This window comes from Mycobacterium sp. IDUB_24, assembly GCF_055419385.1.
In genome coordinates this window covers 1-112,882 of the sequence record NZ_JBVAXO010000002.1, presented here as the reverse complement: position 1 = coordinate 112,882, position 112,882 = coordinate 1, and the positions used below count along the sequence as shown (strand labels likewise).

The following is a 112,882-nucleotide window of genomic DNA, read 5'->3' as shown; positions in this document are numbered from 1 at the left end:
CGCCGTCGCGCACCACACACGGCCAGTTGCGGGAGTTGCGTCGTGAACTCAACGCATTGGTGACCATCGCCCATCACCGCACCGGCAAGCCGCACGGTTGGATCCACAACGAGCTACGCCGCATCTGCGGTGGGCCTCCGGTGGCCGCCGCGACCACTGATCAATTGAAGGCGCGCATCGAAGCCGTGCGGGATCTGAAAGCCTGACGGCCGCCCCGCACAACAAAAAATCAGAGTCCCCGAAACTCCCCCGAGACCCAACTGGAACTTGTTACAGTCGGCCAATTGCGTTCTGTGGCAGCCAGAACAGTTGGGGGAGACACTATGCCGACGACGTCCGCTACCGCTGGAGGCGCCCGATTCATCGGGCGGGTGGGCACCCTCGCCGTTGCCCTGGGCATCGGGGTGGCGATGGCCAACGGGACGGCGATCGCTTCCGCCGAGACCGGCAGCTCGGACTCGTCGGGAACGCATTCAAAGGCGACCGACACCGCGAAAGCGGACCGCTCGAAACCGAAGAAAGGCCCCCGCAAACCGTCGTTGTCAGACCCGCAGAAGCTGTCCAACCGGGTCAGCGAGGTCGCCGCCAAGGTGGAGTCCGCGCTCGGCAGTGCGAAGATCGGCGAACGTCGATCGTCAGCCGCGTCGACTGACCGGAAACTGCTCGGCCAGGACGGCAAGGGCAGCAGAACAGTCGCCAAACCCGCAACAGCCGGCGAGGCCGTCGAGACCGCCGTCGGCAATGTGCGGCAGTCGGTGTCGCGGGCAATCGACCGGCAGGCCACGCTCGACAACCGGCCGCAGGCCGCTGCCGAGACCAACGCGACCGCGCCCCTGGAAACGCTGACGGTCGTCACCAAGAAGGTGGCGAAAGACGTTGTCGATCACCTGATTCCGGTGTCGGCGCTCCCCACGCAGGCTCCGGCGGCCCAGCCGATCCCGGAGATGGTGGCGGCGGTGACGCAGCGGCTCAAGCCGCGTCTCCCGGAATCGCCGGTGAGCCCGGTCCAGGATCTCGGCCTGGCGGCGCTGCTGAGCTGGTCACGCCGTGGGCAGGGGCTCGCCCCCATCGGACGCATCACCACACCGGAAGCGACGTCGCAGGTGACCGCCGAAGTGACGACGGCGGCAACGAGCACGCTGGCCACCGAGGACCAGCTTGAGGCCGAACAGCAGGTCGGCCAGATCGTCAACACACCAATCGTTCAGCTGGCCAAGGTGGTCCTGATGGCGGCCTGGTACGTCGAGGCGGCCAAGAACTTCGCGACCGTCGGTGGCCCCGACTTCACGAACCTCTCGCAGCTCAACGAGGCCGCGACCGAGTTCGCCAACCAATCGGCCACTGAGTTCCTGCTGCTGAATTCGAACGATCCGAAGCTGCTGCTTCAGGTCAACCCGCCGCACAGTTGGAACGGGCAGAACGCCGGCGGCACCCGGATCTGGTACGACAACCCCGACACCGTCTACCGCTTCACGGGTATCAATGGCGCCTCGACCTACGAGATCGAGGGCAAGGTCGCGGGGTATGACCCGGCCGACCCGAGTACCCACCCCACTTCTGCCAACACCAATTTCAGCGTGCTCACCGGAATCAACGGGGTCACCGCCGCCAATCTCAACGGCGAGGACCTGAGCATCAGGGACGACGGGACGTTCACCATCGTGGTGAGTCCCGACGCGGCGCCGGCCAACCCCGAACAAGGCATGAACTACATTCAGGCCCCGTCCAACTCGACCATCCTCGCCACCCGAAACACCTTGGGGGACTGGAATACCGAGACTCCCATGACGCTGACCATCGAGAAGACCGCCGGCCCGCCCAGCAGCCTGTTCAGCCAGATCGGCGGGTTTGCGATCCCGGTCATCGGTCAGACGGTGGTAGAGAATCCGGTTCTGATGAGCCTGGTGTCGATCATCCCGGCATTCGACAAGGCACCGCTACTGCTGTCGTCCACCGAGACCGCCCTGCTGATGCTGGTCACCGGAATCAACGGCGAGAACACCTATATGTCCGTGGCGACCGCCACCGGCCAGCCGAACACGCTGTCCCAGCCGCAGCACAACGCACAGTTCCTCTCCACGCAGTTACAGAGCGCCGGCTACTTCCAACTGAAGGACGACGAGGCGATGGTCATCACCGTCGATCCCGGTGATGCGGAGTACTTCGTGGTGCCGGTGACCAACGACTGGACCATCACCAACGACACGCGCAACCAGCAGACCAGTCTGAACAACAGCCAGGCCATCAAGAACGCGGACGGCACCTACACCATCGTGGTGTCCAAGAACGATCCCGGTGTGGCGAACTGGGTGTCCACCGGCGGCCTGAATCAGGGCACCATCTCCATGCGTTTCCAGGGCGTGGACCCGGATGCCACGAACATGCCGACGGTGACGACGCGAGTGGTGAAGGCGTCGGAGGTGCCGGACATCGTGAACGATCCGAACGATCCCAACTACAACCCCGAGCAACTCGACTACAACCGTGCCCAGCAGATCGCCGACCGTCAGGCCGGGTACGACCGCCGCTACACGGTCTAGCCGAGAGTTTGGGGACGCCGATTTCTACTTGAGGGTCGCGCTCGTCGAAAAGTACGACCCAGGTGTAGAAAACGGCATGTCTGGGACACCGAGAGGATTACAAGCCCAGCAACTCAGGCAAGTCGGCGACCGAGTCGATGACGTGGTTGGGTTGCATCGTGAATTCGTCTGCGGCCCACCGGTCCAACGTCGCCTGACGGAACTTTCCGGTGCGCACCAGCACCCCCGCCATCCCGACCACCTGGGCGGCCAGCACGTCGTTGTTGAGGTCGTCACCCACCATGTACATCTCCTCGGGGTCGACGCCGAGGCGGTTGGCTGCGGCCAAAAACCCTTCCGGGGCGGGCTTGCCGACGGCGGTGGCCTTGCGGCCCGAGGTCTCCTCCATGCCGGCCAGATACATGCCGGTGTCGACCCGCAGTCCGTCGGTGGTGTTCCAGGCGGTGCTGCGGTGCATCGCCACGACCGGCACACCCTGGGCCATCCAGTCGTACACCCAGCTGAGCGTGAGGTGGTTGTACTCGGGCCCGGCCCCGCCGAGCAGCACCACGTCGGGGGTTTCAGGTGCGGCAGGCCCGGTGAACTCACTCGAATACACAACATCGACGCCGGGCATGTCCTCACCGATCTGCCCGCTGTTGACCAGAAAACATCGGGCACCCGGATAGCGGTCACGGACATATTCGGCAGTCAGGGCCGCCGCGGTGATCACCTCGTCGGCCGCGACGTCCATGCCGGCCGCAGTCAGCAGGTCGGCGATCTGTGCGCGGGTGCGGGTGGTGGTGTTGGTCAGATAGGACCGGGCGATCTGCTGCTCGGCCAGTATCCGCAAAGTCTCCGCCGCACCGTCGATGGGCAGCCATGAGGTCACCAGCACGCCATCGATGTCGAACAGCACCCCACCGATAGCCATGCAGCGACAGTAAACGCCCGCGAATTCAGCGCAACTCGGGGCCCGCCACGCCGGCTGCCCACCCGTTATCGGCCACCCACGGCGAGGCGGCCGCCACCACGGACCAGGCCTGCGCCGCCGGGAGGTCGAGCACGGTATACCGCTTCTCCCCGGCGGCGGTCGCTGCGATCAGGGTGGCAACACCGGCGCGGCGCTGAAAGAACGTCTGCCGCACCGTCCATCCGATGATCCCGGCAGCGTCCAGGTGATCGCGCCGGCGCTCCAGACTGCCGGAGCGGGCAACCAGCCAGCCGTCGCGCACCAGATGTCCGAGAGATCTGGTGCGGTCCGCGGCCAGCAGTCCGGCGCACCCGACCGACAACACCCACAACACCCAGGCCCAGACCGGTACCCCGAGCACCAGCAACACCGCGGCCGCGAGCCCGGGCAGTGCCAAGGCGCGGGTCCAGCGTCGCCGCACCGCGGCCGGTCCGTGGGCGATCAGCGGTGCGTCGACGGCAGCGGGGTCGCCGATCAGCTCGGCCAGCACGGTCCTGGCGGTGCCTGCCGGGCACGGTGGCAGCAGCAGGGAGGCCTCGCCTTCACCACCGACGCCGGTCATCACCGCATCCAGGCGCGCACCGCCGAAGGCCCGCACCAGGAGGGGCTCGCGCAGAGTTCCGCCGCGCAGCCGCCGCATGTCGTAGGTGTGCTCGCGCAGCCGTAGCAGTCCGTGCTGCAGGTGAAGCACGTCGGAATCTCTACGCAGCACCAGATTTCCGTAGGTCAGCAAGGACCTCAGCACCGAGAGCACCACAGAAGCCACCAGCACCACCGCGACGCCGATCACCACGCTGATCAGGACGCCGAAATGTTCGGCCACCGCGACCCCGGACCGGGCCAGCTCCGAGTTCCGCAGCGCGGCACCCACTCCCGCTTGATAGATCACTCCTGCTGCGGCCGCGATCATGGCCAGGCCGGTGAAGCTCAGCGGGCTGTAGCGCAGCCAGGACGGCTGCCAGCGGGCCAGCTCGCGACCTGCCGGCGCGTCGGCGACCGGAACGGCGTCGGCCAGCAGGATTGCGCGCAGTCTCGGTACCTGCTCCGCCTCCACCGCGTCCAGGGCAAATTCGGTGTCACCCTTGGCCTCCTGACCGGTGCTGATCCGCAGCACGGTCAGCCCCAGCAGCCGGTGCAACAGCCGCGCATCGGTCGATACCGATCGAATCCGGTTGCGCGGCACCGACAACACCTTGCGTTGCAGCAGCCCCGTACGCAGTCGCACCTCGTCCGGCTCGATGCGGTAGCTGGTGGTGAACCACCGCGCCAGGCCCAAGGCGATGGTGAGCACAATCGCCGCGATCGTCCAACCCTGATTCCCGGTCGCCGAGCCCAGCACCACTGCGCCGATCAGCAACGGAATCTGTTGCAGCACTTCATGCACCGGGTGGACCAGCAGCATACGCGGACTGAGCCGCTGCCACTGCGGCTGGATGGCCGGCTCGGACGGGGCGCTCACGTGGCGTCCTGTTCGCCGATCGCCGCGATGTCGGTCAACTGCGCCACCACCCGCTCGGCCACATCGTCGTCGAGCGCCACGATCCGCACGGCCCCGGCCGAGGAGGCCGTCGTCACCGTCACGTTGGCCAGGCCGAACAGCCGATCCAGCGGGCCCCGGTAGGTGTCCACGGTCTGGACCCGCGAAATCGGCGCGATCCGCCGCTCCTGCACCAACCACCCCGTGCGGGTGTACACCGCCGGGGTGCCGGAGCCGACGTTGATGTCCCACCGGTGGACCCGGTAGCGCCACATCGGGACCACCCCGACAAAGAGCACCACACCGATGACCGTGACGATCGCGGCCACGCCGTGCACCCACAACATCCGCTGGTCGATCGCGAACCAGATCACCTGCGCCAGTATCAAAACCGCCCATGGGATGGCCGCGCTCAACGCCCACACCAGCGGCGCCTTACGGCTGGGCGGCTGCGCGGGATCGGTCAATCTCACTTGGCGAACACCGTCTTCCAGTCGTTCTTCATGTCGACGACGGTCCAGCCGTTCGGCCCGGCCTGCTGCAGTGCGGTGACCAATTTTCCGGAGGACGGCGGGTTGGCGTCGTAGGCGTATTCGCGCTCGGCGTCGGTGTGGTGGATCAGGACGCCGAGGCTGGGCCGCGGATTGTCGATCGTGGTGTACTCCAGCATCGCCTGGTCACCGTCGCTGTTGCCGACGGCCAGAATCGGCCTGCGCCCGATGAATTCGTGGATGCCCGACGGCTTGCCCGCCTTGTCGTCGACGAAGACGTAGTCGAGGGTCTTGACGAGCACAGGTTTACCGTCCCGCAGCTCGTATTTGGTGGTGCCGGTGGACCCGACCACCTGCTCGGGCGGGATTCCGTATACCCGCTGGGCGAACACCCGCATGAAATCGGCGCCGCCACCGGAAACGATGAAGGTACGGAAGCCGTTGTCCCGCAAGTAGGACAACAACTGCTGTTGCGGTTCGTAGGTCAGCTGATCGTAGGGTTTGTCGAATCGGGGATGGCGGGCGGTCGCCATCCAGTCGGTCACCCGTTGGTTGAACTCGTCGGTCGTCATCCCGGTATGGGTGAGCGCCAGGACGTGCAGCAGTCCTTCGTGCCGGTCGCCGGCGAGCAGGGTGGCCACGTCCCCTTTGAGCGCCGCCTGCACCATGGGATCGGCGGCCAGCGCCGGCTCTTGCGGCGTCCGGCGTTTGAGCTCGTCGATGACGAACGCCGCCTGGAACGGCAGCGGCGCTTCGGCCCACAACGTGCCGTCGTTGTCGAATACCGCGACGCGGTCTTCCGGCGCCACGTATTCGGGAGTGTCCGGGGTGGTCGCCCGTTTGACGAACTCGGTGATCGAGTTTTTCGCCGATGTGTCGTTCCACGCGGACAACGGATCTGGGGCAGTGTCATTCGAAGAGACGGCGTCCTTCGACGAACAGCCGGTCATGCACAGCAGAAGGCTCAGCAGGACCGCAACCAGGGTGCGCATGGTTCCCAGACTGCTATGGCGCCGGGGTGCCGTCCAGCACCGGTTTACCGAGCCGGATACTCGGCCGGTCGTCGCACTCCCTGATCGCAGCGGTGTGAGGTACGGCGGCGCCCCCGTAGAGTTCGAGCAATGAGCGCAAATTCCAAGTGGACCGAGGCCGATGTCCCCGATCAGTCCGGCCGGATCGCGATCGTCACCGGGTCCAACACCGGGTTGGGCTATGAGACCGCCCGTGTGCTTGCTGCCCGGGGCGCGCATGTCGTCGTCGCGGTACGCAATCTGGACAAGGGCCGTCAGGCCGTCGAGCGGATCACCGCCGCGGTGCCCAAGTCGGACCTCAAGCTGCAGCAGTTGGACGTGGGCTCGCTGGACTCGGTCCGTACCGCGGCCGACGAACTCAAGGCTGCCTATCCGCGGATAGATCTGCTGATCAACAACGCCGGGGTGATGTACCCGCCCAAGCAGACCACCGTCGACGGCTTCGAGCTGCAGTTCGGCACCAACCATCTGGGAGCGTTCGCACTGACCGGCCTGCTGCTGGAGCACCTGCTGCCGGTGGACGGCTCGCGCGTGGTCGCGGTCGCCAGTGTCGCGCACCGCATCCAGGCCGCCATCCATTTCGATGACCTGCAGTGGGAGCGCAGCTACAACCGTGTCGCCGCCTACGGCCAGTCCAAGCTGTCGAACCTGCTGTTCACCTACGAGTTGCAGCGCCGTCTGGCCGCCAAGAACGAGCCCACCATCGCGGTGGCCGCCCACCCCGGCCTGTCGAACACCGAACTCATGCGCCACATCCCGGGAACCGGCCTGCCCGGCTACAACCAGATCGCGGGCCTGTTCACCAACAGCCCGGCCAAGGGTGCGCTGGCCACGTTGCGGGCCGCCACCGCTCTCGATGTCCGTGGCGGCCAGTACTACGGCCCGTCCGGTTTCCGTGAGATGGTCGGCAATCCGAAGCTGGTGACCTCCAGCAAGCAGTCCCATGACGAAGAGCTGCAGCGCCGGCTCTGGACCGTGTCCGAGGAGCTCACCGGCGTCAGCTTCCCGGTGTGATCATGCGGACCGTCGACGAGCACCAGAAGGTGGTTGCCGGGCTGATCAAAGCCCGTGCACCACAAGAGCTTCCGCTGAACGACACTCTGGGTCTGATGTTGGCCGCCGATGTGGTTGCCCCGCTGTCACTGCCCGGCTTCGACAACTCCGCGATGGACGGCTACGCCGTTGTCGCCGACGATGTCGCCGCTGCCACCGAGGACGCCCCCGTTCGGTTGCCGGTGGCCGAGGACATCCCGGCCGGCCGCACCGACCCGCTGACGCTGCGGCCCGGGACCGCCCATCGCATCATGACCGGGGCGCCGCTGCCGGCGGGTGCCACCGGGGTGGTTCCGGTCGAGGCCACCGACGGCGCGACGGACACCGTGACGATCCGCGCGGCCGCTCGGGAGGGTCAGCACATCCGCCGCGCCGGCGAGGACGTCACCGCGGGCACCGCCGTACTGCGCGCCGGTCAGGTGATCACCCCGGCCGCGCTCGGGCTGGCCGCGGCGCTGGGGCTGGCCACGCTGCCCGTGTTACCGCCGCAGCGCGTCATGGTGATGTCCACCGGCACCGAGCTCGTGGCACCGGGCACCGAGCTGCAGCCGGGACAGATCTACGAGTCGAATGCGGTGATGCTGGCCGCCGCAGTCCGCGATGCCGGCGCTCAGGCCACCATCGCGCCGATGTCCGCGGACGACGTCGACGCCTTCCGCGCCGCGCTGGCCCAACACACCCGCTCCAACGACTCCGTAGATCTGATCATCACCACCGGCGGGGTCAGCGCGGGCGCCTACGAGGTGGTCAAAGACTCCCTGTCGGATCAGGTGGAGTTCGTCAAGGTCGCGATGCAGCCCGGCATGCCGCAGGGTGCGGGCACCGTGAACGGCGTGCCGATCATCACGCTGCCGGGCAACCCGGTCAGCGCGCTGGTTTCTTTCGAGGTGTTCGTCCGCTCGCCGCTGCGTGCCGCGATGGGCCATGCCGCGCCGGACCGGCCGCGGCGCACCGCGCAGCTGACCGAGGATCTGACGTCACCGCGCGGAAAACGGCAGTTCCGGCGGGGTGTGCTGACCGGGGACTCGGTCAGCAGCTACGGTCCGCCGGCCTCGCATCATCTGCGCTGGCTCGCTTCGGCGAACTGTCTGCTCGAGATCGCCGAGGACATCACCGAACTCTCGGCCGGGACGACGGTTCCCGTGTGGGACCTGACCTAGCAATTCCGACACCCCCCGCACGTAGAATCCTCCCGATGGCCAGACGCCCCGATCTCCAGCAGTCCGGACCAGAACGCCTTGTGGCGCTGGTGCGATCCAGTGTTCCGCCGATGCACTCGGCGGGATTACCGTTCGTCGGCGCCAGCCTCGCCGTGGCGGCCCTGGGCCGTAAGCACCGCTGGGTACGCCGGGCCGGCCTGCTGGCCGCCGGCGCGAACGCCGCGTTCTTCCGCCACCCGCCCCGGGTGGCGCCGACCCGGCCGGGCGTGGTGGTCGCCCCCGCCGACGGGCTGGTGTGCCTGATCGAGGATGTCGTCCCACCTGCCGAGTTGGGCTTGCCCGCCATTCCGCTCCCTCGGGTCAGCATCTTCCTGTCGGTGCTCGACGCGCACGTGCAGCGCGCCCCGATCGGCGGTGACGTGGTCGCCGTGCAGCACCGTCCCGGGCGTTTCCACTCGGCCGAACTCGAAGCCGCCAGTGAGGACAACGAACGCAACAGCGTCGTCATCCGCACCCCCGAGGGCACCGAGGTGATCGCGGTGCAGATCGCCGGTCTGATCGCCCGGCGCATCGTGTGCGACGCCCGTGTCGGCGACAAACTCGCCATCGGTGAGACCTACGGCCTGATCCGGTACGGCTCCCGGCTGGACACCTACCTTCCTGCTGGTTCGAAATTGCTTGTCACTCGGGGTCAGCGGACGCTGGCCGGAGAAACCGTCCTGGCGGAGTTGCCATGATCAAGCCGCGCATGAGGCCCCCGTCGTTGATCAAGGGCCGCATGAAGCCGCCGCCGTTCTCCGTGCGGATGCTGCCGAGTGCGATGACGGTGGCGGCCATCTGCCTGGGCCTGTCGGCGATCAAGATGGCGCTCGACAACCGGCCCACCGAGGCGATGGCGTTTCTGGCGGTCGCGGCGATCCTCGATGCGCTGGACGGCCGGGTGGCCCGGATGCTCAACGCCACCTCCAAGATGGGCGAGGAGATCGATTCGCTCGCCGATGCGGTGAATTTCGGTGTGGCACCGGCGCTCATCATCTACGGCACCATGCTTTCGCATTCGCGCATCGGGTGGATCGTGGTGCTGCTGTACGCGGTGTGCATCGTGTTGCGGCTCGCCCGCTTCAACGCGCTGCTCGACGTGGATCAGCCGGCGTACGAGAAGGAGTATTTCGTCGGCATGCCCGCCCCTGCGGGTGCCATCGGCGCGATCGGTCTACTGGCTGCCAAGATGCAGTTCGGCGAAGGTTGGTGGACCAGCGAGTGGGCGGTGTCGATCTGGATGATCGGCGTCTCGCTCCTGGTGGTCAGCCGGATCCCGATGCGCAAGATCCACACGTTCGCAGTTCCGCCGAACATGGTGGCGCCCTTGCTGGCCTTGGTCGCCATCGGGGTAGCGGCGTCGGTGTTCTACGGCTACATCGTGATCATGGTGATCATCGTGGCCTACGTGATCCACATCCCGTTCGCGATACGCACCAAGAAGTGGGTGGCCAGCCACCCCGAATCATGGGACGACAAGCCGCAGCAACGGCGCGCCGCCCGCCGTGCGATTCGGCGGGCCCAGCCGCACCGGCGGTCGATGGCACGACTGGGGCTGCGGAAGCCGGGGCGCTGACATGTCGCAGCTCGAGGCCGAGGAAGATCAACCGCTCGGGCATCTGCGCCTGACCGCACGGCTGAACACCGCCGCACTCGACTCACGTCGTGGGGTGGTTCGGCTGCATCCGGAGGCGATCGCCGCGCTCGGGATCCGCGAGTGGGACGCGGTGTCACTGACCGGATCCCGTACCACTGCGGCCGTCGTCGGCCTGGCCCCTGGCGGTACCCCGACCGGTACCGCCCTGCTCGATGACGTGACGTTGTCCAACGCCGGGGTGCGGGAGAACGCCATAGTGATCGTGTCGCCGGTGACGGTGTACGGCGCCCGGGCGGTCACGGTGACCGGGTCCAAGCTGGCGACCGATTCGATCTCGTCGGCGACGCTGCGCCAGGCGCTGCTGGGCAAGGTCATGACGGTCGGCGACACGGTGTCGTTGCTGCCCCGCGATCTGGGGCCGGGTACCTCGACGTCGGCGGCCACCGCGGCGCTGGGCTCGTCGGTGGGCATCACCTGGACCTCGGAACTGCTGACGGTGACCGGGGCCGATCCGGCCGGACCTGTGAGCATTCAACCGAATTCGGTGGTGTCGTGGGGGTCGGGCCTCGAGGGTGCCGGGCCGGGGCCGTCGGATTCCACCGGCGCGCACACGATCAGCCCCGCACGCGCCGAGCCTGCCGTCAGCTTCGACGATCTCAAGGGTTCCCATACCCAGGCCGGCAAGCTCACCGAATGGCTCAAGCTGTCACTCGATGAACCTCAGCTTCTCGAAACTCTGGGTGCCACACCGAATCTCGGCGTCCTGGTATCCGGCCCCGCCGGTGTGGGCAAGGCCACCATGGTGCGGACCGTGTGTGCCGAACGGAGGTTGGTGGAGCTCGACGGCCCGGAAGTGGGGGCACTGGCCGCCGATGACCGGTTCGGCCGGGTGTCCGACGCGGTCGCTACCGTGCGCGACGGCGGTGGGGTGCTGCTGATCTCCGATGTCGACGCGCTGCTGCCGGCCGCCGCCACCGACCGGGCTCCCGAGCCGGTCGCCGCCCTGATCATCGGTGAACTGCGTGAGGCCGTCGCCACCCGGGGCGTGGCGTTCGTCGCGACGTCGGCGGTGCCCATCGGGGTGGATCCCCGGCTGCGGGCACCGGATCTGTGCGACCGCGAGCTTGCCCTGACCCTGCCCGATGCCGCCACCCGCAAGGCACTGCTGGAGGTGCTGCTGCGTGGCGTTCCGTCCGCCGAGCTGAGCCTCGGCGAAATTGCCGACCGTACACCGGGTTTCGTGGTCGCCGATCTGGCCGCCCTGGTCCGTGAGGGCGCTCTGCGGGCAGCCTCGCGAGCCAGCGCCGAAGGCAACGAGCCGGTGCTGTGGCAGGAGGATCTGACCGGGGCGCTGACCGTGATCCGGCCGTTGTCGCGGTCCGCGTCCGAGGAGGTGTCGGTCGGCTCCGTCACGCTCGACGATGTCGGCGACATGGTCGAGACCAAACAGGCGCTCACCGAGGCGGTGTTGTGGCCGCTGCAGCATCCGGACACATTCCAGCGCCTCGGCGTGGAGCCCCCACGTGGTGTGCTGCTGTACGGTCCGCCCGGTTGTGGCAAGACCTTCGTGGTGCGGGCGTTGGCCAGCTCGGGGAAGCTCTCCGTGCACGCGGTCAAAGGTGCTGAGCTGATGGACAAATGGGTCGGTTCTTCGGAGAAGGCCGTGCGCGAACTGTTCGCGCGGGCCAGGGATTCGGCACCGTCACTGGTGTTTCTCGATGAGATCGATGCGCTGGCTCCGCGACGCGGGCAGAGCTTCGATTCCGGCGTGACCGACCGCGTGGTGGCCGCGTTGCTGACCGAACTCGACGGCATCGAGCCGATGCGCGACGTGGTGGTGCTGGGCGCGACCAACCGTCCCGACCTCATCGACCCCGCGCTGCTGCGGCCGGGCCGGTTGGAGCGGCTCGTGTTCGTCGAACCGCCCGATGCCGACGCACGTCGCGAAATCCTGCGTACCAGCGGCAAATCCATTCCCCTGGCCGCCGACGTCGATCTCGACGCCCTCGCCTCCGAGTTGGACGGCTACAGTGCGGCCGACTGTGTGGCGCTGCTGCGGGAGGCAGCCTTGACGGCGATGCGCCGGTCGATCGATGCGGCCGACGTCACCGCGGCCGATGTCGCCAAAGCCCGGGAGACCGTCCGGCCGTCGCTGGATGCATCCCAGGTGGCGTCCTTGCGGGAGTTCGCGGCCGGGCGCTGAGATTCTTCGGCTGATGCTGGGTTCCACGCCTGGCCGCCGGCCGGCCCGGCGGCCAGGAGCCACACCTGTCCCATCGACCACGGCTCCGAGGGCACTACTCGAGCTGCCCACCTGCGCGCGACAATCGAGCGACAATCGCCTCCTGAATCACCTCCGCAACACCGTTCCCACCACCGCTCGCCACATCCGGCCCTTGTACCACTGAGACCTCTGCCGCCCCATCCGTCCGGTGTCCAGCTACCAGCGACAACTGTCGCTGGTAGCTGGACAAGTCGAATTCCGTTGCGTACGAGGCGAATGGGGCGTCAGTGACCCGAGTAATGAATGGACTCGTGACCTGAGTTGTCACCGTGATGCATGTGGCGATTGTCGCTCGATTGTCGCTGACAGGCGGGCACCACGACACCACTCGCCGAGCCGGGCCTATTGAGGTGGCTATCGAGACTGCTTCGGCAGTGAGGCCCGGCTGCCCCTATGTTTCGGCGAGCGCCGCCATTCGGTCGATCGAGGCCTGCAGCTTGTCCGCAGTGGTCGCGCGGGCACGAACCAGCCGCTTCTCGTCGGTCAGCTGGGACCAGTCGTAGGTATGGGTGACCAGAGTTCGGTTGTCGCCCAACGGTTGCAACTCCCAGCGCCAGAGGTGGCCGGGTGGCTCCTTGCCGACCTCCGACGGCCGCCAGGCGATACGCCGGCCTTCTTCGAACTCCACGATGTGGTTCTCGCGGTCACCGCCCTGCTTGATCGTCAGGACGAACACGTCCCCGACCGCACGCACCCGCTGCCCGGACGCGGCCTGCGCCAGGTTCTCGTTGCCGTCCCAGCGGGGCTGTTGGGCCGGGTCGGCGATGAGCTCGAAGATGACCTCTGCCGGTGCGGAGATCTCACGACTGGCTGCGACCACCCGTGAGCCACTGGACTCAGAATCCATACGCCTGACCATACCCACAGATCGACGCTGAACCGATTCACTTCACGGTCAACAACTTCCGAATCGCGTCGGCCAGGTCTTCCTCCATCCAGGCCGGCAGGGCAGCATCGTTGGCGTGGCGTCGCACCATCGCATAGGGCAGATCGACGACGGCCCGCGACATGGCGTCCATCGTGCGGGCGTCGTCGGCGCCGTAGATACCGCGCGCCAACTCGCGCAACCGCTCGATGAGTGGCGTGTTCATCGCTGCCAGCGTCGCGGTGAACTCCGCATCGGGGGCGCCGTCGAGCAGGTCGCTGGGCCGGATGGTCAGCAGCAACCGGGCGTCGTCGGGAACGTCACGGGCGAAGACGACGGCAGCGACACCCATCGCCACCGCGGCCTCCACCGCGTCTCCCCCGGACGCCGCCATCGCGCGGGACTGAAACCGTTCCAGCGCCCGCAGCCAGGCCGCGGTCAGCACACCGTTTCGGTTACCGAACCGGTGATACAGCGTGCCCGCCGGCGCCCCGCTGACCTTGGCAATCGCCGCAACGCTTGCGGCCCTGGGCCCTTCGGCGAGCACCAACGCCCGGGTCGCATCCAAAATCGCGTCGGTTTCATGCTTCCGCGGAGGCGCCATGATCTAGTACAGTCCTTCTATATGGAACGTTTACCCTATATTGATGAGCATGCCATAACCCTCGATGCGGATGCGGCCACGACATGGGCCGCCGTCCTGCGCACGATGTGTAGCGATCCTGCCGAGCCGCGCGCCCCGTTCGGGTTCGCCATCGGCGAGTGCACGCCGCGTCAACGCCTGATCCTCAAGGGGCGTCATCCCTTCTCGATCTACAAGTGGGTCTTCGAGCTGGACGAGCTCGGTCCGCACTGCACCCAGGTGCGGTCACAAACCTGGGCAGCCTTCCCGGGCATCCACGGAAAGATCTACCGCACCCTGGTGATCGGCTCCGGAGCCCACGTGGTGGCGGTGCGCCATGCGCTCAAACGCATTGCGGGGCAACTGCGTCCGCGGCCAGGCGTCGCGGCGTGATCCTGAACTGGGGCGCGACCGAAGGCGAACGCGCCACCCCCCTTCCGTGCGACGCGCTGTCCCCCGGCGCCAAAGTCTCCGCGGACCGCGCGATCACCATCCACGCACCGCCTGCGACCGTGTTCGGCTGGCTGTGCCAGCTGCGCGTCGCGCCCTACAGCTACGACCTGCTGGACAATTTCGGTCGACGCAGTCCACGAACGCGTGACCCGGAACTGTCCCGCCTCGAAGTCGGCCAACGCTTCATGCAGATCTTCACCCTGCACTCGTTCGTCGACGACGAGCACGTGACGCTGCAATCCGGGAAGGTCACCGTCACCTACGCAGTTCGGGGCCACGCGGAAGGCAGCCGCCTGCACGTGCGGGTGCGCTTCGGCGGTCCGGCGATCACCGGCCGGGCGCTGGCACTGGGCGACGTGGTGATGATGCGTAAACAGCTGCTCACCTTGCGCGAGCTGGCCGAGCAGGAAGCCATCCGGCCAATATCTTGACGGTGACTAGTTACAGTGGCATAGTTCAACTTGTCACTGACTAGATTCACGGGAGTTGAGATGGCCGACACCGCCCTACACACCGTTGAAACAGCCCGGGCCGGCGACCGGGAGCGCGCACGGACCGCGAATGACCTCGGTCAGGCCCTCACCCAGGGCTACCTCACGATGCCCGAGTACGAAGATCGGTTGCAGTCCACGTTCCAGGCGCAGACCGCCGACCAACTGCACCGGCTCGTCGCCGACCTCCCCCTCAGCCGGCTACGACGTCACGATCCCCGACGTCACGCCGCCCAGCAGCGGGCCGCCCGGATGAGCGTCACGATCCACCTGGCCGCCTACCTTGCCGGCGCCCTGCTGATGCTCGGCATCTGGCTTGCCGTCGGACTCGGCGGTGGCGGCTGGTACTTCTGGCCGGTCTGGCCGATCATGGGCTGGGGCATCGGCGTTGCGTCACATGCCATTCCGGTATGGGCACACGCCCAGGCGCACTCCATCCCCGTCACGTAACGCGGTCAGCCGGCGGCCGACGTCCAGTGCGTGATAGCCGCACGCACCTCCGCCGCGTCCGGCAGCCGCTCACTGGCCCAGGCCACATAGCCGTCGGGCCGGATCAGCACCGCGTCGGGCAACTCGGGCCGATTGTCGATCGCCTGCACCACATCCGCGTCACCGACATCCACCGGAGCAGCGGTGACGAGTACGAACTTCTCGCCGCGCAAAAGCTCGTACAGCCTGGGCCCGCCACAGTTCACGTCGGCCATGCGGCGACCCACGAGCCAGTCTTCGTCCTTCGACCGCGGATACGCGATGCCGATGCCGCTGAGCCGCTCGGCCACAAAGCGTCGGGCGCGCGGAATGCGTAATACCGTCCCCAACACGAGCACGCGCAGCCGACGCGTCGCGGCCGAACTCAGGACGATCTGGTTGAACGTATCGGTCAACCGCAGCACCGCGGCACCCACTGGATGGCGCTCGCGTTCATAGCTGTCCAGCAGCCACGACGACGCATGCCCTCGCACCGCCAAAGCCAGCTTCCAGCCCAGATTGAACGCGTCGCCGAGCCCGGTGTTCATGCCCTGCCCGCCGAGCGGCGAATGCACATGCGCGGCGTCGCCCGCGAGGAACACGCGCCCCGAACGGTAGTGGCGGGCCTGGCGGCGCTCGCTGAGGAACCGCGAACTCCACCGCATCTCACTCATACCGAAGTCATCCCCCGCGATGCGTCGAAACGCCTCCCGCATCTCCTCCAACGTCACCGGTTCGTCCAGCGGCGCCCGTTCCCTCAGCCGGTCCCACGCGATGGCGCGGAACCAACCGTCGCCGAAAGGCACGAACAGCACCACCCCTTCCGTGCCGGTCCGGGCGAACAGCGTTTCCTCGGGAGGTGACGCCAACCGCACGTCGGCGAGCAGGATGTGCGTTTCGTACTGTTTGCCGGCGAAGTCGATCCCGACCAGTCGTCGGACCGTGCTGTGGGCCCCGTCGCAGCCGACCACATAGTCGGCGCTCAGGCTCTCCCCGCCCGCCAACTCCACGCTCACCCCGTCGCCATCCTGGCGCAGCCCCACCACCTGAGCACCGCGGCGCACCGTGACGCCCAACTGCGCCGCGCGCTCCTCCAGTACGTGTTCGGTGCCGCTCTGCGGAACGATCAGCACCATGCCGAACCGGGTCGGCAGCTCCCGCAGATCCAGCGTGGCTCCGCCGGGCGGTGCCACTTCGTGCACCTCGACTCCCCGGCTCAGCAACTCATCGACCAGTCCTCGGCCGTCGAGCAGTTCGAGCGTTCGCGCGTGCACCGCGAAGGCCCGGGTGATGTTGGGCGTCGAGTCCCGTTCATCGACCACCGTGACCGCCGCCCCGCCGAGCGCGAGCTCACAGGCCAGCATCAAACCCGTCGGCCCGGCGCCGACCACCAGAACACCTTTGGTTGCCAACAGATTCACCTCCGTAGCGCGTTGGTGACTCTGCAGGCTGATGGTAGCCACAACGGCCCACGTAGAATGCGGGAAAAGCCATAGCCACCCATGCCGATGCTCTTCGCGACAAGCGCTCATCGGTAGCCGACACCCCGACCCCAACCCGATCGGAGTGCCATGCTCGCCGTTCTGCTCGCCCACGCGGTCGCCACCGCGCTGGCGCCACTTCTGGTGGCCAGATGGGGACGGATGGCGTTCTATCCGCTGGCACTCGTCCCGTTGGGCTCGCTGGTTTGGGTGGCCCTGAACTGGCCTAACGCTGAGCGTGTCCCCACCCTGAACATCCCGTGGGTGGACGGGCTGTCGATGAACATCACGCTGCGCTTCGACTCCCTCGCGGCGATCATGAGCGTGCTGGTCCTAGCCATCGGGGCGCTGGTCCTGTTCTACTGCGGCGAGTACTTCCATCACCACGACGGAAAGATCGAGAAACGCCTGCCCAGCTTCGCGGCCGAGTTGGTGGCGTTCTCCGGCGCCATGTTCGGCCTGGTGATCAGCGACAACATGCTGGTTCTCTACATTTTCTGGGAAACCACGACGGTGCTGTCGTTCCTGCTGGTCGGCCACTACGCCGAGCGGGCCACCAGTCGGCGGGCCGCCACCCAGGCGCTGTTGGTGACCACGTTCGGCGGCCTGGCCATGCTGGTCGGCATCGTCGTGCTGGGCAACATGGCCGGCACCTACCTGCTGTCGGAGTTGATCGCGGCGCCGCCCGGCGGGACGGCCGCCGCGGTCGGGGTGGCGCTGATCCTCGTCGGCGCCCTGTCGAAATCGGCCATCGTGCCACTGCACTTCTGGTTGCCCGGTGCCATGGCCGCCCCCACCCCGGTGAGCGCCTATCTGCACGCCGCGGCCATGGTGAAGGCCGGGGTCTACCTGGTGGCCCGGATGACGCCCGGGTTTGCCGAAACGTCGTTCTGGCGTCCCATGGTGGTGGGCCTGGGGCTGCTGACCATGCTGCTGGCCGGCTGGCGTGCGGTCCGTGAATATGACCTGAAACTGATCCTGGCGTTCGGCACGGTGAGCCAGTTGGGTCTGATCACCGTGATGGTCGGCGCGGGTGGCAGCGACATGATGCTGGCCGGGCTGGCCATGCTGTGCGCGCACGCGATGTTCAAGGCGGCGTTGTTCATGGTGGTCGGCGTGATCGACCACGCCACCGGGACCCGCGACATCCGCCGGCTGGCCGGGCTGGGACGCCGCCACAGACCGTTGTTCGCCATCGCCATCGGGGCCACCGCGAGCATGGCGGCCCTGCCCCCGTTCTTCGGGTTCGTCGCCAAGGAAGCCGACTTGGAGACGGTGGCGCACAGCCCCGCTCTGGGCTCCGCCGCGCCATATGTGTTGGCCTGCATCGTGATCGGCTCGGTGTTCACCACCATCTACAGCCTCCGGTTCATGTGGGGCGCATTCGCCGCCAAGGGAGCGCCGGAACCCAGCACCCGGGTTGCCGAAATGCGCCGTCCCTCAGCCACTTTCCTGACCGCACCCGCGCTGCTCGCCATCGCCGGCCTGGTCTTCGGGTTGTGGCCCGCCGGAATGGACGCAGTGCTCGACGAGTACGCCAACACCATGCCGGGCGGCTCGGGCTACCACCTGGCACTGTGGCACGGGCTCGGCCTCCCGCTCCTGCTCTCGGTCATCGTGCTGGCCGTCGGTACCGCCGTGTTCTTCGGGCGGAACAGGTTGCCCCGGGCGCAGCTGACCTACCAACCGCTGGGCAACGCCGACCGCATTTACGACGCGACGATCCGTGGCCTGGACGTACTTTCGCTGCGGCTGACGGGGTCGACGCAGCGCGGTTCGCTGCCGGCCACGCAATCGGTGATCCTGTGCACGCTGGTGGGTTTGCCCGTCGCGACGCTGGTTCTCGGCCCTCGCGACCATCCGGATTTCGCGTTGTGGGACTCGCCGCTGGTCGTGGTGGTCGGGTTGCTGATGCTGGCCGCTGCGTTGGGCGCGATCGTGATGCGCAACCGTCTGGCCGCGGTGCTGCTCGTCGGTGTGACGGGCTACGGGTGCGGCGCGATCTTCGCCTTCCACGGCGCGCCCGATCTGGCGCTGACCCAATTCCTGGTCGAGACACTGGTTTTGGTGATCTTCGTGCTGGTGCTGCGGACACTGCCGGCCGAGGCCGATGCCGCCAACATCAACAGTCACCGAATTCCGCGGGCTCTGCTGGCCCTGGCGGTCGGCGCCGCCGTCACGTCTCTGGCGGTCTACGCGATGGCCGCCCGCACCGGGGCCGGTATCGCCGAGCTGTTGCCGGATGCCGCCTACTACCGCGGGCAGGGCGCCAACACCGTCAACGTGCTGCTGGTCGACATCCGGGCCTGGGACACGATGGGCGAGGTCATGGTGCTGCTCGTCGCCGCGACCGGCGTGGCTTCACTGGTGTTCCGGCACCGCCGGTTCGGCGCCGCCCCGCGGGTCAGTACGGCCGCCGGGCAGCCCGACATCGGACCGGTCGGCGCCTACACTCCGGCCATCGGCGATATCACCTGGCTTCGCGGTTCAGAAATGCGTGATCCGCGGTACCGGTCGCTGGTGCTGGAAGTGGCCACCAGGGTGATCTTCCCGCTCATCATGGTTTTGTCGGCCTACTTCTTCTTCGCCGGGCACAACACCCCCGGCGGCGGCTTCGCCGGCGGGCTCACCGCAGGGCTGGCGCTGGTGCTGCGATATCTGGCCGGCGGACGCTATGAGCTCGGCGAAACGCTTCCGTTGGATGCGGGCAAGATCCTGGGCACCGGGCTGGGGCTGTCGGCCGGGACGGCCGTCACCTCGATCCTGCTGGGCGCGCCCGCGCTGTCCTCGGCGGTGCTGCAGTTCGACATTCCGGTGTTCGGCCACGTGAAGCTGGTGACCGCGCTGTTCTTCGACCTCGGTGTGTATCTCATCGTGGTCGGCCTGGTGCTCGACGTGCTGCGCAGTCTCGGTGCACGGGTGGACGTGGAAACCGCCGCTGCCCCCGCAACCTCGAAGGCGGTGGCGCGATGACAACCGTCCTGATTCCGTTGATCCTCATCGGCGGACTGACCAGCGCCGGGGTGTACCTACTGCTCGAGCGCAACCTGACCCGAATGTTGTTGGGCCTGTTGCTCGTCGGCAATGCGGTCAACCTGCTGATCCTGACCGTCGGCGGGGCAGGCGGCAATCCGCCGATCCGCGGACGCACCAGCGACGGCGCCACCACCACGGCGGATCCGCTGGCACAGGGCATGATCTTGACGGCGATCGTCATCAGTATGGGCATCGCGGCCTTCGTCCTGGCGCTGGCGTACCGGTCCTACCGGTTGACCACGGTCGAAGAGGTCAGCAACGACCCCGAGGACACCCGCGTCTCGCAGCGGGCGGATGCGGAGGAAACACACGAGGAGATCCCCCAGATCGACACCCTCCGCGACACCGATGCGCCCGACGAGCTCGACGCGCTGCCCGGGTTCGAGGGTTCGAAATGACGGCCCAGGCGTTGATCCCGCTGCCGGTGCTGATCCCGGCACTGGCAGCGGCACTCACGCTCGTCGCCGGGCGTCGTCCGCAGTTGCAGCGGATCATCACGCAGGTCGCGTTGACGGCCGTGGTCGCGGTGTGCGCGGCGCTGCTCTACCTCGCCGACCGCGACGGCACCCTGGTGCTGCACGTCGGCGGTTGGGGGCAGACCGTGCCGGGCATGGGGCCGCTGGGCATCACTCTCGTGGTCGACCGGCTCTCGGCCCTGATGCTGGTGGTGTCGTCGATCGTGCTGCTGGCGGTGGTCGCCTACGCCATCGGGCAGGGTATCCGCGACGGCGACGAACGCCAGCCCGTGTCGATCTTCATGCCGACCTACCTGGTGCTCTCGGCCGGCGTCTGCACGGCGTTCCTGGCCGGCGACCTGTTCAACCTGTTCGTGGGTTTCGAGGTGCTGCTGTCCGCGAGCTTCGTGCTGCTGACCATCGGCGCCAGTGAGGAACGGGTCCGGGCCGGCATCTCGTATGTGATGGTGTCGATGGTGTCGTCGCTGATCTTCCTGATCGGCATCGCCCTGGTGTATGCCGCCACCGGCACGCTGAACCTGGCGGAGCTCGCCGTGCGCCTCGACGATGTGCCCGCCGGTACCCGCAACGCACTGTTCTCGGTGCTGCTGGTGGCGTTCGGCATCAAGGCGGCGGTGTTCCCGCTGTCGACGTGGCTGCCCGACTCGTACCCGACGGCGCCGGCGCCCGTGACCGCGGTGTTCGCCGGGTTGCTGACGAAAGTCGGTGTGTACGCGATCATCCGGGCCCATGCGTTGTTGTTCCCCGGCGGCAGCCTCGACGCGGTGCTACTGGTGGCCGGGCTGCTCACGATGGTCATCGGCATCCTGGGCGCCATCGCGCAGAGCGACATCAAGCGGTTGCTGTCGTTCACCTTGGTCAGCCACATCGGCTACATGGTGTTCGGTGTGGCGCTGGGCAACCAACTGGGCATGTCCGGTGCGATCTATTACGTCGCCCACCACATCGTCGTGCAGACCACGCTGTTCCTGGTGGTCGGACTGATCGAGCGGCAGGCCGGGGCATCCACCTTGAACCGGCTCGGCGGGCTGGCCGCGGCCAGCCCGGTTCTGGCGTTCGTGTTCGTCGTCCCCGCCCTCAATCTGGGTGGTATCCCGCCGTTCTCGGGCTTCATCGGGAAGGTGGCGCTGATGGAGGCAGGCGCCGAGAACGGGTCGGCGCTGGCGTGGACGCTGGTCGCCGGCGGCGTGGTCACCAGCCTGCTGACGCTGTACGTGGTGGCGCGGGTCTGGACGAAGGCGTTCTGGCGGGCGCGGGCCGACGCTCCCGAGGGGCACCTGGCCGGGGCGGCGCCCGCGGTGCTGCTCGACGACATCGAGGACATCGAGTTCGCCGACCGCGACAGCGTGGGACGGATGCCCGCGGGCATGCTGGTGCCGACGGCCGCATTGATCGCCGTGGGATTGGCGCTGACCGTCGCGGCCGCACCGATCTTCGCCTATACCGAACGCTCGGCGGCCGAGGTGCTCGACCGCGGGCAGTACGTCTCGGCGGTCCTGGGAGGTACGGCGCACCCATGAGCATGAGACACCTCGCGTTGCGCATCTGGCTGTTGTGCTTCCTGATGCTGGTCTGGGTTCTGTTGTGGGGCCATGTCACGGTCGCCAATGTGGCGAGCGGGCTGATCATTGCGGCGGTCATCATGGTGCTGCTGCCGTTGCCTTCGGTGCCCGTCGAAGGCAAGCTACATCCACTGTCGCTGTTGAAACTCGTTGTGCTGGTGGGCTATTACCTGGTGCTGTCGTCGTTCCAGGTGGCTTGGATGGCGATCCGGCCGGGCCCGCCGCCGTTGGTCGCCGTGCTGCGCGCGAACCTGCCCGCGCTGAAATCGGATCTGGTGCTGGCCCTGGCGGTCAACATCTTCAACCTGATCCCCGGATCGATCGTGCTGGAGATCGACCAGGCCCGCCGCATCCTCTACGTTCACCTCATCGACGTCGGCTCGGAGGCCACCGTGCAGCGGTTCTACCGTCAGGTCGAGCAGGTCCAGCGGTTGCTGGTCGCGGCCTTCGAGCGGGAGAGCGACTGGCGGCCGTCACCTGAACAGGAGGCGGGGCGCGCATGACCATTGTCTGGATCATTGCCGCAGTCATGTTGACCGCGGCCGCCACGATCACCATGTTCCGGGTGCTGGCCGGGCCGAGCACCCTGGACCGGCTGGTGTCCCTGGACACCCTGATCGCGGTGACGATGTGCGGTATCGGCACGTGGGCGGCGTTCAGTCTGGACACCACGGTCACCTACAGCCTGACGGCGCTGGCGTTGATCAGCTTCGTCGGCTCGGTGAGCGTCGCCCGGTTCCGCGTGCCCGACACCGACGATCGGCGGCCGGGCCTGCGGTCACGGCGGGAGCAACGATGAACATTCTCGACATCATCACCGCGGTGCTGATTCTGAGCGGGTCGACGCTGGCGTTGACCGCGGCGATCGGCGTGGTCCGATTTCCCGACACGTTGTCGCGCATGCACGCCGCCACCAAGCCGCAGGTACTAGGTCTGCTGCTGGTGCTGGCGGGTGCGGCGATCCGCCTGCGCGGGCACGCCGATATCGGCATGGTGATCCTCACCGGGTTGTTCACCTTGATCACCGCACCGGTGGTCGCCAACCGGGTCGGACAGCTGGCTTATCGCGAGCAGAACATCCGCGATGATCTGCTGACCCGCGACGAGATGGCCGAGTTCGGGGAGACTGGTGGCGATGGCCAGAACTGACGACGACAGCTGGGATATCACCGAGAGCGTGGGTGCCACCGCGCTCGGGGTGGCGATGGCCCGCGCCAACGAGACCGCGGCGGAATCCCCGTTGTTCACCGATCCGTATGCACGGATGTTTCTCGATGCCGCGGCCGCGCGGGGCTGGCGTCCGCCCACCGGCGCGATGGCCCAGCGGATCCGCGCCATCGGCAATTACGCCGCTTCGCGGACCAAATGGTTCGACGAGTTCTTTGTCGCCGCAGGCGCAGCCGGTATCCGTCAGGCGGTGATCCTGGCCGCCGGCCTGGATGCCCGTGCCTGGCGGTTGCCGTGGATCCACGACAGCGTGGTGTTCGAGATCGACCAGCCGCAGGTACTGCAGTTCAAGGAGAACGTCCTGGCTGCGCATCGGGCGACGCCGAAGGCCCTGCATGTCGCGGTCCCGGTCGATCTGCGTCAGGATTGGCCGAAGGCCTTGCAGGACGCGGGTTTCGACGCCACCCAGCCCACGGCATGGTCCGTCGAGGGGCTACTGCCCTACCTGCCCGCCGATGCACAGGACCTGCTGTTCGAGCGCATCACCGAACTTTCCGCGCGGGACAGCCGGATCGGGGTCGAGGCGTTCAGCGCCGGGTTCTTCTCCGAAGATCACCTGGCACGCCGCCGTGAGAGCATCGAGAAGATGCGCGCCGAGGCAGCCGAAGCCGGCGACGACATGCCCGATCCCGAGCAACTGTGGTTCATCGAGGACCGCGCCTACGTCCCCGATTGGCTCGGCGAACGCTGCTGGGATGTGTCGGCGCTACCTGCCGACGATCTGATGGCGCGCTACCACCGTTCGCTGCCCGCCGACACCACCGAGGGCACCATGGCCACCGAATTCGTCGAAGGCATTCTGACCGAGCCATATTCGCGGTGACGGGGCTTCGGCAGCCGGAGAATTGGAAGAACCGGACAGCCCTGATCGTCATGGCGTTCGTGATGATCGGCGGGATGGGTGTCTACTGCGTCGCCATCACGCTCAGCGCACTGGAGCGCGACGACGATGTCTACGCCACGGTCGCCGCCGGTTTCGCCGTCACCGTCTGGAGCCTGCTACTGGGCAGCACCCTCGGCTTCATCGGGACGACCAGGCTACGCGGGGTATCGACGGACGCCGGAACCACACTTCGGGCCAACCCCGCGGTGCAGTGGTTTGTGGGGATCACCGCGATCAGCTTCCTGTACACCTCGGTGCTCTACCTCGTCTGTGCGCAGGGGCGAGACGACCTGCCGTTCATGGACCCGAACAACCCGGGGGACGCCACCACGATCATGACAGTGCTCCTCATCGGCACGGTGATCGGTATCGTGTGGTTCCTCGTGAAGGGCCGAGCGGCAAGCCTGCGTCTCGGCCCGGACGGGGTCACCTATGTCGACGGCTCACGCTCACACAGTGAATCCTGGGACGGCATCATCGATATCACCGACGTCCCACCGCACCGCAACTCGCGCCGGCCGATCTGCCTCATCCGTAGGGACGATCGGCCGGTCGTCGTCGAAAACGCGAATATCTACGCGCCCGGCGGCGCGGCCCTGTATTGGATGGTGCGCCACTATTGGCGGCATCCGGAGCGCCGAATGGAACTAACCGACGGCCGCGCGCTGGAGCGGCTCGAAAGCGCAGACTTCGTTCCCGAATAGCGGTCGGCCATGGGGATGTGTCGGGTATGTCCGACGCCGGCCCCTGTGACGAGCGTGCAGCGTGTTGTCCGCGAAATTTGCAAATCTGGGTGAAAGCCTGCACGTTCGCCACAACAACCCGCACAGCACTTCTGAACCTGACCCGACGCGACGCGTCACACGGTGGCAAAGAAGCTCTGAAGCTCCTCGGCAATACGTTCGGGCACCATGGCGGTGGCGAAGTGGGACTGGTCAGACCAAACGACTCGCTCAGCGTGTGGGAGTACCGCCGCCAGGCGGTCCATTCCTTCCGGCAGAGGCGGCCAACTCAGGCCGCCCTGCATGAGCAACACCGGCACGGTGACGGCCGCCCACCGGTCGACGTCACGTCCGTCATGGGCCATCGCTTCCAGGTCTGCACCAGCAGACAGCGTGGTGATCCGGCCTGTTTCTTCGCTTTCGACGTCGAACGAGGCCGCCTCCACCAGTTCAGAAGGAACGCAGGCGACCTCGCGGGCGAAAAGCTCCAGCGCCTCCGGATAACGGGCTTCCGTGCACAGCCGCCGGTAGCGGCCCAGGACCGGCAACAGGTGCGCACCGGACAACAACAGGGGCGGCTCGAACAGCGCCAGGGAAGCGATGCGTCCGGAGTCGGCGACCGCGGCGTGAAGGGCGACTGTCGCCCCGAAGGATCCGCCGACGACGTGCGCGCCCGTTCCGGACGCATCGGTGACCGACCTCAGCACGCACTCCAGATCCGCGGCCTCCACCACGAAACTGTTGGGCGGCGTACCAACTGCGCTCGGTGGGTGGTTTCGGCGCGCATACCGCACGACCTGGTGACCGGTCAGGCGTCGACCGATGTCGGCCCAGGAATCCAGGCCGCCGTTGGACCCGTGCACGAAGACGACCGGAGCTCCGGTTCCTGTCGTCTCCAACGCCAGATCGGTGCCGTCCGAGGTTGTCAGCACAGAAGCCATACTCTGAGTATTACGCGGTCAGTCCGAGAGCTGGAACTCCACCATCGCGGTGACGGAATCCACGGCCTCGCTGAGCACCTCCACACGGGCGGCATCCGACGGCGCGGCCAACAGTGAATAGCGGTCGGCCTGCCCCATGGGTAGCCGAGCAGCCAAGGCGTACAAGCGGTTCCCCGGGTCGACGCCGGCGGATTCCACGATCTCGCGGCTGCGGATCGGCGTGCCACGGGCCTCACCGATCCGGTCGAGCAGCGCCACCATCCGGTCTTCGACGTCGCTGATGCGGGCGGTGTCCACCGGGTCGCCCGGTTCATCGGGCCAGAGTTCGATCTCGGCGCGGGGATACGGATCGTCGTCGAGCCAGCGCTGCACCCGAATTCGCTCACCCATCACACACAGCAGCCGGTATTTGCCGACCCCGATCTCCTGGCAGTCGACGATGTTGGCCAACGCCCCGACGTCGCACCGACGGTCACCGCCGCCCACCTCGCGACCGGCCGAGATCAGAACCACCCCGAAAGACGGTTCCGACATGGCCATACAGTCGTTCACCATGGCCACATAGCGCGGTTCGAAGATCCGCAGTGGCAGTTCCTGACCGGGCAGCATCGCCACTTCGAGGGGAAACATCGGTGAGACTGTCATGGGGTCAGAATCGTCCTCGCCTCCGGTTTGGTCAATGAGCACGAGCCGGTAGCCTCGGGTGATGCCACCATCAGCGGAGCTTGAGATAGCCCGCACGCTGCTCTCTGATCCTGGCTACACCGACCTCGACGCGGTCGACCGCCAGTTGATCGAACTGCTGCAGGCCGACGGCCGCCTTCCCTACGCAGAGTTGAGCCGTCGGGCAGGCATCACGGAAAAGACTGCGCGCCGCCGTGTTTCGCGATTGTTGGGCGAGGGGTACATGACCATCGCCGCCGTCACCGATCCGGCCGTCCTGGGGTTCGGCGCGCTGGGTCTGGCCATGCTGACCGTCGATGGATTGCGTACACCGGTCGAGCTCGCAGCGGAGCTCGCCCACTTGCCCGAAGCGGATTACGTGACGGCCACGACGGGTCCGTACGGAGTGGTACTGGAGCTGGTCTGCACCGACGCCCGGGAACTGCACGATGTGGCCTTCGGACGGATCGCGACGCTGCCGGGGGTGCGCTCGGTGGAGGTGCTCCCCTACCTGCGGCTGCACTATCAGCAGGCCCGGCTGTCCGGTGCGCTGACCGGAGGTGCGGTGCGGCCGCGTCCGCTCGATGACATCGACCGGGCGATCCTTGCCCGGCTCGCCGTCGACGGCCGTGCCGCTTTCCGCGACTTCGCTTCAGCGCTGGGCTTATCCGAGACCACGATCCGTTCGCGCTACGGCCGGATGGTGGATACGGGCGCGGCCCGGGTGATGTGCATCGCCAACCCGCTGCGCCTCGGCTATCGCCACAGCAGCTGGGTGGCGATCCGCACCGACGGCCGGGCCGGCGCGCAGAAGGTCGCCGAAGCGCTGACGCGCGTGGAGACGGTGTCGTATGTGGCGCTGACCGCGGGGCGTTGGGATGTCCTGGCCGAGGTGGTGACCGCCCGTGACGAGGATCTGCTCAACGTGCTCGACGAGAGCATCCGTGGACTCGACGGCGTCACCGCGATGCAGGCCTGGCCTTATATCTCAGTGCACTACAAGGCAATTCATCCCAGGGATGTCAGCCCGGCACCTTTTTGTTGATCGCATCGACCACGGTGGCATCCCGGTCGCCCAGAACGCACATGGCTCCGATGAACGACGTCCAGATGTACGGATTCTTCTTCATTCCCGCGTAGCCGTTCTTCACCAGTAGCTCGACCATGCCGAGCTGGCCGGCCTCGTCCATCGACGAGTACTCGCGACACGTGGTCGACATCCCGTTGGGCGGCGGGGTGCCGGCTTTTCCACTGGTCCCCGGAGGCGGGAAAGCCGGGGTCGACGGCGCCGCCGTACTACTGGGCCTGCGCTTGGTGGTCGTGGGAGTGGAGATCCCGGTCTGATCGGGATCGGCCATGGGCGTTCCGGCCGTGACGGTGCTGCAGCCCGAAAGGGCAAACCCCGCCACCACAATCCCCGCCACGATCCGCCGCATAACCCTCATCCTCACAGTTGGAGTTCGCTCACCAGGGCGTCAACCACTTCGCGCAGGTCGCCGTCATTCTCTTCGGCCACGCGACGCTGCCGTTGATAGGAGCCGCCGCCGCGGTAGATATCGGTCACCGAGGCGAGCTCGTCGGAGCATCCCAGCGACTTGGCAACCGGCTCAAGGTGATTCAGCAGTTCGTCGAGGTCTTCGGTGACCAGCCGCTCATTGCTGTCGGCGTCGAGGATGATCACCGCGTCCAGGCCGTAGCGGGCGGCACGCCACTTGTTCTCCTGCACATGCCACGGCGGCATGGTCGGCAACTGTTCACCCGCGTCGAGCCTGCGGTCGAGGTCGACGATCAGGCAGTGGGTCAGCGCGACCAGCGCGCCGAGCTCACGTACGTTCGACACGCCGTCGAAGATCCGCACCTCGATGGTGCCCAGATGCGGCGAGGGCCTGATGTCCCAACGAATCTCGTTGAGGTGGTCGATGATGCCGGTCTTCTTCTGATCGTGGACGAAGCCCTCGAACTCGGACCAGGCCTGGAACTGGAAGGGCAGGCCCGCTGTGGGCAGCTGCTGAAACATCATCGCGCGGTTGCTCGCGTATCCGGTGTCCTCGCCGTCCCAGAACGGTGAGGACGCCGAGAGCGCCAGCAGATGCGGGTACTGATTGAGCAATGAGGAGATGATCGGCATCACCTTGTGCGCCGACGAGATCCCGACGTGCACGTGCACACCCCAGATCAGCATCTGCCGGCCCCACCACTGGGTGCGCTTGATCAGCTCGGCGTACCGCGGCGCATCGGTCAGCTGTTGCGCCGACCATTTCGCGAACGGGTGGGTGCCCGCGCAGAACAACTCCATGCCGCGGTCGTGCACGATCTTGCGCACGGGGCCCAGAGTGGCGCGCAGGTCATCCATCGCCTCACCGGTGTTGTCACAGATTCCGGTGACAATCTCAATGGTGTTGCGCAGTAACTCCTTGTGCACGTGCGGGGTCTCACCGACTTCGGCGATCACCTCTGCGGCGCCGTTGCTCAGGTCACGAGTGTCGGCGTCGACGAGAGCGAACTCCCACTCGACACCGACGGTGGGCCGGGGCGACCCGGCGAAATCGATGCGGCTGTCAGCCTGCGCCGATAACACCGCACGCCACCCGGCTTCCGGCGTCGCCGGTGGCAATGGTCGCCTGATCGGGGCCGGGAGCGCCGCCGACGACCTGCTGGTACTTCTCCGGCGGAATGTTGGCGAAGTTGTCCGCCTTCTCGTGGATCATGATCGCGGTCTTGGTGCCGGCCAACAGATCCTCGGCGGTGAACGCGTCGGTGGTGGTCACCAGCTTGCCCGAGCCGTCTGCGCGGATCTGCAGCGAGCTCAGGTCACCGCTGGAGGGATGACCGCTGTGTCCGGACACCTGGAAATGGCCACCGGCGGAGTTGAAGTCACCGGGCGCACCGCCGGTGGGGGCCACCGAGTTGGCTTCGCACTTGCCGACGGAGTGGATGTGCAGACCGTGGAATCCCGGAGCCAGCTTGCCCGGGGTGGTGGTCTCGACGGTCACGGTCGCGAAGCCGTCCGCGAACTGGAAGTCGGCGGTTGCCACGGCCGTGCCGTCGGCGGTCTTGAGCTCTGCGGTCAAGGTCTCGCCGCCGGTGGTGCCCTGAGCACCGTGCCCGCTGCCGTGCTCACCGGGAGCGGCCGAGGGCGAAGGCGATCCAGTCCAGATCGCCGGGGTGGTACCGGGCGTGTCGGAGGGCACCTGACCGGGAGGGCTGCAGGCGCTCAGCGCAACAACAGGGGCAGCGAACAGGACGGCAACACTGACGGACTTCAGCATGCCCAAAGCCTAGCCGGTGACTACCACGATCACGCCCGGTGGTTGCTCGAGAAGTTCGGGGCGCCGGGGTTCGACGGGCGCCTGGATTGCCTTGCCCACGGCCTCGGCGGCTTCCTTCTCACCTGAAGTCTCACCGAAGAACACCGTGGTGCCGGCAACACCTTCAAGTGTCAGGTTGCCGGTGTCGGTGACATTCCAGTGCGCCTCACGCAGACGATTGGCGGTGGTCTCGGCGGCACCTGGGACATCGGAGATGTTGTACACCCGCACGTCGGCCTTGGCCTCGGGGGCGGGTTCGGCCTTTGCCGATGTCTTCGTGGTGGTCGTCGCGCTCGTGGTGGCCACGGACGACGACTGGTCCGAACTGTCGTCGTCGGAGCCGAGCGCCTGGAAACCGACCAGCAGGAACACGACCCCGAGGAACAACAGCACCATCACCATGGCGCGCACGGGCAGCCCGGAGGAGTCTCGCTGATTCATCGCCACCACTGTATCGAGCGAACGGCCCGATGCCTCACCGCGTGACCTTTAAGTGGTGATATCGAAGCCGAGTCGCCGCGCAGCACGTGCCTTCTGCCGGGTCGCGCGCATTCTCCGCAGCCGCTTGACCAGCATCGGGTCGGCGGCCAGCGCCTCGGGGCGGTCCACCAACGCGTTGAGCACCTGGTAGTACCGCGTGGCCGACATCGAGAAGAGCTCCTTGATCGCGTCTTCCTTGCTGCCGGCGTACTTCCACCACTGGCGTTCGAAGGCCAAAATATCGTGCTCGCGCCGGGTGAGCCCATCACCCAGGTCAGAGTCGTCCCCGGATTGCTCAGTCCGCGCCATGGCGCCGTCCATATTGCTCCCTGGACCCTTCCGACACGTGAGAAATAACATCGCTGTGGTTCGGCGATTATTCAACCACGGCTTGCTGGGTTGAGCTGACACATAAACCCGCGAGTCGGGTGAGAAGGATTGCCACCTTAAGCTTCACCCATGGCCGTCGTACCGATTTGCATCGTCGGAGATCCCGTTCTGCACACACCGACCGAGCCGGTGCCCGTCGGCCCGGACGGCTCGCTGCCCGCAGACCTGCCCGAGCTCATCAAGACCATGTTCGACACCATGGACGCCGCGAACGGCGTTGGCTTGGCGGCCAACCAGATCGGCGTGGCCAAGCGGTTGTTCGTCTACGACTGCGCCCCGACGCGCGGCCAGACCACGCGCCGCCGCGGGGTCGTCATCAACCCGGTACTCGAGACGTCCGAGGTTCCCGAGACGATGCCCGACCCCGACGACGACGAGGAAGGCTGCCTGTCCGTGCCGGGCGAGAATTTCCCGACCGGCCGGGCCGACTGGGCACGCGTCACGGGCCTGGATGCCGACGGTTCGCCGGTCACTCTCGAGGGCACTGACTTGTTTGCCCGGATGCTGCAGCACGAGACCGGACACCTCGACGGATTTCTCTATATCGACCGCCTCGTGGGCCGGCACGCGCGGGCCGCGAAGAAGACCGTCAAGCGCAACGGCTGGGGTGTTCCAGGGCTGTCCTGGACGCCGGGCGAGGTCCCCGACCCGTTCGGTCACTGAGGCCGCCGATGCCTGAATTACCCGCGCTCGGGTCGCGGGTCAGCCTGCGCTATCAGCTGCCCGTCGGGTCGGCCAAGCCACTCACCGACGTCATCGGGCACCTCGAACAGCTGGAGCCGACGGTGGTGATCCGCACCAAGGACGGCGAGATCGTCGACGTGGCGCCGGCCGACATCGTCAGCGTGCGCGAGTTGTCGCATGCCCCGGTGCGGGCCTCGGAGATCCGCGCGCTCGAGCATGCGGCGGCACTGGCGTGGCCGGGAGTCGAGCAGCACTGGCTGGGCGGCTGGCTGCTGCGCGCCGGCCACGGTGTCACCAGCCGCGCCAATTCGGCGATCCCGTTGGACATGTCGGCGCAGATCGCCGATCTTTCCGCGGTGCGCGACTGGTACCGGGAACGTGACCTGCCGGCCTGGCTGGCCCTGCCGGAGCGGCTGCTGCCGATACGTACCCCGGGGGTCAAGCCGACCCGGGTGATGGTGCGCCCGCTGGATTCCCGGTCCGGGCCCTCGCCGAGCGTCACGCTGGCGCAGCAACCGGACGCACAGTGGTTCCAGATCTACGAACGCGAGGTCCCCGCCGATGTCCTGACCGCCGTGGTCGACGGGCGGCTGACCTTCGCGTCGGTGCCCGGTTGCGCCGTCGGCCGGGGTGCGGTGACGAGCGCTCCGGATGGCGCGGCCTGGCTGGGCATCTCGTCGGTTCGGGTCTCCCCCTCCCATCGCCGGCAGGGCCACGCCCGGGCAGTGTGCGAGGCGCTCTTGACCTGGGGCGCCGAGGCGGGTGCCGGGCAGGCCTACGTCCAGGTGGAGGTCGACAACCACGCCGCCATCGCCTTGTACACGGCACTGGGTTTCCGGCTGCACCACCAAACCCGTTATGTCGCGGCCGACGATGTCCTCGGCTCACGCTGACCCGTAGTCTCTACCTCCATGCGCCTGGCCACCTGGAACGTCAACTCGATCCGAACCCGAGTGGACCGCGTCGTCGACTGGTTGGAGCGTGCCGACGTCGACGTGCTGGCGATGCAGGAAACCAAGTGCACCGACGCGCAGTTCCCGATGATGCCGTTCGCGGCGTTGGGCTACGAGGTGGCCCACGTCGGGCTCAACCAGTGGAACGGCGTGGCCATCGCGTCGCGGGTCGGCCTCGACGACATCGAGATCGGGTTTCCGGGCCAACCCACCTGGAGCAGCAAGCCCGAGGAGGAGGCCACCGCCGAGGCCCGCGCACTGGGGGCCACCTGCGGCGGGGTGCGGGTGTGGAGCCTGTATGTGCCCAACGGTCGCACGCTGGCCGACCCGCATTATGCCTACAAGCTGGATTGGCTTGCCGCCCTGCGGGATACCGCAGGCGGTTGGCTGAAGGAGGATCCGGAGCAGCCCATCGCGCTGGTTGGCGACTGGAACATCGCGCCCACCGACGAAGATGTCTGGGACATGGCGGCTTTTGACGGCCGCACCCATGTGTCCGAGCCCGAGCGGGCCGCCTTCCGTGCCATGAACGACGCCCAATTCACCGATGTGGTGCGGTCTTTCACGCCGGGGCCGGGGATCTACACCTACTGGGATTACACGCAGCTGGCGTTCCAGAAGCGTCGCGGTATGCGCATCGACTTCATCCTCGGCTCCCCCGGCCTGGCCGCACGCGTCACGCACGCCGAGATCGTGAAGGACGAACGCCGCCCCAAGAAGGGGACCACCGCGCCCAGCGATCATGCCCCGGTCGTGGTCGATCTCGGCTGACACTGTCGGCCGTCGCGGGGCGGTTACCATTGGCCCGACGGGAGGGGGCAGATGACGACCAGGTGGAGTGCGGTATCGAAATCGCCGACCCTGCCCGTGGGCCACGCGCCGGCCGCCGGCCTCACTGCCGCCGATCTGTTCACCCCGCCTGTAGAGCCGACGGTCACTCTCGACGAGAAGCTGCGCCGCGCCTATTTCTGGCTGATCAACAAGGCCGTCATCTCCCCGTTCTACGACGTCGAATTCGGTTCGGACACCACCGTCAACTACCCGCTCGGTGATGCGGGGGCGTCCTTGAGCCTGCCCAAACAAGCCGCCTATTCCTCCAATGTCCTTGTCCCGCTGCTGACTTTCGCTGTCGGTGGAAGGTGCCTGCTGATCGGCGGCCCGGGCCGCGGCAAGACCACCCTGGCGGTACTGATGGGGGTGCTGGCCGGGTCCACCCCCGCCGACGTGCGTCGCCATGTCCAGCAGGGCCAGCCGCAGTTGACCGTGGGTGATCTGGTCGGGATTCCGTTGCCGCGCGATCTGGTACAGGCCGGCAGCCTGGCCGAGATCACCATTGCGTGGAAGAGCTGGCTGACCGCACCGGTCAAGATCGTCGACGAGTACAACCGGATTCCCACCAAGACCCAGTCCGCGCTGCTGACCATGGTCGCCGAGGGCTACGTCGAAAGCCACGACCAGATGCACGTCACCGCACCCGAACACGGTGTGCAGAGCTGGTTTTTCACCGCCAACGACGACGGCGGTGGCGGCACCTTCCCGGTGATCCAGGCGCTGCGGGACCGCATCGACGTGACGGTGCAGGCTTTCGGGTTCAACAGTAGATTCCTCGATGAGCTGGTGAGCCGGGTGGAGGCCGGTGACCGCCCGGAGGACAACGTGCCCGCCGAGTTGGTGTTCGGTGCTGCCGAGCAGGCCGCGATGGTCGAGGCGATTCGTGGGATTCCGGTACCCACCGAGGTGCGCCGCCGGTTGGAGTTCTTCGTCAGCCACTTCGAGTTCGTCCAGCACGGCGGGCGCCGCTTCGAGTACCGGACCAAGGACGTGGTGGCTACTGCCGGTCTCGAGGTGGAGCAGATCATCGACGCCAATTCGGGCGCCGATCTGCAGGTCGATCTCGGCGCACAGACCGTCAACGGGGTGTCGGTGCGCTCCCTGCAGAACCTGGTGCTCTACGCCAAGGCGCTGGCCTGGTTCCGGGGCAACGACATCGTCACGCTCGACGACGTGCGGGCGATGGTTCCGTTTGCCTTGCGCGGCAAGCTGTTACCGAATACTGCCCATCCCCGATTCGACACCGGTGCGGACCGGGAGCTGGCGTCGGACCCGGCGAGCTGGCTGACCGACCTGTTCGACACCTCGTGCCGGGAGTTCGTCGCACTGGCGCGCGAGGGCGAGGATCCGGTGGCCGAACTGCTCGACGACTTCGGCCACGGCCTGGACGGCTTGGACGCGCTCGAGGTGTCGCGGCGCCTCACCACCATCGAGGCCCGCATCTCGTCGATCTCGGGCGTCGGCAAGATCTACGGGCGGGATTTCGATGATCTGGTCGCGTTGAAGTATCTCTACCAACGGTATTCGAACTATCTGCACTGGCTGGAGAGCGGCCGGTGATTGCCCGGGCGTATCACCAGGTCAACCTTGACCTGCCCGCGCCCGCCGACCTTCCGACGGTGCCCGGACTCGATCTGGTGCACTCGGCTGACAATGTGGCCCGCTTCGGCGGCGACCCACACCGTTACCGTCACGCGCTCAGCCGCATCTCGGCGCCGGCCGAAACAATGTTCAACGCGGCGGCGGTGGCTGCCTGGCGGTCCGGGGTGCTGGGGATCCGCGACGACGCGCTGTCCCGCTTGCAGCTGTTACCAATCGATCTCGCGGCCGCGGTGCTGGGGCTGCCGGTCGACGCGGTCGTACCTTTCACCGATGGGCAGGCGGTCGACCGGTTCTACTGGCCGTTGCGCCCGCCGGGTGAGTTGATCGCCCGGATCGGCGGCTTTACCGGCCTCGGCGGCAGGTGGGACCAGCCGCCCACCGATCCCACACCTCGTGGGTCGGGCGGCTGGACGGTGCACGTGGGTGCCCAGCGCTGGCAGATCGATGCCGACGTGTTCGGCCACGTGATCTCCGATGCGCCCGCGGCCGGTCCCCAGTCCGCCGGACCCGGCACGGCCCAACTGGTGGTGCGCCCCACTTCCTTCCTGGCCGAGATCTGGCCGAGATGACCGGACGGGCGCCCACCGACGCCGAGCTCATGGCTTGGCGGACCGCACTCGACCTGTGGGGTGTGCAGCTGCATCCGCCGAACATGGTGCGCGACAGTGCTACCGGTACGTTCGCCTGGTTCTCGTTCCCGCCGTCGATCTCGATCGACGTCGACGAGCTGGCGCGCCAGGGCGCTCAGCACCACCTGGTTAGCGTATTCGCCCACGAGATCGGCCATCACGTGCTGTCGCCGAGCACCCGCATCGTCTCGTTCAAGCTGCTGCAACAGATGGCCCGGGCGATCGTGGCCAGCGATCCGCGACGGGCCATCCCCGTCACGGCCACGGCCCGGCACCTGTCCAATCTGTGGTCGGATCTGCTGATCAACGACCGGGTGGTCCGCTTGCAGCGGAGGCTGCACCCAGGCGCCGAACCGGACATGATCACCTTGTGGCGCAGCCTGACCGCACGGGAACCCGTGTCGAACGCGGCCTGGTGGGTGCTGATGCGCGCCTACGAGCTGCTGTGGTCGTTGCCGTCGAACACGTTGTGCCCCAAAGATCCTCCCTCGGTGCCCCAGACCGTTCGAGATGAGGTGCAAGCTCGCCAGCATGTCGACCCGGCCACGCTCGACGTGTCGATGGTCCGCGAGGATCTGCAGGAGAAGGAGCGCGTCCACCGGGCCGCGGCCTTGCGGGTACGCGCGCTGCAGGACGAGCTGCTGCTGAGCCAGCCGGTGCAACCCGTCGCCGACGCCGAGTATGTGGCGCAGGCGATCCGCACCTTCGGGGCGGATCCGGTGGGCGGCGCCCTGACGTTCGGCATGGTGCTGGTGCCCTACCTGGTGCTGGAATCCATGATTGCCGACGGCACCGCGCTGCCCGGTGGCGGATGCGCCGAGCAGGGCGGCGCACCGGCCACCACAGCCGAGCTTGGCCAGGTGCTGGCCGATCCACGGCTCAATGAGCCTGCGGTGCACCCGGCGGCGGCCGCCGTCGGCGCCTCTCCACCGGGCCAGGCACCGGGTCAAAGTTACGGTGTGGCGCAGACATTGGACCTCTTCGCCGGGTCTGATCCCGGCGCCGTGATGCTGGCGTGGTACGAGGCGCAGGCCCGGCCGTGGATCCGCCCGCTCCTGCAGTCCGGCCGCGGCGTCGCCACGCACGGGATTCCCGGGCCATTGGAGACATGGGAGCTCGGCGACGATGTCGCCGAGCTGGACTGGCCCGCCACCCTCGCCGTGAATCCGGTGGTGGTGCCCGGGGTGACCACGCGTCGTCGCACCCAACTGCCCGACGATCCGGTGATCACCACCGAATCCGTCACCTTGGATCTCTACATCGACTCGTCCGGCTCGATGACGCGTCCCGAACGCGGCTCCCCGGCCGTGCTGGCCGGCATGATCCTCGTCCTGTCGGTACTCAAAGGCGGTGGGCGGGTTCGGGTCACGTCATGGTCGGGTCCGGGTCAGGTAGCCGGGGACAGCGTATACACGCGCGACCGATCGGAGATCATGCGCCAACTGACCACGTTCTTCGGCGGTAGCACCGTGTTTCCCCTCGACCTGCTGGCGCACCGATATGCGCCCGGCGACCACGGTTTTTCAGGCGGCCATGATGAGCTGCGCCACCTGGTGGTGTTGTCCGACGACGGCCTGATGTCGCTGTTCGGCGCCGGCCAGGAGGAGTACGCCGGAGTGGCGGCCGCGGTGCGGCGGCAACTCGACACCGCCACCCTGCTGGTGCAGAACCGGTCCCGTTCGGTGGCCGTTCCGGCCGCCGAGGCCGGTTACGACGTCGACTATCTGGACAAGATGTCCAACGCCCCGGCGGTCTGCGCGCGGTTGGCCGCGCACATCGCCGGGTATCGGCGGGCGGCGTCGCATGGCTGAGGAAACTGGGGCATTGGCGAACTGGTTCGCCGAGGGACTGGACGAGCAGGCGGTGTGGTCGACGCTGAAGCCCGGCCCCGCGGTCGATGAAGTCGCGGCGCGGATGGCGAGTACGCCGCAACCGTTTCTCGCCGACCCCGTCGACGTGGTGGCGCTGGCATGCGACGTGTTCAACCACACCGGTTGCGCGGCAGCGGCCCAGCGCATCGCCGAGCGGGGCACGCCGGCCTCGCGGCGCGGCGCCGCCATCGGGTTGTGGTTGTTCGCCAGTGCGGATCTCATCGGCCCGTTCACCGCACCGCTGGATGACCGCAAGGCTGCGACCGCGTTGTTGGCATTGGCTTTTCGGGTGGCCCCGCTGGTCGATCCCGGCCGCTGGCTCAGCGATGCGGAACGCCGTGACGAGGCGGTGCGCACGTTTCTGCTGTGGAACGGCCTGTTGCCGCACGGCGAGGATGCCGTGCAGGCCCGTTCGTTGTTCGAGATGCGCGATTCGGTGCGACGCGAGGGGGCCCTGGCGCAGGCATTGGCCGATCACGAGCACCGTATGGCCGTACAACGCCGCCTGGCCGACGCCAAGGCGAAAGAAGCTGCGGCTAGGTACAACAGTGAGTGACGATCCGCTGCGGCTCGATGACTACGTTCCGTTCGGCCAGGTGGCGCTGACCGACGAGCAGCGCTGGCCAGGCCTGTCGACGGCCGGGCGGGACCGGCTGACCGCCCTGGAACAGCACCCCTTCGCGCCGGCCTGGTGCCACCGCGTCGGGCACCGGCTCACTCCCACCCAGCAGGAAGCCGCCACCCGGCAACTGCCGCTTGATGATTGGCTGCCGCGGCATCTCGCGCTGGCCCGCACCCTGCCCGCCTATCGGCACCTCGCGGACCCGCTGGACAGTCTCACCGACTTCCCGCTGATCGGACGCGAAGACCTGGTCGATGACATCGCGGCGTTCGTCCCGCCGGGCGCCGACCTGAGCCGGATGCTGCACGGCACGAGTTCGGGCAGCACTGGCGCCGCCCTGGTGATGCCCGACGACCCGGACGAGTTGGCTCGAGGATTTCACTGGCTGCGCGGGCTGGTCGGCGCCGAATGGGAGCCGGTGGACCATCGGATGGCATTGGCACAGACGGTGTTTCAGCGGCAGGCGTTCACCTATACCTCGGTGGTCCCGGGCTTCGACGAGGCGTTGATGGCTCGGCTGAACCTGCATCCGGCCGCCTGGGCAGGTGGGGACACACAGCGCGACGCGTATCTGAGGCACACCGATCCCCAGGTGATCAGCGGGACCCCCACTTCGCTGGAGGTGCTGCTGGAACCCGGGCTCGCCGCGGTATTGCGGCCGCTGGCCCTGATCTCCGGGGCGATGACGCTGACCACCCCGTTGCGCCGGGCCCTCGAGGCGGCCTACGACTGCCCGGTCCTGGATGTCTACGGCCTGCACGAGACCCGACCCATCGCGGTCAGCGACGACGGCGGACCGTTCGTGGTGGCCGAGCGACGCGTACACGTCGAGGTGCTGGCCGGTGAGGTGGTGGTGACGTGTGGAGAGAACCAGTTTCTGCCGCTGGTGCGCTACCGCACCGGCGACTACGCGCGGTTGGTGACCCACCGAGGACGACCGGCCCTTGCCGAGCTGGAGGGCAGGGAGGCAACGGTTTTCGTGTCGGCGACAGGCATCGCGGTGCCGTGTGTCGACCTCACCCAGCAGTTGCAGGCCGCGGGCGCGCGCGGGTGGAGCGTCAACCAGGACGCGGACGGACGCGTCTCGGCGGTGATAGCGTCCGGTGACCAGCACCGGGTGACCGAGGCGCTGGCTCTTCTACTCGGGCAGCCGGCCGAGGTGACCCGCGTGACGACGCTGGCCGAGTTGGGGCCGGGCAAGCCGCGCCGCTACTCGTCGGCTACCGCGCTGACGCGGCGATGAGGTCCACCGCTTCGGCAACGCTGTCGGTGCAGTGGATCAAGGCCAGGTCGGATTCGGACACCTTTCCTTCGCGCAGAACCGTATTGCGGATCCAGTCGATCAGGCCCGACCAGTAGTCGACGCCCAGCAGGATGATCGGAAACTGGGTGACCTTGCGGGTCTGCACCAGGGTCAGCGCCTCGAACAGTTCGTCGAGGGTGCCGAATCCGCCCGGCAGGCACACAAATGCCTGCGCGTATTTGACGAACATGGTTTTGCGGACGAAGAAGTAGCGGAAGTTGATGCCGAGATCGACCCAGTGGTTGAGGTGTTGCTCGAAGGGCAGTTCGATGCCGAGTCCGACCGAGTAGCCCCCGGATTCGCTGGCCCCGCGGTTGACCGCCTCCATCGAGCCCGGACCGCCACCGGTGATCACCGCATAGCCCGCTCGCACCAGCGCAATACCCAATTCCTCGCCCAACCGGTACTCCGGCGAGTGCGGTTCCGTGCGGGCTGATCCGAAAACCGTGACAGCTCTCGGCATTTCAGCGAGGGCATCGAACCCGTCGACGAACTCGCCCTGGATGCGCATCACCCGCCACGGATCGGTGTGCGCCCAGTCAGCGGGGCCGCGCCGGTCCAGCAGCCGCTGGTCGGCGGTTGTTGTGGCACAGCGATCGCGGCGCAGTTGCACCGAACCGCTGATCTGGGGTTGGCTGTCGTCGTTCTCGGTCATGACGGTTTGACCCCCACGGTGATGGCGTCGGAGATCGGCGTCCACACCGGCCGGCGTACCCGATGCTGTTCGGCGACGGTGAATCCGGCAGCCTCGAACAGAGCGCGCATCTCCTTCTCGGTGGGGCTGTGCGCGGGCGCAACCAGGTCGGCCGACAGCGCATGCAGCGGCAGGAACGTCCGACGAGGGCTCATCGTCGTCACCGCCACCATCCCCCCGGGCGCCAGCACCCGGTAGAACTCCGCGAGCGCGGCGGGCTGATCGAAGAAATGGAATGCCGACGTGGTCACCACCGCGTCCAGGAACGCGTCCTGGAAAGGCAACTCCTCGGCAGGGGCCGACTTCCACCGCACGTCACCCGAACGCTTGCGGGCCTGGGCCAGCATGCCGTCGGACATATCCAAGCCATAGACCTCATCGGGTTGCAGTTCCCGCTGGATACGGTCGGCCAGGATGCCGGTACCGCAGGCGATGTCGGCGATCGCACGGGCGCCGCGCCCCTGAACTTGGGCGATCACCTCATCCTGGGCCGGCCGGTACACCCACCGCTGCAGGCAACCCTGGTCGTAGGCCGGTGCGGCAAAACTCCAGAAGCGCGTGATCGCGTCGTTGAATCCGCGGCGCTGTGTAGTCGTCACCGGCCCGAGTCTAGGTCGGCTACGACGGCTTCCCCGCGCAGTAGACCCGCGCCGGCTCAGGGAAGGCCACTGCGCGTGAGCCGGAACCACAGACTGCGGGGTCGGTTGAACCGTCAACCCGCTTGACGATCCTGATGGCAGCCTTCGGGTCGGAGCATTCCGTCGGGGTGATGAGCTTGTCGTTGATGTTGAAGCACTCGCCTTCCTCGACGTCGAGGATGAAGCAGTAGGTGCGGGACTCGTCCATGAGCACGGAGTAGTCGGATTCGGCCCGTTTGCCGTCCGGGCAGGTCGCGGATCCGCCACCTTTGGACACCAACTCGTAAATGGCCTCCGGGTTGCTGCAGCCGGACGGGGTGAGGTCCATTCCCGCCGTGGCGTACTGATCGCTGGTGATGCACTCCCCCACTGCCAAGTCACCAGAGGCCCCGAACTTCGAGGACCCGGAATCTGAGCTCGAGCTGGGCGCGGCGCTGGAATTCGACTCCGAACGCGAACTCGACTCCGGCTTGTGTGAGGCCACCCGCCCCGCCAATCCCAACAGGCCGAGCACCAGCAGAACCGCACCGATCACGATCAATGCCGTGCCCGACTTCTTGGGTGGCGCGCCGTAGGCCTGCGGCGGGGCCGGTGGATAGCCGGGCTGTTGTGGGTAACCCTGCTGCGGATAGCCGGGCTGCTGCGGGTAACCCTGGTACGGGTAACCCGGCTGCGGATAGCCCTGCGGGTACCCGGGTTGCGGATAAGCGCCCGGCGGGTACCCGGGCTGGCCGCTCAGCTTGGACCGGGACGACGAACGCCGAACCAGGCCGAGGATGAGCAGCAGCAGCCCCAACCCCGGGATCAGCAGCGAGCCGATGACATAGCCCGCGGATTCCGCGGCGCTTCCGGCGGCGGCCAATGTGTGAGCGACCATGGCGGGCAGTATCCCATGACAGGCGGCCAAAAACCGTTTGCTGACCGGCCCGCTCAGGCCTGATTGTCGGCTCCCGCCTCTCAGGCCTGATTGTCGGCTCCCGCCTCTCAGGCCTGATTGTCGGCTCCCGCCTCCGTCCCATAGCGGCCCGCGCTGAACATCGACGCCACCGCGCCGATCACCATCATCACCGCCGCGGCGGCGAACACCACCGTCAGGCCGGAATGGAACGGCTCGGTGATCAGCTGAGGGAAGAATGTCTGTCCGGTGATGACGTCCGCGTTCACTCCCGGTTGGTGCAGCGCGTCGTACGGCGCGAGCAGCTCAGCCATCGGGTTGTAGCCCAGGAAGGCCGCGAACAGGCTGCCGACCGGGGGCAGGTTGGCCACGTCGTGGGCCACCGAGGCCGAAACACCTTGCTGCGTCAGGCCGGTGGTCAACGCCGCGGGCAAGGTGTTGGCCAGCCCGACGATCATCAGCGAGAAGAAGATGCCGATCGACAGCGAGTTGCCGGCGTTGAAGAAGGTGGACCGTACGCCGGAGGCAGCACCGCGTTGATCGGCCGGCACGCTGGACATGATGGCCGCGGTGTTGGGTGCGGTGAAGATTCCGCCGCCCAAGCCGTTGAGGAACACCAGGATTGCGAATACCCAGTAGTCGAAGTTGACCGGGATGAGCAGGAGCGCCACGAACGTGGCTGCCATCAGCAGCATGCCGCCCACGGTCAGCGGCCGCGCGCCGATTCGATCGGAGAGCGATCCGGCGATCGGCGCGGCGACCAGGAACCCGATGGTGACGGGCAACAGGTAGATGCCGGCCCACAGCGGGGTGGACTCGAAGCTGTAGCCGTGTAGCGGCAGCCAGATGCCCTGCAACCAGATGATGAGCATGAACTGCAGCCCACCGCGGCCCACCGAGGACATCAGGCCGGCCAGGTTGCCCATCCCGAAGGCCGCCGATTTGAACAATCGGATGTCGACCATGGGCGACGACACCTTCGATTCGACGACGCAGAACGCCACCAGCAACAGCAGGCCCACGGCGATGGAGCCCAGCACCCACGGGCTGGTCCAGCCGGTGGTCGAGTCGCCGTAGGGCTGGATGCCGTAGGTGATGCCGATCAGCAGGACCGTGAGGCCCAGCCCGAAGGTCAGCGTGCCGGCCCAGTCGAGGCGTCCGGCGGTGCGGACACCGAGTTCCTTGAGTGAGCGGTAGCTCCAGATGGTGCCGATGACGCCGATCGGCACGCCCACCCAGAAGACGGCCTTCCAGTGCCACTCGGACAGGAAGCCGCCGATCAGCAACCCGAGGAAGGACCCGGCGACGGCGGCCACCATATTGGTGCCCAGCGCCATGCCGCGCTGGTTGGCCGGGAAGGCGTCGGTGAGGATCGCCGACGACGAGGCCATCAGCATGGCACCGCCGACACCCTGGACCACGCGCCAGCCGATGAGCCAGACGGCGCCGCCTCCGAGTTGGAACGGGTCGAACGACAGAGCGATCGCGGCCACGGTGAACACCACGAAGCCGAGGTTGTAGATGCGGACCCGGCCGTACATGTCGCCGAGGCGTCCGAACGGCACGACGAGCACCGCGGTCACCACCAGATAGCCCATCAGCATCCACAGCAGGTAGCTGACGTTGCCGGGAGCCAACGGGTTCAACCCGATGCCACGGAAGATCGCCGGCAGCGAGATCAACACGATCGACGCATTGATGGAGGCCAGCAGGATGCCCAACGTGGTGTTGGACAGCACCACCCACTTGTAGAACGGGTGATCGTGATCCATCCGTTTGCGGCGGTCAGCGGTCTCGGCCAGGGCGGAGTCGCCCCCGCCCGGCGGGTTCGTCACTTCGGCGTCAGTCGTCATTTGGTGTTCGCATCTCGTATCGCGTCAAGGGCTATATCCAGGGCCGTCGCCGGCCCAAAACGTGCAAAACACATATATTAGCTATGCAAATCAAGCCGCGGCAACTCCAAGCCCCCGAGTTCGCGAACTCGCCGGTTTCCACCTCAGGGTCGCACCACCACCCCCGACACAGCCCAGTTGCCGGAAACGGCAGCCTCCGGGGTTCCCCACCGCGCAGCGTCTGCGCTAGGTTGGGCCCTGCAAACCACACACGCGGGAGTGCGCACGAGCGCGCTGAGAGGACGGGTAGGCCCGTCGACCGTACGAACCTGACCGGGTAATGCCGGCGTAGGGAGATTTTCATGAGCAGTTCTGTTTTTGACGGCTTTGCCGACCCTTCTGTCACCACCGGTCCGATCACCGGAAGCACCAAGGTCTATCGCGAGATCAACCATGACGGCACGACGCTGCACGTGCCGTTTCGCCGGGTGAACCTCACCAACTCCGAACATCTGGACCTGTACGACACCTCGGGGCCGTATACCGACGACAGCGCGGTGATCGACCTGAACGCCGGCCTGCCGGCGCGTCCCGGAGTTCACAAAGACCGCGGCACCCAACTGCAGCGGGCCCGCGCCGGGGAGATCACCGCCGAAATGGCGTACATCGCTGAACGCGAAGGCGTTTCGGCTGAATTGGTGCGTGCCGAAGTAGCCCGGGGGCGGGCCGTGATACCGGCCAACCACAATCACCCGGAGATCGAGCCGATGATCATCGGCAAGGCATTCGGAGTGAAAGTCAATGCCAATATCGGCAATTCGGCCGTCACCTCCTCGATCGGCGAGGAGGTCGACAAGATGGTGTGGGCCACCCGGTGGGGTGCCGACACCATCATGGACCTGTCGACCGGCAAGGACATCCACCTGACCCGGGAGTGGATTCTGCGCAACTCCCCGGCCCCGGTCGGGACCGTGCCGATCTACCAGGCGCTGGAGAAGGTCAACGGTGACCCCACCAAGTTGACGTGGGAAATGTACCGCGACACCGTGATCGAGCAGTGCGAGCAGGGCGTCGACTATATGACCGTGCACGCCGGGGTGCTGCTGCGCTACATCCCGCTGACGGTCAAGCGTGTCACCGGCATCGTGTCCCGCGGCGGGTCGATCATGGCGGCCTGGTGCCTGGCGCACCACACCGAGTCGTTCCTGTACACCCACTTCGAGGAACTCTGCGAGATCCTGGCCCGCTATGACGTGACGTTCTCCCTGGGCGACGGGCTGCGGCCCGGGTCGATCGCCGACGCGAACGACGAGGCCCAGTTCGCCGAGCTCCGCACTCTGGGTGAGCTGACCAAGATCGCGAAATCCCATGGCGTGCAGGTGATGATCGAAGGCCCGGGCCATGTCCCGATGCACAAGATCGTGGAGAACGTGCGGCTCGAAGAGGAATGGTGCGAGGAGGCACCGTTCTATACCCTCGGCCCGCTGGCCACCGACATCGCCCCGGCCTATGACCACATCACCTCGGCGATCGGCGCGGCCATCATCGCCCAGGCCGGCACCGCGATGCTGTGCTACGTCACACCCAAGGAGCACCTGGGCCTGCCGGATCGCAAGGACGTCAAGGACGGCGTGATCGCTTACAAGATCGCCGCGCACGCCGCCGATCTGGCCAAGCAGCATCCGCGGGCGCAGGAAAGAGACGACGCACTCTCCAAGGCACGCTTCGAGTTTCGCTGGCACGATCAGTTCGCCCTGTCCCTCGATCCCGACACCGCGCGTGAGTTCCACGACGAAACGCTGCCCGCCGAACCGGCCAAGACCGCACACTTCTGCTCGATGTGTGGCCCCAAGTTCTGTTCGATGCGCATCACGCAGGACATCCGGGATGCGTATCCGGACGGCACCGCACCGGAGTCGGCGGACGAGATCGCGCGCGGCATGGCGGAGAAATCCCAGGAGTTCGCCGACCACGGAAACCGGGTTTATCTACCCTTGACCACGTGAGGCCACTGTGAACTTCTTGCCGCTGGTCGCCGCGGGTGACACGCCGCTGCGAGTGATGACCATCGCCGGATCCGACTCCGGCGGTGGTGCCGGCATCCAGGCCGACATGCGGACCTTCGCGATGCTCGGCCTGCACGGCTGCGTCGCGGTGACCGCGGTGACGGTCCAGAACTCGGTGGGCGTCAAGGGTTTCCACGAGATCCCCCTCGATGTCGTGGCCGGCCAGATCTCAGCCGTCACCTCCGATATCGGCATCCAGGCGGCCAAGACCGGGATGCTGGCGTCCTCGGCGATCATCACCACGATCGCCGAGACGTGGCGGGCCGAGGGTCTGGCGTCGAACGTGCCCCTTGTCGTCGACCCGGTGTGCGCGTCGATGCACGGCGACCCACTGCTGCACCACAGCGCCCTCGATGCACTGCGTACCGAATTGTTCCCGCTCGCCACGCTGGTCACCCCGAACCTCGACGAGGTGCGATTGCTCGTCGACATCGAGGTCGTCGACGAGGCCTCGCAGCGGGACGCGGCGCGCGCGCTGCACGCGCTGGGTCCGCAGTGGGCGCTGGTCAAGGGCGGGCACCTGCGCTCGTCGTCGGCCAGCCCCGATCTGCTGTTCGACGGCACGGAGTTCCACGAGTTCGCCGCGCCGCGGATCGATACCGGCAACGACCACGGAGCGGGTGACACCCTGGCCGCGGCGACGGCTTGCGCACTGGCACACGGCTATTCGGTTCCTCAGGCAGTGGAGTTCGGCAAGGCCTGGGTGACAGAATGTATCCGGGCTGCCTATCCCCTGGGGCACGGCCACGGCCCGGTGAACGCCCTGTTCCGGTTGCAGTCATGAACCTCGACGCCATCGCGGGCGTCGCCCACGAACCCGAGACCACCCCGGCCGGCGTCGTGGTGCTCACCCACGGCGCGGGCGGCAACCGCGACTCGGCCATGCTGGTCAAGATCTGCGACGAATGGGCCGCCCGCGGCTGGCTGGCCATCCGGTACAACCTGCCCTACCGTCGTCGCAGGCCCAAGGGCCCGCCGTCGGGATCGGCGGCAGGTGACCAGGAAGGCATCGCCGAGGCGATCGCACTGGCCCGCGGCCTCACCGAAGGCTCCGTGATTGCCGGTGGGCATTCCTACGGCGGGCGGATGACCTCGATGGTCGCCGGCGAAGGAAACGAGCCGAGGGCGGTCCCCGATGTGCTCACTCTCTTCTCCTACCCGCTGCATCCGCCGGGCAAGCCGGAACGCGCCCGCACCGAACATCTGCCCGGCATCACGGTGCCCACGGTATTCACCCACGGCACCTCCGACCCGTTCGGCACGATCGACGAGCTCACGGCGGCTGCTGCATTGGTGAGCGGACCGACCGAGCTGGTGGTCATCGACGGTGCCCGTCACGACCTCGGATCCAAGACTGCGAACGTGCCGGGCCTTGCGGTGGACGCGGCGCTGCGGGCACTCGATATCGTCGAACCATGACCTATCCGCCCGGTTCCCCCGGCCCGCAGGGCCCGCCGCCTCGCGGTTACCCGCCACCCCCGCCGCAGCCGTATTCCACCGGCCCCGATCAGTTCTCGGTGACACCGAAGAAGTCCCCCGCGTTCAAGTGGGCGCTGTTGGCGGTCGTGGTGCTGGTCGCGATCGTGGTCGCCGCCGGCGCGGTGTTCTATCTCGTCCGGGACCGCGGCGCGACGGAGGCCAGCCAGGTCCGCTCGGGTGATTGCCTGACCGAGATACCCGACAGCAGCCGGGTGCTGTACGTGAAGACAGTGGGTTGCGATCAGCCGCACAAGGGTGAGGTGTTCGCGGTGCTGCCACTGCCCGACGGGGATTTCCCGGGCGATGCCACGGTGGTGAAGTACGCCGACAAGTGCGCGCCGGCACTGGCCCAGTACGCCCCCGACGCCAACTCGGAATCCGGGATCCAGCTGTTCGTCCTGTACCCGACGGTGGACTCCTGGCAACGCGGGGACCGTAGCGTGACGTGTATCGCCACCAGCAAAAACCCCCGCACCGGCAAAATAGGGTAACGCGCTACTCTAGGCCGCCCAGACCGCGTGGTCAGACACTCGATCCATGGTCGAGATCGATACGCGCGCCGCAGCCACCCTGCCGCTCGCACCGCGCAATCCGCTGTCCTACCGACAGACGATCAAGGCGATGCGGTCCTTCATCGAGGGGCATCAGCGGCTCCGCGATGCCGGAGGCCCCGTCAGCCGGATGGTGCTCGGCCCGCGGTGGCTGATGCCCCCGGTCCTGTTGGTCACGTCGCCGCAGGGCGCGCGCGATGTCCTGGGCCGCCGTGATGCGATCGCCGATCGCGGCACCGCCCTCAACATGGTCGAGCTACGCCGGCTGATGGGCGGCAACCTGTTGAACCTGCCGCACGAGCGCTGGCTGCCGCGACGGCGAACGCTGCAGCCGATGTTCACCAAGCAGAACGTGCCACGGTATGCCGGGCACATGGCCGCCGCGGCGGATTCGATCGCCGGTGACTGGCGCGACGGTACGACGGTCGATCTGGATGTCGCGTGCCGGGCGCTCACGCTGCGGGCATTGGGCCGCTCGGTGTTCGGCGTGGATCTCGACGAGAGCGCGGACGACGTGGGCCCCGCGCTGCGTACCGCGTTGTCCTGGATTTCCGATCGGGCGGTCCGCCCGGTCAACTTCCCCCAGTGGGTGCCCACCGGCGGCCAGCGTCGGGCCAGGGCGGCCAATGCCCAGCTGCATCGGCTGGCCGCCGAGATCCTCGCCGCGGCATGCGCCGATCCCGATCGGGATGCACCGCTCGTGCACGCGCTCATCGAGGCTCGTGACCCGGAAACCGGCCGGAAGCTGACCGACGACGAGATCTGCGATGAATTGGTGCTTTTCATGCTCGCCGGGCATGACACCACCTCGACGACGCTGTGTTACTCGCTGTGGGCGCTGGGCCGCGATCCCGATCTGCAGTCCCGCCTGTATGACGAAGTCGCGGCACTGGGCGACCGCACGCTGACGCCCGAAGATGTGCCGCACCTCGAACACACCGTGCGAGTGCTGCACGAAGCACTGCGGCTCTGCCCGCCCGGTGCCGGCACCCCACGGATGCTCAACGAGGAGATGACCGTCGACGGCTACCGCGCCGAGGCCGGCACCATGGCGATGGTCAATTTCTACGTCATGCACCGCGATCCGGCGCTGTGGGACGATCCGCTGAGCTTCGACCCCGACCGGTTCAGCCCGGAACGTTCAGCAGGTCGAAATCGTTGGCAGTACCTGCCTTTCGGTGGTGGCCCGCGGTCCTGCGTCGGCGATCACTTCGCCATGCTGGAGGCCACCTTGGCGCTGGCGACCATCGTGCGCGAGGTCGCTGTGACCTCCCTCCACGACGACTTCCCGGTGGAGACCCCCTTCACCGTCATCGCCGCCGCGCCGATCCCGGCACGCATCACGAGGAGGAGTACCGAGACGGTGCCATCGTTCCGCCGCTAACGTCGGTGACACGCAGCTAGGCTTGCGTCACCGAGGTTGGAGATCGACGAGTCGTCAGGGGCGGAAGGTGGCATCTGTCTCATGAGCGCCCGATCAGGCAACGCTTGGCCCGCGCTACGGGTATCGGATTGGGAGCCCACCCGCGAGACCCTGCATATGTGGACGCAGATCGTAGGGAAGATCCGGCTGACGCAATCACCACTGATCAATCATTGGTGGCAGGTGACCTTCTACGTGAGCCCGCGCGGGCTGACCACGTCGTCGATTCCGTATCGAAACCAGTTGTTCGACATGGAGTTCGACTTCATCGACCACGTACTTGCGATCCACACCAGCGATGGCGGGTCGCGAACTGTCGCATTGAAGCCGAAATCGGTCGCCGAGTTCTACGACGAAACCTTCACCGCGCTGCGACAACTGGGCATTGAAGCGCAGATCTCGGCAAGTCCCAACGAGGTCGCCGCCGCCATACCGTTTGCCGAAGATCACCAACACGCCTCGTATGACCCCGATGCCGCGAACCTGTTCTGGCGCCAGCTGGTCCAGGCGCACCGGGTGATCAGCGAATTCCGTTCGTATTTCATCGGCAAGGTGAGCCCCGTGCACTTCTTCTGGGGCTCGTTCGACCTGGCCTGCACCAGATTCTCCGGCCGGCCCGCTCCCGAACACCCCGGTGGTGCACCCAACTGCGGCGATTGGGTGATGGTGGAAGGGTATTCGCACGAGTTGAGCAGTTGCGGTTTCTGGCCCGGCGGTGGCGACGAGGGCGCCTTCTACGCTTACGCCTACCCCGAGCCGGGAGGCTTCGCCGACTATCGTGTGGGCCCGGACGCGGCGTTCTACAGCCCGGACTTCAGGCAGTTCCTGCTCCCCTACGAAGAGGTGCGGGCGGCCGCCGAGCCGGACCGCGCACTGATGGATTTCCTGCAATCGACCTACGCCGCAGCAGCAGATCTGGCCCGCTGGGACCGGGCCGGTTTGGAATGCGACCCGCAGCGTTGGCGAAACCCACACGGATAGGACAGGGAGAACCTCATGAAGCTCTACATGGTCGGCGGCGTAGCTGTCGCGCTGATGGCCGGCGGGTTGATCGCCTCGGCGCCACCGGCCGTCGCCGGCTGCCAGTACGGCGGGCCGGTGATCAGTAAGTGCGACGGGCCTGTCCAACCAGACGGCACCTGGCAGCGGTGCATGGGCACCTGGGGCTACGTGCCCAGCGGCTTCAGCTCCCACCTGGTGCCGGTCAAGCGCTGCGATTTGATGGGTCCCGGCCACGAGATCGCTCCGGGGGATCTCCCGTTCGCCGACCCGCCGACGCGCATCGACGACTGAGCCCCGAGGTAACTGAGCCCTCGACAAAGTACCCGGTACCTGCGGTACTGTCTGCAGCATGAGCCCGGGATATGAGGCAGTCGTCGTCGGCGCGGGATTCGCCGGCATCGGCGCCGCCATCCAGCTCAAACGGCTGGGTATCGACAACTTCGTGATCCTGGATCGCGAGGACGACCTGGGTGGCACCTGGTACGTCAACCACTACCCAGGGCTGGCCGTCGACGTGCCGACCACGACGTACTCGTACTTCTTCGAGCCGAATCCGAACTGGTCGAGGCTGTTCTCCACCGGCACCGAGATCAAGCAGTACGCCGACGATGTCGCCGACAAGTACGACGTGCGCCGCCACATCCGGTTCAACACCACCGTCGAGGGTGCCCACTGGGATGACGAGGCCGCCCTCTGGCAGGTGGCCCTGGCCAGTGGCGAGACCGTGAGCACCCGCTTCCTGCTCACCGCCACCGGCTTCCTCTCCCAGCCCTATACACCCGACATCCCCGGTATCACCGATTTCACCGGCAAGCTCATCCACACCACCGACTGGGACGACAGCTACCGGCCCGAAGGCCGCCGGATCGCGATCATCGGCACGGGCGCCACTGCCGTGCAGCTCATCCCGGAGCTGGCCCGCAAGGCCGCGGACCTGACGGTCTACCAGCGCACCCCGATCTGGGTCGTCCCCAAGATCGACCTGCGGTTCTCCGAGCAGGTCAAGGCGCTGTTCGCCCGGGTCCCCCTGACCCAGCGGGCCTTGCGCGCTGTCACCGACGCCATCTACGCATTCATGGTCGACACTGCCGTGCTCAAGCACCGGTACTTCCGGCGGTTCAACATCGCCGCGGCCGACCTGGCCAAGCTGCACCGGTTCGCCTCGATCCGAGACCCCGAACTGCGCCGCAAGCTGACCCCGGACTACGACTTCGGCTGCAAGCGCCCGACGTTCTCCAACGGCTACTACCGCGCGTTCGCCAAACCGCACGTGCACCTCCAGGCCGACGGCATCGAACGCATAGAACCGGGGGCGATCGTCAACGCCGACGGCACCCGGACGGACATCGACACCCTGGTGCTGGCGACCGGGTTCGATCTGTGGGACGCCAACTTCCCGGCCATCGAGGTGATCGGGCGTGACGGCCGCAACCTCGGAAAGTGGTGGCGGGAGACCCGGTTCCAGGCCTACCAGGGCGTCTCGATGCCGTACTTCCCGAACTACCTGAGCCTGGCCAGTCCATACGCCTTCCTGGGGCTGAACTTCTTCAACACGATGGAGTATCAGATGCACCTGATAGACCGGTTGTTCGGCGAACTCAAGCGCCGGAACGCGACGACGTTCGAGGTCACCGAGCAGGCCAACTCCCGTTATCTGGACCGGATGACCGACGCGCTGGGCGATTCACTGTTCACCCTCGGTAACTGCGCATCGGCACGGTCGTACTATTTCAATCCGAGCGGCGAGGCAACGCTGCTCCGGCCGATGACGACCCGCCGGGCCGTCGCCGAAGCTTCACGATTCCCGTTGAGCGACTACACATTTGCCTGATCAGAGAGGATCACACATGGCAGAGGGCAAGAACTCCAAGCTGGTCAAGCTCGCCGGCCTCGGCATAACCAGTGCGGGTGCGGCGCACTTCATCAAGCCGCAGCTGTTCGAGTCGATCACCAAGCCGGCGTTCCCCGAGAACACGCAGAAGCACATCTACACCAATGGCGGTATCGAAACCGCCATCGGCGTGGGCCTTCTGCTGCCCAAGACCCGCAAGCTGGCCACCATCGGCACGCTCGGCTATCTGGCCTACCTGGCCGGCAACGCCGTCCGTAACCGGTAACGGCCCAGCAGCGTCATTTCGACCATGACCGCGACGACGGCTCGGGTCTGCTCCGAATTCTGATAATTCATGAGCCGGCCCAAGTCGATCACCAACGCCATCGCCGCATGAACGGCGAAGCGCGCCTGCCCCGCACTCCACCGCGGGCGCACCGGCATGACCACCTCGACCCACGATTCCACCGCCGCCCGCTGCAGGTCGCGCAGGATTTTCTGGTCGGCGGGTGTCATGTTGAGGCGTTCGGTGTAGTAGACGTAGTCGAGCTCGGGGCGGTCGAAGGATCTCGCCACGTAACCGTCGATCAGGGCGCCCAGCGCCTGCTCCGGGTCCGTCGCCGCGCCGAGCACCTCGGCCATGTCGGCCGACAACCGGTCGGCCGCTCGCCGGAACCCGGCGGCCAGGATGTCGGACTTGCCGGAGAAATACCGGTAGATCCCCGAGGCGGGCATGCCTACCGCGGCGGCGATGTCCTCCATCGTGGTGTCGCGATAGCCGTTCTGGTTGAACAGCCGCATCGATTCGGTCAGCAGCGCTTCGTATTTCGTCGCGCTCACGACTGGTGGCGGCGCCACCACGGGGTCCGCCTCGTTGGGGAAATCCGGCAACTCGGCTGCCAACACGGCGTCGCAGATGTCGGCGAGCAGTTCACGGACCTGGCCGGCAGGCAATTTGGACCTGTGGTCCACGACGCTGCCGATCACGCCGAGCACCGCGGTCGACAAGGTCCAGCGGGCCCGCGAGCTCAGTTCGGGCCGCAATTCCATCAGCGGGCGGTGAATCCGGCGGTGCACCGTACGTACCTGCGCGTCCAGGGTGCTCTGGTCGTCGCCGCGCAGATAACGCGCCTCCCAGCGGTACAGCCCACCAGATTCGCGATTAACCAAAGCGGTGTCACTGAGCGCGGCGACGATGAGGCGCAACCGCTCCCGAGGGTCGCCATCGGCGTCGTCGGCGAATGCCGTTCCGTCGACAAGTTGCTGACTGAGGTTGAGCACGGCGTCGCGGAACAATTCGTACTTGCTCGAATAGTGCCGGTACAACGCGGCCGCAGAAATCCCGACCCGCGAGGCAATGGCTTCCATGCTCACGCCGTGATATCCGAGAGCGCTGAAAGACTCCGCCGAGGCCCGCGCTATCTGCGCCTTTCGGTCTTTGGGTCGACGCCGCACACCATCGCCGCCGCTGCCGATCGACCGGGGCGAGATGCGCGCCATTCCGTCACACTAACGGACCGAACAGCCGGGTCAAAATGGTAGTTCGGCAGAGAATAGGCGTTAACATAGATGGCGTTGCGGCCAGACGGGGGTCACGTGTTTGCCAAGTTGCGGAGGTTGCTGGCCTACCGTGTCGCAGTCGGCGAACTGATCGTCGTAGCTGTAGTGCTCGGCGTGCCGTACCTGTTGATCGGTACCGTCTGGTCCGGAACACACACCGACCATCTGCAATCGATGGGCGGTCTCGACGCGGTGGTGTCCTTCCTGGGGGCGATCGTCTCGTGGCCGGTGCTGTTGTTCACCGACATATGTATGACGTGAAAGGGGAACGGTGAGTTTTCGCGCCGTCTATATCGGAATCGCCGGGGCCGTGGTGCTCGCCATCGGGCTGTACCTGTTGAGCCTGCCGGTCTACCTCGACGACTTCGACCAATTCGGCATGCAGATCCCCTGCGGTTCCGGGTACAGCGCACACCTCGTGCAGGCCACTGCCGCCGGCCAGGAGTACGTGGACAAATGTGGGTCGGCCGTGATGACCCGCCGGTTGTGGACCATCCCGGTCGTTGCGCTCGGCGCGCTGGCCTTGATCGCGGTGTTGTTCCGCGCGGCAACGTCTTCGGCACACGAGACGCTGCTGCCGAACCGCGATACGCCCTAGGCGCCCTGGCGGTGGCGTAGTCGCCGTTCTTGTCGGTGGACGAATGTATGTTCGAGTCATGCAAGCGGGTGCGGTCCAAGCGGTAGCGGGGTTGCGGGCCGCCTACGACGCGTTCGCCGCCTGCGACTTCGGATCATTGTCCCGGCCCGAACTGGTCGCGGTGCTCGACGAGTACGAGACACTGACCTCTCAGATGCCATCCCCGTTGCATCGGCTGCTGGCCCAGCTACAAGCCGAGTCCACCCCGCAGGAAATGGGCGCCAAATCATGGAACGCGGTACTGCGGATCCGGTGGCGGCTGACCACCGCGGAAGCCGGCCGCCGCCTACATGAGGCCGCCGCACTCGGACCGCGCCGCACCCTCACCGGTCAACCCCTGCCCCCGCTACTACCCGCGGTCGCTGCGGCACAATCGGCCGGGCTGATCAACGCCGAGCACGTCAAAGTGCTGCGCGACGCGATCGAGCGGCTACCCGGATTCCTCGACACCATCACCGGCGACCAGTTCGAAGCCGACCTGGTGCGGATCGCTACCGGGGTCGGACCCAAAGAACTCAAAGACACCGCCGAACTGCGACTGTTCCTGCTCGATCAGGACGGCCCCGAACCCGATGACACCGAACGCGCCCGCAAACGCGGCGTCACCATGTCTAAGCAGGGCCGCGACGCCATGACCTCGCTGACGGCGCACCTGAGCCCCGAAGCGGCCGCCGTGCTGGAAGTGTTGTTCGCCAAATTCGGTGCACCGGGCATGTGCAACCCCGAGGATGAGGAACCCTGCACCACCGGTACCCCCACCCAAGCCCAGATCGACAACGATCACCGCACCGAGGCCCAACGCCAACACGATGCCCTGCTGGTCATCGGACGCATCGCATTGATGAGCGGTGATCTGGGTCAACTCAACGGGCTACCGGTGTCGATCATCATCCGCACCACCCTGCAAGACCTGGAGTCGCGCGCCGGGATCGGGGTCAGCGGCGGGGGCACCAAGATCCCCATCAAAGACGTCATCCGGATGGGCGCCCACGCCAACCATCACCTTGTCGTGTTCGACCAGGCCACCGGGGCGGCCCTCAACTATTTCCGGGCCCGGCGCACCGCCAGCCCCGCCCAGCGGATCGTGCTGATCGCCCGGGACGGGGGCTGCACCAAGCCCTGCTGCACCGTCGGTGCCTACGGTTGCCAGGCTCATCACGCCGTCGCCGATTGGGCCGAGGGTGGCAACACCAACGTCGATGAGATGGCCCTGGCCTGTGGCCCCGACAATCGCCTGGTCAACACCGATGGCGGCTACACCACCCTCATCAATCCCGACGGTGAAGTCCAATGGCACCCACCACCGGGGCTCGACCACGGCCAACAACGCATCAACTACCACCACCGACCCGAACTGCTACTGACCCCACCCGACGAACCCGATGAACCGCAACCCCAACCGCAACCAGACCGGGAACCACAGCCCGAGCCCGAGCCCGCCGAGCAGGAACGGCAACACGACCCCGCGTGTGACCCCGCGTGGGACCCGCAGTGGGACATCGACTTCGACCAGCCCGCCCCGACCCCACCCAACGTCGAACACCTCTGGGACACCGACCCATCCGACCCACACCCACCCGACCCAGGACTTCCACCCGGGTGGATCCTGCTCGACGACTGCGGTGCCGTCGCTGGCCCGGCAGCGCGCGGACCCTAACTACGCATTACGTCCGGGGCCGCCGACTTCGCGTCGGGTCCGCCGAGTCAATCCGGCCCACGTACCGGATGCTCATTCAATGGGAGTCGATCCCATCACAGTTCAGCCTGCTAGATGGGATCGAACGATGAGATCAACCAATTCCCATCGATTTTCGTGAGCCCAACCTTGACGGCACTGGCGGCCTGCGCCGGTTCGGGGTTGTCGCGGCTGGTAGTCGCCTGATTCAGGAAGACCAACACGTTCGCGGTATCGGATTGCACCTCGATCGTGGCAGTGCGAACGACCGCTGCGGTGGCGCGAATGTCTTTCTGCTTGGCTGCCGGCACAACGAACTTCTGGGCGAACTCGCTGTAGTAGTCCAAGAAATCACCGGTCAGGTGGGATCGTGCGCCCGCAATGTCTTGATCCAAACTGTCTGGCGCATAAGACAACAACGCCACCGCACCTTCAGTTGCTGCGTCGACTGCCGCCGTCGACGCTCCGGTATGCCCGTGATCCGCGCGGTACACGCCGAAATAAAGTGCTGCTGCCGACCCCGCCGAAGCGAGAAGGACGCAGACGACAGCGATCGGCCGCCATCGCCGCGCAATTCGACGAGTCCAGCGCTCCGTGGGTTCAAGACCCTCGTCGGCTACGCACTCCTCTGCCTCAATACTATTGACGTCGACCACTTTTGGTTCTTCGACGATGGATGCGCTCACGGGACGAACTCGACTTTCGACATCTTGATCTGTTCCCCGTCTTTGACCATGGTGAGGCTCAAGCGCCAGTTTCGGGGCTGCTGATTCGCTCCGGCCGAGTTACTGACCGTGGTGGCCGAACTGACGAGGACGACGGCGGAGTCGCCATCCATCGACTGCACTGCCGAGGCGTGCGCCGTCGCCTTCGTCGCTGATTTCGAGTCCTGCGCCGTTTTCACCAGATCCTTGGCGGAGGACTCGATGTCGTCTTTGAACTGGCCAGTCGAGTTGTCGATGATCTGCCGTACGTTGTCCGGCGCCGTGGCGCTGTCAATCGACATCAACGTGACGGCGGCTTGCGAAGCGGCCGCCGCGAACTCCACTCGGCGCTGCTGCTCACGGTCGGCCTGCTCGTGGAACCAGATCATGTATCCGCTTGCCGCCAGTAGCGCTCCGCTGACCAGGATGGCGACTCCGGCGAGCAACGTCGCCAGTTTCGGACGCCAATTGCGTTTCGCACCCGTGGCCGACGGTCGATCCTCATCCTCAGAATCAGGATCGGAATCAGCGGAGGACGAAGAGGAGGAGTCGGAATCGAGGTCGCCGGCGTCCGCGTCAACATCGTCGACATCGCCGGCGTCTTCGAGCACGGCTGTCTCAGTTTCCTGTTCGGAGCGGCTGAGTAACCGCATAGTGCACCTCCGTTTGTCTCGGCCAGTCGCGGATGGCACTAGATACTGTGGTCCGCCTCACGGCCGATGTGACTGCTGCCGCACGCTAATGCGGCCGAAACCGGCTTCGACGCCGGTGTCCCACCCAGCGGACAAACCCGCCCTGACGAACTGGCGCCGTCACCAGTTCCGCAGGGAGCACAACGCCCCTTTGGAGCCATCAGCACGGTCGACGACGATCCCGTCGATGGCCAGCTCACAGCGCAGAGTTTGGGCCGGTTGCGGAGCCAACCCGGCCGTGGTGACGGTCACCATGGCCCATTTCATGGGGTCGGCGAGCACAACCTCGCGGATCCAGGGCTTGCCCGGTTCCAGCGTCAGATCGTCCTTGGGGCTGAACTCGTACGGATTGTGGCTGTAGTCGGCCCATGTCGGCGGGTCGGTCTCGCGGAAATAGATGCCGACCGTTGTCTGCTGCTCGGCGGTGACCGTATAGGTCACGCGGTGCAGCATCGGGCCCTCGTCCGCATGCGCCGGTGCTGCCAAGGGGAAGTACGCACCGAGGGCCACGGCGGCCATCGCGCCCACCATGCCCGCACGCCTCAACTCACAGGTCACCACGAAGCCACCTGCTCGCACCGTCACTGGAAACACAACTCAGAAAAAGCCCGTCGGGCGCCTGGGCGACGGAGTTCTCGAAACCTGTGCATGGTTCGTTCTCCTCGCGAATGCCTTTCAGCGGCGGTGACCGGAAGTAGCGCGGCTCGTACCGGCGCGGCGATCCGCAGAAGACCACCCGGCCCCACGAGGTGGTGCCGAAGACGTAGTACGCCGTATCCGAACACGGCGCGCCGAGCACGACGCCGCCGGTGATCCCCGGTACGCACGAGGGTTCACTGCATCCGACGGGTTCAGCGCTCGCTGGGGCCGGCGTGATCATCGTCGCGACGAGAAGCCCTGTCGTTACTGCGATCGGTATCCGCACGTACGACACTGTGGCACGGTTGAATCCGGCCGCCAGGTCATGGCCCACTAGGTGGGACATTGTCCGTCAGAAGTCGGCAGAAGTTGCACAGTGAACACTGCCGCGGCGACCACCGGTGGCCGGCGTACAGAGGAGTTTGGTCATGCGGGTGTCGACGGCATTCATTGGGGCAGGGGTGCTCGCTGCCGCTGGCGTGGGCGGGCTGTGCGGCCCCGTCGCCGCAGCCTCCCCGAATTGGGGCCTCAACGGAACCTACATCGCCACGTCGAACGGCGAGTGGGCGAAGACGAACGATATCTTCCACGACGAGGCCAGCATTCGTGGCACGTGGACGATCTCCACGACATGCAGTTACCCGAGCGAGTGCACCGGCACGGTCGACACCGACTGGGGTTGGAGCGCACCGATCTACAAGAAGAGCGGCGTCTGGTACGTCAAGAAGACGGTGGACAACTGGCAGCCATGTGGGGACGGCACCGCAGGCCCGGGTCTGCAGGTGTACCGCTTCTTCCCCTCGAACGAGGATGCCACCGCAACCGATCCAGCGTCGACGACACTGCTCGGCGAGGATTCGACCACCGGCGTCAGCGGATCGTGCGGCACCAGCAGGGTCGTGTTCATCACGATGCCGTTCAAGCTCGTGAAAACGGCCTGACCGGACAGCTTTCCAGCTGCCCGGTCAGGCCCGGGGTTTTCGGCTCAGGTGGTGAAGAGGTCTTCCCACGTCCTGTCACCGGTACGCGGCACGAGGTCCGCCTGCCGGTACACCTTGCCGTCTGGTGTTGCGTACCGACCCGTCCGCGGGTCGTAGGTGGCGATGGCAACCGATGGTCCACCGGATCCGTTGGGGCTGAACGCACTAGGCGACATTGCCGGCTCCACGCTGCCGCTCGGCGGCACCTCACCCGCCGGCGTCTCACTTTGCGGCTCGCCGGCCGGGGCCTCCGCGGGCGGCGCTGCAGGTGGGGCCTCCGCGGGCGGACGCGGCGTGCCCTCCGTCGGCCCGTGGATGAACGTGTCACGATCGACGCGGGAATCCGGTGCGATCCCCTGGGCGAGCAGGTTGGGGTCGATCGGGTGCGGACCGAGGGCGTGCTGGCGCATCGCCAACGGCTCGTAAGGCTGGTCACTGTCACAGATTTCGACCGTGGGAGCACGCTTCCCCGGCTTGCCCATGCACGGGTAGTTGCGGGCGCCGCGGACGCCGATCGCCGAATCCTGCGGCAGCTTGCAGTACAGCCCGTCGGGCGTGTCGATGTCGCTCGTGTCCTCTGGAGACCGCCACGACGACGGCGGCAGGAATCCGACGGTGCACGCCGGTGGGTCGCCCATCGTAAGAGTGAAGTCGCCCAACGACATTCCGACCGGATTGTTCTTCGGCGCGCCGTACGACTGCGTTGCAGAGATGGACGGCGGCAGAAGTACCAGGAGTTGCTCCAGCGAGGGATGGTAGGTCACGCCGACCTGACCCAGGCTGGTGAGATTGGCCAGCAGCAACGGCAGGGTGGGCTTGACCTGATTGAACAAGCGGGACGCCTCGTCGGCGGTTCCCGGTCCGTCCTTCAACAGAGTGCGCACATGCTGGTCGTCGTCGGCTACCTGCTTGGTGATTCCGGCCATGCTCCGGGCCCAGGTACGGATCGCTTCGACGGATTCGACCTGCCCGTCGAGAAGCGGAGCGCCGTCGTCGATCAGCGCACGGGACTGATCGGAGGCCGCGTTCGCCTCGGCGATCAGTCGCGACGACGAGTCCAGTAGCGACCCCATGTCGTTACCAGAGCCGTTGAATGCCTTGAAGGTTTCGTCCAGCAGCGGGCTGATCTTGTCCTTCGGAATGCTGCCCATCAACGAACTGACCTGATCGAGCATCGGGCCGACGGCCTGAGGGATCGACGTGCTGGATGCCGGGATCAAAGACCCATCGTGCAGATAGGGTCCCGAGTCGTTGCGGGGTTGCAGATCGACGTACTGCTCGCCCACTGCCGACACGCTCAGCACCGCGGCGTGCAGGTCGGCGGGAACCTTCGGTGAAGTGTTCAGCGACAGTGTGGCTTCCGCTCCCTCGCGGGTGGGCCGCACGTCGGTCACCTTCCCCATCTGCACACCGCGATAGGTCACGTTGGAGAACTGGTAGAGCCCACCGGTCCCTTCCAGTTGCAGGGTCACCGTCATTCGCCCGATACCCAACAGGGTGGGGGCCTGCAGGTAGACGATGCCCATCAGGGCCATGCCGATCACCGACGCGACCGCGAAGATGACCAGCTGGATTCGGATGAAGCGGGTGAGCATCAGTTGCCACCTTCGTTTGACGCTGCCGGGTCAGCAGGTAGTGCAGCGGCCGGCGAGTCGTCCGCCGGTGCCGGGTCGATCAGCGGCGGCACCGTGGCCACCGCTGACGGGGGCTGCGGCGTCAGCGGCATCCCCAGCGGATCCTTCGTGTAGTTGGCGTACCAGGGGTCGCCAGGTGCCGGGGTGAGGGGCAGCCCCTCCTGACCCCACCGAGTTCCCAGGAACAATCCCCTCTTCAGCCTCGGAATGGTGAAGTCGAAGGTGATGAACTGGTTGAGGTAATCCCCGCGGATTGCCCGGTCGATGAAGTTCTGCGGGTAGGGATATCCCGGCGCGTATGCCAGCACGGTGCCCAGATTCGGTCCGACGTCAGCCAGCGCCCGCACCGTCGGTTCGAGGTTGCGCAGATTGGTCAGCAGGTCCTCGCGCGTCGCGTTGACGAGATTGGTCGCGGTGTCGCTGAACTGACCGAACTTCTCCAGCGCCGTGGTGATGCGGGGACGCTCCTTGACCAGGACCTCCAGAGCCGGAGGTATCCGTTGCAACGCCGTCGTGATCACCTCTTGCTGCCCGGACAGCGTGCCGGCCAAGCGGTTCAGTTCCGTGATCGAGGCGTTGATGTCGTCTCGCTGGTTGGCGAACATCCCGACGATGTCGTCGAGTCGGGTGAGTAGATCACGGATCTTGTCCTCGCGGCCGTTGAGCGCGGCATTGAATTCGGTGACCAGGTCACCGATCTTGCCCAGGCCTCCGCCGTTGACGAGCACCGACAGCGACGACAGGGTCTGCTCGGTCGAGGGATATGTCGAAGTCTGGTTGAGCTCCAAGGTGGCGCCCGGGGTCAGCCTCCCGGACGCAGACTGTCCCAGCGGCGGATCGAGGGCGATGTGCATGGAGCCCAAGAGGCTGGTCTGTCCGACGGCGGCGACCGCGTTGGCCGGCACGACGACGTCGGGCTTGACCGATACCTCGACGTCCGCGTGCCAGCCTTTCACCACCATGCGGGAGACACTGCCCACGATGACGTCACCGATCATGACGGGCGAATTCGATTCCAGTGTCCCGATATTGGCGAGTTCGACGTGATAAACCGTCGCGTCTGATCCGCGCCCGACGGTGCCGGGCAGGGGCAGTGAATTCAGGCCATGGAACGCACAGCCGGTCAGCGTCGCCACCGCGCAGGCGGCTACCGCAGTCAGTCGGGTCAGCGACCGCCGGGTGATCACGGAGTACCTCCTGGGGCCGGCGGTGCGGGGATCGGGGCAGCTTCAGCCGGAAGCAGCATGTCCTGCAACGTCCTTGGCGCTTGCACTTGCGCATCCGCCGGAATCGGTGATCCCGGATACGCCGCGGGCGAGGTATTTGCGGGCAGGCCGTCGGGTGTGTACGCACCGGGCGGTCCCGGAGGTGCGCCCCATCCGGCCGGCGGCGCCACGTCGTTGGCACCGGTGTAGGCCGACACCGCCGGCGGTAGATCCTCGTAAGGTTGTGGACGCCCACCGGCCCCGCCCGGTGCAAGGTTTGGATCGGTGTACACCAGGTTCTCCGGGCTGGGCGACTTCTTGAGATAGGCGTTGAACGGCATCGGCATGTGGTTGAAATTCAGCAACGACAGGGCCGGTCCGAGGTACTGGGCGCACAGCTTGGACGATTCCGCTGCGGTGGCATTCTTGACCGCCCCGATCGCCGAACACACCACCGACAACGGGTCGGAGAAGTTCGCCAGCGCGAAAGCGCCGACCGCGGTTCCGCTGTCAGGGTTGTAGATGTTGTAGCCGTTGGCAATCGCATTGGGCGCGACGTGCAGGACGTTCTCGAGCTTGGTCTTGTTGTCCACCAGGTTCTGGGTGACGTTGTTCAGCCGCTGCAACTGCTCGGCGGTCTGGTCGCGGGTACCGGCGATGAATCGCCGAACGTTGCCGACGGCATCGGCAAGGTTGGTCAACGCGCCGTCCAGATCGGAACGACTGCCGTCGATGACGCTGGTCACGTTGGCCAATTGCCCTTGGAACTCGACGATTTGGGTGTTGCTGTCCCGCAGGGCCGTCACGAAGACCTGCAGGTTCTTGATGATACCGACGACATCGCCGCTCCCCTGTCCCAGAATCTTTGCGACACCGGAGAGCTGACTGATTGCCTCGTGCAGTTTCTCGCCGTTACCGTTCATTGCTGCGGCGGCACTGTCGACGAAGCGGCTCAGCGAGGTGGCCGACGTCCCGTTGATCGGCCCCAGATCACTCGCCAACCGCATCAACTGGTCCTTGACCTGGTCCCACTCGACAGGCACGGCGGTACTCTCCACCCCGATCTGCGCACCGTCAGCCATCGTCGGCCCGACATCTTCGTAGGCCGGCGTCAGCTGGACATATCGGGCGGCAACCAGGTTCTGCGCCATGACGATCGCCTTGGCATCAGCCGGGATCTTCACATCGTGGTCCACGGCGAGGGTCATCCTCGCCTGCCCTCCGGCGGGTTCGATGCTCTTGATGGAACCGACCTTGACGCCGGCGACCCGAACCTCGTCGCCCGGATAGATCGCGGTGGCAGAGGTGAAGTACGCGGTGATCGTGGTCGGCTTGAACACGGTCTGTCGCACGATCACCGCCGTACCGGCCACCGCCAGCGCAGCGAGCAGCACCAGTACGGTGCGGCTGATCTTCGTCCGATTGCGGGCGATCATCGACTTCCTCCGGGAATGCCGTTGTGGGGCCAGGGGAATTCGGCCCGCGGGCCGGCGTTGTCGGGAGGTTGTCCGGCGTTGGTGCCGCGCCGGAACCCGAATGCGTAGTCGAGGAAGGGCTGCAACGTCTGCGAGGGCAGGAGGTTCCCGACGAACGCGTTGTAATACCAACCGTTGTTCACCGATTCGCCCTGGGTGACTTGATATTTGGCGAGACCTGCCAATGCCCCTGCGATGTTCTCGCGGTTCTTCTCCAGCATCGCCGTCACCGAGTTGAGCTGCTTGAGCGTGGGTGCGAGCTCTTCTTCGTTGTCGTGTACCAGTCCGGAGAGCTGCTGGGACAGCGCCGAGGTACTGGCCAGCAGTTTGACGATCGCATACCGGCGTTGGTCGAGGACCCCTACCAACGCGTGCGCGTCCAGCAGCAGCGTGTTGACCTGCTGGCTGCGCTTCGACAGGATGCCGGTCACGTCGGCAGCGCTCTTGAGCAGGTTGGACAGCGACTCGTTGCGGCTGTTCAGCGTCTCCGACAACCGGGACAGCCCTTCGAACGTCGGCCCCAGCTGTGGCGCCATCCGATCGATGGTGTCCGACAACGTATCCAGCGACTGTGTCAGCGCCGTGGTGTCCGTGCCGGCGGTGTTGTTCGTGAAGTCACCGACCGCGTTGGTCAACGAATACGGTGAGGCCGTCCTGGCGATGGGGATCGTGTCCGAGGCGCGCATCGTGCCCGCGCCGGCCGGTTCGAGAGTCAACATCCTGGCGCCGAGCATCGTCCCGGTGCGGATGCGTGCAGTGGTATCGGAGCCGAGGCGGACCTGACTGTCGAGAGTGAAGGTCACCAGTGCCTTGCCGTGGCTCAGACTGACATCGGTGACGATGCCCTTGGTGACCCCGGAGATCTTGACGTCGTTACCGGTGGTGATGCCACCGGCCTCGGCGAACACTGCGTGATATTTGACCGACGTAGCCCACGACCACAGTGCTTGCGGCTGGAGTCCGACAGCAATGACCATCGCGATCAGCACGATGCCGATGAGGCCACTCCGGATGAGATGCGATCCACGGTATTTCAGCATCAGGGCTCCCCACAGCGTCCGGTGTTCTGCATGATCCACGGGAAGTACGCGGTGCGCCCTTGCAGGTCGGTGACCCGGACATTCATGCCGCACAGGTACTGATTGATGAAACTTCCGTAAGCACCCAGCCGGACGAGCTTGCGGTAATTCTTGGGCGCGTTCTGCAACGCCAGATCCATCCGCGCCATGTCGTCTTCATTGGAGAGCAACGGCGCCAGGCGCGTCAGTTGATCCACCGTGCCCGACAGTGGCGGCCGGGCCTGTGTCATCAGGTCCGTCAGCGACGCGGTTCCGTTGTCGAGCGCGGTGATGGCCTCTCCGATGGGATCGCGTTCTTGTGACAGACCGGTGATGAGTTGTTGCAGCTGGTCGACGGCACCCGAGAACTTGTCGCCGTCCTTGGCGACTGTTGCCACAGTGGTTTTCAGGTTGTCGATCAGTTGCTGCACGGTCTGCCCGTTGTCGGCGAGCGCCTGGGTGAACGAAGTCGTATGCGCCATCAGCGATTCGACCGTGCCACCCTGGCCCTGCAGGATCTGGATCAGGGAGTTCGTCAAGGCGTTGACGTTCTGGGCGTTGAGTCCCTGGATGACCGGTTTGAGCCCTCCGAGGAGCAGGTCGAGATCCAGCGCCGGCTCGGTCCGGTCGATCGGAATCTGCGAACCGGGCGGCTGGAGTTTGGTCGAACCGGGTGCGTCGAGCAGCTCGAGATAGCGGTTGCCGACCAGATCCAGATAGCGCACGGCGATCTTCGTGGCCGTGGTCATCACGACTTCACGGTCCGAGTCGAAGCGCACCAGCACCGTGTTATCCGGCTGCAGTGCAACGTCGTTGACCGTACCGACGCGGATGCCGGCCACCCGGACGGAATCGCCGGCCTTCAGGCTCGACGCGTCGGTGAACACCGCGGAATAGCCGTTCGTCGACCCGGTGCGGTATTGGCCCATGATCGCGAACAGCGCTCCGGTCAGGAGCAGCATCGTCACTCCGAACACGCCGAATTTGACAGCGGTCCCGCGGCTGCGCGTCATCCCGGTTGTCCTATCTGGGTGGTGTTGCGCGGCGGGCCGTCGAGCGGACCGTAGAGCGCTTGCTTGAGCCCGTCGGAGTTCAGCAGGATCCCCTGATTGCCGTATTGCGCTGGGTTGGCATCGATGTCGGTGACCACGAACGGCGGCCGCTGCCCGAAGCCGACCTCGGGCAGGCCCTGGCACTGCGCGCCACCGGTGGCGGCCACCTTCGGCAGGTTGCCCGGATAGCGGTAGCGTTCGGTGCCCAGCAGGAACGAGTCCAGCAGCATGACGCCGGGTAGCGGTTGCGGGGGGCCCATCGCCAGCGGCTCCATTCCCTTGAGCGCGCAGGTCAGTGCCGGGTTGTACTGGTTGAGCAAGTTCGTGGTCGGTACCAGCAGGCGCATCGCGTCCGTCACCGCGGCGCTGTTGGTCGCGACTACTTCGTTGCCCACGTCGGCCAGCCCGATCGCGCTGATGAGCAACGCATCCAGATCATTTCGGCGATCGACGAGCGTGTCGCTGAGCTGCGTCGCGTTACGGACGGTGTCCATCAGATCCGGCCCGGCGTCGGCATAGGCCTTGAACACCCTTGGCGCTACGGCCATCTCATGGCTCAGCGTCGGAAGGCTCGGGGCGATCTTGGCCAGCAGGGCGTCGAGATCTACCAAGGTCTGACCGAGTTTGTCGCCGCGGCCGTCGATGGCCTGGGCCATCGCGCCGAGCGTCTCGTTCAGTTTCTCCGGCTGGATCTGCGCCAGCACCGAGACCAATTGCTCGAATACCGTGTTGATCTCGACGGTGGTGTGCGACGCATCGAGGATCTGGCCGGCATACATCGGTTCCCGCGAGGGCTGCGGCGGCGGGACAAGCTGAACGAACTTGGCGCCGAACACAGTGCTCGAGGCGATCTCTACACCGGTGTTGGCCGGGATGAGTTGCAGGTCACCAGGGTTCATCGCCAGCCGGAGCGCCGCCTGCCCGTCCGGCAGCGTCTCGATGGCGACGACCTTGCCGACCTGCGCCCCGTGCAGTTTGACCTTGGCATCAGGGTTCATCACCAGGCCGGCCCGCGGAGAGATGACGGTCACCGCGGCGGTGGGTGCGACCCCACCACGGAACAGCACGATGGCGCCCGTGATGATCGCGGCGATCACCACGACCGTGATCAGTCCGCTCAGTTGACGTTTAGCGTCACGCGACATCGGATGCCTTCTCTAGCCGGAGAGGTTGAAGTTGCCGTTGGAGCCGTAGACAGCCAGCGAGATCAGCAGGGTGATCGAGACGACGACGATCAGCGACGTCCGGACCGCATTCCCGACCGCCACGCCCACGCCGGCCGGGCCGCCCGTGGCGAAGAAGCCGTAGTAGGTGTGCACCAGCAGGATGGCCAACGCCATCAGCAGCGCCTGCAGGAACGACCAGAGCAGGTCGATCGGGTTGAGGAACGTACTGAAGTAGTGGCCGTACAGCCCGCCGGACTGTCCGAGCAACACGACGGTGGTGAACTGGCTGGCCAGGAACGACAGGATCACGGCGATCGAGTACAGGGGCGTGATGGCGATCATCCCCGCCACGATGCGGGTGGACACCAGGTATTCGACGGGCCGGATCGCCATCGCTTCCAGCGCATCGACCTCTTCGTTGATCCGCATCGCGCCCAGCTGCGCGGTGACACCGGCGCCGAACGTGGCGGCCAGCCCGATCCCGGCGACGATGGGCGCCGAGATCCGGACGTTGATGAAGGCTGCCAGGAATCCGGTCAGCGCTTCGATGCCGATGTTGCCCAGAGAGCTGTAGCCCTGGATGGCCAGGACCCCACCGGTGGCTAGCGTGAGGAACCCGACGATGACGACAGTGCCGCCGATCATGGCCAATGTTCCTGCACCCATGCTGATTTCGGCGATCAGGCGGACGACTTCCTTCCGGTAGTGCGCAGCCGCAAAGGGCACGCCCGCCAGGGCCCGGCCGTAGAACAGGACATGGTCGCCGATGCTGCTCAGCACCGCCCCGGGCCGTCGCACCGCCCGGGACAGGCGCGGGTAAGCCGACTGGAGTACCACCGTCGACGCCGTCATCGGGTGGTCATCTGGATACCGATGGCGGTGACCACCACGTTGACCACGAACAAGGCCATGAAGGCGTAGACGACCGTTTCGTTGACAGCGTTGCCCACCGCTTTGGCGCCCCCACCGGACACGGTCAGACCTCGGTAGCAGGCGACCAGACCGGCGATGAGGCCGAACAACGCGGCCTTGACGCAGGAGATGATGACCTCCGGGATGCCGGTGAGCAAGGTGATGCCGGCGGCGAATGCGCCGGGATTGACGTCCTGGACGAACACCGAGAACAGGTATCCGCCAAGGATTCCGATGATGACGACGACGCTGTTGAGCAGCAGTGCAACCAGACCCGAGGCCAGCATCCGCGGAGTGACCAGCCGCTGGATCGGGTTGATGCCGAGCACCTCCATGGCGTCGATCTCTTCGCGGACGGTGCGCGATCCCAGATCGGCGCACATCGCGGTGGCGCCGGCGCCGGCCACGATCAGCACCGTCACCATCGGCCCCACCTGGGTCACGGCGCCGAATGCCGCGCCCGCCCCGGATAGATCTGCCGCGCCCAGTTCCCGCAACAGGATGTTCAGGGTGAACGACACCAGGACGGTGAACGGGATGGCGACCAACAGCGTAGGCGCCATGGAAACCCTTGCCACAAACCATGATTGGTCGAGGAATTCGCGCCATTGGAATGGGCCGCGCACCACGAACCTGGCGGCATCCACCGACATGGCGAACAACCCACCCACCCCCTCGAGTGGGCCGGCGAGTTGTCGCTGCAGCATCGGATCTCCGTTCTGTGTGGCTCACGCGAGGGTCCGTATGACCTGGAACACGTCTCGACCGGGAACCATCGCAGTTCACAACCCAGCGCACCATCGCATGTCCCACCCACCGGGAATACCGCCCCGCGGCCCGCGCCGTGCACTGGTTACCGGTCAGCGGAACACGCCATTGCCGCCTTGGCGAGAGGGTGTGAAGCTGGGCGCAACGGGCCCACTCAGACGAAGGAAAGATGCATGTCAGATTCTGCTGCGGTCATCGATGGCACCGGTACGGCGGGTGCGCCGCGCGAGATCAACACGAGCGCGGGCGCTTTGCGCTACTACGACGTTGGCAGTGGTCCCACCGTGCTGTTCCTGCACGGGTCGGGCCCCGGGGTCACCGGATGGCGTAACTTCCGCGGAGTCCTGCCGACGTTCGCCGAGCGCTTCCGGTGTCTGGTGCTGGAGTTTCCCGGCTTCGGCGTCTCCGATGACTGGGGTGGGCACCCCATGGTCACCGCGCAAGGCACCGTCACCCCGTTCCTGGATGCCCTCGATATCGAACAGGCGGATATCGTCGGCAACTCGATGGGCGGCGGTGTCGGCATCAACACGGCGATCAATGCCCCCGAACGGGTGGGCCGTCTCGTCACGATCGGCGGGATCGGTACCACGATCTTCTCTCCCGGGCCCAGCGAGGGAATCCGCTTGCTCCAGGAATTCACCGAGGACCCGACCCGGCAGCGCCTCATCGACTGGCTGCATTCCATGGTCTACGACCGGTCGTTGGTCACCGAGGAGCTCATCGAGGAGCGTTGGGCGCTGGCAACCGATCCCGAGACGCTGGCGGCCGCGCGCCGCATGTACGGGAAAGCGGCGTTCGCGGCGATGATGGCCTCGATGGCCGCTTCGGACCTGCCCATGCCCTGGGCGCGGATGCACAAGGTGTCGGCGCCGACGTTGTTGACGTGGGGGCGCGATGATCGCGTGAGTCCGCTTGACATGGCATTGATTCCGATGCGCACCATTCCCAACGCCGAGCTTCACGTATTCCCCAACTGCGGGCACTGGGCCATGATCGAGGCGAAGGCCGCTTTCGAGTCAGTGGTCACGACGTTCCTGGCGAGGGACTAGCGACCGGCGTCCAACCGCTCGAGGCCGGCCAGCACCAGGCCGATTCCGGACTTGTGCGCAGCTACCAATTCGTCGAGTTCGTGCGGTTTCTTGGCGTCGGTCCACCAGATGTAGGCATTGCTGCTGACGTGGACGATGAGTCTGCTGGGCAGTGAGCGGATGAACACGTCGTCCCCCAAGTCGAAATGCCCGGCCAGAAACTCGGTGATGGCGTCAGCGAGATTCTCGCTCCATTCCATCCACCTCAGGCGGTACTGGGGCGTCTCGGCAACGAGCGCCATCAGTTTCCGTGCGATCTCGACCGACTGCCGGTGCTGGACTCCGGCTGACTGCCGGTGCCGGACCTCGACCGTGAACATGTCGACGAGGACATCTACCGGGTCCGAATCCGCTGCAGCGCAGGCCAACAGGCCACGCATGTGGTTTTCGCTTCGCCGGAACAACGGCCCTAGAACATCTTCTTTGACCGGGAAGTGGCGGTAGAACGTACGCGTCGCGATGCCGACTTCGGCGCAGATGCGCTCCACGGTCGCAGTGGTGTCGCCGTCGGCGATGAAGATATCGCACGCGGTGCGGGCGATATTGAGCCGCAATTCCTCAGCGCGACGCTCGGTGAGCGTCGGCCCCTTACCCTTCGGCATTCGATGATTGTCGCTGCAATGCGCTGTTCACGGCCAGTGGCACGGCGGCCGGTCGAACGTGCAGGCGGCCCGGTGGCACCCGGCGGTCTTTACTTCGCGGCCGCGTTGTGCCTAGACTCATACCTGTCATGTTGTGACACATATGCAGAGTATGACAGGTATGGAGGGTGTTGTGCCAACGTCGCATGACGACGCAGCTCCCATCGCGATGCTCAATCGCGTGGCGTCGCTTATGGAGGTCTTCGGCACACGGCAAACGCTCACGCTGGCAGAGATCACCCGGTATTCGAACGTGCCCCGCTCGTCGGCTCATCGCATCCTGCAGGGCCTGGTCCAGCTGGGCTGGATCGAACGCCGAGGTGCCGCATATGCGCTCGGGCTCAAGATGTTCGAACTCGGCTGCCAGGCGATGCAGCAGCGGAGAGTGCCTGAGGCAGCGCTGCCGGTGATGGCAGACCTACATCGGCGCACCGGCCTCACCGCTCATCTCAGCGTCCTGTCAGATACGCACATGCTGCACGTCGAACGCTTCGGAATATGGCCCACCAGCGGCGATCGTTGGCAGGTCGGATTCAAGCAACCTGTGGCACAGAGTGCCTCCGGCCGCGCGCTCCTGGCTCAGATGGACGACGCAACCTGGCCAGAGTTGCAGTATGCGGTCATGTCGCCGGGTGGAATTCGGAACCGGGCGGAGTTGGACCGAAACCTGGCGGCGGTACGCGCCCGCGGCGGGGTCGCCGTCGATGCCGAGGGTTACGAGCGAGGAGTCACTGTCGTCGCCGCCCCCATCAGCCTAGGCGCGGAAGGCAGCCGATTCGCGCTGTCGCTGTGCGGACCCACCAGGTCAACGCGCATCGAGCCCGTGGTCGCCGCTGTTCACAGTGCATCGTGGGCCATCAGCCACAGCCTGTCAGACGTGCCCCGCAGCGGCACGAGTCATGCACGGGCAGCTCATCGCGTGGTGACGCCGGCCATGATCCATCGCACCGGCGAGTCCATCGTGGCCGCGGTCGGAAGTAGGTGACAAGAACCTATCGGCGCAGATACCTCAGGGCATACCCATCCATTCCGGATGCCGAGACTGTCACCGCATACGTACCCATGTTCACCAGTCCTGCCAGGGGATGATCGTGTTCAGTGGCGTGTCGATGACGCACTCTCCGGGTGCGGTCTCAAGCGCATCATCAGCCAGACGTTCCCTGATCCGGCCGGTGACGCGGACCGGATCGTCATCGAGGTACAGCAGCCGGATGCGCAGGCCGCCCGGCGAATCTGCGGCCTCTGCCGATCGGAGGCCCAGCCCGTTGTCCTGGTGGTGATGCAGCGCAAAGGTCCACGCCCCGGCCACACCGTCCAACTCCAGCAAGGCCGGAATCGCCACCCGGTCCTGCCACCGATGGTGCTCATGGGAGTCGGCGCCGTAGGGGTCGGCGAACCGGGTCATGGTCAGGTGCAGCCCTCGGTTGGGCCGGTACGGGATCACTCCCGGCGACACCAGCGCCGACGCCGCCGCGTAGCCCTTGACCGGTCGGAAGAACGCCAGCACCGTGCGACGCACGCCGGGGATCATGGGGCCGCGACCCCACTGGAACGAGTCGGCACCCAGTTGCTCCCACTCGCGCACCGATTGTTCGACCGGCGAACGGAACCAGTACATCGCGACGTAGTCGGTGTCAGCCTGTGCGGGTTCGGCAGTGGACGCGGCGCGGCAGGCTTCCGGGCGGCTCCAACGGTCTCCCCACGCGACCCCGGGTAGCGCCAGGTTCTCCGGCCGATGATCCAGTTGATGCCATTCGTTGTAGCGCCGGTGTTCCTCGGCTCCCCCGCCGTCGAGTACGACGAACGAGAAGAACACCAGCGGGCATTCGGCAGCTGACATGGCATCCTCTCAAATCGCTTCGGACACAGTAGCTCCTGCCCACGGCCCGGACTTGGCCAAATCAGCCATTGCTCCTACTAGCGTTGCGTACTTCCGGCGTCAACCGGGAGGCTGACGGACGTGATGTAGCGGGCTTCATCGGAGGCCAGGAACAGGCTCGCATTCGCGACGTCGGCGGGCTGCACCCACGGGACGGCGAGCATGTTCATCCGCGACGCGGCCTCGGCGAACTCGTCACGGGTCGGTGGACGGTCCAAATCCGGCCGGAAACCGCTGCGGACGGCGTCATTCTGGATCAGCGGTGTGTCGACGTTGGTCGGATGGACGCAGTTGACCCGGACGTTGTGTGGCGCCAGATCCTGGGCCAGGCTGCGCATCAGCCCGACGACCCCGTGTTTGGCGGCCGTGTAATGAGCGACGCCGACCAGTCCTCGAAGGCCCGCGATCGAGCTGATCAACACCATCGACCCGGCGCCACGGCTGATCAGGTGGGGCGCCGCGGCCGTGCAAGTGTTCCACACTCCGGTGAGGTTGATGTCGAGCATGGTGCGCCACGCCGTCTCGGAGAGCTCAACGGTAGCGCCGCGCGAGGTGACTCCCGCAGTGGCGCAGACGATGTCGAGCCCGTTGAACCGGGCCGTACCGCGATCGACGGCGGACCGCAGTTCGTCTGGGTCACGGACGTCGACGATCTCGGTGACGACCCGCCCGCCGGCCCGCTCGACGAGACGGGCGGTTTCGGCAAGATCGTCCGCCGTGCTGGGCGGCACGTGCACGGTGTCGATCGATCCGCACACGTCGACCGCGACGATGTCCGCGCCTTCCTGTGCAAAGCGCACGGCCTGTGCCCGGCCGATACCGCGGGCCGCACCGGTGATCAGCGCGGTCTTGCCCGTGAGCCGACCGGTCATGTCGTCTTCTGAGTCAGGCCGGCGTCGACCACGAGTTGGGCACCTGTGATGTATCGGGCCTGCTCGGAGGCCAGAAAGACGGCGGCATTCGCCACATCGACGGGTTCCACCCACGGTACCGGGAGCAGGTTTCGGGCGGTCAGGACTTCCATGGCGTCCGCTTCGGTGGGGTTGGACAGGTCGGGCCGCAGCCTTTTGTAAGTGTCGGGGTTTCGCACCATCGGGGTCGCAACCGCGCCCGGATGAATGGTGTTGACCCGAATGCGCTGTGGTCCTAGTTCATTGGCCAGCGTGCGGGCCAATCCCACCGCGGCATGCTTACTCGCGGTGTAGTGCGCGGTGCCGGCGGTACCACGTAGACCGTTGGTGGAACTGATGATCACCACGGATCCGCCTTCGGAACCGATGTGGGGCACCCCGGCCTTGACGGTGTGCCAGACCCCGGTCACGTTGACATCCAAGGTGCGCTGCCATTCCTGGGCACTGATCTCCCACGCCGGCCTGTTCGGCAGGTGGATGCCGGCGTTGGCGACGATGACGTCCAATCGTCCGAGTATCTCGACGCCCGCATCGACCGCGGCAGTGACGTCGGCGAGATCGCTCACGTCGGCCGGTCCCGTCACACAGCGCCTGCCCCTCAACCGCACTTGGTCAGCTGTCTCACGAAGGTCCTCGGCCGCCTCGGAACGGTCGAGCGCGATGACATCGGCCCCGGCGTCGGCGAAGCGTTCACAGTGCACCCGCCCGGTGCCGCGGCCAGCGCCGGTGACGAGCACGACTCGGCCCGCCAAACCTGGGTCCGCCAGATCCGGCACTATGGCGCCTGCAGCAGGTCGAATCCCTTGTATCCAGCCGCCGCGGCCTCGTTGCAGATGTCCAGGTATGTCGCGAAGCCACCGATGAACAACATGAACATACGGGGCTTGCCGGGCACGTTGGCCCCCATGTACCAGGAGTTGGCCTTGGTGAACAACGTGGCTTCGGCACGCTGGGCGCACTCGGCGATCCAGCTGTCGACGGCGTCAGCGGTCGGTTCTATTGCGGCGTAGCGGTTCTGGTCGAGGTGCGCGATGGCGTCGGCGATCCAGTTCACGTGCGCTTCGGCATGCAGAACCATGTTCGCCAGCACCGCCGGCGCTCCGGGGCCCGATACCAGGAACAGGTTGGGGAAACCGTCGGTGCCCAGGCCGAGGTAGGTGCGCGGGCCGTCGGCCCAGTCGTCCGCCAGCTTCTCTCCGCCGCGGCCCACGATGTCGATCTTGGCAAGCGTTCCGGTCATCGCGTCGAACCCGGTGGCCAGCACCAACGCGTCGATGTCATAGTGCGCGTCGGACGTGTTGACACCTGTTTCGTCGATCGATTCGATCGGCGTCCTGCGGACACTCACAAGCTCGACGTTGGGGCGGTTGAACGTCTGAAAGTAGTTGGTGTCGGTGCAGATCCGCTTTGTGCCGATCGGGTGATCGTTGGGGATCAGCGCCTCGGCCACGTCCGGGTCGTCGATGACGGCGCGGATCTTGTTCTCGTAGAACTTGCGGGCCTCCTCGTTGGCCTGCAGGGAGACCATCTGATCGGCGAAGGTCTTGGAGAACAGCACACCGCCCAGTTCCCAACGCTTTTCGAAGGCATCGTGGCGCTCGCCAGACGTGGCTTCCATGGTCAGCTTGGGATGCGCCACATGTGGTGAGCCACCGCCGCTGCGCCACGACATCCGGCGCCGCTCGGCATAGTTGGCCTTGATCTCCGCGATCTCCTCACCGGTCAGTGGCCGGTTGCCCGCCGGGACACTGTAGTTGGGGGTCCGCTGAAACACATACAGCTGCTCGGCCTGTTCGGCGATGATCGGGATGGACTGGATCCCTGAGGAACCCGTCCCGATCACCGCGACGCGCTTGCCGCTGAAATCCACATCCTCATGCGGCCAGTGGGCGGTGTGGTAGACGTCCCCGGCGAAGGTGTCCAGGCCCGGGAAGTCAGGAGTCATTGCCGCCGACAACGGGCCGGTGGCCATGACCACGAACCGCGCGTCAACGGTCTCACCGGTATCGGTGGTGACGGTCCAGCGCAGCGTCTGCTCGTCGAGCACTGCCGAACTCACCCTGGTCTCGAACGTGATGTCGGAGCGCAGATCGAGCTTGTCCGCGACCCAGTTGATGTACTTCAGGATCTCGGACTGGGTGGCGTACTTCTCGGTCCACGTCCACTCTTGCTGGAGTTCGTCGGAAAACGAGTAGCAGTAGTCGACGCTCTCGACATCGCAACGCGCGCCCGGGTAGCGGTTGAAGTACCAGGTACCACCGACTTCCGGCGCCGCCTCGAAGACGCGCACCGACAGTCCCTGCGACCGGAACTTGTGCAACGCGTACAGGCCGCCGAAGCCTGCGCCGACCACCACAACATCCACAACGGCGACATCCACGACGCTCATCGATCCACTGCTCACACGGCGTACGGTAGGCGCCGATCGCGCGCTCGACCGCCACAGTTCCCGGTCACCGGACGCCGGGGCACCGTGTCCCGGCCACCGGAATAAGCGGGTTGGCGCCGTCGGCTCCTGCCACCAGAATCTCGGCCCATGATCGATGCGAGCATCCAGACCAGACGAAGCGTCCTTGTCACGGTCGCCGATGTCATCGATGAAAGCCCCGACGCTCGTTCCCTGGTCCTCACCGTGCCCCCGGACCAGCACGAGCGGTTTTCCTATCGGCCCGGACAGTTCCTGACCTTGCGGGTGCCGAGCGAGGAAACCGGATCGGTGGCCCGGTGCTACTCACTGGCCAGCTCACCGCACACCGATCCCGCTCCCAAGGTGACCATCAAGCGCACCATCGACGGGTACGGTTCGAATTGGTTGTGCGACAACGTCAAAGCCGGCGACACCATCGAGGTGCTGCCACCGTCGGGCCTGTTCACTCCGGCCAGCCTCGACGCAGACTTCCTGTTGTGGGCGGCCGGCAGCGGCATCACTCCGGTGATGTCGATCCTCAAATCGGTGTTGTCGGGGGGCACCGGTCGAGTGGTTCTGTGTTACGCCAACCGCGATGAACGCTCGGTGATCTTCGCCGGCGAACTACGCGAACTTGCCGCCCGCTACGCGGGTCGACTGACGGTGCTGCACTGGCTGGAATCGATCCAGGGCCTGCCGACCCGGGCACAGCTGAGCGGGTTCACCCAGACCGTATTCGCCGGCACCGGCGGCTTCGAGGCATTCGTCTGTGGTCCCGCACCGTTCATGGCGGTCGTCAAGGAGACGCTCACCGAGTCCGGCGTCTCGCGGGACCGGATCCACCTCGAGGTGTTCCAGTCGCTTTCCGGTGACCCGTTCGTCGATGACACCGTCGCAATGGCAACAGACTGCGATGAGAACGACGCCGCCGCCCTCCAGGTCGACCTGGACGGCACCAGTCACCAGCTGAGATGGCCGCGCCAGGCAACGCTGGTCGAGGTGCTGATCCGCTCAGGTGTGGATGTTCCGTACTCGTGCAAGGAGGGCCAGTGCGGATCGTGCGCGGCCAGAGTCGTACGCGGCGATGTGGACGTGGCCGCCTGCGACATCCTGGAAGCCGAGGACCTCGCCGACGGGGTCATCCTCGGCTGCCAGGCGCGCCCGGTCTCCGACGACATCCACATCGAATTCTGAGCCGCTGTGGTCGGCACGTTTCCACTGACCGGGATTGGCTCCCGCCACCGGTATCAAAGCGGTAGACCATCAGTACAGCCCTCGACGATAGGACCGAAACAATGACTGAGCGCGTAATCGACCGGGTGCGCGACATCGCCGACCAGTTGCGCCAGCAAGGCGCCGAAGCCGAGAAGGTCGGCAAGCTCACCGACGAGACCGTCAAGATGATGAAGTCGGCAGGAAACATCCGCCTGCTGCAGCCGAAGGCTCACGGCGGCTTGGAAGTCCATCCGCGGGAGTTCGCCGAGACCGTCATGTCCACCGCCGCACTCGACCCGTCCGCCGGGTGGATCAACGGCGTGGTCGGCGTGCACCCGTACCAACTGGCCTACGCCGACCCCAAGGTTGCCGCCGAGATCTGGGCCGACGACGTCGATACCTGGGTCGCATCTCCCTACGCGCCCCAGGGGGTGGCTGTTCCGGTCGACGGCGGCTATATCTTCAACGGCCGCTGGCAGTTCAGCTCGGGCACCGACCATTGCGACTGGATCTTCCTGGGCGCGATGATCGGCAGCAACGAACCCGGAGCCGACGGTAAGCCGTTGATGCCGCCGCAGATGCTGCACATGATCCTGCCGCGCAAGGACTACGAGATCGTGGAGGACTCGTGGAACGTCGTGGGGCTGCGCGGAACCGGCTCCAAGGATGTCATCGTCAAGGATGCGTTCGTGCCGTCCTACCGGACGATGGACGCGATGAAGGTCATGGACGGCACGGCCCAGCGTGAGGCCGGGATGACCGAAACCCTGTACCTGATGCCGTGGTCGACGATGTTCCCGCTCGGCATCAGCTCGGCGACCATCGGCATCGCCGAGGGCGCGCTGGCGGCCGCACTCGATTACCAACGTGAGCGGGTGAACTCCAGCGGTGTGGCGATCAAGGACGATCCCTACGTCATGTACGCGATCGGCGAGGCCGCCGCGGACATCAACGCCGCCCGCCAGGAGTTGTTGGCCAACGCCGACCGCATCTACGACATCGTCGACTCGGGCAAAGAGGTTTCCTTCGAAGACCGGGCCGCGGGCCGGCGTACCCAGGTGCGGGCGGTGTGGCGCGCGGTCTCGGCGGTAGACGAGATTTTCGCCCGCTGTGGCGGCAACGCCGCCCGGATGGACAAGCCGCTGCAACGGTATTGGCGCGATGTACACGTCGGGCAGGCACACGCCATCCACGTTCCGAGCACGGTCTATCACGCGTCGGCACTGAGTTCACTGGGAGTCGATCCGCAGGGTCCGCTGCGAGCGATGATCTGAGAGGACAGCACATGGGATTGATCAAGAGCCTCGGCTACGTCACCGTCGCCGCATCCGACATCGAACGCTGGCGGCACTTCGCCTTCGACGTACTCGGCTTCGCCACCGGTACCGGACCCGACCAGTCCGCTCTGTATCTGCGGATGGACGAGCGTGCCGCCCGCATCATCGTGGTGCCCGGGGAGTCCGACAAGATCGTCACCGTCGGCTGGGAGGTACGCGACCACGCCGACCTTGAGCAGGTCAAGAACGCACTCGGGGACGCCGGCGTGCCGTTCAAACAGCTCTCCCTCGAAGAGACGGACGCCCGGCGGGTCGAGGAGGCCATCGCGTTCGAGGATCCGGCCGGCACCTCGCTGGAGGTGTTCCACGGCCCGGTCCTCCAACACTCCCCTGTCATTACCCCGCACGGTGCGAAGTTCGTCACCGGCGACCAGGGTCTCGGGCATGTGGTGTTGCCAGCGCTCGACGTCAACGGCTTGTTCGAGTTTTACACCGAGGTACTGGGTTTCAAGTCTCGCGGCGCGTTCCGCGTTCCCGTGCCGCCGGAGTTCGGTCCGGTGCGGGTCCGCTTCATGGGCGTCAACGAGCGCCATCACAGTCTGGCGATCTGTCCCGCGCAGACGCTGCGCGATCCCGGCCTCATTCATCTCATGGTCGAAGTGGACAGCCTGGACGCAGTCGGTCAGGCCTTGGACCGGGTGAACGCCGAAGGCTTCCAGCTGTCGTCGACGCTGGGCCGCCACACCAACGACAAGATGGTGTCGTTCTATGTGCGCACCCCGGGCGACTGGGATATCGAATTCGGCACCGAAGGTATGCGGGTCGACGAAACCTACTACACGGCAGAGGAAATCACCGCGGACAGCTATTGGGGCCACCAGTGGGTGTCGGACCTTCCGGCGGCGATGCGTCCATGACAGGCACCGACGAGATCCGGCCGATCCCGGTCAGCGCGATCACCGAGTGGGCCGACGAAGCCGACGTTCTGATCGCCGGCTACGGCGTTGCCGGCGCGGCCGCTGCGGTGGAGGCGACACGTGCAGGGGCGGACGTACTGGTGCTGGAACGCACCGGGTCATGGGGCGGAGCCGCGTCGATGGCAGGTGGGTTCATCTACCTCGGCGGTGGCACCGACATCCAAAAGGCCTGCGGCTTTGATGATTCCGTCGATAACATGGCGGCGTTTCTCAACGTGGCGATGGGACCCGGCGCAGATACCGCACGTATCGCCGATTACTGCGAGGGAAGCGTCGCGCACTTCGACTGGCTGGTGGGCTGCGGGGTGCCGTTCAAAGCCGAGTTCTTCTCCGAGCCCGGCTGGGAGCCGATGGGTGACCAGGGGCTCATGTACAGCGGTGGCGAGAACTCCTACCCGTTCAACACGATCGCCACTCCCGCTCCGCGCGGGCACGTGCCGCAGATGCAGAACAAGAAGCAGGGCGAGTCCAGCGCGGGCTTCATGCTGATGAAGGGCCTGGTCGACACCGCGACCGCGGCCGGGGCACGGTCGCTGTACGACGTGCGCGTGCAGTCGCTGATCGTCGAGTCCGACGGCCGCGTCGTCGGCATCCGGACCAAGCGCTACGGCACCACGATGGACATCCGGGCGCGTCGCGGCGTGGTGCTGGCCACCGGCAGTTTCGCCTACAACGACGCCATGGTCGCCCAATACGCGCCGCGCATCGCCGGACGGCCGGCCGCCTCGATCGAGCAACACGACGGGCAGGCCATCGGGATGGCCCAGGCACTGGGTGCCGATCTGGCTCATATGGATGCCACCGAGGTGGCGTTGTTCATCGATCCTCAGCAGTTGGTGCGCGGGATCCTGGTGAATGAACGTGGTCAGCGCTATGTCGCCGAGGACACCTACCCCGGGCGGGCCGGTCAGCTGACGCTCTACCACCAGAACAACACCGCGTACCTGATCATCGACGGCGACGCCCAGGAGGAGGCGATGGCCTCGCTGACGCCGCTGTTGATGACGCGTCCGGCAACCTGGGTAGCCGACACCGTCGCCGAACTGGAAGCCGAAATCGGGCTGCCACCAAACTCCTTGCAGGCCACCGTGGATGCCTACAACGACGGTGCCGCCCGAGGCGAGGACCCGCTGCTGCACAAGAAGCCGCAGTGGCTCAAGCCGATCAAATCTCCGGTGGGCGCCATCGACCTCCGCGAATCCACCGGCGGTTTCACCCTCGGCGGGCTGCACACCACGCTCGACGCCGAGGTGCTCCACGTGAGCGGTGAGCCCATTCCGGGGCTGTTCGCCGCCGGACGCTGCACTGCCGGACTGGCAGCGTGGGGTTACGCCAGCGGGGTGTCACTGGGCGACGGAAGCTTCTACGGTCGCCGCGCCGGGCGGGCCGCTGCCCGCGCCTGACCCCGAACGCCCTAATCCCGAATGTGAAGAAGATCGCGAGATTCCGGAGAATTCTCGCGATCTTCTTCACATTCGGCACGCGCCGCCACGTCAGCCCAGTGTGATGACGACCTTGTCGGCCGCTCCCGGTGTGGCGACACACTCCAGCGCCCGCCCCAGGTCATCGAAATCGAAAGTGTGACTGATGATCAGCTGGTACTTCTCCCAGTTGTCGACGATGTCCTTGGTGACCTCGAAGATCTCACTCGGATAGCCCATCGACCCGACAATGGTGAGCTCGTTACTCATCACATTCATGAAGTCGATGTTGATCGGCTCTTTGTGGACGGCGACGATGCCCAGCTTGGCACCCCGCTTGGCCGCACCGAGAGCTGTGTCGACGACTGCCGGCACTCCAGCGGCATCCAGAAACACGTCGGTGCCGGCCTTGTTCGGCCACATCGAATCCCCGGGCCCGTGGAGCTCGATCAATCGCGCGATGACGTCCTCGTCCTTGGAGTTGATCACCGCGTCCGCTCCGACTTTCAGCGCTTTGTCCAGGCGAGCCGGCAGGATGTCGGCCACCACAACGTGTTTGACGCCGCGCGATTTCAAGGCGATGGTGATGCCCAGGCCGATCGGGCCCGCCCCGAGCACCAGCACCTGGTCGCTCTGCCGAGGATTCACCTGGTTCACCGCGTGAGCGGCGACTGCCATGGGCTCGTTGAGTGCGGCAACCTCGAACGGAATGTGATCGGGCACGATCTCGAGGCTCCGGCCACGAACCGCATCCTTGATGAGCAGGTAGTCGGCCAGCGCACCGGCCGAACCGCCGTTGCCGATGATGTCGTCGGCAACGGCCATCGGATTGACCACGACGCGGTCCCCCACCGCTATACCGCGCACCTCGCTTCCGACCTCCGCCACCTCACCGGCCGGCTCGTGACCGATCGGCATACAGCCGTGCCGCGGCGGCAAACCTCCGATGGAGATATAGAGAGTGTCAGAACCACAGATCCCGCACGCTCGAATTCTCACCAGGACGTCGCCAGGGCCCACGGTCGGCGTCGGCACCTCTACGATCTCGGTTTTGTCCGGAGCGGTGATGATGGCTGCTCTCACTGGGGTTTTCCCTCTCGTCGATGTTCGGTTCCGCTCATAGCACGCTGTAGCCACCGTCGACGACGAGCGCCGATCCGGTGCTGTACGAGGCATTTCCACTGCACAAGTACAGGATTGGACCGGCGATCTCGTCCAGCGTGGCGAACCGGCCGAGTGGAATGTGGTCGACCTGTTCCTGTTTGATCTCGGGCACGTAGTCCATCGGTGCAGTCATGCGCGTGGCGACGACTCCTGGGACGACAGCGTTGATCCGGATGCCGTCGGCGGCCCATTTCGCGGCGAGGTTCCGGGTGAGTGCGAGCACTCCGGCCTTCGCCGATCCGTACCCGGGCACCACCGGTACGGATCGGATGGCCGCCATGGAGGCGAGCATCACCACGCTGGCACCGCCTGCAGCGTTCGAGGCCTTCAGCGCGCCGTGCAAACGCTCCGTCAACCTGAAGGGCGCCAAGAGGTTTACGGTTACCGAGGCGGTGAAGCCCTCCGGGGTCGATTCGTCGAGACCGCCCGGAAAGTTGGCTCCGGCGTTGTTGACGAGAATGTCCAGATCCGTGAACGAGTCTGCCAGCGCCTCGATGCCGTCCGAGTCGGTCAGCGCCAACTGCCGATAGTGCAGTCCCGACAGATCGACGTCGTAGTCCTGCGGTCCCGCTCTCGTGCCGGTGATCGTGACAGTCGCCCCGCTGTCTCTCAGAAGCGATGCGGTCGCGTGGCCGATACCGCTCGTGCCTCCGGTGACCAGCGCGGTGGTACCGGTGAAGTCGAACAGCACACGGTTTGTCATGACAGCTCCTTGATCTGCTCGCGTAGCCAGGCTGCTTCCCAGAAATTGGTGCTGCCCCGCAGCAGGACTTCGTGGGCGGCGGTCAATACCTGCTTGCCCTCCTGGTCGTCGGGTTCGGCACGGTTCACCATCTCGGCCAATCGGATGGCCCGAACCGGTTCTCCGGCGTCCAGCAGTGCGCGTGCCCTACCGAGAACTGCTGCCGCACCGGCGAGTTCGAGCAGATCGGCCTCGGTCGCGTCGGGGCTTTCGGCATAGAGTTCGGCCGTCGAGCGATGATGGAACCAGCCGGCGTAGTTCTCCCAGATCGCGCGCACGTTCCAGCGCACCATCCCGTAGCCCTGACCGACCTCCAGCTCGGGCGGCAGCACCACCTCACGCATCAAGGTGTGAACGTCCTTGCCGGCATTCATCCCGGCGACGGTCTGGTCGTGAATGTAGGTCACCGCATCGCGTAGTCGGGTCAGCTCCCAGTCGATGCGGTCCTTGCCGACGATCGGCCCGAAGTGTCCCGTGAGCAACGTCTCGGCCCCCAGCGCGCGGACGCGGTCGATCGATTCCACCACCGTCAGCGCATCGCGGTAGCGATCGCCGCGCACCGTCACCAGGTTCGGGATGTGGCCGAACAGCGCGCCGAAGACGTTGCCGCACAGGCAGACACCTTCTTCCGGCAGCCACACCACCAAGCTGTCGGTGGTCTCACCGCCGGGGGTGGCGTAGAGCTCCAAGCGGCGACCGCCGAGTTCGATGACGAGCTCGTCATCGACGACCACTGTCGGCGTCGGCACACTCTGCGGTGGCGGCGGACCGAATCGTGCAGCGTTGCGTTCGATCGTGTCCATCACCTTGCCCACCCACGCGAACGCAGAGTTTCTGGCCCGGAACTCTGCCAGCAGTTCGTTGTCCCGCCGCCACGTTTCCCAGTTGGCCTGGGCGACGATTTCGCTGTCGGGGTCGGCGACGGTGTCAATACCCCCGACATGGTCGACATGCCCCTGGGTGAGGATGACGTAGCGGATCGGCGCGGCGTCTATGGCGTCATAGTTGGCCCGGTGCACCGGTCCCTCGAAACCCATGCCGGTGTTCAGCACGATCCGGCCGCCATCGGTCGTCAGCATGAACGAATTCGACAGACCCGGTGAGAGCCAGATGCCGGGGCTGACTTCCTCTGCGGGGGCACCTGCACCGACGATGTCGTCGGCCCCGGGGCGGCTCAAGTAGGCGGGTTGATAGCTGGTCATGATTCCTCCCGTACGTCGAATCGGTCGAAATAGAAGCCGAAGCGCGACCGGACCTCGTCCGGCGAGCGGCCGAAGTGGCGTTGGAGGTCATACCTCATCCGGCCGTGTTTCCCGCGCGGATTGTCGTCGAGGTAACCGCGGAACGCCGCACGAGCACCATCGGTCAACGTGGTGCCGTTGTAGCCGTACACCGTCTCGAGAATCGACATCTCGTTTCCGTTGAGCTGGTGGAAGCCGATGTCCACACTTCGGTCGGAACCGATCAGCTCCCGGTCACGGACACAGGCGCGCAGCAGCCGCTCGATGCGATCGATCCAGTACTCGACGAGGCCTTCGGGATCGATCTCCTTGCGCCGCATACGGTCTCCATAGGCCAGCATCGTGACTGCGGATTGGATGACGGCTACCGGATCTCGGTGGGTGAACGCGACGGTGGCGTCCGGGAACGTTCGTATCAGCGGCCCGAGTTGCTCGCAGTGTTGCGGCGACTTGAGCACCCACTGGCGTGGGCCCCGCAAGAAGGTCAAGGCCTTGAGCACCGTGCGTAGATAGCCGTAATGCTGGTCCTGGTTCAACCCGAGGTAGTAGTCCCGCCATTGCGGCACCCGGCCATGCCACTCCAGCACATAGCTGGCGAAGTCGAGGTCGAGGATCTCGACTTCTTCCTCGATCGCCTGGGGAAACCGGTCGTGCATGTTCTGTATCAGCGGAGTCATCGCCTTCGACGACTCGTGCTCGGAAACACTGCGGGCGAACCGTGGATCCACACCGTTGACGTCGGGACCTTCACCACGCAGCGGGAAGGGCTCCTGGCTCTCCCAGTACGGCAACGCCCGTCGCCTGGTATCGGAGGCGATGAGGTTGACCAGATGCGTTGTCCCCGAGCGTGGTAGACCGACGACGATGATCGGTCTGTCGATCTCGATATCGTGGATCTCCGGGTAGCGACGCAACAGGTCGGTCAACAACAACCGTTGCGAGAGCAGCCGGACGATGCGGTTGCGCAGGATCAGACGGTTGAGATTCGTGTTGCCGCTGTCGGACTCGACAGCCTCGGCGTACACCTGTAGCCGGGGACGAAAATCGGCGGGCCCGAAGTCCTCCAATCCCGTCTTCTCGATCGCCTCACCGATCAGAAGCTCAGGATTCAGGTCCACCGTCAGGCTCTCCAGTTGCGCGAGAACCTCTTGTTGCATCGGGTTGAGCACGGGAATGGTCAGATCCTCGATGCCCAGTGCACTGTCCGGCACGCTGCTCCTTCACGGTGACGACTTGTGATGACGAATATTCGATGTAGTGTCCGAATATATGAACGCCAAGCTAGGGCAGCCCGATGAGCAGGGTCAAGACCCTTCGCCGCCCACCCGTCGCGTCGTCAGTGTCGTCGAGTTGCTCGCCGACCGGGCGGATAATCCCCTGACTCTCGCGGAAATCTGTCGTGACCTGGGCATCAGTCGATCCACAGGGCACGCGATCCTGACCACGCTCTGCTCGTGCGACTGGGTGCTGCGTGACCCACTCAGCGGGAGATACACCCTGGGCGCGGGCCTGCCCACGGCGTCGCCATCCGCGGCGCCGCTGTCGCGAATGCTGCGCGAGCCGCTGCGGACGCTGTGCTCAGCCATCGGTATGGCCGCATGCATCTCCGAGCTCCGGGACGGCTCCATTGCAGTGATCGAGTCGGCTTCGCCCGGCGCCAACCGCCCGCCCGTGGAAGCCGGCGTCCGCCTGCCCTTCGTAGCACCGTTCGGCCGGGAGTTCGTGGCGTGGGCGCCGGCGGCCGTCGGCGATGAGTGGATGGCCTCCGCGGGCCCTGTCAACGACGTCTATCGGGCGCGAATGCCCACGGTGCTCAAAGAGATCAAGAACCGCGGCTACGGCATCGAGCGGCTCAGCGACCCGCTGCTCAAGGTGTTCGCGGCGCTGATGACGCTCGACGACGCGACTGCGCCGGATCCGGTGGCGGCGCGACTGGCCGGCGCCGTCGCCGATCTGACCATCATCGACTTCCTGCCCGGCGAGCTGAGCAAGGTCGAGGAGTGCCCGCTCGCGACGATCTCGGCGCCGATCTTCGACGGACACGGCAACGTGGTGATGTCGGTGTCCGCGCAGCCGTACAGGCGGCTGACCGATGAGGAAGTCCGAGGCGTCGGCGCCAGGGTCGTCGAGTTCGCCGCGCAAGCGAGTTCGCTGATCGCACAACATGTCCCGCCCGCCACGGCCTATTACGCCGATCGGAATCACTGAGATGGCACTGCCCATACTGAGGTTCAACTTCGCCTCGCCCAACGGGGAGCCGGCGAGGCAGCGGGACTCGATTCTGGCCGCGGTCGACATGGCGGCGTGGGGCGATACGCGAGGCGTGGCCGCGGTGAGCATCGACGAACACCACTTGACCGGACACGGCTGGAGCTCCAATCCGGTCATGGCGGCCGCGTTGTTCTTACAGAAGACCAGCAACCTGATCGTGAGTATCGATTGCGCGTTGGGTCCGCTGTGGGATCCGCTGCGGCTGGCCGAAGACATTCGATTCGTCGACCTCATGAGCGCCGGACGACTCTCGACGACCATCGGTTTGGGGTATCGGACGGTGGAATACGAAGGGTTCGGTGTTGATTTTCACCGCCGGGGCGCACTCATGGACCGGCTACTCGAGACGATGCTGGCGGCTTGGTCCGCGGATCCCGTCGACGGCGACTCAGGCGCGCGCATCGGCGCCGGCACCTGGTCGCAACCCCATCCACCGTTGTACGTGGGCGGCGGCGTGCGGGCGAGCGCCCGACGCGCGGTGCGATTCAGGTTGGGGCTGAGCCTGCCGGCGCATCTGCCCGAACTTGCCCGGCATTACCTCGATCTGTGCCGGGAGGCAGACATCGCACCAGCCCTGATCATGCCGGCCGCCGTCAACCGAGGAATGGTCTTTTTGCACGAAGACCCCGAGAAGGCGTGGGCCGAGTTGGGCCGACACATTCTCTGGGAGGCGGTGACCTACGGCGGCTGGGTCGATGGCGTACCGCTGTCGTCGATGCATCTCCCCGGCGTCCAGACGGTCGAGGCGGTTCGGGCGTCGGGCCGGTACCGGTTCCTGACGCCGGACGAGCTCATCGCCGAGGCCGGGGATTGCCCTGATTACGGGGCGCTGGTCTTTCACCCGTTGGTCGGCGGGATGCCGATCGACGAGGCGTGGAAGTCGATTCAGCTGCTCACAGACGACGTGATTCCGCGGCTGAGCAGCCGTCACGCTCACGATCAGGCAGAAAAGTGACAGCGGACACATACTTGTGGTAGTCATATGACTATTAGTCATATGCGACTGGCAGTACCCCGCAGCCCGGAGGACCAAATGACCGCGATCATCGAACAACCCGCGACCCACAAGAAGGCGACCGCCGAGACGCCGAACGCTGTGATCGACCGGGTTTCCCTGGTCCTCGATGTCTTCGACGGACCGGGCCGGCTGACATTGGCCGAGATCGTGCGTCGCACGGGGCTACCGCGGTCCTCGGCCCACCGCATCCTGGAGCGCCTCGTACACCTGCGGTGGCTTCGCCGCGACGGCCGCGACTACGAGTTGGGTATGCGACTGGTCGAGCTGGGGTCGCTGGCCCTGCATCAGGACCGCATCCATCGAGCAGCGATTCCCTTGTTGCGCGATCTGCACCGGGCCACCGGACTGGTTGTCCACCTCGCGGTCCTCGACGGATCCGACGTCGTCTACCTGGAGAAGATCGGCGGTCAGATGGTGGCAGCCATCCCGACACGTATCGGGGGTCGGCAGCCCGCACACTGTACGGCCGTCGGCAAGGCGATCCTGGCCGACAATTCAGCGGTCGACGTCAACTTAACCTCGCGGCTGACGCGATTTTCGATCACCACGGAACGTCAGCTGGAAGCCGATTTGGCAAAGGTCCGCGCTCACGGTGTCGCATTCGAGCGGGAGGAATCGCTCGCCGGATTCGGTTGTGTGGCAGCACCGATCGGTCCGGCCGGCGCAGCCGTCGCGGCAGTGTCGGTGTGTGGTCCGATCAGCCGGATGGCATTCGATCAGCGATTGGCCGCTCCGGTACGCATGACTGCGATGGGCATCTGGCGCAATGCCGAAGACGGGCCCCAGCGGGTGGCGCCTACGTTGCAAACCTTGCGGCCGCTCCGTGTGGGCAGCCCAGCTGGTTCTCGAGCCGCCCTGCTGCCCGCATGACCCTCGATCCTCAAATCGCCGGTCTGATCGAAACCCTCGATTCGGGCTTCCCACCGGTGCACACGATGACGGGCGCGCAAGCCCGCGCTGAAATCCGGGCGCGCTTCGTCGCCAACCCACAACCTGAGCCGGTCGCCTCGGTCACCGACCACCAGGTGCCGATCGACAACGGATCCGTCGGCGTCCGGGTCTACCGCCCCGACACGGCCGGACCCCTACCCATGCTGGTCTACGCCCATGGTGGCGGCTTCGTGTTCTGCGATCTCGATAGCCACGACGGGTTGTGCCGCAACCTTGCCAATCTCATTCCGGCTGTGGTTGTTTCGGTCGACTACCGATTGGCACCCGAGCACCGCTGGCCGACAGCAGCCGAAGACTTCTACGCTGCCACCAGTTGGGCCGTGGAGCACGCCGCCGATTTCGGTGCCGACCCGTCCCGGGTGGCCGTCGGCGGTGACAGCGCAGGCGGCAATCTGGCGGCGGCGACCGCGCAGATGGCCCGCGATCGCGGTGGGCCGGCACTGGCAGCGCAGCTTCTGCTCTACCCCGTCATCGCCGCGGATTTCGACACTCCGTCTTACCAACTGTTCGGCAAGGGTTTCTACAACCCGCGGCCGGCGCTGCAGTGGTACTGGGATCAGTACGTCCCCGACCTCGCCGATCGGCAGCACCCTTACGCGTCACCCCTACATGGCAACCTCGATGGGCTGCCCCCGGCCGTTGCCGTGCTCGCGGGCCACGATCCGCTTCGCGACGAGGGCATCGCATATCTCGACGCCCTCGAGACTGCAGGAGTGCCAATCACCCGGTGCGCCTACGACGGTGGCATCCACGGGTTCATGACGATGCCGATGCTCGATATCGCCCACCAGGCCCGGCGAGATGCCGGCCAGGCGCTAGGTGATCTTCTCGGGCCTTAGTACGGCCCCGAAGCGCTGCTCGGGATCGAGCACACAGTGCGTGCGCCCGAACACCGTCACCATGCACTTGTTGTTGTGGTTGCAGCGGCTGCGTGAGGCCGGTTCGGCAGTCATGGTGTTGACCCGGTCCGGCTCACGCAGCAATGCCCGCCCCATCGCCAGAAAATCGAATCCTTCGCGCAACCCAGTCTCCAGGTGTTCGCGATCGGTGATACCGCCCAGCAGAATGAGTTTGGTGTTGCGCATGACGGGCACGAACTGGCGGGCGGCTTCCAGCATGTAAAGGTCCCGATACGGATAGACACCCATTGTCTGCTTGCCCACCAGCCGTACCGCCGGTCGCAATGCCGGCGGCATCACCTTCGCGAACTCCTTGACCGGTACGTCGCCACGGAACAGGTACATCGGCTTGTACACCGAAGACCCTTGAGTCAGTTCGATGGCATCGAGAGTGGCGTCGGCGTCGAGGAGTTGAGCGGTTCTGAGCGCCTCGTCGATCCAGATACTGCCCGGAAGCCCGTCGTCCATGTCCAGCTTGGCGATCACCGCGATCTGATTGCCCACGACGTCACGAACGTGTTGCGCGATCTCCCGCACCAACCGCGACCGATTGTCGATATCGCCGCCGTACTCGTCCTTTCGACGGTTGATCAGCGGACTCAGAAACGAGCTGGGCAGGTAGAGGTGACCGAAATGCAGTTCGACGGCATCGAATCCGGCGTCGACCGCTACCCGGGCCGCCTCACCGAACTGGTCGATCACGCGAGCGATTTCGGCGCGGGTGATCTCGCGGCAATAGGCGAACGACGTCGGATTGATGAATCGGCTCGGCGCTACGGCCGTCACACCGGTCAGCTTCTTCTGCGCCACGACCCCGGCATGCCCCAGCTGTGCCGAAATAGCCGCCCCCGCACTGTGTACCGCGTCGGTGAGCCGGCGCAGGCCGGGCGCAGCTTTGCCGCTCATCACGATCTGTCCGGGAGCGCTGGCACCCTGCGGAGACACGCAGCAGTACGCGACGGTGGTCATCCCGACACCGCCCTCGGCGAAACTGCGATGGAAGTCGATGAGGTCGTCGGTGACCAACCCGTCGGGTGAGCGTCCTTCCGAGGTGGCGGCCTTGATCACTCGGTTACGCAGCGTGACGGGCCCAAGCTGGGCCGGGCTGAACGGATCGGTCATCGGCACACCATCGCGCCGACACTCACGATCGTCAACGGTGGTTTCCCGATGGCCGGGAACGCCGTCCTTCCGGTCTGGTGGCCGGCCGTAATCTCACGTCATGGCCGAGATTTTCGTCATCGACCGGGTGGTCACCGCGCCGGGCTGTGCACAGAAGTTCATCGACGCCTACCTGGCGGGTTATGTCCCGGGCGCTCGTGAGCGGGGCATGACATTGCGAGACGTCTTGGTCAGCCCGCCCCTCTGGTTCGACGACCGGCCCAACGTCGTCACGATCACCTGGTCGCTGCCCAGCGCACAGGCCTGGTGGGAGATGACGTGGAAGGGCCGCCCGGACCCCACGGTGGCGCGCTGGTGGGAAAGCGTTGCCGATCTGGTCGTGGAGCGCACTCGCGAAGTCGCATCCGCCGCCGATGATGTCACCGCCGGCGCTGCCGCGTCGGCCCCGTGCGGCACGTCAGCCGGCGCCGTCACCTTCGCAGTCACCCGATTGCTCGACGTCACCGAATCCGAACGCAGCCGAGTTCTCGACGCCCTGCGCGCCGCTGCCGAGCGCAGCGGCGCGCTGAGGTCTCTGGTCCAGCCCGCGCTACCGGGGTCGCGCAATGGCGGCGACATCCTGGTCCATCTGCGGTTCGCCGACGAAGAGGCTTGGTACAAAAGCGGTTTCGACGACGTGCTGACCGATCCGGCGATCACCCATGTCAACGGCGTCACCTATCAAGGCGCTCCGGCCCGGAGCGGGGCCGGCAGCGTCTACCGCACGCTGCTGCTACGCATTCCTCCCGAGGTGGGGGCGGAGACCGTTGCCGCGTTCGAACGTGAACTCGCGATGATGCCGCGGTACGTCTCGACCATCGCCGCCTGGCAACTGAGCCGGGTCGACGCCGCCGTCGGAGCCAGCGAGTGGACCCACGTCTTCGAGCAGGAATTCACCGATGTCGATGGTCTGATGGGCCCCTACCTGATGCATCCCATCCACTGGGCGGTGATCGACCGCTGGTTCGACCCCGAGACCACCGACATCATCGTCAGAGACCGGGTGTGCCACAGCTTCTGCGAATTGGCCGACCCGATGCTCAGCTGAGGAGTGCGGTGGATACCTCTCTGCCGCACTGTGCCGAGCGTGCAGCCTTTTGGCCGTGACAAGCCACGAATAGGGGAAAAGCCCGCACGTTCGCCACAGTGCAGCCCGTCCATGCCATACCTACACTGGCCGAGACGAGCAGCTCAGACGCCGGCCGGCAGGATGTTCGGGTTCGCCGTTGCCGGCGGCTCCAGTGGGGGCAATACCGTGCCGCCGTCCAGCGAGTGCACCGGAAGTTGTTGTGACCACGGGTAATGCAGGCTGAACGCCACCAGCCCGGTCCGATCCGCTGCGGGCAGATGACACATCGCCAACACCGTTTCGGCCAGGTACTCGACAGGTTCGGTCGGAAAGGTGTCCGGAATCAGTGCCGCGGCGCCAGGCGTGCGCACCGCGGTCGACGGCCCGACGCAGTTCACCGCGATGTTGGCATCTACCAGTTCGGCGGCCACTCCCTGGGTGAACCGATGAAGGGCGGCCTTGCACGACGCGTAGATCACGTCCCCGGCCGTCTTGTTGTAGTCCCGGTAGGGCCGGGCCGGCGCCACACCGGTAACCGAGCCGATGTTGACGATCCAACCTGACCCCTGGTTACGCATGTGCGGCACAGCAGCTTTCGTCAACGCGAACGGTGTCTTCAGATAGTGCTCCACCGTCCGGTCGAATGTTTCCACCGGCATGTCCTCGACCACCGCGTAGTCGGCGAAACCCGCGTTGTTGACCAGGATGTCCAACCGACCGGTGCGCTCGATGACGGCATCGATCAAACCGTTGCGGGCGGAAGCGTCCTCCAGGTCGGCGGCCAGACCGAAAGCCGATCCTCCAGCCGCTTCGATGAGAGCGACCGTCTCCTCGATCGTGCCCGGGATCGCCTCGGTGACCCCGGCTCGCGTGGACGGAGTAGGAGTGTAGGAACGCGCGGTCACGGCCACGGTCGCGCCTTCGGCCGCCAACCGTTGCGCGATCGCGCGCCCGATACCGCGGCTGCTTCCGGTGACCAATGCCGTTTTGCCGACAAGCATCTGGCTCATCGGAGGACGAAGTCCTCTTCGACCGGGGCGCGGTGTTGATGCCACAGATCCACCAGGCGGTACGGTGTCGCCACCACGACGCGGCCGGACTGCGATCTGTAGTAGGTGTGGGCGTTGGGGGTGTGACACCAGACGGTGCCCTGCATCGTCTTGTCGATCCCGTCGACGTAGTCCTCGTATGCGGCCTGGGTGACTTCCATCGTGGCCGCACCACGCAACGCCATCAGTTGCAGACACTCCAGGATGTAGTGCGCCAGTATCTCCATCGAGAAGTTTGCGCCCGCGCCATGTCCGGGGCTGTAATTCGGCGCGGAGGTGATGAACAGGTTCGGGAACCCGGGGACCGTGCCGCCCCGATAGGAGCGCGGGCTGTCGCCCCATTCCTGGGCCAGGGTTTTGCCGTCGCGCCCGCGGATGTCGACGGTGGACAGGAAATCCAGGTGGTAGCCGGTGGCGTAGATGATGACGTCGAGGTCGATCTGACGGCCGTCAGCCGTGACGATGCCGCGTTCGTTGATTTCGGCGGGTTCACTCGCTTCCACCGCTACGTGGTCGCGGGTCAGCGCGGCGTAGTAGCCGCCGGGATCGCGGATGATCCGCTTGCCGTACGGAGCGAAATCCGGCGTGACCTTCTTCGCCAATTCTGTTCCGGCGCCGAACATCCGATCGATGTAGTCCAGGCACATCTGCAGAAGCACATCGTTGACCGGTGAGATCGACAGATGAGTCTTGGACCACTCGGGGTCCTGCAGGATGATGGGATAGTTGTTGTCGGCAGTGCCCCAGTAGGACTTGAGCCGATGCCACATCGAATAGAAGGGCAAGGCACGCCCCAGGTAGCGGCGGTGCTCTGGTACCTCATCGGAAAGGCGCTTTCGGGGGGCAACCCAGTGCGGTTGGCGTTGGAACACCGTCAGGTGCTCGATTTCGTTCACGCAGGCATCGACGATCTGCACCGCGGTGCAGCCCGCACCGATCACCGCGACCTTCTTGCCCGCCAGATCCAGCGAGGAGTCCCACTGGGCCGAGTGAATGCTGATGCCGGCGAAGGTGTCTCGTCCCTTGATGTCCGGGAATCGCGGGCGATTCAAGTAGCCGGCCGCGGTGACGACGACGCTGGCATGGTCGATGCTCTTGGTGCCGTCGGTAGAGCGGGAGTGGATCTCCCACTGCCCCCGCTCCACATCCCACCACAACGCCTCGACCTCGGTGCCGAAGCGGATGTGACGACGGAGATCGTGTTTGTCGGCCAAGGAGACCAGATAGGCCTGGTACTCGGCGCCCTGCGGGTAGTAGTTCGTCCAGTCCGGGTTCACTTCACGCGACAGGGAGTAATACGCCGACGGTGTGTCGACACCGATGCCCGGATAGGTGGTGGTCAGCCAGGTGCCACCCACCTCGTCGTTGCGGTCGAAGATCTCGAACTGCACGCCCTCTTCGGCAGCGGCCAGGGCCACCGCGATACCTGCGATACCGGCACCGATGATGGCCACGGTGGTGGATGACGGAATCGGTGTGCTGCGCGGCAGCGTCGGCTGCGACGGTCGGAAACCGCCTTGTTCGAGCAGCAGATCCACGTGTTCGTCATCGACCGCACTACCCAGCGCGATGGGCAGCAGGCGGGTGAAGAACCCACGATCGTCTGCGGGGGGCGCGCCTTCCGGGCGTGGGCGACCGAGGGCCGCGATGATCTCCTCGGCCAGCGCCTCCGCGGTACCGGGATCCGTCGTTCCGGCCCGCTCGGGCGGGTCGGGAACGTGGTCGATCTTGGCGGCGTATCGATCGATGACCGATGCATCCCCGGTCATCTGCGCCAGCACCGCAACCAGGACACCGGGGTCGGCCTCCAGCAGATGGCCGCGCAGGGCGTCAGGGTCTGGGGCGCGATCCGCGAGCGACGAGGATTCAGTGGTAGCCGTCATGGGTTCGAGTATCGAAGGAATTCGACCTCGACCGCCCCCACCCTGTCTACTGAGCGGGAGACGAACCACCGCACCGAGTGGTCGCATGCCTACCCTGCGGCTCATGCACTCCGACGACCTCGCCGCCGTCATCGCCCGGGCTCGTAGCCACAGCCTCGCCGATATCCCCCGCCGCTCGGCACGCAAGCAGCCCGACAAGACCGCCGTCATCGATGGCGACGTCGTCCTCAGTTTCGCCGAGTTCGATCGTCTGGTGGACCGGGCGGCGGCCGCGCTGGCTGACAACGGTCTATCACCCGGCGACCGGCTCGCGCTCTTGTCACGGAACTGCTGGCAGTACGCAGTCTTGGCGTTCGCGACGGCCCGGGCCGGTGTTGTGCTCGTGCCCATCAATTTCATGCTGACGTCAGACGAGATTGCCTACATCCTCGGCCACAGCCGGGCGGCCGGCTTCATCGTCGAGGCCGATCTGATCCCGGTCGCCGAACAGGCCATGGCCACGGGAACTGCGGTTCGCGCGAAGGCCGCACTGGTCCCCGCCTGCCAGTCCTGCCCCGGCAGCTGGCCCGATTTCGCCGAATGGCTCACTACCACATCGGAAGTTCCCGATCACCGGATCGATGACGATCAATTGTTGCGGGTGATGTACACCAGCGGCACCGAGTCCCGGCCAAAAGGTGTCATGCACAGCAGCCGCAGCTTGATGTGGCAATACATCAGCACCATCGTGGCGGGTTCGATGTCCGGCGACGACGTCGAAATCCACTCCCTGCCCTTGTATCACTGCGCGCAGCTGGACAACTTCTTGGCCACCGACATCTACCTGGGAGCAACCAGCATCATCTTGCCCCGCCCCGAACCAGAATTGGTGCTGCGCACGATTGAACGCCACGGCGTAACCAATTACTTTGCGCCACCGACGGTGTGGATCAGCCTGCTTCGCAGTCCGGTGTTCGACGAGGTAGACCTGTCCAGTCTGCGCAAGGGGTATTACGGCGCCTCACCGATGCCCGCCGAGATCCTGCACGAGATGCGCCGGCATCTGCCCAATCTGCGGCTGTGGAACTTCTACGGCCAGACCGAGATGGCACCGCTGGCTTCTGCCCTGGGACCTGCCGAACAGGATGCACACGCGGGGGCGGCGGGCCGGCCGGTGGTCAACGTCGAGACGGTGATCCTCGACGACCACGACGTACCGGTCGAGTCCGGCACCGTCGGTGAAATTGCCCACCGCAGTCCGCATCTGATGCTGGGCTACCTCGACGACGAAGCCAAGACCGCCCAGGCCTTCGCCGGTGGCTGGTTTCATTCCGGCGATCTGGGCTTCTACGACGAGCACGGCCTGCTGCACGTCGTCGATCGCAAGAAGGACATGATCAAGACCGGCGGCGAGAACGTCGCCAGCCGCGAGGTCGAAGAAGTTCTCTACCGGCACAGCGGGATAGAGGAAGCCGCGGTCTTCGGGTTGGCGCACCCCATCTGGGTGGAAGCCGTCGTCGCAGCGGTGGTGACCCGTGCCGGTGCCACCGTGACCGAAGACGAGGTTTTGCGTCACTGCCGTGACCACCTCGCCGGGTTCAAGACCCCCAAACAGATCTTCTTCGTCGACTCCCTGCCCAAGAACCCCAGCGGCAAACTGCTCAAACGCGATCTGCGACAGCGGTTCAGCCTCGAATCCACCAGCAACTGAAGGAACGCACCGTGACCAACTCCTCTCGAACCGGACGCATCGCGCGCTTCGACGAACCCGGCAAGCCATTTCGGATCGAAACGGTCACCCTGCCCGACGTCGGGCCCGGGGAGATTCTGATCCGTGTCCTGCGGGCGAACATCTGCGGCTCAGACGTCCACGCCTGGCACGGCACCTTCGCCACCCGCGGTTTGGGTGGGCAGCTGCCCACCGTGTTGGGCCACGAGATGGTCGGTGCCATCGAAGTACTGGGCGACGGAGTGAGCACCGACTCCAACGGCAAACCGTTGGGCACGGGCACGCGAGTGGTGTTTCCGTACTTCTACTGCTGCCACAAGTGCCGCAACTGCCTGGCCGGGCGCCGCAATGCCTGCCTCAACCTCAAAATGGCCATGTTGGGCCGCGCCGACCAGCCGCCCTATTTTGTCGGCGGCTACGGCGACTACTACCTGTTGCCTGCCGGTGCCGTCGTCTACACGGTTCCCGACACTCTGAGCGACGACATCGCCGCGGGCGCCAACTGCGCACTGTCACAGGTCATGTACGGACTCGAGCGCGTCGACCTGCAGCTCGGTGAGCACGTCGTGGTCCAGGGCGCCGGCGCGCTGGGCCTCTACGCGGTGGCCGTGGCCAAGGCGCGCGGGGCCGCCAACGTGATCGCCATCGACGGCGTACCCGAACGGCTCGAGCTGGCAACCGCATTCGGCGCCGACTCGGTGATCGACCTCAACGAAGCCGCCGCACCCAAGGACCGGGCGAAGGCGGTGCGGGCGCGGACCGATGGCCAGGGTGCCGATGTGGTGGTGGAGGTCGTCGGGCACCCGTCGGCCATCGACGAGGGCTTGCAGATGCTGGCCCAGTTCGGCCGCTACGTCGAGATCGGCAACATCAACATCGGCAAGACATTCGCGTTCGACCCGTCACGGTTCGTCTTCACCAACAAGACCATGGTCGGGGTCTCCCTGTATGACCCGGCAGTCCTGTCCCGCGCGTTGACGTTCCTCGACCAACATCAACACCAGTTGCCGTTCGAGCGGCTCGCCGCGGCGTCGTACTCACTCGACGACATCAACGAAGCGTTCACCGCAGCCGACGGTCGGCGTGATGTCCGCGCCAGTATCGCCCCATAAACACAGCTAAGGACGACAGTGCCCAACTACGAACACAATTCACTGTTCATCGACGGACGATGGACCGCGCCCTCGGGCGGCGGCAACGGTGGCGTTGTCGAAGTCATCAACCCGGCAACCGAAGCGGTCATCGGCCACGTGCCCAATGGCGACTCCGCCGATGTCGACGCCGCGGTGACCGCGGCTCGGCAGGCATTCGACCCGCTCATCACCGTTGACGAACGCCGTGACCGGTTGCAGCGGGTCATCGCCGCGATGGAGAAGCGCCTACCCGACATCGCCGAACTCATCACCGCCGAGATGGGTGCCCCCGTGCGCATAGCGCAGACCGTACAGACCCAGGTCCCGCTGGCGGTGGCCAAGGGATTCGCCGACGTACTGGAGACCTTCGAATCCGAAGAGCGCATCGGCAATTCGTTGGTCCTGAGGGAACCTTACGGCGTCGTCGGCGCCATCACGCCGTGGAACTATCCGCTCTACCAGGTGGTCGCCAAGGTGCTGCCCGCCATCGCCGCGGGCTGTCCCGTCGTGCTCAAACCCAGTAACGAAGCCCCGCTTTCGGTGTTCGCCTTCGTCGAAGCCTGCGAAGAGGCGGGGCTCCCGCCCGGGACGATCAACCTCGTCTCGGGCCCCGGTCGGGTGATAGGCGAACGCCTCGCGTCGCATCCGGGAATCGACTTCGTCTCGTTCACCGGGTCTACCGGCGTGGGTGCGCGCGTCGGAGAACTTGCCGGCCAATCGATCAAGAAGGTTGCTCTCGAGCTCGGCGGCAAGTCGGCCAACGTGATTCTCGATGGTGCCGACCTGGCGACAGCGGTCAAGGTCGGCGTGGGCAATGCCTTCCTCAACGGCGGACAGACCTGCATGGCCTGGACCCGGATGCTGGTGCCGCAGAGCCGTTACGGCGAGGCGCTGGACCTGATCGAAGCCGCAGTGGCGCGCTACACCGTGGGCGACCCGCGCGACCCGGCGACGCGGATCGGGCCGTCAGCGTCGCGGTCGCAGTTCGATACGGTTCGTGGCTTCATCGAGCGTGCCCAGCGTGACGGCGCCCGGCTGCTGACCGGGGGCACGGATCCGATCCGTGACGTCGGCTATTTCGTGGCACCAACGGTTTTCGCCGATGTGGATCCCGACTCCGAACTCGGCCAGGAAGAGGTGTTCGGTCCCGTGCTTGCGGTGATCCCCTTCGGCGACGCCGACGATGCACTGCGCATCGCCAATGGCACTCCCTATGGGCTCTCGGGCGCCGTGTGGGCCGCCACCGACGACGACGCCATCGCCTTCGCCCGTCAGGTGCAGACCGGCCAGCTCGACATCAATGGTGGCGCCTACAACCCCGCCGCCCCGTTCGGCGGGTACAAGAAGTCCGGGATCGGCCGTGAACTGGGCCGGTTCGGCTTCGAGGAATACCTCCAGACCAAATCCCTTCAGCTCAAGGAGCGTGCGTGACCTCACCGCTGGACGTCCACACCGACGGACCGGTCCAAATCTGGACGATCACCCTGCCCGACGTCGGTAATGCCATCACCGGCAAGGACGTCATCGCCGCGTTCGAGGACAGTGTGGATGCCGTGAACGGTGACAACACCGTCGGTGCGGTTGTTCTCACCGGCGCCGGCAAGATCTTCTCGGCCGGCGGCAACGTCAAGGAGATGGCCGACCGCCAGGGCATGTTCGGTCTGGCGGCCATCGATCAGCGCCGTGCCTACATCGACGGCATCCAACGGATCCCACGTGCGCTGGGCCGCCTCGAAGTGCCTCTCATCGCAGCGGTCAACGGTGCCGCCATCGGCGCCGGATGCGACCTGGCGATGATGTGCGACATCCGGATCGCCTCCGAGCGAGCATCTTTCGCCGAGAGTTTCGTCCAGCTCGGTCTCATCCCGGGCGACGGCGGCACCTGGTTTCTGCCGCGCGCCATCGGCTACGCCCGCGCCGCTGAATTGACGTTCACCGGCGACCGGATCGACGCCGCCACCGCCTTGGACTGGGGGCTGGTCAGTCGGGTGGTGCCGCACGACGACCTCCTGACTGAAGCACGGGCGCTGGCAGACCGGATCGCGGTCAACCCGCCGCACGCGCTGCGGATGGCCAAACGCCTGCTGCAGGAATCGACGACCGGCACCCTGGAATCCACCCTCTCCATGGCGGCGGCCATGCAGCCGCTGGCCCACCACGACACCGAGCACCAACAACGGATCGCAAAGTGGCGGACAACGTGACCGGCGCACACCTGGATCTGCTACGCGAGGAGGTTCGCGGATTCCTGGCCGGCCAGCTGGCCGCCGGTGCATTCACGCCTTCGGTCGATTCCTGGCAGTGCGGATGGGACGAGAATTTCACCGCATCCCTGGCGAAGCAGGGCTGGCTGGGCATGACGGTTCCCGAGCACTACGGCGGCCATGGCCGCTCGTTTCAAGAACGGTTCGTGGTGACCGAAGAACTGCTGGCCGCGGGCGCCCCGGTGGCCGCCCACTGGATCGCCGATCGCCAAATCGTGCCATCTCTCCTGAAATACGGGACAGAAGAACAGAAGTCAGAGTTCCTGCCACGCATCGTGGCAGGCGAGTGTTTCTTCGGAATCGGGATGAGCGAGCCAGATTCCGGCTCGGATCTGGCCAGCGTGCGCACTCGTGCGGTACGAGTCGATGGCGGGTGGTCGATCACCGGTACCAAAGTGTGGACATCGGGAGCGCACCGCGCTCATGCGTTCATCGTGCTGGCCCGCACCGAACCGGTCGATCCGTCGCACCGGCACGCCGGACTGAGTCAATTCATCGTCGACCTGCGCGCCCCGGGCGTGCAGGTCCGCCCCATCATCTCGATGAACGGCGGGCATCACTTCAACGAGGTCGTACTCGACGAGGCGTTCATCCCCGATGCCATGGTCTTCGGCGAAATCGGCCGGGGCTGGACACAGGTGACCTCCGAGCTGAGCTTCGAACGCAGCGGACCGGAACGGTTCCTGTCCACATTCCCGCTGCTGGCACACGCAGCCGAAAACACCGCAGCTGAACCGGGATTAGGGCGGTTGATCGCACGCGTTGCCGGTCTGCATCACATGTCGACCGCGGTGGCCGGCGCCCTGGAGCGTGGTGAGAATCCCGATGTTTCGGCAGCGATGGTCAAGGTCCTCGGAACCACGGTCGAAGGCGATATCGCCGACTTCGCCGACCGGCAGACCGGAGATGACGCCGCGACGGACGCCGAGTGGACGCTCCTGGTGGCCACCGCGGTGGACCAGCGCCCCGGCTTCACCTTGCGGGGCGGAACCAACGAAGTGCTGCGCGGTGTCATCGCGCGGGGATTGGGTATGCGATGAACACGGTGGATCCCGATCTGGCGGCCATGATGGACGGCGTCTTCTCCGATTACCGCGAGAGTCACGCCGGCGCCGCTCCCGGCACCCGTATCGCGTATGACCGCGACCTGTGGCAGCGACTCGGCTCCCTCGGACTGGTCCGACTGACAGGCGCTGAGGAGACCGGGGGCAGCGGTGCTGGCTGGTTGGAAGCGGCCGAATTACTCAGTGCCGCGGTGCGTCACGGTGTCCGCCTCCCACTTGCCGAACACGACTTGCTGTCGTGCTGGCTGCTGGATGCCGCCGGCTTGCCGGCCGACGATACGGTCCGAACGGTATGCCTGGTGCCGGCCGACGGTCATGCCGCGGTACCCGCACCCTGGGCCGGCGATGTCGACTGCATCGTCGTGCTGTGGCAGGACGAAGACCGATACCGATTGGCGGATCTCGACACCGCGGAATTTTCGCTCACGGCCGGCACCAACCTGATCGGCGAGCCGCGCGACACCGTCACGATCGACACCACTGCGCTGACCGGGGCCGCGGTACCAATGGAATTGGTGCTCCAACTCAGGCAGAAGTCGGCGATGGTACGGGCGATCCAGGTGTGTGCGGCGCTCGATCGTGCCGTCGCACTGTCCGTCGAGCACGTGACCACTCGTCTTCAATTCGGACGCCCCCTGGCCAAATTCCAGGCCATTCAGAACCTTGTGTCGGACGCCGCCGCAGAGGCCGCGCTGGCCAGAGCCGCCACCGCAGCGGCTCTCCGGTCAGCTGTCGATACCGATTGGGAGTCAGCGCATCTCGACTTCCAGATCGCTACCGCGCGATCCTGTGCCGGGCATGCCGCCTCGGTCGTGACGCGCAACGCCCACCAGGTACATGGCGCGATCGGCACGACGCACGAACATCGACTGCACGAGTACACCCGAGCCGCCCTGGCCTGGCGCTCGGAATTCGGCTCCGTGCGCTTCTGGGACGACCAGGTTGCCGCGGCGGCCGCGGCGGCGGGCGGACAGGGACTTTGGGCCCTGATCACCGGCGGCTGAGCCGCTGGCGCGCTCCGGTCGATACGGCGTTCCACTCAATGGTCACCGGTGCTGTTACCGGCGCCACATCGCGGGTTGACTACCCGTCATGAGCAACGAGATCTCACTGTCTGAAGTTCAGGAGTTCCTGTCCGGTTTCTGGTTCCACTACGACCAGGGCCACTTCGACGAAGTCGGTAACCGTATCGGTGACGAGATGGAGTACCTGAGCCGCTCGGATTCGGGCAACTGCCCGTTCGAGCATCTGCTGGCTGCTGAGCTCCACGGCAAGGCCGAAACGCTGCCGTGGCTGATTCAGCACCGCAACGAGAACCCGTACCCGTGCCGCCACCAGATCATGAACGTCTACCGCACCGGCGTCGATGGTGACGTCACCAACGTCCGCTTCTACATGTACGTCAACCAGATCACCAACAACGTGCCGTTCGCCGTCTCCAGCGGAGTCGCCGAGGCCGGGGTCCGGCGCTCGGCCGAGGGTCTGGTGTTCACCTCGCTGAATGTGGTGCTCGACGCCGAGGACTCGATCCCGCTCGCCGAACACACCGCGAAGGCCGCTTCCGCCAGCACCTCCGCGTGAACGCTCAAGAAGCCTTCGGCGGCGGGGTCGCCGTCATCACCGGAGCCGGCGCCGGGATCGGCGCCGGCCTCGCCCGGCATGCCAGTCGCTTGGGCATGACTGTGGTGCTGGTCGACATCAACGCCGATGCCATCGCGGACCTTCGTGACGAGATCTGCGCGGCAGGAGGAGCGGCCACCGACGTGGTCTGCGATGTGCGCGACGCAGATGCCGTGCAAGCACTGGCCGATGACGTCTACCGCGACCTCGGACCGGTGCGGCTGTTGGTGAACAACGCCGGCATCGAGCAGTTCGGCTATCTGTGGGACACCCCGGTGGCGAACTGGCAACGCGTCGTGGACATCAACATCAGCGGTGTCTTCCACGGCATCAGAGCATTCCTGCCCAGGATGATCGCCACCGACGCACCGGCGTGGATATGGAACCTGTCCTCGATCGGCGGCGTCGCCGTGGTTCCGTTGCAGGCGCCCTACATCATGAGCAAGCACGCCGTTCTCGCACTGACCGAATGCCTGAACCTCGAAGTGCAATCCGCCGGCCATGACCACCATGTGCACGTGCAGGCGGTGCTTCCGGGTGCCGTGGTGTCCAGCATCTTCGAGTCAGCGGGCGGGGTGGACTCCGGGGATGCCGGAGCAGCCGAAGGGCAGCGCGCTGCCATGCTCGATATCAAGGCCGAGGCGATGGATCCGATCGCCGCGGCCGAGGTGGTGTTCGAGCAGGCCGCCGAAGGCCGGTTCTATCTCCTCACCCAACCCGACTATGTCGGGTCGGCGATGGCGGAGCGGGCTCGCGTGCTGAGCAACCAGGAGGCGCCCCGATTGCGGACCGAACGCCGTTTCGACCCGGCGCAGAGTTGAAATGACCTATCCGCCACTCGACCCCGACGCCGCCGCCCGCGTTGCCTCGTTCGGTGAGATCACTCCCATGCGTGCCCGGGGACTGGCCGCCGTACGTGACGGCCTTGAATCCGCACCTCCGCCGGAAATGCCGGCCATGACCGGCATCGAAGACTTGTCAGTGCCGGGTCCGGCAGGCCCGATTCCGGTCCGGCTGTATCGGCCCAGTGCGGAACCTGGGTTGCCGGTGTTGGTGTACCTGCACGGCGGCGGGCTGGTGATGGGCTCCAACCGTTCGTTCGAACCACTTGCGCGCGAACTGGCACATGCCAGCGGTGCCGCAGTGGCGGCCGTCGAATACCGACTGGCACCGGAATCGCCTCCGCCGGCGCAATTCGACGACGCCTACGCGGCCACCGAATGGGTAGCGGCACATGCCGACAACCTGAACCTGGATGCACGACGGCTGGCGGTCGTCGGCGACAGTGCCGGCGGATCGCTGGCCGCTGCAGTGGCTTTGGCGGCCCGTGATCACGCAGGTCCACAGATTTTCGCTCAGGTGCTGCTCTATCCCGGTCTGGACCGCGACATGGGAGCGGCATCGATCACCTCCATGCCCGATGCCCCGCTGCTGCGCCACGAAGACATCGTCTACATGCACGAACTGGTCGACCGCGGGAGTCCGCCCCGAGATCCCTATCAGGTTCCGGCCTATGCGACCGACCTGCGCGGCCTGCCGGCAGCGATCGTCGTCACCGGCGAGTGCGACCCGATCCGCGATTGGGGCGAACGGTATGCCACCAGGCTGCGTGACGCGGGAGTCCAGACCACCGTCACCCGCTATCCCGGTATGTACCACGGCTTTCTGATGCGCTCGGATGCCACCGCACGCGGCCGTCTGGCCATCGCGGAGACCGGCGCGCTGCTTCGGGCCAAGTTCGCGCATCCCGTTGGCAGCAACGAGTCTCCCGATCAACGGACGGGTACCGACTCACCGGGCTGAGCGCTGCCCACAATCGAGAACCACACCATGAAGGAGATCACCATGCTGACCGATGAGCAGCGTCTCGCGCTGTCCGACATCTTGCATCCCGTTGCCCCGCCGCGCGAGATCACCGATGTCTACACCGACGACCAGAAGCAGCGACTGCTCGATGTCGTGCACACGCAGGGTCCGTGGAAGCTCATCATCGCCCAGCACTTCGCCTCGGCCGACGAGTTGATGGCCACCATGAGCGGTGCCTTCCCCGAAGGGTTCACCCCGTCATTGGACCTGTTCCTCACGCCGACGTTCCGCGGTTACCTGGCCAACTACGGCACCGTTCTGTTCCCCGAGCTGCATGACTGCTTCTACAACTCCGCATTCATCGAGCACGCCAAGAGCTACTGGAATGCCGAGTACGCCAAGCCGGAGATGATGCTGTTCAACATCAACGGGCCCTGCGCCAACCGCGATCCCGGTCACCTGGACTCCCCCAGCTTCCGTGGCATACGCCACGAGAACGCCCCCACCTGGTTGTGCAGCGTGATGGGCAAGTCCGGCCTGTTCACCGACTACCTGATCAAGATGGCCCAGGTGATCACCTGGTTCTCCCTCGATGAAGGCTCAGGCTTCACCTACTGGCCCGATGGCCCGCTCAAGCCGCCCGCCCGGGTATTGCCCCCCATCAACAACCGCGCCGTCGTCGTGCAGAACGAGATGATGGTGCACCGCGGGGAGGCCAACGGCCCGTTGGATCAACAGGTTCCGGCCGGCCTGGCCTTTGACACCATGTTCGCCGGCGACCCGGCCGACCGCGACCACTGGCTGCTGAAGAACGGCGTCGACGTCATCGCCCGTCACCACACCGACGAGTTGCGGTTCCTCGTCCACTGGTCCGCCGAGGTGTTCTCCGACTACGAGGAACTCAAGAAGAACATGGACGGATCGGACGACATCACCATCGAACGGGCGATCGGAATGATGGTCGACGATCTCAAGGGCAAGGGAATCACGCTCGACGTGCCCGGCGAGCCGTTGCACGACCCCGCCTTCATCGGTGCACTGAACGCCGCCTACGACCTCGGCGGCCCAAGCAGCTACCCGGACGAAGCTCCGATCTCTGCCTTCCAACTCGCCTGATTCCGAGGGGATTTCCAATGGACCGTTTCTCAGATCGTCGCGTCATCGTCACCGGCGCCGGGTCGGGTATCGGCGCGGCCACGGTGGCCCGACTGCTCGATGAAGGCGCCACTGTGGTGGCCTACGACATCTCCGCCGACGGACTGGCCGCGACTACGGCCACCGCCGAAGACGCCGGTACTGCAAAACGACTCACGACTGCTGTCCTCGACATATCGCGCGAAGATGACGTCGTCGCCGCGGTGAACGCCGGAGTTGCCGAGTTGGGCGGGCTCGAGGTACTCGTCAATGTGGCCGCCATGCAGACGTGTTCGCACACCCATGAGACCAGCCTCGAGGAATGGAACCGCACCCTGGCGGTCAACCTCACCGGCACGTTCCTGATGACCCGCCAAGCACTCCCGGCACTGCTCGAGTCGGGACGAGGCGTGGTGGTGAATTTCACTTCCACCGCTGCGACATTCGCCCACCCGTACATGGCGGCGTATGCGGCCAGCAAGGGTGGAATCCTCAGCTTCACCCACTCCCTGGCACTCGAATATTCCAAACAAGGACTGCGGGCGGTCAACATCCAGCCCGGCGGGGTGTCGACGGCACTGGCCAACAGCACCCTGGAGAAGATGCCCGAGGGATATGACCTCGGACTGTGGGGCAAGCAGACCCCGCTGCTGCACGGCACCGAGAGCGAAATCCTCGGAGATCCAAGTGCTGTCGCATCGGTCATCGCGATGGTCGCCTCCGACGACGGTGCGTTCATCACCGGCACGGAGATTCGTGTCGACGGCGGCGCGCATGCCTGAACAGGTTGACACGGTGGCCACGGAGTCAGATCTTCTGCGGGTCTTGTGCGACCAGCGAGACGTCGAACGCGCGCTGAATCTGTTCGCCCGCGCGATGGACGAGCGTGACTGGACCACAATGGCCGAGATTCTCGCCGAGGACGCCGAAGGAGACTTCGGGACCGGACGCCTCGCCGGGAGCACCGCGATCATCAGCTTGATCCGTGGCTATCTCGACAGTTGCGGTCCCACCCAGCATCTACTGGGCAACGTCGTCATCGACATCTCCGGCGACACCGCGACCAGCAGGGCCTACATCCGCGACGTTCATCTGAACTCCGCTGCGGATCCCTCCACGCGGTTCTACACCATGGGCGACTACCACGACACCTGGCGGCGATTCGGCGACGGCCGGTGGCGCATCGTCGAACGGGTCAAAGTCAACCGTGCACACGTCGGTCCGCTGGAAATCTTTGACAGTTAGGCGATTCCGCCTCGATCTACTGCGCGCGACCAATGAGCTGCAGCAGATCTAGTATTCACAACGTGAGGACAACGGCACGGTGAAGCAGCCGACAATGTTGTACCGCCTGCCCGGCGGATTGAGCTCGTACACAACAGAAGCCAGAACGCGACGGCATGCCCGCCGCGATCGGATCGTCACCGCCGCCATGCGACTGGCCGCCGGGGGCTACGACAACTGTCAGATCCGTTCAGTCGCCACGGCGGCGGGAGTGGCGCCCAGCACTGTGTACCAATACTTCCCATCCAAGGACGACCTGCTGCTGGCGTGTTTTCACGAATGGCTGTGGGATTTCGAAACGGAGTCTTGCTACGTCACCGACAAATCGGATCCGTTTCAGCGCCTGCTGCAGGTATCCCTGACCTTGACCGACAGGCTGTGCTCATCACCACGGTTCGCCGAGGCCATGATTCGCCCGTATCTCTACGCCGACGGCACGGCCGCGATCCAAGCTGACCTGGTCCGCCGGCAGACGGTCCGGATCTTCGTCGAGTCTGTCGGAGGCGCCACATCGGCACCGCAGGAAGTCGGCGCCGCCGAAATACTCTCCGACGTCTGGATGACCAACGTCGCCGCATTCGCCCAGCAGCGCATCGCGCTGGGAGAACTGTCCCAACGGCTCACCCGTACCGTCGGTCTCCTGAAGGGTTAGCCTCATCGACCACGGGCAGCGCCCCTGAACGCACCGCGTTGACGATCGATCCGCGCAGAGCCGAGCATTCCAGGAACAGTCCGCGGCCCCCTGGCGGCGCCAATTGTTCTGCGGTGCAGCGCTCCTCACAGTGCCGCAACGCGGAGTCGGTCCATTGAACGCTGGTCTGGTTCCAGCTGCTCTTGCGTACCTGTACCCCCGCACCACAGCGCCGGCACATGACCGGCACCATGGGTGCGTCGTCGAGCCGATTGTCCGGGCGGACCGTCATCATCATCCCACCGGCCCGGAAGCGCCGGCCCGAGCTGCCAGGTTGGCCTCCACTTCCTTCATCCAGGACTCGTACGGTCGGGTGGTGTCCAGCTCGAACTCGAAGCGATCCACCATGTCCGGCGCTACGTCGGCCACATCGACATAGAACTGCTCATACCAGCGCCTCAGCTGATACACCGGCCCGTCCTCTTCGACCAGAAGCGGATTGTCGATTCGGGTCTTGTTACGCCAGATTTCGACGTCCTGCTCGAATCCCATCTTCACGAAGTCGCCGAGGGCGACAGCCGTCTCCATGGCGAGCTCCTCGGGCATGGCGGCGTTCTTCTCGACCACGATGCCGTACTGCAGCACAAACGAATTGGCGTCGATCGGATAGTGGCAGTTGATGAGCACCGTGCGCTGGTCGAAGCCCTCGTAGTGGTAGGTCAGGTCGTCGATCATGAACGAGGGGCCGTGGTATGCGGCCAGCGAACTCGTGCCGAGCATCTTCGCCTCCCCGGGCTCACCGAGGTCGGGCCGGCCGGCACTCTTCATGTACTGGGTGGCGACCTGGCCTTCGAAGATGTTCTTGAAATGGGTGGGGAGCGACCCGTGAATGTAGAAGAAGTGCGCCATGTCCACGACGTTGTCGATGATCTCGCGACAGTTGGTGTGAACCACCGTGGTGTACCAGTGCCAGTCGGTCCAACCGTCGCTGGTGGCACCTTCGATGCGCGGGATGCTCACGTCCGCCGGCGGCGCCTTGCGCTCGGGATCGTTCCAGACGAACAGCATGCCGTCCTGCTGCAGCGTGGGCCAGGCTGCGGTGCGCGCCAATCGCGGTGTGCGCTTGCTGTACGGCACCATCTTGCACCGGCCGTCCCCACCCCAGCGCCAGTCATGGAACGGGCAGGCGAGCTCGTTGCCTTTGACAGTTCCCTGAGACAGGTCGCCGCCCATGTGCCGGCAGTACCCGTCGAGGACGTTGATGGCACCGTCCTCGCCCCGGAACACAACCAGCTTCTGCCCGAAAGCATTGACCTGGTGCGGTTTTCCATCCCCGAAATCGCGGATCAGTCCCAGGCAGTGCCACCCACGGGCAAACCTGGTGGGTACCGAACCGGCCTCGATCAACCGAATTTCGTCGGTATCTGAGTGAGTCATGGCACCATTGAACTGCGCTTACCGGCCGACGGGAAGGTCAGTGTTCCGCTCAACAGGACGCGAGAATCAACATTGCCGGTCGCCGACCTATCGTCTTCGATCGTGACCGCTACCAGCCACAAGACCATTCCCGCCGGGCTCACCGTTGCCGCCACCGATGTTGACCTTCTCGTCGTCGGATCCGGCACCGGCCTGGCCGCCGCCCTGGCAGCCCAGGAGCAGGGGTTGTCCGTTCTCGTCGTCGAGAAGTCTTCCTACGTCGGCGGTTCGACGGCCCGCTCCGGTGGCGCGCTCTGGCTGCCGGCGAGCCCGGTGATCGAGGACTGCGGCGGAAACGACCCCGTGTCCCGGGCACACACCTACCTGGAGTCCGTCGTCGGGGATTCCGCACCGCGTGAGCGCTCTGCGGCGTACCTGGACAACCTTCCTGCAACGGTCGAAATGTTGCGCCGCACCACACCCATGAAGCTGTTCTGGGCCAAGGAGTACTCCGACTATCACCCGGAGGCTCCGGGGGGATCAGCGGCGGGGCGCACGTGCGAATGCCGCCCGCTCGACACCGCAATCCTCGGCGATTACCTGGCTGATCTGCGACCCGGCGTCATGGAAGTCAAGTTCCCGATGCCGACCACCGGTGCCGACTACCGCTGGCTCAACCTGATGAGCCGGGTGCCACGCAAAGGCTTGCCCACGATCATCAAGCGACTTGCGCAGGGCATTGGCGGCCTCGCACTCGGTAGGCGTTACGCCGCCGGAGGTCAGGCATTGGCCGCAGGATTGTTCGCCGGGGCAATCCGCGCCGGCATCCCGATCTGGCTCGACACTTCACTTACCGAGCTGGTCACCGACGGCGACCGGGTCACCGGGGCCGTCGTCGAGCACGGCGACAAGACCTTCACCGTCACCGCCCGGCGCGGTGTCGTGCTCGCGGCCGGCGGCTTCGATCACCACATGGACATGCGGCACAAGTTCCAATCCGAGTCCCTCGGTCGCAATCTCAGCCTGGGTGCGGAGTCCAACACCGGCGACGCCATTCGGATCGGCCAGGAAGTCGGTGCAGACATTGCGCTGATGGATCAATCGTGGTGGTTCCCTGCCGTAGCGCCGCTCCCGGAAGCAGCTCCTGCGGTGATGCTCGCCGAGCGGTCGTTGCCCGGATCGTTCATCGTCGACCAGGACGGTCACCGATTTGCCAACGAGTCGGCCGATTACATGAGCTTCGGGCAGCGCGCTCTGGATCTCGAAGCTGCGGGTACGCCGGTGGAAAGCATGTGGATCGTCTTCGATCAGCAGTATCGCAACAGCTATGTCTTTGCCGCCGAACTGTTTCCGCGGATGCCGATCCCACAAACCTGGTATGACGCCGGAATCGCAGTCCGGGCAGAGAATTTCACCGAGCTCGCATCCAAAATGGGTGTGCCCGAGGACAACTTCTCCGCCACCGTCGCGCGCTTCAACGAGAACTCCTTCGCTGGTGAGGATCCCGACTTCGAACGGGGCCGCAGCGCCTATGACCGTTACTACGGGGATCCCACGATCACGCCGAGCCCGAACCTGCGTCCACTGATCAAGGGACCGTTCTATGCGGTCAAGATGGTGCTCAGCGATCTGGGTACGTGCGGCGGCCTCCGCGCCGACGAGACCGCTCGTGTTCTTCGCGAAGACGGCACCGTCATCGACGGGCTCTATGCGATCGGCAACACCGCCGCCAACGCATTCGGACACACCTATCCGGGCGCCGGGGCCACAATCGCACAGGGATTGGTCTACGGCTACATCGCCGCCCGTGACGCCGCACGCAGGTAAGCGCGACGGACGGAAGGTCAGTCTGTGCCTGCGATGTCTTCGGCTTCGGCTTTCCTCTCGATCTCATACCAGTACGAAGGATCCGGCCACGGAATCTTCGCGCCTTCACCGACTTTCGGGAAGTTGGCCTCGGCCTCGTCGAGGTCCTTGATCAGTTGCAAGGTGAGTTCCCGCTCGGACGCGTAGTAGCGATCTGCCCAATCCAACGCGATCTTGGCGTATGCCCACGCCGGGTCGGCCGTGGACCAACGGGCTTCCTTGGCGGCGTCGCGTTGCATCCCATCGACATAGGCAAGATGTTCCTGCAGCATCTGCTTCAGCGTGGCGGGGTCACTGAGGTGGCCCATCGTCACTCGCATGAGCGCAGGATGCTTCAACGACGGGGGATCCGGCGGCGTCTTCCGCGCCCAGTGTGTGACGGCATCCAGACCCGACTGAGTGATCTTGTAAAGACGGCGGTTTCGCGTGCCGGTGCCATCCACTCGCGAGGTGAGCAAGCCCATCTTCTCCAGCTTCTTCAGATCGGAGTAGATCTGGCTGTACGCCGGGCTCCCGTAGAAATAGCGCATGCTCCAGTGGAGCCATTTGCGGATGTCGTAGCCGGAGAGTTCCTGCTCATAAGACAGCAACCCGAGCAGCGCCCAGCTGTTCGCGGCCAGCGCCGGCGTGGCTGTCTGCTCGGGGTCGTCCATGGCCCAAGGGTAACAACCCAGGTCACGCGGCCGTTCTCGATGAACCGCTGGACGGGAGACTGCATTGCACCAACGTGCTCACCTCGGTGAATCTGGGTCACGACACAAGACACAGGACGGAGAGCAATGGGACTCGAGAACGCTGCGACACTCGGCACGGTACCTCCGCGACCAGGACCCCAAGACATGCGCGCGGTGCTCGGGCACTTCTGCACCGGCATCGCCGTCATCACTGGTCACGACGGGCTGCGGCCGCTGGGATTTACCTGCCAATCGGTCACCTCGGTATCGCTGGACCCGCCATACGTCTCGTTCTGCCCGTCCCGGAGCTCCTCAAGCTGGCCGCTGATCCGGGCCACCGGCCGGATGTGTATCAACATCCTGGCCGACGACCAGGAATCGTTGTGCACACAGTTCGCCCGCAGCAGCCACGACAAGTTCGCCGGCGTCGACTGGAGCCCGGCCACGAATGGTGCCCCGCGCCTGCACGATACGTTGGCCACCATCGAAGCCGACCTTGAGTACGAGCACGGCGCGGGTGACCACACCATCGTGGTCACCCATGTCACGGCACTGGAAGCCCACAGCGGGCGGCCGCTGCTTTTCTATCGTGGTGATTACGGTGGCTTCGCCGACCGACGGCTCGATCCCACAACGGAGTAATGAATTGTCCGTACACAGCGAAACCGATGTCCCAGAAGCGCTTTACGCATCCCTCACCGAATCCGTGCGTCGAGTCGTCGACGCGACGATCCGAAGTCAGGCCGATCTGGACACGATCCGGTCCGCCAAAGCGAAGATCGATGCGGCGGCACACGAACTCAGCCAGTCGTTGATCCCCGGTTCCTTCGGTATCCAAGAGGCCCTCGACGGGCAATCCCTCGCGTGGGGCAACGCCGTCATCGGCTTGCGCAACGCCCTGGCGCCCCCATTGCTGGTCCATCACGAATCCGACGGCCGAGTATGGGCCGATGTGACGCTCGGCGCGGCTTACGAGGGTCCCGCCGGCCACGTGCACGGCGGAATCTGTGCGCTTCTGCTCGACCATGTCCTCGGTGCCACCGCCCACAAGCCAGGTCAGCCCGCGGTAACCGGAACGCTGACGGTCCGCTACGAAGCCGGGACCCGCCTCGGACCTGTTCGGGCCGAGGCACACATCGACCGCGTTGAAGGCGCGAAAACCTTTGCAGTCGGGCACCTCGCGACCGCGGACGGCATCACGGTTCGCGCCGAAGGTGTCTTCTTCCACCCACGCGCATGACCGCTTAACATCGCGGGGTGACCACGCCCGGCGGCCTGCAGCGCAGACTCGGGACCACCGACGCCGTAGTGATCGGCCTGGGATCGATGGTGGGGGCGGGCATTTTCGCCGCCCTGGCCCCGGCCGCCGGTGCGGCCGGGAGCGGACTGCTCATCGGCCTCGCAGTCGTCGCCGTCGTCGCCTACTGCAATGCGACGTCGTCTGCGCGACTGGCCGCGCGCTATCCGCAATCCGGCGGCACCTATGTCTACGGGCGCGAACGGCTCGGCGAGTTCTGGGGTTACACGGCGGGCTGGAGTTTCATCGTCGGCAAGACCGCCTCATGTGCGGCGATGGCGCTGACCGTCGGGGTGTACGTCTGGCCGCAGTGGGCGCATGCCGTGGCGGTGGCCGCCGTGGTGACATTGACGGCGGTGAACTATGCCGGAATCCAGAAGTCGGCACTGCTGACCCGGATCATCGTCGCGGGCGTGCTGGCGGTCCTGGCCGCGGTCGTGGTGATCATCGCCGGTTCCGGTGCCGCTGACTCGGTCCGCCTGGAGGTCGGCGACGTGGGTGTCGGCGGCGTGCTTCAGGCTGCGGGCCTGCTGTTCTTCGCGTTCGCCGGATACGCCCGGATCGCCACCCTCGGTGAAGAGGTCCGTGACCCGGCCCGGACCATTCCACGTGCGATTCCGATTGCGCTGGGTATCGCGCTGGTGATCTATGCGGGCGTGGCGGTCGCGGTGCTCTCGGTCCTCGGTGGTTCCGGTTTGGCGACCGCACCCGCACCATTGGCCGACGCGGTGGCGGCTGCCGGCGCCCCCGGCTGGCAACCGGTGGTGCGGGCCGGGGCCGCGACCGCGGCCCTGGGGTCCCTGCTGGCCCTGATCCTCGGGGTGTCGCGCACGACGCTGGCGATGGCCCGTGACCATCATCTGCCACATGGGCTGGCCGCCGTGCATCCTCGGTTCGCGGTCCCGCACCGTGCCGAAGTGGTGGTCGGCATCGTGGTGGCGATACTGGCCGCGGTGGTGGATCTGCGTGGCGCGATCGGGTTTTCGTCGTTCGCGGTGTTGTTGTACTACGCGATCGCGAATGTCTCGGCGTGGACGCTGGAGCCCAAGAACTGGTGGCTGCGCATCATCCCGGCTCTGGGTCTGCTGGGCTGCCTGGTGCTGGCTTTCTCGCTACCTATGACTTCGGTGCTTGCAGGTCTGGCGGTGGTGGCCGTTGGCGCGGCGATCTACTGGGCGAGGTCGCATACCTAAACCTTTGCCCGCCTGGCGAGCGACAATTCAGCGACAACCCGAAAACCGTTGCTGGACTGGCAATACACGAGTAATATCGAACATGTGTTCGAATTGCTCGAGGCGCCCATGCTCAGTGAGCTCACTGACAGCGCGCTGATCGATGCCCTCGAACACCACACCCGCGCAGAAGCCATCGAAGCCGCCGCACGCCTGACCGTCATCGCCGAAATCGTGGCCCGCCACTGCGACGACGAAGACGACACCTCCGCCCACCACGCCATCGACGGCTGGGAAACCGCCACCGCCGCGATCAGCGCCGCCTGCAACCTGGGCCGCCGCGCCGCCTCCACCCAAATGCGCATCGCCCAAGCACTACGCGAACGGCTCCCCAAAGTCGCCGCCATCTTCGCCCGCGGCGACATTTCGGCCAACGTCGTCTCCACCATCACCTGGCGCACCCAACTCATCATCGATGACGATGCACTGGCCCTGATCGACACCGCTCTGGCCGGCGCCGCCACCAGCTACGGTGCACTCTCGTCGGCCAAAACCGAACAAGCCATCGACGTATGGATCGAGAAATTCGACCCCGCCGCGGTCCGCAAAACCCGCACCGCCGCCCGCGAACGCGACATCCACTTCGGCGACCCCGACGACCCCAACGGCACCGTCTCCCTCTGGGGACGCCTACTGGCCACCGACGCGGCCCTACTCAAAAACCTACTCACCGCCATGGCCCGCGGAGTCTGCGACCACGACCCCCGCACCACCGGACAACGCCGCTCCGA

The 112,882-nt window shown here is 66.0% G+C and carries 114 protein-coding genes, 1 pseudogene and 1 riboswitch (1 of these 116 cut by a window edge); of the genes and pseudogenes, 69 read left to right on the top strand and 46 right to left on the bottom strand.

Annotated elements, in window-relative coordinates; genetic code table 11:
* Positions 1–206 carry the 3' portion of a DEAD/DEAH box helicase gene (locus ACZYZF_RS08185; RefSeq protein ID WP_463742679.1) on the top strand. It extends 1,501 nt beyond the left edge of the window, so the window shows 206 of its 1,707 coding nt (coding positions 1,502–1,707); its start codon lies off the left edge, out of view; its stop codon occupies positions 204–206.
* Between the two features lie 117 nt (positions 207–323).
* Complete coding sequence (locus tag ACZYZF_RS08180) at positions 324–2,540, top strand: DUF1214 domain-containing protein (RefSeq protein ID WP_463835240.1); 2,217 nt, start codon at positions 324–326, stop codon at positions 2,538–2,540.
* 97 nt (positions 2,541–2,637) lie between these two features.
* Here ACZYZF_RS08180 and ACZYZF_RS08175 read toward each other — a convergent pair whose 3' ends face one another.
* The 4 genes from ACZYZF_RS08175 to ACZYZF_RS08160 are packed head-to-tail and all read right to left on the bottom strand — an operon-like array spanning position 2,638 to position 6,452.
* Positions 2,638–3,453 carry an HAD-IIA family hydrolase gene (locus ACZYZF_RS08175; protein WP_463742681.1) on the bottom strand — a complete coding sequence of 272 codons (816 nt, stop codon included), beginning with the start codon at positions 3,451–3,453 and terminating at the stop codon, positions 2,638–2,640.
* A gap of 25 nt (positions 3,454–3,478) precedes the next feature.
* The gene (locus ACZYZF_RS08170; RefSeq protein ID WP_463835845.1) at positions 3,479–4,894 is read right to left on the bottom strand and encodes a PH domain-containing protein; all 1,416 of its coding nucleotides are present in this window, start codon (positions 4,892–4,894) and stop codon (positions 3,479–3,481) included.
* Between the two features lie 53 nt (positions 4,895–4,947).
* On the bottom strand, positions 4,948–5,442 hold the full coding sequence (locus ACZYZF_RS08165; RefSeq protein ID WP_463742682.1) for a PH domain-containing protein: 495 nt from the start codon (positions 5,440–5,442) through the stop codon (positions 4,948–4,950).
* Positions 5,439–6,452: an HAD family hydrolase gene (locus ACZYZF_RS08160; RefSeq protein ID WP_463742683.1), complete on the bottom strand. Its 1,014-nt coding sequence runs from the start codon at positions 6,450–6,452 to the stop codon at positions 5,439–5,441. Before ACZYZF_RS08160 ends, ACZYZF_RS08165 begins: the two co-directional genes overlap by 4 nt.
* Before the next feature lie 129 nt (positions 6,453–6,581).
* On the opposite strand from ACZYZF_RS08160, the gene ACZYZF_RS08155 reads away from it, so the two are divergent.
* The 5 genes from ACZYZF_RS08155 to ACZYZF_RS08135 are packed head-to-tail and all read left to right on the top strand — an operon-like array spanning position 6,582 to position 12,543.
* A complete protein-coding gene (locus tag ACZYZF_RS08155; RefSeq protein WP_463742684.1) occupies positions 6,582–7,505 on the top strand; it encodes an SDR family NAD(P)-dependent oxidoreductase in 924 nt (307 codons plus the stop codon).
* Positions 7,506–7,507: 2 nt separating this feature from the next.
* Positions 7,508–8,704, top strand: a complete 1,197-nt coding sequence (gene moeA / locus ACZYZF_RS08150; RefSeq protein ID WP_463835238.1) for a molybdopterin molybdotransferase MoeA — start codon at positions 7,508–7,510, stop codon at positions 8,702–8,704.
* A 35-nt stretch (positions 8,705–8,739) separates the two neighbouring features.
* Positions 8,740–9,441, top strand: a complete 702-nt coding sequence (locus tag ACZYZF_RS08145; protein ID WP_463742686.1) for a phosphatidylserine decarboxylase — start codon at positions 8,740–8,742, stop codon at positions 9,439–9,441.
* Entirely contained in the window at positions 9,438–10,319 is an 882-nt protein-coding gene (pssA, locus tag ACZYZF_RS08140; RefSeq protein ID WP_463742687.1) for a CDP-diacylglycerol--serine O-phosphatidyltransferase, read from the top strand. The genes ACZYZF_RS08145 and pssA overlap by 4 nt, the downstream gene beginning before the upstream one ends.
* Position 10,320: 1 nt before the next feature.
* Positions 10,321–12,543 carry an AAA family ATPase gene (locus tag ACZYZF_RS08135; RefSeq protein WP_463742688.1) on the top strand — a complete coding sequence of 741 codons (2,223 nt, stop codon included), beginning with the start codon at positions 10,321–10,323 and terminating at the stop codon, positions 12,541–12,543.
* Between the two features lie 472 nt (positions 12,544–13,015).
* Here the strand turns inward: ACZYZF_RS08135 and ACZYZF_RS08130 are convergent, their stop codons facing one another.
* On the bottom strand, positions 13,016–13,471 hold the full coding sequence (locus ACZYZF_RS08130) for an SRPBCC family protein (RefSeq protein WP_463835237.1): 456 nt from the start codon (positions 13,469–13,471) through the stop codon (positions 13,016–13,018).
* 37 nt (positions 13,472–13,508) lie between these two features.
* Positions 13,509–14,093: a TetR/AcrR family transcriptional regulator gene (locus ACZYZF_RS08125; protein WP_463742690.1), complete on the bottom strand. Its 585-nt coding sequence runs from the start codon at positions 14,091–14,093 to the stop codon at positions 13,509–13,511.
* Between the two features lie 21 nt (positions 14,094–14,114).
* Here ACZYZF_RS08125 and ACZYZF_RS08120 point away from each other — a divergent pair, with 21 nt between their 5' ends.
* The 3 genes from ACZYZF_RS08120 to ACZYZF_RS08110 are packed head-to-tail and all read left to right on the top strand — an operon-like array spanning position 14,115 to position 15,505.
* Complete coding sequence (locus tag ACZYZF_RS08120) at positions 14,115–14,504, top strand: hypothetical protein (protein ID WP_463835236.1); 390 nt, start codon at positions 14,115–14,117, stop codon at positions 14,502–14,504.
* The gene (locus ACZYZF_RS08115; RefSeq protein WP_463742692.1) at positions 14,501–14,995 is read left to right on the top strand and encodes a hypothetical protein; all 495 of its coding nucleotides are present in this window, start codon (positions 14,501–14,503) and stop codon (positions 14,993–14,995) included. Before ACZYZF_RS08120 ends, ACZYZF_RS08115 begins: the two co-directional genes overlap by 4 nt.
* A 60-nt stretch (positions 14,996–15,055) precedes the next feature.
* Positions 15,056–15,505: a DUF1707 domain-containing protein gene (locus tag ACZYZF_RS08110; RefSeq protein ID WP_463742693.1), complete on the top strand. Its 450-nt coding sequence runs from the start codon at positions 15,056–15,058 to the stop codon at positions 15,503–15,505.
* A 5-nt stretch (positions 15,506–15,510) separates the two neighbouring features.
* On the opposite strand, the gene ACZYZF_RS08105 is transcribed toward ACZYZF_RS08110, so the two are convergent.
* The gene (locus ACZYZF_RS08105) at positions 15,511–16,944 is read right to left on the bottom strand and encodes an FAD-dependent monooxygenase (RefSeq protein WP_463835843.1); all 1,434 of its coding nucleotides are present in this window, start codon (positions 16,942–16,944) and stop codon (positions 15,511–15,513) included.
* A 150-nt stretch (positions 16,945–17,094) separates the two neighbouring features.
* Here ACZYZF_RS08105 and ACZYZF_RS08100 point away from each other — a divergent pair, with 150 nt between their 5' ends.
* From ACZYZF_RS08100 to ACZYZF_RS08065, 8 genes are read left to right on the top strand one after another with little or no spacing between them, the layout of a single operon-like run.
* On the top strand, positions 17,095–19,977 hold the full coding sequence (locus tag ACZYZF_RS08100) for a Na+/H+ antiporter subunit A (RefSeq protein WP_463742694.1): 2,883 nt from the start codon (positions 17,095–17,097) through the stop codon (positions 19,975–19,977).
* Positions 19,974–20,438: a Na(+)/H(+) antiporter subunit C gene (locus tag ACZYZF_RS08095; protein WP_463742695.1), complete on the top strand. Its 465-nt coding sequence runs from the start codon at positions 19,974–19,976 to the stop codon at positions 20,436–20,438. The genes ACZYZF_RS08100 and ACZYZF_RS08095 overlap by 4 nt, the downstream gene beginning before the upstream one ends.
* On the top strand, positions 20,435–22,036 hold the full coding sequence (locus ACZYZF_RS08090) for a Na+/H+ antiporter subunit D (protein WP_463742696.1): 1,602 nt from the start codon (positions 20,435–20,437) through the stop codon (positions 22,034–22,036). Before ACZYZF_RS08095 ends, ACZYZF_RS08090 begins: the two co-directional genes overlap by 4 nt.
* 2 nt (positions 22,037–22,038) lie before the next feature.
* The gene (locus tag ACZYZF_RS08085) at positions 22,039–22,581 is read left to right on the top strand and encodes a Na+/H+ antiporter subunit E (RefSeq protein WP_463744095.1); all 543 of its coding nucleotides are present in this window, start codon (positions 22,039–22,041) and stop codon (positions 22,579–22,581) included.
* Positions 22,578–22,877 carry a monovalent cation/H+ antiporter complex subunit F gene (locus ACZYZF_RS08080; protein ID WP_463742697.1) on the top strand — a complete coding sequence of 100 codons (300 nt, stop codon included), beginning with the start codon at positions 22,578–22,580 and terminating at the stop codon, positions 22,875–22,877. The genes ACZYZF_RS08085 and ACZYZF_RS08080 overlap by 4 nt, the downstream gene beginning before the upstream one ends.
* Positions 22,874–23,227 carry a monovalent cation/H(+) antiporter subunit G gene (gene mnhG / locus ACZYZF_RS08075; RefSeq protein WP_463742698.1) on the top strand — a complete coding sequence of 118 codons (354 nt, stop codon included), beginning with the start codon at positions 22,874–22,876 and terminating at the stop codon, positions 23,225–23,227. Before ACZYZF_RS08080 ends, mnhG begins: the two co-directional genes overlap by 4 nt.
* A complete protein-coding gene (locus ACZYZF_RS08070; protein WP_463742699.1) occupies positions 23,214–24,128 on the top strand; it encodes an SAM-dependent methyltransferase in 915 nt (304 codons plus the stop codon). The genes mnhG and ACZYZF_RS08070 overlap by 14 nt, the downstream gene beginning before the upstream one ends.
* Complete coding sequence (locus ACZYZF_RS08065; protein WP_463835234.1) at positions 24,125–24,892, top strand: hypothetical protein; 768 nt, start codon at positions 24,125–24,127, stop codon at positions 24,890–24,892. The genes ACZYZF_RS08070 and ACZYZF_RS08065 overlap by 4 nt, the downstream gene beginning before the upstream one ends.
* A gap of 155 nt (positions 24,893–25,047) precedes the next feature.
* Here the strand turns inward: ACZYZF_RS08065 and ACZYZF_RS08060 are convergent, their stop codons facing one another.
* Complete coding sequence (locus ACZYZF_RS08060) at positions 25,048–25,851, bottom strand: alpha/beta fold hydrolase (protein WP_463835233.1); 804 nt, start codon at positions 25,849–25,851, stop codon at positions 25,048–25,050.
* An 18-nt stretch (positions 25,852–25,869) separates the two neighbouring features.
* Entirely contained in the window at positions 25,870–26,496 is a 627-nt protein-coding gene (locus ACZYZF_RS08055) for an LON peptidase substrate-binding domain-containing protein (RefSeq protein WP_463742702.1), read from the bottom strand.
* Positions 26,497–26,557: 61 nt separating this feature from the next.
* On the opposite strand from ACZYZF_RS08055, the gene ACZYZF_RS08050 reads away from it, so the two are divergent.
* Positions 26,558–27,559, top strand: coding sequence for an Lrp/AsnC family transcriptional regulator (locus ACZYZF_RS08050; protein ID WP_463742703.1), 1,002 nt, complete (start codon positions 26,558–26,560; stop codon positions 27,557–27,559).
* Here ACZYZF_RS08050 and ACZYZF_RS08045 read toward each other — a convergent pair.
* The 5 genes from ACZYZF_RS08045 to ACZYZF_RS08025 are packed head-to-tail and all read right to left on the bottom strand — an operon-like array spanning position 27,537 to position 30,623.
* Positions 27,537–27,950 carry a hypothetical protein gene (locus ACZYZF_RS08045; protein WP_463742704.1) on the bottom strand — a complete coding sequence of 138 codons (414 nt, stop codon included), beginning with the start codon at positions 27,948–27,950 and terminating at the stop codon, positions 27,537–27,539. The genes ACZYZF_RS08050 and ACZYZF_RS08045 overlap by 23 nt on opposite strands.
* Positions 27,951–27,961: 11 nt before the next feature.
* Positions 27,962–29,092: a glutamate--cysteine ligase gene (locus ACZYZF_RS08040; RefSeq protein WP_463742705.1), complete on the bottom strand. Its 1,131-nt coding sequence runs from the start codon at positions 29,090–29,092 to the stop codon at positions 27,962–27,964.
* Entirely contained in the window at positions 29,073–29,783 is a 711-nt protein-coding gene (sodC, locus tag ACZYZF_RS08035; protein ID WP_463742706.1) for a superoxide dismutase[Cu-Zn], read from the bottom strand. The genes ACZYZF_RS08040 and sodC overlap by 20 nt, the downstream gene beginning before the upstream one ends.
* A gap of 9 nt (positions 29,784–29,792) precedes the next feature.
* Positions 29,793–30,263 (bottom strand): LytR C-terminal domain-containing protein, encoded by a 471-nt coding sequence (locus ACZYZF_RS08030; protein ID WP_463742707.1) that lies wholly within the window; start codon positions 30,261–30,263, stop codon positions 29,793–29,795.
* Between the two features lie 48 nt (positions 30,264–30,311).
* Positions 30,312–30,623, bottom strand: a complete 312-nt coding sequence (locus tag ACZYZF_RS08025) for a DUF3263 domain-containing protein (RefSeq protein ID WP_217154878.1) — start codon at positions 30,621–30,623, stop codon at positions 30,312–30,314.
* Between the two features lie 138 nt (positions 30,624–30,761).
* On the opposite strand from ACZYZF_RS08025, the gene ACZYZF_RS08020 reads away from it, so the two are divergent.
* The 8 genes from ACZYZF_RS08020 to ACZYZF_RS07985 are packed head-to-tail and all read left to right on the top strand — an operon-like array spanning position 30,762 to position 39,127.
* Positions 30,762–31,355 carry a peptide deformylase gene (locus ACZYZF_RS08020; protein WP_463742708.1) on the top strand — a complete coding sequence of 198 codons (594 nt, stop codon included), beginning with the start codon at positions 30,762–30,764 and terminating at the stop codon, positions 31,353–31,355.
* Positions 31,356–31,363: 8 nt separating this feature from the next.
* Complete coding sequence (locus tag ACZYZF_RS08015) at positions 31,364–32,269, top strand: N-acetylglutamate synthase, CG3035 family (protein ID WP_463742709.1); 906 nt, start codon at positions 31,364–31,366, stop codon at positions 32,267–32,269.
* A gap of 18 nt (positions 32,270–32,287) precedes the next feature.
* Positions 32,288–33,100 (top strand): exodeoxyribonuclease III, encoded by an 813-nt coding sequence (locus ACZYZF_RS08010; RefSeq protein ID WP_463742710.1) that lies wholly within the window; start codon positions 32,288–32,290, stop codon positions 33,098–33,100.
* Positions 33,101–33,151: 51 nt separating this feature from the next.
* Positions 33,152–34,720, top strand: coding sequence for an AAA family ATPase (locus ACZYZF_RS08005; protein ID WP_463835231.1), 1,569 nt, complete (start codon positions 33,152–33,154; stop codon positions 34,718–34,720).
* Positions 34,717–35,331 carry a hypothetical protein gene (locus ACZYZF_RS08000; RefSeq protein WP_463835229.1) on the top strand — a complete coding sequence of 205 codons (615 nt, stop codon included), beginning with the start codon at positions 34,717–34,719 and terminating at the stop codon, positions 35,329–35,331. The genes ACZYZF_RS08005 and ACZYZF_RS08000 overlap by 4 nt, the downstream gene beginning before the upstream one ends.
* Entirely contained in the window at positions 35,328–37,202 is a 1,875-nt protein-coding gene (locus ACZYZF_RS07995) for a hypothetical protein (protein ID WP_463835228.1), read from the top strand. Before ACZYZF_RS08000 ends, ACZYZF_RS07995 begins: the two co-directional genes overlap by 4 nt.
* Entirely contained in the window at positions 37,195–37,818 is a 624-nt protein-coding gene (locus ACZYZF_RS07990) for a hypothetical protein (RefSeq protein ID WP_463835227.1), read from the top strand. Before ACZYZF_RS07995 ends, ACZYZF_RS07990 begins: the two co-directional genes overlap by 8 nt.
* Positions 37,811–39,127 carry a phenylacetate--CoA ligase family protein gene (locus tag ACZYZF_RS07985; RefSeq protein WP_463835226.1) on the top strand — a complete coding sequence of 439 codons (1,317 nt, stop codon included), beginning with the start codon at positions 37,811–37,813 and terminating at the stop codon, positions 39,125–39,127. Before ACZYZF_RS07990 ends, ACZYZF_RS07985 begins: the two co-directional genes overlap by 8 nt.
* On the opposite strand, the gene ACZYZF_RS07980 is transcribed toward ACZYZF_RS07985, so the two are convergent.
* The 4 genes from ACZYZF_RS07980 to ACZYZF_RS07965 form a co-directional block, all read right to left on the bottom strand.
* Complete coding sequence (locus ACZYZF_RS07980; protein ID WP_463742716.1) at positions 39,105–39,842, bottom strand: LOG family protein; 738 nt, start codon at positions 39,840–39,842, stop codon at positions 39,105–39,107. The two genes, ACZYZF_RS07985 and ACZYZF_RS07980, sit on opposite strands and share 23 nt — an antisense overlap.
* Positions 39,839–40,480 carry a class I SAM-dependent methyltransferase gene (locus ACZYZF_RS07975; protein WP_463742717.1) on the bottom strand — a complete coding sequence of 214 codons (642 nt, stop codon included), beginning with the start codon at positions 40,478–40,480 and terminating at the stop codon, positions 39,839–39,841. Before ACZYZF_RS07975 ends, ACZYZF_RS07980 begins: the two co-directional genes overlap by 4 nt.
* 19 nt (positions 40,481–40,499) lie before the next feature.
* On the bottom strand, positions 40,500–41,396 hold the full coding sequence (locus tag ACZYZF_RS07970; RefSeq protein ID WP_463835225.1) for an LppU/SCO3897 family protein: 897 nt from the start codon (positions 41,394–41,396) through the stop codon (positions 40,500–40,502).
* A gap of 107 nt (positions 41,397–41,503) precedes the next feature.
* Complete coding sequence (locus tag ACZYZF_RS07965; protein WP_463835224.1) at positions 41,504–43,267, bottom strand: MFS transporter; 1,764 nt, start codon at positions 43,265–43,267, stop codon at positions 41,504–41,506.
* A gap of 242 nt (positions 43,268–43,509) precedes the next feature.
* Positions 43,510–43,618: riboswitch (TPP riboswitch) on the top strand.
* Between ACZYZF_RS07965 and thiC the strand changes: the two genes are divergently transcribed.
* The 9 genes from thiC (at position 43,609) to ACZYZF_RS07920 (ending at position 51,884) form a co-directional block, all read left to right on the top strand.
* Positions 43,609–45,252, top strand: coding sequence for a phosphomethylpyrimidine synthase ThiC (gene thiC, locus ACZYZF_RS07960; RefSeq protein WP_463835223.1), 1,644 nt, complete (start codon positions 43,609–43,611; stop codon positions 45,250–45,252). Its footprint overlaps the riboswitch before it by 10 nt.
* A 7-nt stretch (positions 45,253–45,259) precedes the next feature.
* Positions 45,260–46,096, top strand: a complete 837-nt coding sequence (gene thiD / locus ACZYZF_RS07955) for a bifunctional hydroxymethylpyrimidine kinase/phosphomethylpyrimidine kinase (protein ID WP_463835221.1) — start codon at positions 45,260–45,262, stop codon at positions 46,094–46,096.
* Positions 46,093–46,731 (top strand): alpha/beta hydrolase family protein, encoded by a 639-nt coding sequence (locus tag ACZYZF_RS07950; protein ID WP_463835220.1) that lies wholly within the window; start codon positions 46,093–46,095, stop codon positions 46,729–46,731. The genes thiD and ACZYZF_RS07950 overlap by 4 nt, the downstream gene beginning before the upstream one ends.
* Positions 46,728–47,282, top strand: a complete 555-nt coding sequence (locus ACZYZF_RS07945) for a septum formation family protein (protein WP_463835219.1) — start codon at positions 46,728–46,730, stop codon at positions 47,280–47,282. Before ACZYZF_RS07950 ends, ACZYZF_RS07945 begins: the two co-directional genes overlap by 4 nt.
* Before the next feature lie 46 nt (positions 47,283–47,328).
* Positions 47,329–48,726 carry a cytochrome P450 gene (locus ACZYZF_RS07940; RefSeq protein ID WP_463835217.1) on the top strand — a complete coding sequence of 466 codons (1,398 nt, stop codon included), beginning with the start codon at positions 47,329–47,331 and terminating at the stop codon, positions 48,724–48,726.
* 81 nt (positions 48,727–48,807) lie between these two features.
* A complete protein-coding gene (locus ACZYZF_RS07935; RefSeq protein ID WP_463835215.1) occupies positions 48,808–49,746 on the top strand; it encodes a DUF5996 family protein in 939 nt (312 codons plus the stop codon).
* A gap of 15 nt (positions 49,747–49,761) precedes the next feature.
* Entirely contained in the window at positions 49,762–50,058 is a 297-nt protein-coding gene (locus ACZYZF_RS07930; RefSeq protein WP_463742726.1) for a CDGP domain-containing protein, read from the top strand.
* Between the two features lie 58 nt (positions 50,059–50,116).
* Positions 50,117–51,598 carry a flavin-containing monooxygenase gene (locus ACZYZF_RS07925; RefSeq protein ID WP_463835214.1) on the top strand — a complete coding sequence of 494 codons (1,482 nt, stop codon included), beginning with the start codon at positions 50,117–50,119 and terminating at the stop codon, positions 51,596–51,598.
* Between the two features lie 16 nt (positions 51,599–51,614).
* The gene (locus tag ACZYZF_RS07920) at positions 51,615–51,884 is read left to right on the top strand and encodes a hypothetical protein (RefSeq protein WP_463742728.1); all 270 of its coding nucleotides are present in this window, start codon (positions 51,615–51,617) and stop codon (positions 51,882–51,884) included.
* Here ACZYZF_RS07920 and ACZYZF_RS07915 read toward each other — a convergent pair.
* Positions 51,851–53,098 (bottom strand): TetR/AcrR family transcriptional regulator, encoded by a 1,248-nt coding sequence (locus ACZYZF_RS07915; RefSeq protein WP_463742729.1) that lies wholly within the window; start codon positions 53,096–53,098, stop codon positions 51,851–51,853. The genes ACZYZF_RS07920 and ACZYZF_RS07915 overlap by 34 nt on opposite strands.
* A gap of 96 nt (positions 53,099–53,194) precedes the next feature.
* On the opposite strand from ACZYZF_RS07915, the gene ACZYZF_RS07910 reads away from it, so the two are divergent.
* From ACZYZF_RS07910 to ACZYZF_RS07900, 3 genes are read left to right on the top strand one after another with little or no spacing between them, the layout of a single operon-like run.
* Entirely contained in the window at positions 53,195–53,419 is a 225-nt protein-coding gene (locus tag ACZYZF_RS07910; RefSeq protein ID WP_463835213.1) for a hypothetical protein, read from the top strand.
* Between the two features lie 10 nt (positions 53,420–53,429).
* Positions 53,430–53,756 carry a hypothetical protein gene (locus tag ACZYZF_RS07905; protein ID WP_463742731.1) on the top strand — a complete coding sequence of 109 codons (327 nt, stop codon included), beginning with the start codon at positions 53,430–53,432 and terminating at the stop codon, positions 53,754–53,756.
* A gap of 43 nt (positions 53,757–53,799) precedes the next feature.
* A complete protein-coding gene (locus tag ACZYZF_RS07900) occupies positions 53,800–55,452 on the top strand; it encodes an HNH endonuclease signature motif containing protein (protein WP_463835211.1) in 1,653 nt (550 codons plus the stop codon).
* Positions 55,453–55,562: 110 nt separating this feature from the next.
* Here ACZYZF_RS07900 and ACZYZF_RS07895 read toward each other — a convergent pair whose 3' ends face one another.
* From ACZYZF_RS07895 to ACZYZF_RS07880, 4 genes are all read right to left on the bottom strand, one after another.
* A complete protein-coding gene (locus tag ACZYZF_RS07895) occupies positions 55,563–56,156 on the bottom strand; it encodes a twin-arginine translocation pathway signal (protein WP_463835209.1) in 594 nt (197 codons plus the stop codon).
* Positions 56,153–56,827, bottom strand: a complete 675-nt coding sequence (locus ACZYZF_RS07890; protein ID WP_463835208.1) for a hypothetical protein — start codon at positions 56,825–56,827, stop codon at positions 56,153–56,155. The genes ACZYZF_RS07895 and ACZYZF_RS07890 overlap by 4 nt, the downstream gene beginning before the upstream one ends.
* Before the next feature lie 159 nt (positions 56,828–56,986).
* A complete protein-coding gene (locus tag ACZYZF_RS07885) occupies positions 56,987–57,385 on the bottom strand; it encodes a hypothetical protein (protein ID WP_463835206.1) in 399 nt (132 codons plus the stop codon).
* Between the two features lie 28 nt (positions 57,386–57,413).
* Positions 57,414–57,746 (bottom strand): hypothetical protein, encoded by a 333-nt coding sequence (locus ACZYZF_RS07880; RefSeq protein ID WP_463744097.1) that lies wholly within the window; start codon positions 57,744–57,746, stop codon positions 57,414–57,416.
* Between the two features lie 187 nt (positions 57,747–57,933).
* On the opposite strand from ACZYZF_RS07880, the gene ACZYZF_RS07875 reads away from it, so the two are divergent.
* A complete protein-coding gene (locus tag ACZYZF_RS07875) occupies positions 57,934–58,446 on the top strand; it encodes an Rv2253/PknI dimerization domain-containing protein (RefSeq protein ID WP_463742735.1) in 513 nt (170 codons plus the stop codon).
* Positions 58,447–58,490: 44 nt separating this feature from the next.
* Here the strand turns inward: ACZYZF_RS07875 and ACZYZF_RS07870 are convergent, their stop codons facing one another.
* From ACZYZF_RS07870 to ACZYZF_RS07835, 8 genes are read right to left on the bottom strand one after another with little or no spacing between them, the layout of a single operon-like run.
* Positions 58,491–60,080 (bottom strand): MCE family protein, encoded by a 1,590-nt coding sequence (locus tag ACZYZF_RS07870; RefSeq protein WP_463835205.1) that lies wholly within the window; start codon positions 60,078–60,080, stop codon positions 58,491–58,493.
* Positions 60,080–61,306: an MCE family protein gene (locus tag ACZYZF_RS07865; RefSeq protein ID WP_463835204.1), complete on the bottom strand. Its 1,227-nt coding sequence runs from the start codon at positions 61,304–61,306 to the stop codon at positions 60,080–60,082. Before ACZYZF_RS07865 ends, ACZYZF_RS07870 begins: the two co-directional genes overlap by 1 nt.
* Positions 61,303–62,760, bottom strand: a complete 1,458-nt coding sequence (locus ACZYZF_RS07860) for an MCE family protein (protein WP_463835203.1) — start codon at positions 62,758–62,760, stop codon at positions 61,303–61,305. The genes ACZYZF_RS07865 and ACZYZF_RS07860 overlap by 4 nt, the downstream gene beginning before the upstream one ends.
* Positions 62,757–63,839 carry an MCE family protein gene (locus tag ACZYZF_RS07855; protein ID WP_463835202.1) on the bottom strand — a complete coding sequence of 361 codons (1,083 nt, stop codon included), beginning with the start codon at positions 63,837–63,839 and terminating at the stop codon, positions 62,757–62,759. Before ACZYZF_RS07855 ends, ACZYZF_RS07860 begins: the two co-directional genes overlap by 4 nt.
* Positions 63,839–64,870, bottom strand: coding sequence for an MCE family protein (locus ACZYZF_RS07850; RefSeq protein WP_463835201.1), 1,032 nt, complete (start codon positions 64,868–64,870; stop codon positions 63,839–63,841). The genes ACZYZF_RS07855 and ACZYZF_RS07850 overlap by 1 nt, the downstream gene beginning before the upstream one ends.
* Positions 64,867–66,054, bottom strand: a complete 1,188-nt coding sequence (locus ACZYZF_RS07845) for an MCE family protein (RefSeq protein WP_463835200.1) — start codon at positions 66,052–66,054, stop codon at positions 64,867–64,869. Before ACZYZF_RS07845 ends, ACZYZF_RS07850 begins: the two co-directional genes overlap by 4 nt.
* Before the next feature lie 12 nt (positions 66,055–66,066).
* Positions 66,067–66,927, bottom strand: coding sequence for an MlaE family ABC transporter permease (locus ACZYZF_RS07840; protein ID WP_463742742.1), 861 nt, complete (start codon positions 66,925–66,927; stop codon positions 66,067–66,069).
* Positions 66,924–67,694: an MlaE family ABC transporter permease gene (locus ACZYZF_RS07835; protein WP_463742743.1), complete on the bottom strand. Its 771-nt coding sequence runs from the start codon at positions 67,692–67,694 to the stop codon at positions 66,924–66,926. Before ACZYZF_RS07835 ends, ACZYZF_RS07840 begins: the two co-directional genes overlap by 4 nt.
* 234 nt (positions 67,695–67,928) lie before the next feature.
* Between ACZYZF_RS07835 and ACZYZF_RS07830 the strand changes: the two genes are divergently transcribed.
* A complete protein-coding gene (locus tag ACZYZF_RS07830) occupies positions 67,929–68,807 on the top strand; it encodes an alpha/beta fold hydrolase (RefSeq protein ID WP_463835199.1) in 879 nt (292 codons plus the stop codon).
* Here the strand turns inward: ACZYZF_RS07830 and ACZYZF_RS07825 are convergent.
* Positions 68,804–69,448, bottom strand: coding sequence for a TetR/AcrR family transcriptional regulator (locus tag ACZYZF_RS07825; RefSeq protein WP_463742745.1), 645 nt, complete (start codon positions 69,446–69,448; stop codon positions 68,804–68,806). The two genes, ACZYZF_RS07830 and ACZYZF_RS07825, sit on opposite strands and share 4 nt — an antisense overlap.
* Before the next feature lie 172 nt (positions 69,449–69,620).
* Between ACZYZF_RS07825 and ACZYZF_RS07820 the strand changes: the two genes are divergently transcribed.
* Positions 69,621–70,472, top strand: coding sequence for an IclR family transcriptional regulator (locus tag ACZYZF_RS07820; RefSeq protein WP_463835197.1), 852 nt, complete (start codon positions 69,621–69,623; stop codon positions 70,470–70,472).
* A gap of 81 nt (positions 70,473–70,553) precedes the next feature.
* On the opposite strand, the gene ACZYZF_RS07815 is transcribed toward ACZYZF_RS07820, so the two are convergent.
* The 4 genes from ACZYZF_RS07815 to ACZYZF_RS07800 form a co-directional block, all read right to left on the bottom strand.
* Positions 70,554–71,327 carry a hypothetical protein gene (locus ACZYZF_RS07815; RefSeq protein WP_463835195.1) on the bottom strand — a complete coding sequence of 258 codons (774 nt, stop codon included), beginning with the start codon at positions 71,325–71,327 and terminating at the stop codon, positions 70,554–70,556.
* Positions 71,328–71,404: 77 nt separating this feature from the next.
* Positions 71,405–72,238 (bottom strand): mycofactocin-coupled SDR family oxidoreductase, encoded by an 834-nt coding sequence (locus tag ACZYZF_RS07810; RefSeq protein ID WP_463742748.1) that lies wholly within the window; start codon positions 72,236–72,238, stop codon positions 71,405–71,407.
* Positions 72,235–73,029 carry a mycofactocin-coupled SDR family oxidoreductase gene (locus ACZYZF_RS07805; RefSeq protein ID WP_463835194.1) on the bottom strand — a complete coding sequence of 265 codons (795 nt, stop codon included), beginning with the start codon at positions 73,027–73,029 and terminating at the stop codon, positions 72,235–72,237. Before ACZYZF_RS07805 ends, ACZYZF_RS07810 begins: the two co-directional genes overlap by 4 nt.
* A gap of 23 nt (positions 73,030–73,052) precedes the next feature.
* On the bottom strand, positions 73,053–74,666 hold the full coding sequence (locus ACZYZF_RS07800; protein ID WP_463744098.1) for a flavin-containing monooxygenase: 1,614 nt from the start codon (positions 74,664–74,666) through the stop codon (positions 73,053–73,055).
* 147 nt (positions 74,667–74,813) lie between these two features.
* Here ACZYZF_RS07800 and ACZYZF_RS07795 point away from each other — a divergent pair, with 147 nt between their 5' ends.
* The 4 genes from ACZYZF_RS07795 (at position 74,814) to ACZYZF_RS07780 (ending at position 79,556) form a co-directional block, all read left to right on the top strand.
* Positions 74,814–75,878 carry a 2Fe-2S iron-sulfur cluster-binding protein gene (locus tag ACZYZF_RS07795; RefSeq protein WP_463742750.1) on the top strand — a complete coding sequence of 355 codons (1,065 nt, stop codon included), beginning with the start codon at positions 74,814–74,816 and terminating at the stop codon, positions 75,876–75,878.
* 101 nt (positions 75,879–75,979) lie between these two features.
* Positions 75,980–77,173, top strand: a complete 1,194-nt coding sequence (locus ACZYZF_RS07790) for an acyl-CoA dehydrogenase family protein (protein ID WP_463742751.1) — start codon at positions 75,980–75,982, stop codon at positions 77,171–77,173.
* A gap of 11 nt (positions 77,174–77,184) precedes the next feature.
* Positions 77,185–78,093 (top strand): biphenyl-2,3-diol 1,2-dioxygenase, encoded by a 909-nt coding sequence (bphC, locus tag ACZYZF_RS07785; protein ID WP_463742752.1) that lies wholly within the window; start codon positions 77,185–77,187, stop codon positions 78,091–78,093.
* Positions 78,090–79,556, top strand: a complete 1,467-nt coding sequence (locus tag ACZYZF_RS07780) for an FAD-dependent oxidoreductase (RefSeq protein ID WP_463835193.1) — start codon at positions 78,090–78,092, stop codon at positions 79,554–79,556. Before bphC ends, ACZYZF_RS07780 begins: the two co-directional genes overlap by 4 nt.
* A gap of 90 nt (positions 79,557–79,646) precedes the next feature.
* On the opposite strand, the gene ACZYZF_RS07775 is transcribed toward ACZYZF_RS07780, so the two are convergent.
* From ACZYZF_RS07775 to ACZYZF_RS07760, 4 genes are read right to left on the bottom strand one after another with little or no spacing between them, the layout of a single operon-like run.
* A complete protein-coding gene (locus ACZYZF_RS07775) occupies positions 79,647–80,645 on the bottom strand; it encodes a zinc-dependent alcohol dehydrogenase (protein WP_463835841.1) in 999 nt (332 codons plus the stop codon).
* A 46-nt stretch (positions 80,646–80,691) separates the two neighbouring features.
* Positions 80,692–81,441, bottom strand: a complete 750-nt coding sequence (locus tag ACZYZF_RS07770; RefSeq protein ID WP_463835192.1) for an SDR family NAD(P)-dependent oxidoreductase — start codon at positions 81,439–81,441, stop codon at positions 80,692–80,694.
* The gene (locus ACZYZF_RS07765; RefSeq protein ID WP_463835190.1) at positions 81,438–82,682 is read right to left on the bottom strand and encodes an alkyl sulfatase dimerization domain-containing protein; all 1,245 of its coding nucleotides are present in this window, start codon (positions 82,680–82,682) and stop codon (positions 81,438–81,440) included. The genes ACZYZF_RS07770 and ACZYZF_RS07765 overlap by 4 nt, the downstream gene beginning before the upstream one ends.
* On the bottom strand, positions 82,679–83,878 hold the full coding sequence (locus ACZYZF_RS07760; RefSeq protein WP_463835839.1) for a sulfotransferase family protein: 1,200 nt from the start codon (positions 83,876–83,878) through the stop codon (positions 82,679–82,681). Before ACZYZF_RS07760 ends, ACZYZF_RS07765 begins: the two co-directional genes overlap by 4 nt.
* Positions 83,879–83,990: 112 nt before the next feature.
* Between ACZYZF_RS07760 and ACZYZF_RS07755 the strand changes: the two genes are divergently transcribed.
* The 4 genes and pseudogenes from ACZYZF_RS07755 to ACZYZF_RS07740 all read left to right on the top strand — a co-directional run bounded on the left by ACZYZF_RS07755 (position 83,991) and on the right by ACZYZF_RS07740 (position 87,800).
* Positions 83,991–84,929 (top strand): IclR family transcriptional regulator, encoded by a 939-nt coding sequence (locus ACZYZF_RS07755; RefSeq protein ID WP_463835189.1) that lies wholly within the window; start codon positions 83,991–83,993, stop codon positions 84,927–84,929.
* Position 84,930: 1 nt separating this feature from the next.
* Entirely contained in the window at positions 84,931–85,947 is a 1,017-nt protein-coding gene (locus ACZYZF_RS07750) for an LLM class flavin-dependent oxidoreductase (RefSeq protein ID WP_463835188.1), read from the top strand.
* 27 nt (positions 85,948–85,974) lie between these two features.
* A pseudogene (locus tag ACZYZF_RS07745) lies at positions 85,975–86,706 on the top strand (IclR family transcriptional regulator); the annotation flags it as partial.
* Positions 86,707–86,876: 170 nt separating this feature from the next.
* Positions 86,877–87,800, top strand: a complete 924-nt coding sequence (locus ACZYZF_RS07740) for an alpha/beta hydrolase (protein ID WP_463742759.1) — start codon at positions 86,877–86,879, stop codon at positions 87,798–87,800.
* Here ACZYZF_RS07740 and ACZYZF_RS07735 read toward each other — a convergent pair.
* Positions 87,777–88,982, bottom strand: a complete 1,206-nt coding sequence (locus ACZYZF_RS07735) for an NADH:flavin oxidoreductase (RefSeq protein WP_463742760.1) — start codon at positions 88,980–88,982, stop codon at positions 87,777–87,779. The two genes, ACZYZF_RS07740 and ACZYZF_RS07735, sit on opposite strands and share 24 nt — an antisense overlap.
* A 490-nt stretch (positions 88,983–89,472) precedes the next feature.
* Here ACZYZF_RS07735 and ACZYZF_RS07730 point away from each other — a divergent pair, with 490 nt between their 5' ends.
* Positions 89,473–90,069: a Dabb family protein gene (locus ACZYZF_RS07730; RefSeq protein WP_463835837.1), complete on the top strand. Its 597-nt coding sequence runs from the start codon at positions 89,473–89,475 to the stop codon at positions 90,067–90,069.
* Between the two features lie 143 nt (positions 90,070–90,212).
* Here the strand turns inward: ACZYZF_RS07730 and ACZYZF_RS07725 are convergent, their stop codons facing one another.
* Together ACZYZF_RS07725 and ACZYZF_RS07720 are read right to left on the bottom strand one after the other, a co-directional pair.
* Positions 90,213–91,100 carry an SDR family NAD(P)-dependent oxidoreductase gene (locus tag ACZYZF_RS07725; RefSeq protein ID WP_463835187.1) on the bottom strand — a complete coding sequence of 296 codons (888 nt, stop codon included), beginning with the start codon at positions 91,098–91,100 and terminating at the stop codon, positions 90,213–90,215.
* Complete coding sequence (locus ACZYZF_RS07720) at positions 91,097–93,022, bottom strand: flavin-containing monooxygenase (protein ID WP_463742763.1); 1,926 nt, start codon at positions 93,020–93,022, stop codon at positions 91,097–91,099. The genes ACZYZF_RS07725 and ACZYZF_RS07720 overlap by 4 nt, the downstream gene beginning before the upstream one ends.
* A gap of 103 nt (positions 93,023–93,125) precedes the next feature.
* Here ACZYZF_RS07720 and ACZYZF_RS07715 point away from each other — a divergent pair, with 103 nt between their 5' ends.
* From ACZYZF_RS07715 to ACZYZF_RS07655, 13 genes are all read left to right on the top strand, one after another.
* On the top strand, positions 93,126–94,712 hold the full coding sequence (locus tag ACZYZF_RS07715; RefSeq protein ID WP_463835185.1) for an acyl-CoA synthetase: 1,587 nt from the start codon (positions 93,126–93,128) through the stop codon (positions 94,710–94,712).
* 11 nt (positions 94,713–94,723) lie between these two features.
* Complete coding sequence (locus tag ACZYZF_RS07710; RefSeq protein ID WP_463742765.1) at positions 94,724–95,842, top strand: zinc-binding dehydrogenase; 1,119 nt, start codon at positions 94,724–94,726, stop codon at positions 95,840–95,842.
* A gap of 18 nt (positions 95,843–95,860) precedes the next feature.
* The gene (locus tag ACZYZF_RS07705; protein ID WP_463835183.1) at positions 95,861–97,294 is read left to right on the top strand and encodes an aldehyde dehydrogenase family protein; all 1,434 of its coding nucleotides are present in this window, start codon (positions 95,861–95,863) and stop codon (positions 97,292–97,294) included.
* Positions 97,291–98,067 (top strand): crotonase/enoyl-CoA hydratase family protein, encoded by a 777-nt coding sequence (locus ACZYZF_RS07700; protein ID WP_463835181.1) that lies wholly within the window; start codon positions 97,291–97,293, stop codon positions 98,065–98,067. Before ACZYZF_RS07705 ends, ACZYZF_RS07700 begins: the two co-directional genes overlap by 4 nt.
* Positions 98,052–99,167, top strand: a complete 1,116-nt coding sequence (locus tag ACZYZF_RS07695; RefSeq protein ID WP_463835179.1) for an acyl-CoA dehydrogenase family protein — start codon at positions 98,052–98,054, stop codon at positions 99,165–99,167. Before ACZYZF_RS07700 ends, ACZYZF_RS07695 begins: the two co-directional genes overlap by 16 nt.
* The gene (locus ACZYZF_RS07690) at positions 99,164–100,195 is read left to right on the top strand and encodes an acyl-CoA dehydrogenase family protein (RefSeq protein ID WP_463835178.1); all 1,032 of its coding nucleotides are present in this window, start codon (positions 99,164–99,166) and stop codon (positions 100,193–100,195) included. Before ACZYZF_RS07695 ends, ACZYZF_RS07690 begins: the two co-directional genes overlap by 4 nt.
* Before the next feature lie 88 nt (positions 100,196–100,283).
* Positions 100,284–100,772 (top strand): polyketide cyclase, encoded by a 489-nt coding sequence (locus ACZYZF_RS07685; protein ID WP_463835177.1) that lies wholly within the window; start codon positions 100,284–100,286, stop codon positions 100,770–100,772.
* The gene (locus ACZYZF_RS07680) at positions 100,769–101,632 is read left to right on the top strand and encodes an SDR family NAD(P)-dependent oxidoreductase (RefSeq protein WP_463835176.1); all 864 of its coding nucleotides are present in this window, start codon (positions 100,769–100,771) and stop codon (positions 101,630–101,632) included. Before ACZYZF_RS07685 ends, ACZYZF_RS07680 begins: the two co-directional genes overlap by 4 nt.
* A gap of 1 nt (position 101,633) precedes the next feature.
* Entirely contained in the window at positions 101,634–102,614 is a 981-nt protein-coding gene (locus tag ACZYZF_RS07675; protein WP_463742772.1) for an alpha/beta hydrolase, read from the top strand.
* Between the two features lie 42 nt (positions 102,615–102,656).
* Complete coding sequence (locus tag ACZYZF_RS07670; RefSeq protein WP_463744100.1) at positions 102,657–103,733, top strand: hypothetical protein; 1,077 nt, start codon at positions 102,657–102,659, stop codon at positions 103,731–103,733.
* A gap of 17 nt (positions 103,734–103,750) precedes the next feature.
* The gene (locus tag ACZYZF_RS07665) at positions 103,751–104,533 is read left to right on the top strand and encodes an SDR family NAD(P)-dependent oxidoreductase (RefSeq protein ID WP_463835175.1); all 783 of its coding nucleotides are present in this window, start codon (positions 103,751–103,753) and stop codon (positions 104,531–104,533) included.
* On the top strand, positions 104,526–104,996 hold the full coding sequence (locus ACZYZF_RS07660) for a nuclear transport factor 2 family protein (RefSeq protein WP_463742774.1): 471 nt from the start codon (positions 104,526–104,528) through the stop codon (positions 104,994–104,996). The genes ACZYZF_RS07665 and ACZYZF_RS07660 overlap by 8 nt, the downstream gene beginning before the upstream one ends.
* A gap of 94 nt (positions 104,997–105,090) precedes the next feature.
* Complete coding sequence (locus ACZYZF_RS07655) at positions 105,091–105,687, top strand: TetR/AcrR family transcriptional regulator (RefSeq protein ID WP_463835174.1); 597 nt, start codon at positions 105,091–105,093, stop codon at positions 105,685–105,687.
* Here ACZYZF_RS07655 and ACZYZF_RS07650 read toward each other — a convergent pair.
* Positions 105,656–105,958: a ferredoxin gene (locus tag ACZYZF_RS07650; protein ID WP_463742776.1), complete on the bottom strand. Its 303-nt coding sequence runs from the start codon at positions 105,956–105,958 to the stop codon at positions 105,656–105,658. The genes ACZYZF_RS07655 and ACZYZF_RS07650 overlap by 32 nt on opposite strands.
* Before the next feature lie 2 nt (positions 105,959–105,960).
* A complete protein-coding gene (locus tag ACZYZF_RS07645) occupies positions 105,961–107,103 on the bottom strand; it encodes a Rieske 2Fe-2S domain-containing protein (RefSeq protein ID WP_463835172.1) in 1,143 nt (380 codons plus the stop codon).
* Positions 107,104–107,205: 102 nt separating this feature from the next.
* Here ACZYZF_RS07645 and ACZYZF_RS07640 point away from each other — a divergent pair, with 102 nt between their 5' ends.
* The gene (locus ACZYZF_RS07640; RefSeq protein WP_463835171.1) at positions 107,206–108,909 is read left to right on the top strand and encodes a 3-ketosteroid-delta-1-dehydrogenase; all 1,704 of its coding nucleotides are present in this window, start codon (positions 107,206–107,208) and stop codon (positions 108,907–108,909) included.
* Between the two features lie 17 nt (positions 108,910–108,926).
* Here the strand turns inward: ACZYZF_RS07640 and ACZYZF_RS07635 are convergent, their stop codons facing one another.
* On the bottom strand, positions 108,927–109,601 hold the full coding sequence (locus ACZYZF_RS07635) for a PadR family transcriptional regulator (protein WP_463835169.1): 675 nt from the start codon (positions 109,599–109,601) through the stop codon (positions 108,927–108,929).
* A gap of 126 nt (positions 109,602–109,727) precedes the next feature.
* Here ACZYZF_RS07635 and ACZYZF_RS07630 point away from each other — a divergent pair, with 126 nt between their 5' ends.
* The 4 genes from ACZYZF_RS07630 to ACZYZF_RS07615 all read left to right on the top strand — a co-directional run.
* Positions 109,728–110,264 (top strand): flavin reductase family protein, encoded by a 537-nt coding sequence (locus tag ACZYZF_RS07630; RefSeq protein ID WP_463835168.1) that lies wholly within the window; start codon positions 109,728–109,730, stop codon positions 110,262–110,264.
* A gap of 4 nt (positions 110,265–110,268) precedes the next feature.
* On the top strand, positions 110,269–110,862 hold the full coding sequence (locus ACZYZF_RS07625) for a PaaI family thioesterase (protein WP_463835167.1): 594 nt from the start codon (positions 110,269–110,271) through the stop codon (positions 110,860–110,862).
* A 17-nt stretch (positions 110,863–110,879) separates the two neighbouring features.
* Complete coding sequence (locus ACZYZF_RS07620; protein ID WP_463835166.1) at positions 110,880–112,112, top strand: APC family permease; 1,233 nt, start codon at positions 110,880–110,882, stop codon at positions 112,110–112,112.
* 84 nt (positions 112,113–112,196) lie between these two features.
* Positions 112,197–112,882: DUF222 domain-containing protein (locus ACZYZF_RS07615; RefSeq protein WP_463835164.1), on the top strand; the 686-nt coding region annotated here is incomplete at its 3' end.

Bases quoted from the DNA above. Each gene is read 5' to 3' on its own strand.
- ACZYZF_RS07935 (WP_463835215.1), top strand. From the start codon at position 48,808: ATGAGCGCCCGATCAGGCAACGCTTGGCCCGCGCTACGGGTATCGGAT.
- ACZYZF_RS07660 (WP_463742774.1), top strand. From the start codon at position 104,526: ATGCCTGAACAGGTTGACACGGTGGCCACGGAGTCAGATCTTCTGCGG.
- mnhG (WP_463742698.1), top strand. From the start codon at position 22,874: ATGAACATTCTCGACATCATCACCGCGGTGCTGATTCTGAGCGGGTCG.
- ACZYZF_RS07735 (WP_463742760.1), bottom strand. From the start codon at position 88,982: ATGACCGATCCGTTCAGCCCGGCCCAGCTTGGGCCCGTCACGCTGCGT.
- ACZYZF_RS08090 (WP_463742696.1), top strand. From the start codon at position 20,435: ATGACGGCCCAGGCGTTGATCCCGCTGCCGGTGCTGATCCCGGCACTG.
- ACZYZF_RS08175 (WP_463742681.1), bottom strand. From the start codon at position 3,453: ATGGCTATCGGTGGGGTGCTGTTCGACATCGATGGCGTGCTGGTGACC.
- ACZYZF_RS08095 (WP_463742695.1), top strand. From the start codon at position 19,974: ATGACAACCGTCCTGATTCCGTTGATCCTCATCGGCGGACTGACCAGC.
- ACZYZF_RS07840 (WP_463742742.1), bottom strand. From the start codon at position 66,927: ATGACGGCGTCGACGGTGGTACTCCAGTCGGCTTACCCGCGCCTGTCC.
- bphC (WP_463742752.1), top strand. From the start codon at position 77,185: ATGGGATTGATCAAGAGCCTCGGCTACGTCACCGTCGCCGCATCCGAC.
- ACZYZF_RS08080 (WP_463742697.1), top strand. From the start codon at position 22,578: ATGACCATTGTCTGGATCATTGCCGCAGTCATGTTGACCGCGGCCGCC.
- ACZYZF_RS07875 (WP_463742735.1), top strand. From the start codon at position 57,934: ATGCGGGTGTCGACGGCATTCATTGGGGCAGGGGTGCTCGCTGCCGCT.
- ACZYZF_RS08045 (WP_463742704.1), bottom strand. From the start codon at position 27,950: ATGCGGCGGATCGTGGCGGGGATTGTGGTGGCGGGGTTTGCCCTTTCG.
- ACZYZF_RS08110 (WP_463742693.1), top strand. From the start codon at position 15,056: ATGGCCGACACCGCCCTACACACCGTTGAAACAGCCCGGGCCGGCGAC.
- ACZYZF_RS07890 (WP_463835208.1), bottom strand. From the start codon at position 56,827: ATGCGGTTACTCAGCCGCTCCGAACAGGAAACTGAGACAGCCGTGCTC.
- ACZYZF_RS07755 (WP_463835189.1), top strand. From the start codon at position 83,991: ATGAACGCCAAGCTAGGGCAGCCCGATGAGCAGGGTCAAGACCCTTCG.
- ACZYZF_RS07630 (WP_463835168.1), top strand. From the start codon at position 109,728: ATGGGACTCGAGAACGCTGCGACACTCGGCACGGTACCTCCGCGACCA.
- ACZYZF_RS07780 (WP_463835193.1), top strand. From the start codon at position 78,090: ATGACAGGCACCGACGAGATCCGGCCGATCCCGGTCAGCGCGATCACC.
- ACZYZF_RS08060 (WP_463835233.1), bottom strand. From the start codon at position 25,851: ATGGCTTCTGTGCTGACAACCTCGGACGGCACCGATCTGGCGTTGGAG.
- moeA (WP_463835238.1), top strand. From the start codon at position 7,508: ATGCGGACCGTCGACGAGCACCAGAAGGTGGTTGCCGGGCTGATCAAA.
- ACZYZF_RS07920 (WP_463742728.1), top strand. From the start codon at position 51,615: ATGGCAGAGGGCAAGAACTCCAAGCTGGTCAAGCTCGCCGGCCTCGGC.
- ACZYZF_RS07750 (WP_463835188.1), top strand. From the start codon at position 84,931: ATGGCACTGCCCATACTGAGGTTCAACTTCGCCTCGCCCAACGGGGAG.
- ACZYZF_RS07950 (WP_463835220.1), top strand. From the start codon at position 46,093: ATGAACCTCGACGCCATCGCGGGCGTCGCCCACGAACCCGAGACCACC.
- ACZYZF_RS07980 (WP_463742716.1), bottom strand. From the start codon at position 39,842: ATGACCGAGAACGACGACAGCCAACCCCAGATCAGCGGTTCGGTGCAA.
- ACZYZF_RS07765 (WP_463835190.1), bottom strand. From the start codon at position 82,682: ATGACCAGCTATCAACCCGCCTACTTGAGCCGCCCCGGGGCCGACGAC.
- ACZYZF_RS08055 (WP_463742702.1), bottom strand. From the start codon at position 26,496: ATGACAGTCTCACCGATGTTTCCCCTCGAAGTGGCGATGCTGCCCGGT.
- ACZYZF_RS07995 (WP_463835228.1), top strand. From the start codon at position 35,328: ATGACCGGACGGGCGCCCACCGACGCCGAGCTCATGGCTTGGCGGACC.
- ACZYZF_RS07790 (WP_463742751.1), top strand. From the start codon at position 75,980: ATGACTGAGCGCGTAATCGACCGGGTGCGCGACATCGCCGACCAGTTG.
- ACZYZF_RS07940 (WP_463835217.1), top strand. From the start codon at position 47,329: ATGGTCGAGATCGATACGCGCGCCGCAGCCACCCTGCCGCTCGCACCG.
- ACZYZF_RS07830 (WP_463835199.1), top strand. From the start codon at position 67,929: ATGTCAGATTCTGCTGCGGTCATCGATGGCACCGGTACGGCGGGTGCG.
- ACZYZF_RS08050 (WP_463742703.1), top strand. From the start codon at position 26,558: ATGCCACCATCAGCGGAGCTTGAGATAGCCCGCACGCTGCTCTCTGAT.
- ACZYZF_RS07850 (WP_463835201.1), bottom strand. From the start codon at position 64,870: ATGACGCGCAGCCGCGGGACCGCTGTCAAATTCGGCGTGTTCGGAGTG.
- ACZYZF_RS08085 (WP_463744095.1), top strand. From the start codon at position 22,039: ATGAGACACCTCGCGTTGCGCATCTGGCTGTTGTGCTTCCTGATGCTG.
- ACZYZF_RS08145 (WP_463742686.1), top strand. From the start codon at position 8,740: ATGGCCAGACGCCCCGATCTCCAGCAGTCCGGACCAGAACGCCTTGTG.
- ACZYZF_RS08100 (WP_463742694.1), top strand. From the start codon at position 17,095: ATGCTCGCCGTTCTGCTCGCCCACGCGGTCGCCACCGCGCTGGCGCCA.
- ACZYZF_RS07945 (WP_463835219.1), top strand. From the start codon at position 46,728: ATGACCTATCCGCCCGGTTCCCCCGGCCCGCAGGGCCCGCCGCCTCGC.
- ACZYZF_RS07720 (WP_463742763.1), bottom strand. From the start codon at position 93,022: ATGACGGCTACCACTGAATCCTCGTCGCTCGCGGATCGCGCCCCAGAC.
- ACZYZF_RS07825 (WP_463742745.1), bottom strand. From the start codon at position 69,448: ATGCCGAAGGGTAAGGGGCCGACGCTCACCGAGCGTCGCGCTGAGGAA.
- ACZYZF_RS08005 (WP_463835231.1), top strand. From the start codon at position 33,152: ATGACGACCAGGTGGAGTGCGGTATCGAAATCGCCGACCCTGCCCGTG.
- ACZYZF_RS08160 (WP_463742683.1), bottom strand. From the start codon at position 6,452: ATGCGCACCCTGGTTGCGGTCCTGCTGAGCCTTCTGCTGTGCATGACC.
- ACZYZF_RS08015 (WP_463742709.1), top strand. From the start codon at position 31,364: ATGCCTGAATTACCCGCGCTCGGGTCGCGGGTCAGCCTGCGCTATCAG.
- ACZYZF_RS07800 (WP_463744098.1), bottom strand. From the start codon at position 74,666: ATGAGCGTCGTGGATGTCGCCGTTGTGGATGTTGTGGTGGTCGGCGCA.
- ACZYZF_RS07855 (WP_463835202.1), bottom strand. From the start codon at position 63,839: ATGCTGAAATACCGTGGATCGCATCTCATCCGGAGTGGCCTCATCGGC.
- ACZYZF_RS08030 (WP_463742707.1), bottom strand. From the start codon at position 30,263: ATGAATCAGCGAGACTCCTCCGGGCTGCCCGTGCGCGCCATGGTGATG.
- thiC (WP_463835223.1), top strand. From the start codon at position 43,609: ATGAGCAGTTCTGTTTTTGACGGCTTTGCCGACCCTTCTGTCACCACC.
- ACZYZF_RS08070 (WP_463742699.1), top strand. From the start codon at position 23,214: ATGGCCAGAACTGACGACGACAGCTGGGATATCACCGAGAGCGTGGGT.
- ACZYZF_RS08025 (WP_217154878.1), bottom strand. From the start codon at position 30,623: ATGGACGGCGCCATGGCGCGGACTGAGCAATCCGGGGACGACTCTGAC.
- ACZYZF_RS07635 (WP_463835169.1), bottom strand. From the start codon at position 109,601: ATGGACGACCCCGAGCAGACAGCCACGCCGGCGCTGGCCGCGAACAGC.
- ACZYZF_RS08020 (WP_463742708.1), top strand. From the start codon at position 30,762: ATGGCCGTCGTACCGATTTGCATCGTCGGAGATCCCGTTCTGCACACA.
- ACZYZF_RS07835 (WP_463742743.1), bottom strand. From the start codon at position 67,694: ATGCTGCAGCGACAACTCGCCGGCCCACTCGAGGGGGTGGGTGGGTTG.
- ACZYZF_RS08130 (WP_463835237.1), bottom strand. From the start codon at position 13,471: ATGGATTCTGAGTCCAGTGGCTCACGGGTGGTCGCAGCCAGTCGTGAG.
- ACZYZF_RS07845 (WP_463835200.1), bottom strand. From the start codon at position 66,054: ATGTCGCGTGACGCTAAACGTCAACTGAGCGGACTGATCACGGTCGTG.
- ACZYZF_RS07675 (WP_463742772.1), top strand. From the start codon at position 101,634: ATGACCTATCCGCCACTCGACCCCGACGCCGCCGCCCGCGTTGCCTCG.
- ACZYZF_RS07860 (WP_463835203.1), bottom strand. From the start codon at position 62,760: ATGATCGCCCGCAATCGGACGAAGATCAGCCGCACCGTACTGGTGCTG.
- ACZYZF_RS08180 (WP_463835240.1), top strand. From the start codon at position 324: ATGCCGACGACGTCCGCTACCGCTGGAGGCGCCCGATTCATCGGGCGG.
- ACZYZF_RS07810 (WP_463742748.1), bottom strand. From the start codon at position 72,238: ATGACCGGTCGGCTCACGGGCAAGACCGCGCTGATCACCGGTGCGGCC.
- ACZYZF_RS08120 (WP_463835236.1), top strand. From the start codon at position 14,115: ATGGAACGTTTACCCTATATTGATGAGCATGCCATAACCCTCGATGCG.
- ACZYZF_RS07880 (WP_463744097.1), bottom strand. From the start codon at position 57,746: ATGATCACGCCGGCCCCAGCGAGCGCTGAACCCGTCGGATGCAGTGAA.
- ACZYZF_RS07665 (WP_463835175.1), top strand. From the start codon at position 103,751: ATGGACCGTTTCTCAGATCGTCGCGTCATCGTCACCGGCGCCGGGTCG.
- ACZYZF_RS07970 (WP_463835225.1), bottom strand. From the start codon at position 41,396: ATGGTCGCTCACACATTGGCCGCCGCCGGAAGCGCCGCGGAATCCGCG.
- ACZYZF_RS07795 (WP_463742750.1), top strand. From the start codon at position 74,814: ATGATCGATGCGAGCATCCAGACCAGACGAAGCGTCCTTGTCACGGTC.
- ACZYZF_RS07815 (WP_463835195.1), bottom strand. From the start codon at position 71,327: ATGTCAGCTGCCGAATGCCCGCTGGTGTTCTTCTCGTTCGTCGTACTC.
- ACZYZF_RS07645 (WP_463835172.1), bottom strand. From the start codon at position 107,103: ATGACTCACTCAGATACCGACGAAATTCGGTTGATCGAGGCCGGTTCG.
- pssA (WP_463742687.1), top strand. From the start codon at position 9,438: ATGATCAAGCCGCGCATGAGGCCCCCGTCGTTGATCAAGGGCCGCATG.
- ACZYZF_RS07655 (WP_463835174.1), top strand. From the start codon at position 105,091: ATGTTGTACCGCCTGCCCGGCGGATTGAGCTCGTACACAACAGAAGCC.
- ACZYZF_RS07885 (WP_463835206.1), bottom strand. From the start codon at position 57,385: ATGGCCGCCGTGGCCCTCGGTGCGTACTTCCCCTTGGCAGCACCGGCG.
- ACZYZF_RS07930 (WP_463742726.1), top strand. From the start codon at position 49,762: ATGAAGCTCTACATGGTCGGCGGCGTAGCTGTCGCGCTGATGGCCGGC.
- ACZYZF_RS07870 (WP_463835205.1), bottom strand. From the start codon at position 60,080: ATGCTCACCCGCTTCATCCGAATCCAGCTGGTCATCTTCGCGGTCGCG.
- ACZYZF_RS08170 (WP_463835845.1), bottom strand. From the start codon at position 4,894: ATGCTGCTGGTCCACCCGGTGCATGAAGTGCTGCAACAGATTCCGTTG.
- ACZYZF_RS07760 (WP_463835839.1), bottom strand. From the start codon at position 83,878: ATGCAACAAGAGGTTCTCGCGCAACTGGAGAGCCTGACGGTGGACCTG.
- ACZYZF_RS07725 (WP_463835187.1), bottom strand. From the start codon at position 91,100: ATGAGCCAGATGCTTGTCGGCAAAACGGCATTGGTCACCGGAAGCAGC.
- ACZYZF_RS07900 (WP_463835211.1), top strand. From the start codon at position 53,800: ATGTATGTTCGAGTCATGCAAGCGGGTGCGGTCCAAGCGGTAGCGGGG.
- ACZYZF_RS07715 (WP_463835185.1), top strand. From the start codon at position 93,126: ATGCACTCCGACGACCTCGCCGCCGTCATCGCCCGGGCTCGTAGCCAC.
- ACZYZF_RS08135 (WP_463742688.1), top strand. From the start codon at position 10,321: ATGTCGCAGCTCGAGGCCGAGGAAGATCAACCGCTCGGGCATCTGCGC.
- ACZYZF_RS07965 (WP_463835224.1), bottom strand. From the start codon at position 43,267: ATGACGACTGACGCCGAAGTGACGAACCCGCCGGGCGGGGGCGACTCC.
- sodC (WP_463742706.1), bottom strand. From the start codon at position 29,783: ATGCTGAAGTCCGTCAGTGTTGCCGTCCTGTTCGCTGCCCCTGTTGTT.
- ACZYZF_RS07740 (WP_463742759.1), top strand. From the start codon at position 86,877: ATGACCCTCGATCCTCAAATCGCCGGTCTGATCGAAACCCTCGATTCG.
- ACZYZF_RS08010 (WP_463742710.1), top strand. From the start codon at position 32,288: ATGCGCCTGGCCACCTGGAACGTCAACTCGATCCGAACCCGAGTGGAC.
- ACZYZF_RS07650 (WP_463742776.1), bottom strand. From the start codon at position 105,958: ATGACGGTCCGCCCGGACAATCGGCTCGACGACGCACCCATGGTGCCG.
- ACZYZF_RS08155 (WP_463742684.1), top strand. From the start codon at position 6,582: ATGAGCGCAAATTCCAAGTGGACCGAGGCCGATGTCCCCGATCAGTCC.
- ACZYZF_RS07990 (WP_463835227.1), top strand. From the start codon at position 37,195: ATGGCTGAGGAAACTGGGGCATTGGCGAACTGGTTCGCCGAGGGACTG.
- ACZYZF_RS07685 (WP_463835177.1), top strand. From the start codon at position 100,284: ATGAGCAACGAGATCTCACTGTCTGAAGTTCAGGAGTTCCTGTCCGGT.
- ACZYZF_RS07690 (WP_463835178.1), top strand. From the start codon at position 99,164: ATGAACACGGTGGATCCCGATCTGGCGGCCATGATGGACGGCGTCTTC.
- ACZYZF_RS07770 (WP_463835192.1), bottom strand. From the start codon at position 81,441: ATGACAAACCGTGTGCTGTTCGACTTCACCGGTACCACCGCGCTGGTC.
- ACZYZF_RS07925 (WP_463835214.1), top strand. From the start codon at position 50,117: ATGAGCCCGGGATATGAGGCAGTCGTCGTCGGCGCGGGATTCGCCGGC.
- ACZYZF_RS07670 (WP_463744100.1), top strand. From the start codon at position 102,657: ATGCTGACCGATGAGCAGCGTCTCGCGCTGTCCGACATCTTGCATCCC.
- ACZYZF_RS08125 (WP_463742690.1), bottom strand. From the start codon at position 14,093: ATGGCGCCTCCGCGGAAGCATGAAACCGACGCGATTTTGGATGCGACC.
- ACZYZF_RS07915 (WP_463742729.1), bottom strand. From the start codon at position 53,098: ATGGCGCGCATCTCGCCCCGGTCGATCGGCAGCGGCGGCGATGGTGTG.